We start from the raw sequence: 89145 nt of genomic DNA, 5'->3' as shown, positions 1-89145 counted from the left end.
CCGATGAAGGCATCAAGCTCGTCGGTGGCATCGCACAGTTGCCCACCAACACACCGACCGAAGAGCAGTTCCGATTGGCCGTGGAGATGGCACGGCGAGGTGGGAAGGGGTTCAAGGTGGTGCACAAACGCTGGGTGGTGGAACGGACCTTTGCCTGGCTCTTGAACTTCAGACGGCTGAAGGTGGACTACGAGGAGTGTATGCCGATCTCCGAGGGCTTTATTGATGCGGCTGGGAGCTGTATTTTGCTGAATAGGTTGTGCGCTTGACGCCGGGCGATGCACACGCCACACCCCAGAAATTGGGCTTCAAACAGCCTCTCAGATGCGCCCCTCCACCACATGCTCGTCGAAGAACGCCATCACGCGGTTCCAGGCGTCCACACTCGCTACCGCATCAAAGTTGGGACCCTGGTTAGCAAAGGAATGTTTCGCGCCCTCATACATTTTAATGTCGTTGGGGACGCCCGCCGCCGTCAGTTCGTCCCGCAGCGCCTCGCCCTGCTTGCGGGTCACGTCCTGGCCGGGGTAGCTGCCCACCACCGGACAACTGCGCCGCACGGCCTCTAGCGGGCGCGGGTTGAAGCCGTAATACGGCGCGATGGCCTTGACGCGGTCATCGGTGCAGGCCATCGCCACCGCCAGGCTGCCCCCCAGGCAAAAGCCCACCGCCCCCAGCCGCGAGGCGTCCACACCCGGCAGCTCACCCAGCACGGTCAGCGCCTGCCGGGTGTCCTGCACCCCCTGGTGTTCCAGTGAATTGAGGAAGATGCCCGACAGCATGCGGGTCATGCACACCACCCGGTTGTGCCCGGCGAACAGGTCCACCGCCAGCGCCACGTAACCCGCCGCCGCGAAACGGTCCGCGATGCCCCGGATGTCGTCGTTCAGGCCGAAGGCTTCATGGATGACCAGCACGCCCGGCGCATTTCCGTTCGTGACGGCGGGGCGCGCGAGGTAGGCGGGCAGGTTGCGGCCATCCGACTGGACCTGAACGGTCTGGGCACTCTCTGAAGAGGTCATGGTGCAAAGGTAGCGCCATCCTCCGCCCGCCCGTTCAGCTGAAGGTAAATCGCAAGAGATAGTCCGCCAGCGGTTCCATCCCCACCGCTGCCCGCCGTCCATCCACGTCACCTGCTTCCAGCTCGAACGGCTGACCGTCCAGCTTGATTTGCGTGCCGTAGCGCTGCGCTCTGCCCCCACGGATGCAGATGCGGTCATGCAGGTAGGCGGCGTGGCGGGGATCGGCTTCCTCTGGCGGAAGTGTCAGCAGCAGGGCCAGCACCTCCCTTTGAAAGGCCAGATCGGGAGAGTGCTGGGCCAGCAGCCAGGCGGCAGTCGCGCCGTCCTCGCCCACCAGCAGGCAGGAGGGCCAGCCGTGCGCGGCGAGACTGTCCCGCAGCAGCGCGGTGCTGCCCGTGTCAAAGGCCAGCCACGCGGCGGCGTCCAGCGGCCCCGTCCGTAGCTGCCGGTCTGCTGCCATTCGTTGCAACAGCCGCCCCCTCAGCTCCAGGTTCACCCGCCGCTCAGTTGCCCGTCCACCGCCGCCAGCGCGAAGGCGTATTCCTCCGCCGCCTCGTTCAGGGCGTCGTAGCGCCCGCTGCTGCCGCCGTGGCCCGCGCCCATATTGGTCTTGAGGACCAGCGTGCCGCTGCCAGGCTGTTCCAGCGTCCGCAGCCGGGCCACGTATTTGGCCGGTTCCCAGTACGCCACGCGCGGATCGTTGAGACCGGTGGAGACGAACAGGTGCGGGTAGACGCCCGCCTTCAGGTTGTCGTAGGGGCTGTAGGCGCGCATGCTGGCGTAGGCTTCCGGCTCATTCGGGTTGCCCCACTCGTCGTACTCGCCGGTGGTCAGCGGGATGCTGGCGTCCAGCATGGTGCTCAGCACGTCCACGAACGGCACACCCACGAAGGCCGCCTTCCACAGCTCCGGGCGCAGATTCACCGCCGCGCCCATCAGCAGGCCGCCCGCGCTGCGGCCCATCGCCAGCAGATCGGCGGCCACGCCCGCCTGCCGCAGGTGTTCGCCTGCCGCTACGAAATCGGTGAAGGTGTTCATCTTGTGGCCCCGCCGCCCCGCGTCGTACCACTTGCGCCCGCGCTCCGAACCGCCCCGGATATGCGCGGTGGCCCAGACCCAGCCCCGGTCCAGCAGCGGCAGCCGGGTCATGGCAAAGGCCGGGTCAACGGGATAGCCGTAGCTGCCGTAGCCATACAGCAGCGTCGGGGCGGGCAGGGTGGTGTCGCGGCGGCGCACCAGGCTGACGGGCACGCGTTCGCCGTCCGGGGCGGTGGCCCAGACCATCTCCGAGACGTAGTGGTCAGCGTCGTAATTCGGGACGGGCGTGGCCCTGACCAGCGCCGTGTCCAGCGTGTTGAGGTCCAGGTCCAGATGTTCGGTGGGCCGGGTCAGGCTGCTGTACAGGATGCGCGCCGTGGACGTGTCGTAGACGTGGTTGCCGCCGATACCCACGGTGTAGCTGTCTTCCGGGAACTCCACCCGGCGGGCTGCGCCGTAGCCGTCCGCCGTGCGCGGCAACACCCACAGCCGCGTGAAACCGCCCTCGCGCCCGGAGAGCAGCAGGTGCCCCTTGAACAGGTGCATCCCGGTCAGGTAGCGCTCGGCGGTGTAGGGCAGGACCTCAGCGGCATTCTGGAGGTCCATGTTCCCCTGTTTGGGCAGCCTCACCAGCTTGAATTCCTCCGCGCGCCCGGCGTTGGTCAGGGCCAGCCAGTAGTCGCCGCCGTCGGCCAGCATGGCCTCGGTGCCCCGCTGGCGCGGCAGAAGCATCTGCGGACGGGCCTGCGGGTCACGGGCGTCCAGCGCCAGCCATTCCTGCGCCATGTTGGCGTGGCTGGCGAGCAGCAGCGTCTCCCCGTTCTCCGACAGGGACGCGCCCACACGGAAGGTGGGGTCATCCTCCTGAAGCAGCAATTCGTCGGCGCTCTGCGGTTGGCCCAGCGTATGCCGCCAGACTTTATGGGGGCGCTGGGTGTCGTCCTCGGTGGCGTACAGCAGGGCCGAGCTGTCGGCGTGCCAGGCCAGCGTCCAGCCGCTGAGTCCCGTCAGCGCGGCCCCGGCCAGTTCGCCGGTCCGGGTGTCCAGCACGCGCAGCTCCCAGACCTCCTGCCCGGTCCTGTCCAGCAGGTAGGCCCAGTACCGCCCGTCCGGGCTGGGGCGGGTCAGGTGGACCCACACGTTGTCCAGCCCCTCGCGCTCCCTCAGCGCGTTCAGGTCCAGCAGGGTCTGTTCTTCTGAAGACTCTGCGTCGCCTCCGGCCAGCGGGCGGCGCAGGAAGACCGGGTGCGCCTGGCCCTCCCGCGTGCGGGTGAAGTACAGCCAGTCACCGTCCTGCACGGGTGGCTGCTCGTCGTCCTCCTGCACATGCGACAGGAGTTCCTTGTAGATGATGGCCTGCACATCCCGCAGCGGCGACATCACCGCGTCCAGATGGGCGTTCTCGGCCTTCAGGTACGCCAGCACCCCCGCGTCGGCCTTGCCGCGCGTCTTGAGCCAGTGGTAGTCGTCGGGCCGGGTCTCGCCGTGCATGGTGTGGGTGACGGAGTCGCGCTCTGCGGTGGGGGGCCGAGTCTCTGAAGGATCAGGCATAGGCAAAGGGTAACAGTGGGCGGGGCGGGTGGAGGGTAGCCTGCGCCCATGTTCCGCCGCGATCCCGTAAAACTGGCCCTGGTACGCGTCTCGGAAGTGTTGAACGCAGATACCCGCCCGCTGTTGAGCCTGACCCGCGCGGTGTTCCGGCGCGGCGGCGTGCTGGCGGTCTCGCGCGGGGAAAATGAGGTGACGCTGTCGCTGGGCGGCGTGGAGACGGGCGGCGTTTTTGAACTGGCCAGCGTGAGCAAGCCCTTTACCTCCGCGCTGGCCGGGGCGCTGGTGGAGGCGGGGCGGCTGGACTGGAACGCGCCGCTGTCCCGCCTGGGCGGCCCGCTGCGCCGCCTGCCCGCCCACCTGACGCCGCTTGCTCTGGCCACCCACACGGCGGGCCTGCCGATGCACCCGGCGCGGGCGGCGGTCACGGTCTTCACGCGCTTTCACGACCCCTACGGCGGCATGGGCGCGGCAGAGGTGATCGCCAGTGCGCGGCGCTGGTCCAGTCTGGGTGGGGCACACGTCTCCCGCACTCCACGCTTCGCGTACTCCAACCTGGGCGCGGGCCTGCTGGCCCTGGCCCTGGCCCACGCGGCGGGCGAGGAGGCCAGCGCGGCGGGCTACGGGCGGGCGCTGGGCGACTGGGTGACCGGGCCGCTGGGCCTGGGCGTCGGCCTAAGTCCGGCGGGCACGGTGGTGCGGCCCTCGGGCTGGCTGGGCGGCGGGGGCGTGACGGGCTTCGGGCCACTGGCCGGGGCGGGGGGGCTGTTCGGCACGGCGGCGGACCTGCTGAGTTTTGGCGAATCCAGGCTGGACAGGCCGTCCCCAGCGCCCCTCAGACCGCAGGGCCTGCCGCGTCACCTGAGCGGCGTGGCCCTCGGCTGGATGGTCTCTGGATCAGAGGGCGAGGTGCGCTGGCACGACGGACTGGCGCGCGGCACCCGCAGCGGGTTGGGCTTCAATCTTCAGTCCGGCGCGGTGGTGGCGCTGCTGGCACGCGGCACCGACTCACCGCTGGGCATGCGCGGGGCCATGCCAGCGCTGCTGCTGTCGCTGCTGGGGGCGGGTGGGGCTGGAGGATGAACTGGGCTGGCCACTGGGCTTGCCTCTGGGCTGGCCCTTCTTCCCTGCCCCGGAAACGACATCCCCGGAGGCCAGCGGATCAACGTCGTCATACCAGGGGCACAACTGTCCATATCCGCTCAGGTCAGCCCACCAAGCGCTTGTGCCCGGCCATATTGCAAGCCCATGGGGCACATGCTAGAGTCCTTTTCGCCCGTGGCCAGGCCGCAGGCAACACCAGAGGGCGTGGGGCCATAGCTCAGCTGGGAGAGCGCGTCGTTCGCAATGACGAGGTCAGCAGTTCGATCCTGCTTGGCTCCACCACAGAAAGTCCGTCTATGACGGGCTTTTTCTTTTGGGCAACAGGCATTCTGGGTCAGAGCACTTGCCAAAAGAGTTCTCTACCTTTGACCGAACAAAGTGAGTGAATTTGGCTAAGTATTTGGGACTGGCACAGCTCCGAGAGAGAGGATGGAAGCATCGGGAGTCCCTTTTTCTGGTGCTGTCATTCGGACAAATGCTCTCACCGCAAGCCGCATGACCTCGCGTGGCCCAGTGGGTGGCGCGTCACTCAGGTGATCCGGTGACCTGGCCATTCCCCGCGCCAGCACTGGCCTCGCCGTGGCCTATCCTGGCTCTGGCCCGGCAAACACGCTCCGGAACTGCTGCGCCACCCGCTCGAAACCCTCAGCCGCTTCGCCGGTCACGATCACGCCGTACATCAGCGCATCTACCCCCACACGTTTCAGAAGGCGCAGGTCGCCTGCCGTCAGGCGTTTCTGGGTTGGCATGATCAAAGGCGCGCTGGTGGCGGCCCGCAGCCTGCCCAGCAGCAGCAGATCGGCGGCGGTCATCGGCTCCCCGTACTGGGTGTGGGGCACCACCGAGGCCTCCAGCATGGCCCCCTGGGGCAGCGCGGCGGCCCAGTCCAGCGGCGTCCGGTCATCAAAGGCCAGCAGGACCTCGACGTCTGCTTCAAAAATCGACGCGGGCAGGGCGTGGGCATAGCCGCTGACGAAGTCGATCCCCAGTTCGACCGCCAGATCCAGCGCCTGCTCGACGTGCGAGACGTTTGACCCCAGCACCGCACCAATCGGCAGACCCGGTGCCAGATCGCGCAACCGGGGAATCACCTCCCGCTGCACGTGCAAAGACGGGGCCACCTTGCCACTGGCCCGGTGGGTCAGACCAAAGTGGACTTTCAGCGCATGCGCCCCGCCCCGGAGCGCCGCCTGCGCGTAGGCCAGGTCATGGTGGGGCAGGCTGGCGATCAGGGCCAGTTCACCTCGCTGGCGGGCCACCCCGATGGTCTGCGACAACAGCCGCCCCGAACGTTCAGCACTCCTTTCCATCTCCAACCCCTCCTGGTTTGAGTGACACGATGTTGACATTTCCCGCTCCATTTTTGATAATACGCATAATCAACAGCCAAATGGAGGTTCCTATGAATCGTTCCGTCTTCGCCATCGGTCTCTGCGTCCTGCTCGCCGTGCCTGTCGCCAGCGCCCAGAAAGTCAACCTGCGCTTTTCCACCTGGGCCGGGGGCGAGGGGCTGACCCTGCTCCAGCAACTGGCCCAGGAATACAACGCCCAGACGCCGAATGTGGGGGTCACGGTGGAAGTCACGCCGTTCGCGGACTACGCCAGCAAGGTGGCCGTGCAACTGGCCTCCGGCTCCGGCCCGGACGTGGGCTGGCTGGCCGAGCAGAGCGTGCCGAGTTTCCTGAAAAGCGGTTCCCTCAAGGACCTGAGCGCCCTGACAGGTGATCCAGCCTTTAATCTGGCCGATTTCCCGGTCAGTGCGCTGTCACTGTGGAAGCAGGGCAAGGGCGTGTATGGCGTGCCGTTCTCGAACTCCCCGCAGGTACTGTTTTACAACAAGGACCTGTTCAAGCAGGCCGGGGTCAGCACGCCGCTCCAGCAGTACGCCAAGGGCGGGTGGGACTATGCGGCCTTCCGCAGCTCGGCCAAGACCGTCAAGGACAGGACTGGCGCTTTCGGCGCGCGAATCATGCGGGTGGACACCAAGGCCTGGAACAGCGGCACCCTGGGCGTGCTGTGGTCCAACGGCGGCAACGTCTACGACAGCAATTTGAAGTGTGCGATTAACAGCCCGGCCAGCGTGCGCGCCTTTCAGTTAATGTACGACATGACCTTCGGGGACGGCTCGGTGCCGCGTCCCGGTGACCAGACCACCTTCCAGGGCGGGCGGCTGGGCATGTACATCGACAACGTGAGTTTCAGCGCTCAGCTCAAAGACGCCGCCTTCAAGTGGGGCGTCGCGCCGCTGCCCAAGGGAACAACCGGGCGCGTCACGCAGCTCGGGCAGGCGGGCTATGTGGTCTTTGCCAGGTCCTCGCGTCCGAATGAGGCGCAGGCTTTCCTGAAGTTCCTGGCCTCCCCTGCCGTGATGGCGCGCACCGCCAAGTTCTTTCCGCCGCCCCGCAAGAGCGTGCTGACCAGCAAGACGTATCTGGGCAGCAACCCCGCCATCCCCGCCGCCGAACTCAAGACCGCGCTGGTCAACCAACTGGGCAGCGCCCGCGTGTTCAAGACCAGCGACAACTTCCTGCGCGCCAACGACCTGTTCGCCAGCGGCATCGAGCGTCTGTATCAGCCGGGGGCGAACATCGGTAACGTGCTGAACGATATCTGTAAAGGTGTAGACGGGTTGTGACGGTTGGCGCGCGCCCGGCGCGGCGCGGTCTAACCCGGTCCGGGCGCGAGGGCCGGCTGGGCTGGCTGATGGTCTTGCCCTACGTGCTGGGGATGCTGCTGCTGGTGACGGGGCCGCTGATCGCGGTGCTGGGCATCTCCCTGACCCAGTGGTCTTTGCTGGACAGCCCGCGCTGGGTGGGGGCCAGGAACTACCTGCGGCTGGCGAATGATCCGGCCTTTGTGCGCAGCGCCGGGGTTACCGCCGTATTCACGCTGGGGATCCTGGCCGTCAACATCAGCGCGGCGCTGGCCCTGGCCTCGCTGATGAACACCCGGCTGCGCGGCATCGGGATCTTCCGCACGCTGGTCTTTTCCCCGGTGGTGATGCCGGTGGTGGCCTGGGCGCTGGTGTGGAAGTTTCTGCTGCAACCGCAGGGACCGGTCAACGCGGGCCTGCAAAACCTGGGAATGGCCGACAGCAACGTGCTGTTTAACCCATCCACGGCGCTGTGGACGGTGATCGTCATCGAGGTCATCAAGGCGGTGGGCCTCAACGCCGTGATCTTTCTCAGCGCCTTGCAGGGCGTGCCGCCCGAACTGCACGAGGCCGCCCGGCTGGACGGGGCGACGCCGTGGCAGGCGTTCAGACGCATCACCCTGCCGCTGATCTCGCCGACGTTCTTTCTGGTCTTTATCATCACGCTGATCGGGGCATTGAAAGTGTTCACGCCGATCTTCGTGCTGACCGGCGGCGGCCCGGCGGACTCCACCACCACGCTGATCCTGTACATGTTCAAGCAGGGTTTCCAGTTCTTCGAGTTCGGCTACGCCAGTGCGGTGGCCGCCGTGCTGTTCGTGCTGGTGCTGGCCCTCACTCTGGCACAGTGGTCCCTGCGAAAGCGCCTGGTGTTCTATGAGGACTGAGGTGCTAGCCGTCAAACCCGTTCGGAGTGCAAGGGGAGGCTGGCACTGGGCGCTGTATCTCCTCTTGGTGCTGGTCAGCCTGCCCTTCTTCCTGCCACTGCTGTGGCTGTTCGTGTCGGCCTTCAAGTCGTCCGGGGCCATCTTCGGCAGTCCCTTCCAGTTTGGGGCCGGAGGATTAAGGTGGACCAACTTCGAGCAGGTGTTCCGCGACTACCCTTTCGCCCGGCAGTACCTCAACAGCGTCTATATCGCCGCGCTGTCGGTGCCGATCACGGTGGGGCTGGCGGCGGTGGCGGGCTACGCCTTCGCGCGCATCCGCTTTCCGGGACGCAACGCGGTCTTCCTGCTCAGCCTGCTCGCCATGATGGTGCCCAGCGAGCTGACCGCCGTGCCGCAGTTCGTGCTGTTCAGCCGCCTGGGCCTGGTCAACACGCACGTTCCGGTGATCCTGCTCCAGATCTTCAGCGCCACTGGGGCCTTCACGGTCTTTTTAATGCGCCAGCACTTCATCACGCTGCCGCGCGAGCTGGAAGACGCCGGACGGGTCGACGGTCTGAACTCGCCCGGCGTGTTCTGGTACATCATGCTGCCGCTGTCCCGGCCCGCGCTGGCCACGGCGGCCATCTTCGCCGTGCTGAACTCGTGGAACGACTATTTTAACCCGCTGATCTACCTGAGCCGGGAAACGCTGCTGACCCTGCCGCTGGCGCTGGGCCGCTTCACCGATCCGCTGGGCGGCGTGTACTGGAACCTCACCCTGGCGGCCAGCGTGCTGGTGGCGCTGCCGGTGCTGCTGGCCTTTTTGCTGGCGCAGCGGCAATTCATCGAGAGCCTGGCGGCCAGCGGAACCAAAGGATGACCCCGAGGAAAACATGAACGAGCAGCACACGGACATTCTGATCATCGGCGGCGGTACGGGCGGGGTGGCCGCCGCCCTGAGCGCCCTGCGGCTGGGCCGCAAAGTCATCCTGACCGAGGAAACCGACTGGATCGGTGGCCAGCTCACCTCGCAGGCCGTGCCGCCCGACGAGGGGCTGTGGATCGAGACGGTGGGCTGCACCGCCAGCTACCGCGCTTTCCGGGAGGGCGTCAGGAGCTACTACCGCCAGCACTACCCGTTGCGCCCGGAATCCCTGGCCGAAAGGGAACTCAATCCCGGCGCAGGCACGGTCAGCCGCCTGTGCCACGAGCCGCGCGTGGCCCTGGCCGTGCTGGAGGCGATGCTGGCCCCCTACCGCGCCGACCGGCAACTGGAGATCTTGCTGTGCACCCGCCCGGTGGCCGTGCAGATGGACGGGGACCGGATCGAGGCCGTGACCGTCGAACATCTGCCCGGCGGCGGGCGCACGGTGCTGAGCGCCCCCTACGTGCTGGACGCCACCGAGACCGGCGAACTGCTGGATCTCGGTGAGGTCGAGAGCGTAATCGGCGCGGAGGGCCAGGCCCAGACCGGGGAGCTGCACGCACTGGCCGAGGCCGATCCCCTGAACCAGCAGGCCATCAGTTGGTGCTTTGCGATGGACCATTTGGAAGGCGAGGACCACACCATCGACAAACCGGCGGGCTATGACTTCTGGCGCGGCTACCAGGCCGACTTCTGGCCGGGGCCGCACCTGAGCTGGACGCTGTGCCATCCGATCACCCACAAAGCGGTGTACCGGGACCTGTTCGGCAACCCGGACGAGACGCCGCACAGCGGCGACCTGTGGCACTTCCGGCGCATCCTCGCGCAACGCCACTATCCGCCGGGCCGTTACCGCAGCGACGTGACGCTGGTGAACTGGCCACAGATCGACTACTGGCTGGGACCGCTGCTGGGCGTGGGCCAGGAGGAAAAGCAAAAGCATCTGCACGGCGCGCGCGATCTGAGCCTGAGCCTGATGTACTGGATGCAGACCGAGGCCCCCCGCCACGACGGCTCCGGCCAGGGCTACCCGGGGCTGCGGCTACGGGGCGACGTGACCGGCACCCAGGACGGGCTGGCCAAAGCCATCTACGTGCGCGAGTCGCGGCGCATCCAGGCCGAGTTCACGGTCACCGAACAGATGGTGGGCGTGGAGGCGCGCGGCCCACTCCAGGGAGCCGAAACCTTTACCGACAGCGTGGGCATCGGGCAGTACCGCATCGACCTGCACCCCTCCACGCGCGGGCGCAACTATGTGGATATCGCTTCGTGGCCGTTCCAGATTCCGCTGGGGGCGCTGCTGCCGGTGCGGGTCGAGAACCTGCTGCCTGCGGGCAAGAACCTGGGGGTCACGCACATCACCAACGGGTGTTACCGCCTGCATCCGGTGGAGTGGAACATCGGCGAGGCGGCGGGGGCGCTGGCCGCCCAGGCGCTCAACCTGAACAGCAGCCCGCGCGCCATCCGCAACACGCCCGCGCTGCTGGCCGACTTCCAGGCGCTGCTGGCCGGACCACTGGGCTTCGAGCTGGCGTGGCCCGAGCAGCAGCGCCTGACGCCGTCGCCCAATTTCTGATATGCCTGGTGTCCGACATGCCCAGTCCCGTGCCTGACCCCGCGCTCTCCCGCCGCAAACGCCCCACCCAGCGCGAGGTGGCCGGGCTGGCTGGCGTCTCGCAGGCCGCCGTCTCGCAGGTGCTGAACGGCGGCCAGAGCGGAGTCCGTATTCCCGACGCCACCCGGCAGCGGGTGCTGGACGCCATGCAACATCTGGGCTACGTGCCCAATGTCGCCGCCCAGCGGCTGGCCGGGGGCCGCAACCGGATTCTGGGCGTGTTCACCTACGAATCGGTGTTTCCGTCCAGCCGCCGTGACTTCTTCAATCCTTTTCTGGAGGGAATCGAGCAGGAGGCAGCAGTCCTCGACTGCGATCTGCTGCTGCATACCCGGCCCGCCCCAGGGCACTTGAATACAGGACGCTCGAACACCGGGTATTCGAACACAGGGCACACCAAACCGCTGTCCCCCCAGGGACACAGCCGCCTGCGCCTGGCCGACGGCACGATCATGCTGGGGCTGCCCGATCAGGAGCAGCGGGCAGACCTAACCCGGCTAATCAGTGAGGGCCATCCCACCGTGTTTATCGGACGGCGCGAGTTGCCTGGCGTCTTGCTCCCGTATGTCACGGCTCGGTACGCTGCTGCCACGGCGCACGCCCTGAGAGCGCTGGTTCAGCGCGGCCATCGCCGCACCCTCTACGTCGGCGCGGCCCAGCGGCATGAGTCGGCACTCGACCGCGAACGCGGCTACCTGGAAGCCGTGGCGGACCTGGGGATCTCGGGACAGGTGCTGCGCCTGGACGACGGAACGCCGCACATGGAGATCATGCTGGATCAGCAGATCACCGGAATCCTGTTTGAAAACGAGCGTCTGGCAGACATGTGGCTCTCGGCAGCGGCACACCTCGGCCTCCAGTGTCCACAGGATTTCGGCTTCGCCCTGCTGGGTGACCCGCTTTACGGCGCGGAGTTGCCAGAGGGCTGGGCGCACTCCCGCATTCCCCGTCAGGAGATGGGCCGCCAGGCTGTGCGGCTGCTGGAGACTGTCCTCCAGGGGGACTCGGAGCTATCGTCCGTGGATCTGCCCTGCGGGTGGGTCACGGGCAGCAGCCTGGGGCGTGGTCCGGGCTAAAGCACGTGTTCGGGAGCAGGCGTTCAACCACAAGACTTCGGACAGCTCCATTGTCCGCCTCGCGACTTGACAGGCTCCAGGGAATTATGCGGATTGCGGTCAGAGTCCTGACCTTTATCCGCCGGGAAGGAGAGGCAAAGAAGACGCGTGGCGTGCTATGGAGGAGCATTCGGAGCATTCCCGAATGTTACGGAATTTAACGCAAGCCGTATCGCTCAGTGCGCCTGGTGTGGAGACCAGCACGCCCACCCCGAAGACGGACAGCACGCGCCGGACCAGTCATATGGATTGCGGTCATTCAGTTATCTTTTGGGACAGCACCAAAAGCCAACACCATTCTGGAATCCGTACTTTTCCTTCTCCCGTTGGTCGGGTTTCGTAGTTATTGCATAACTGTTCAACCGGAATCCGTATCAGCCTCCGGTCAGGGTTTTTCCAGCAGCACGTAGCTGAGGGTCACGTCTTCCAGCACCTCGGCCTCGTGAACCTCCCCTGCCGGGATCAGGGTCACGTCGCCGCCGCGCAGGGTGTAACTCTGGCCGCCGCTGACGGCCCGCAGCACACCGCTGTGAATGAACGAGATCTCGTCCTGCTCATGGCTACCCGGTGGCAGAACCGTTCCTGCGGGAAAGCTGAACTGACCGATGCGGGCGGGCAGGGCCGCAAACTCTCCGACGTTGGCGCTCTCGCTCAGGGTGAGCCGTTCCATGCGTCCTCCTTGTTGCTGCCCCTTCACTATGGCGCTTTGGCGGTATGGCAACCAGCACTCAGGCAGGCAGGGTCAGACTCTCCAGATCGCGCGGGTAATCGGTCAGCAGCTCCATACCCGTGTCGGTGATGAGGATGGTATCGGAGTGCCGGAAACCGCCCAGGCCCGGCACGTACAGCCCCGGCTCGACGCTCAGCACCAGGCCCGGTTCGAGGGGGCGCAGGTCGCCAATGTCCAGGAATGGACTTTCATGGATGCGCTGGCCCAGGCTGTGGCCGACGTGGTGCCGCCAGTGGTCCCAGAGCTGTTCGCGCCCGTAGTACGTCCGCACCGCCTCGTCCACCTGGGCGCAGGTACGCCCGGGCCGCAACGCCCCAAAAGCAATGTCTTGCAGGTTGAGCATGTGCTGAAAAAAGCGTTGCTGCTCCCCACTGGCCTCGCCGACGAACATGGTGCGCTCCAGTTCGCTGATGTAACCCCAGACGGCGGCCCCGGCCCCGGTGACCAGGGTATCGCCGTACTGAAAGGTGGCCCCGGTGGTCATGGCGTGCGGCAGGGCGCTGTGAACGCCGATCTGTCCCCGGTACAGCGCCACCGCGCCGCTCATCCAGCGGTTCTGGCCCCGGTAGGTGTCGCCCAGCGCGGCGATCATGGCGGCGGTGGCCTCTCTGGTCGCGCGGGCCTCCACTTCAGTTTCGTTCTCGCCGACGCGGGTGTAGTCCTGGAGCAGGTGATGGGCATGCGCGCCCCAGCGGGCACTTTCGCGGATCAACTCCACCTCGGCAGGCGATTTGAGCGCCATCTGATGGTCCAGGGCGCGCGAGACCCGCCGAACTGTTGCCCCTGGCAGCGCCTCGCCCAGCGCCGGGCCGTCGTAGCCCATTACCGGCGGATAGCCGTCATGGTCCACGCCGATGGAGGCTTTCTCCAGCCCGAGTTCGGTCAGCAAATCCGCCAGTTGCCGCAGCGGATGACGCCCGCCGGGAAACTCCGGGTAATCGGCCACGCGCTCGGCCTCGCCCACCTGCTGGGCGTGTTCGCGTTCCAGGCGGGGAACGAACAGGATGCGTTCGCCCTCCCGCGTGATGATCAGGGCAACGGGCCGCTCGGTGGGAAAGAACGCGAAGCCGCTGTAGTAGAAGATGAACTGATCGTCGAACAGCACCAGGGCGTCCTGCGGGGCGTCCAGATGATCGAAGACGGACTTTGCCCGTCCAGCGCGCTCTTCACGGCTGATTGGCTGGACCGTCACGCGCCCACCCTCGACACCTGACGGGTCAGAAATTCGCGCACGGTCTGAAGGTAGAGGGGCTGCTCCTCCAGTTGCGGCGAATGCCCGCTGTGCTCGAAGACCACCAGTTCACCCTTCGGCAGATGCGCGGCCAGTTCCTCGCTGGCCTCCAGCGGCGTGATCCAGTCGTGGCGGCCCACTGTGACCAGCACTGGCACCCCGATTTCTTTCAGGCGGTCTACCACGTCGTAATTCGGCTGGTTGCGCGAGAAGGCCCAGTTGTGCGTCTGGTAGCGAAAGGGGATTCTCGACAGGCGCTCGGCCTCGGCGGCGAGATCACGCTCCACGGTGTAGAGCGGCTGAATCTGGGCGAAGCTGGCGCGGAAATCGTCGTCGTCGCGCATCTGGCCGGAAAACATACGGTCCAGCGAATCCTCGTCCATCGGGAATTCGCTGTCCAGCGCCCGCTTCTTGCTGGTGTCCTGAAAGCGGTTGCTGGCCGCCGTGTCGCGCAGGATCACGGCCTGGAGGTGCTGCGGATGGGCCAGCGCGTATTCCAGCGCCAGAAAGCCGCCGTAACTGCCGCCCAGCACCACGATTCTGCCCAGGCCCAGCGTCCCACGCAGCGCCTCCAGATCGGCCACGAACTGCGCGTGGGAGTATGGTTCGCCGCCCTGCGACTGGCCGTTGCCGCGCTGATCATAGGAAATCAGGCGGTACTCGTCGGTCAGGGGCTGAAAAGCGGCCCAGTCCCCGGCGCGGCTGCTCATGCCGGGGCCACCGTGCAGGGTGACGATGGTGGCCTTCGTATTTGCGCTGGCCCCGGAATCGTCATAGACGAGGTTGACGCCGTTGATCTCAATACTCTGGCTCACCGGTACCACGCCTCTTTCAGCACCCGCATCACGTTGCCGCCCACCGCCTTGGCGATGTCGGCGTCGCTGTAATCGTGTTTCACCAGCCAGCGCACGATGTTTGGGAATGCCTCGGCGGGATTCTCGATGCCGTCCACGTACTCGACTTCCTCGTATTGCAGGTGGCCGCGAGAAGCGCCGATGGACAGCGCCTCGGACAGTGCGTGGTGCAGGCCCACGTGGTCGCCGAACAGCGCGTCCGGCCCGAAGGCCACATGGTCGATGCCGACCAGATTCACGCAGTACTCAAAATGCTCCATGAACGATTCGAGGCTATGGCGCGGGTGCTGCTCGGTCAGGGTGGTGTGCGGCGCGGCCTCGATGCCGATCACGCCGCCCTTGTCGGCGCAGGCTTTGATCACATCGTCGGGCTTGAGGCGGTTGGAGTTCCACAGCGCCCTTGCCCCGGCGTGCGTGATGAAAATGGGCTTGTCGCTGACCTCGATGGTGTCCAGCGCGGTCTGATCGCCGCTGTGGCTGACGTCGATGGCGATGCCGAGCCGATTCATGCGCCGCACCGCCTGCCGCCCGAACACGGTCAGGCCGCCGTCGCGCGGCTCCTTGAGGCCCGCCCCCAGCGCGTTGCCCTCGCTGTAGGCGATGCCCATGCAGCGCACGCCCAGCCCGTACAGGATGTCCAGCCGGTCCAGCTCGTTCTCGATCATGGCCGCGCCTTCCAGCGAGACGATAAAGGCGATCTGGCCGTTCTTCTTGGCGTTCACAATGTCCCCGGTGGTCTTGCAATGCACCACCATCTCCTGATGGGCGATGTCGGACAGGCGCATCCCCAGATCAAAGATCGTGTCGTCCCACTTCCAGCCGCCGCGCGAGGTGATCATGGCCGTGCCGTTCATCAGGTTATCGAACACGGCGTCCAGCCCCGACACGCTGAGGCCCTCGTAGCCGGTGAAATCGCGGCCCCAGCGGCGAAACTCCAGAAACCGCGAGAGGTCCTGCGGGGCCACGAAGCAGTGGTCGTGCAGCGAGATCATCAGTTCTTCCTGGAACAGCCGCCGCACCCGCGCTTCCTGCTCCGGCGTGACCTCGGGTGAGCGGCTGGGCACGCGGTTCAGCTCCGGCGTGAGCGGCCAGTCCGGGTAATCCTTGCCCGCCTCCAGGTAGGAAAAGGATTTGTAGCCGCTGTAGTTCTTCTGTTGCATGGGAGCTGGGGTGGTCTGGGCATCCTTGAGATCGGTCATGCAGACTCCTTGGGGCTGGGCGAGGGAAGATGAGGTTCTATGGTGACTTGCACGGTTCAACCCCTCTGGCGCTGCGCGCCACCTCCCCTTAGAAGGGAGGCAAGGTGCTTTCTCGGCTCCCTTTAAGGGGAGCTGGCTGCGAAGCAGACTGAGGGGTTAAACCGTGGAGACCACCCCGAAACACCGCGAAATAAATCCTGGCCTACTTCTCCACCGTGTCGAGCTTCTCGGACCCTGTCGGACTGGGCACCCAGCCCCTGACGCCCGCGCCGCTGGCGACGAGCAGGCGCGAATGCACGATGGGAATCCGCACGGCAGCATTGAACATGATCTCGTCCACCTTCTGGTACAAGGGCAGGCGCTGGGCGGGGTTGGACAGCTTGCGCGCACTTTCCAGCGCAGTGTTGGCTTCTGGACTGTTCCAGTTGATGTCGGTGGTGGAGCCGGGCGCGATCAGGTAGGTGTAGGCGCTGTCGGGATCGGTGACGTACACGAAACCCAGCATGAACGCCTGGAACTTGCCGTCCTGGCGGTCAGAGAGGTACTTGGCCCAGTCCTCGGTCTTCAGGTTGACCTTGATGCCGATGGCACTCAGATCGGCGGCCATCGCCTCGGCAATGGGTTTGGGCGTGGGGTAGTACGGACGGCTGACCGGCATGTACCACAGGTCCAGCGAGAAGCCGTTGGGATAGCCCGCGTCGGCCAGCATCTTCTTGGCTGCCGTGGGGTCAAACTTGTAGTCGGTCACGCTCTTGGCATAGTTCTTGGCCAGGGGCGGCGGCAGCAGGTGGCCGTCGGTGATGCCCAGACCGTTCCAGAAGGTGTCCACGATGGCCTTCTTGTTCAGGGCGCTGGCAATCGCGGTGCGAACCCGTACATCCGCGAGCGGCTTGTAGTCGGTGTTCAGGCCCAGGTAGCCCAGATTCAGGGCCGGGCGCAGCACCGCGTTCAGCTTGGCATTGCTCTGGATGGCCTTGAGCTGATCAGGGAGCAGTTCGGCGGCAATGTCCACCCCGCCGGTCAGCAACTCGTTGAGGCGGCTGCTGGGGTCCTTGACAAAACGGAAGAGCAGTGCCTCGGACTTCGGGAACCCGGCGCGGAAGTAATTGGGATTGCGGACGAGATCGACATTCACGCCGCTGGTCCACTTCTTCAACATAAAGGGGCCAGTGCCCACGGCCACGCCCGCAGGTGTGCCGTACTGCCCCGGATTCTTCTTGATGGCGGTGGGGCTGGCGATCCCGAACAGCCCGGAATCTGCGAGGATCGATCCCAGGGCCGGATACGGCTTGTCCAGAATGATGTCGATGGCGTACTGGTTGCGGACCTTGATGTCCTTGACGAGCGAACCGTCCTCGCCCTTATACCCGCCCAGATTGTTCTTCCAGCCCAGGAACGGCTTTTTTGCGCCAGCTTCAAAGCTGGGGTCCCACCAGCGCATGAAGTTGAAGCGCACGGCCTCGGCGTTCAGCGGCGTGCCGTCATGGAATTTGACGTTCTGGCGCAGGTAAAAGGTCCAGGTCAGGCTGTCGCTGCTGACCGTCCAGCGCAGGGCCAGGTCCGGTTGCAGGTCCACCGTGCCGGGCTTGAAGCTGATCAGGCTGTTGTAGATCTGGGTGGTCACGTAGGCGGTATTCCCATCGGCGGTGACGCTGGGATCGAGGCTGATGGGTTCGCCGCTCAGCCCGAACACGATGGTTTTCGCGGACGCGCCGCCCGCCATCAGCAGTCCTGCCAACAGCCACTTGCTCATGCTTTTGCTATTCATGTTCTTCTCCTTGTGGGGCCGCTGGCCCCCGCGTGAATTCGTCCAGAAAGGTGACCATCGAACGCTCGAAGTCCAGGATGCCCGCCACCGTGCAGTACTCGTTGCTGGAGTGCTGCCGTGAGCCGTGGCCCAGCCCGCCCGTGACATACGGCAGGTCCAGCAACCGCTCGAACACGTAGTAAGGGGCGCTGCCGGGGTTGATCGGCCACAGCTCCAGTTCGCCGTGCAACCCCTGATAGGTGCGGATCATGGCCTGGACAGCGGATTCGTCCAGGCTGAGCTTGGACCAGGGATACTTGTTGTAGACCTTGATCTGTATGTCCGAAAAACCTCCCTTATCCAGGTGGGCGCGCAGCCCGGCCAGCACCGTGTCGGGGTCCATGTCCGGCACCATCCGCACGTCCACCTTGGCCGTCGCCTGGTGCGGCAGCACGGTCTTGGTTTCCGGCCCGGTGTAGCCCGCGAACAGGCCGTCGATGTTGAGCTGCGGCTGCGAGAACAGGCGGTGCCAGGCGCGGCGGTCTTCGGGGTCCTTGAGCTGCCGCACGGCGTAGGCATCGCGGAACACCCCGGCGTCGAAGCGGCCCGCGTCGATCTGTTCGTCGAGCAGGGCCGCCTCGCGCCCGGACAGGGGGCGCACATCGTCGAAGAAGCCGTCCACCAGAATGTTCTCGTCGTCGTCCACGAAGCTGGCCAGTGCGCGCGTCAGCCGCCACACCGGACTCTTGACCCAGGCGTTGTAGCTGCCGTGAATGCCGCGCTGGGTGGGGCCGCCCCAGTCGCCGCCGGTGCAGATCAGCTCGACGTACAGCATGCCCTTGGTGCCCAGCACCAGACTGGGCATCCCGGCCTCGTCCTGCTCGAAGAAGGGAAACAGCACGGCGTCGGCGCGCTTGAGCTTTTCGGCGTACTGCTCGGCAAAGGCGGGAAACGAGCGGCTGCCCATCTCCTCCTCGCCCTCGATGGCGAACAGCAGGTTGACGGGTAATTTTCCCTCGATACGCCTGATGGACCGCATGGCGGTGAAGAAGGCGGCCAGTGGGCCTTTGGTGTTGACCGCGCCCCGGCAGATGACGCTGGGTCCCAGCCCCGGCAAATCGTGAATCTCGGCCCCGAACGGCTCGGCCATCCAGCCGTCCTCGTCGGTGGGCATCACGTCGTACATGCCGTAGATCAGCAGGGTTTTGGGTGCGCCTTGCCACAACTCGCCGTAGACGATGGGATGGCCCGGCGTCGCCACCACCTCGGCCTCGCCGCCCAGTCCGGCGATCAGGGCGGCCACCGCCTGCGCGGTCTCGGCGATGCCCTCCCCGGTGTAACTGATGCTGGGCCGCCGCAGAAACTGGCGGATGTCCTCTAGGTCTTGATCGAAATGCTGCTTCAGGTCGGCGTGAATGGCGTTGACGTTCATCTTCCTCCTTGTCATGAGGCTCAGTCGTGGAACCCACTGAAGCTCAGCGCCCCTGGGGATCGCTGGCGTCGCGCAGGCCGTCGCCCAGCAGGTTGAAGGCGACGACGGTGATCAGAATCAGTGCGCCGGGATAGACCGCCAGCCACGGGGACGAGTACATGTAGTTCTGCGCGCCGGTCAGCATGTTTCCCCAACTGGCGTCCGGCGGCTGGATGCCCACGCCCAGAAAGGACAGCGCCGATTCAGTCAGGATCGCGAACGAGATCCCGATGGTGGCGTTGACGATCATGGTGGGGTACACCTGCGGCAGCACGTGCCGCCACAGCACCCGCAACTCGGACGCGCCCAGCGCGCGGGCGGCCTCCACGCTCAGTTCCTCGCGCTCGCGCAGCACCTCGCCGCGCACCAGCCGCGCCAGGCCCATCCAGGAAGTCAGCCCGATGACCAGCACCAGTTGGGTCAGGCCCGCCCCGAAAAAGGTCAGCGCCAGCAGGCTGATGAAGAAACCCGGAATCGCCAGCATGCCGTCGGTGAAGCGCATGAGAACGGAATCCGCCCAGCCCCGGAAGAAGCCGGAGAGGCCGCCGATCAGCACGCCGAAGACCAATGAGACGGCCACCGCGAAAAAGCCCACTGCCAGCGACACGCGCCCGCCCAGCATCAGGCGGATCAGCACGTCGCGGCCATTTTCATCGGCTCCCAGCGGATGCCCCCAGCTCGGCCCGGCGAACTGCTGCGCAAAGTCGATGGTTTCCGGCGACGCGCGGTAGACCAGCGGTCCCAGCAGCGCGAAGGCGACGATCAGCAGCAGCACGGCCAGCGACCACACGGCAGACGGGTTGCGCCGCAGTCTCCGGGCGCTGCGGCGCGCGGGGGAGAGGGCCACGGGTTGCGGCACGGTCTGCTGCACCTACGCCTCCGCCCGCACGCGCGGGTCGAGCCAGGGGTACATCAGGTCGATCAGCAGGTTAAAGGTCACCACCGCCAGCGCCACGAACAGCGTGATGCCCATGATCAGCGGATAATCGCGGCCCAGCGCGGCCTCCACGCTCAGGCGGCCCATGCCCGGCCAGCCGAAGATGGTCTCGGTGATGGCCGCGCCCCCGATCAGGCGCGGCAGTTGCAGGCCCACCGCCGTCAGGATCGGGATGGCGGCGTTGCGGAGGATGTGGCGGGAGCGCAGCGCCCACTGTCCCACCCCCTTGGCACGGGCGGTTCGCACATAGTCCTGGGTGCTAACGGTGCGGGTGCTGGAGCGGGTGTAGCGCAGGATCTCGGCGATGCTGGCCGCCGACAGCACCACGGCGGGCAGGATCAGGTGGCGCAGCAGGTCTGGAAAGCTACCCTCCTGTCCGGCGGTATTCATGCCGCCTGCCGGCAAAATGCGCCAGGTCACGGCGAACAGGATGATCAGCAGCAACCCGAACCAGAACACGGGTACAGCAATGAAGACCAGGCTGACGGTACTGGTGATCCGGTCAAAGACGCTGCCGGGACGCATGCCGCTCGCCAGCCCCAGCGGCAGCGCCACCGCCAGCGTGAGCAGCAGCGAGGTTCCCGCCAGAATAAGGGTGTTGGGCAGCCGGGTCATGATGATCTGCACGGTGGGCGCGCCGTACAGAAAGCTGTTGCCCAGATTGCCGCGCGCCGTCTGGCCCGCCCACTTGGTGAATTGAACGGGCAGCGGCTCGTTCAATCCCAGCCGCTGCTCGATGGCCTGGCGCTCGACGCTGGACAGCTTGGGGTCTGCCAGCAGCGACGGACCGCCGGGAGCCAGGCGCACCACGAAGAAAGTGATGATGCCCACCATGACCAGCACGATCAGGGCGTGGAACACCCGCCTGAGCAGGTATGAAAGCGTCATCTCCCCTCCCCTTTCCAAGAAGTTCCGTCGCAGCCAGCAGCCAGCTTCAGTGCCCCCTTTACTTCAACTGAAAGTCCTCGCTGTGGCGCAGCGCGTCGCGGATGCCCAGGTCAGGCACGCCGCTCAGGTTCTTGCGGATGGCCTGGAGTTCTTTGGGGTAGTACAGCACCAGCACGGGTGGATTGGTCATCTCCAGCCGCTGGAACTCGTTGTAGATCTTCTGGCGCTGCGCCACGTCCGCCGTCTCGCGCCCACGCTTGAGCAGGTCGTCGGCCCTGGGGCTGGAGAAAAAGGCATTGTTGTTGTCCTGCCCGGTGGCGTAGTACGAGTACTGGTCCGGGTCAGGCGGCGTGGTCCACCAGATCAGGTTGGCGTCGTATTTGCCGGGAATCAGGTAGTCGCGCACCAGCGTGGCAAATTCCAGCGGCTGGAGCGTGACGTCCATGCCGACCTTTTTCAGGTCCTGCTGCACGGCCAGCGCCGCCTGCTCGCGGCTGGGGTTGCCCCGGTCCACGATCAGGGTGAACTTGAACGGCTCGCCCCTGGCGTTCACCAGTTGGCCTTTGGCATCCGGCTTCCAGCCCGCCTCGGCCAGCAACTGCTTGGCGCGGGCCGGGTCGTACTGGACCGGTTTGATGGTCTTGTCGTAGTACTTTTTCAGTGCGGTGGGCAGCGTGCCGGTGGGGTAATCGGCATAGCCCTTGAGCACGCCGTCGATGATCGCCTTGCGGTTGACCGCGTACTGCATGGACTCGCGCACCTTGGCCGGAGCGAACAGCGGGTTTTTCTGGTTAAAGAACACCAGGAAGTGCTGCACCGCGTTGGCCTGCTTGAGGGTGATGTTGGGGTCGTTTTGCAAACTGGCGATGCTGTTCGGCTCAACATTCACCCAGTCCAGTTCACCGGACCGAAGCTGCGCCACCTGCGTGTTGATGTCGGGGACCACCTTGAAGACCATGCCGGCCAGCTTGGGCTTGGTGCCGTAGTAGTCCTTGTTGGCCTCCAGCGTGATGCTGGCCCCCGGCACGACCCGCGTCACCTTGAACGGCCCGGTGCCGATGGGCGTCGAACGGTTAAAGGCGGTGGCGTCGTTCAGCGGTTTGCCGTCCAGCAGGTGTTTGGGCAGGATGCCCGCGTTGTGGCCCAGCAGCGTCAGGAACGGCGCGAAGGGCCGCGACAGCGTGAACCGGACGGTGGTGGGATTGACCGCCACCACGTCCTTGATCGACGAGAAATCGGACACCAGCCGGGAGCCGGACTTGGGATCGGTTGCCGCCTTGAAGGTGAACACCACGTCGGCAGCGGTAAACGGTTTGCCATCGTGCCACTTCACATCGTTTCGTAGCGTAAAGGTGTAGACCAGGCCGCCGCCCGTGATCGTCCACGATTTGGCCAGGTCCGGTTCGGGCAGCAGGTCCTCGTTGGGCCGCACCAGACCGGGAAAGATGACCTTGTTGATCAGCACCGATCCCAGGTCCGGCGCGATCACCGGATTCATGATCGGATCGTTGATCAGCGGCAGCTTCAGGGTGCCGCTCTGCGCCTGCGCGCTGCTGAGAGTCAGGGCGAAGCTGAGGGTCAAAAGGCCAACGCTGAACAGACGCCTGGGCATGGGGTTCTCCTTGTCGGACCGGGAAGGGGCGAGGAGGAACGTGCTTGCTGCTGGAGCTGTTGGACGGGTCTTCTAGTGTGGCACGGGGACATCTAAAGCCCGCTCCACAGCGGTATGTGCCTCGCGCAGGGCGGCCATCACCCGGTTCTGGCCGCGCATCAGGTGGGTGCGGTAAAAGCCAATGCGCCCCTGCGGAGCGTGCGGCAACTCCTCGGCCACCGCCAGATCAGGGAGCGGCGGAATCGACTCAGCGGGATCGTGGAAGAACGCGGCCTCGCGCGTGAAGTTCACCCGCACGAGTTGGCGGGCCAGGCGCATCTGGGCGTCGTTGACGGCCCGCGCTTCGGGCGAGGTCAGCGGCTGACCGTCGAGGCTGGCGGCCAGCTTGCCGAGCTGCCCGACGGCGGAGCGCAGGCGGGCAATCTCGGCGCGCAGCGGCCCAAAGCTGAAGTGATCCCCTGCCGCCGCCTGATAACGCTCCACAGTGGCGCTGAAATCGTCCAGCGTCAGCGTGAAGTCGAAGGGAATGGCTGTGCTGTTGGCGGTCCGCACGGCGGCCAGCAGATAGATGCCGATGTCTTTGAGCAGAATGTCGCGGTCCGCGATCTCCAGCAGGTCATCCTCGGTGTGCCAGGCGATGTTGCCCCCGCAGCCGCCCACCGCGTAATAGTCCTTCTCGGCACGCAGGTCGTCGGGCATGGTGGACAGCAGCATGAAATAGCCGCTGAGGCCGATGTTGTTAAACGAGTAGTCCCCGGCCTGGTGGGGCCGCTCGGCGCGCAGTTCCTTGCCGGTCACGTCGCGGATCAGCTCGGCGGCGAAGCGCTCGGTTTCGGGCATCAGGCTCACGTCCTGGTACTCGGTGGCCCAGCGGCAGCCGGGCGAATCGCAGTTGATCTGCGCGATACAGTGCTCGTCCAGTTCCAGCCCAAACGCATCCGAGTACCAGGTGCTGCCCGCGTAGCGCCCGGTGGAATGGCCCGGCCACCACGCGATCTTCACGCTGCGCCGCAACCCATCCCGGTGCGCCCACAGCACCCGCGCGATTTCCAGCAGCGTGGCGTCGCCCACCGCGTTGTCGCCGATGCCGTAATCCCAGGAGTCGTAGTGGCCATGGAGCAGCACGAACTTTTCCGGCTCCTCTGTGCCGGGAATGGTCACGACGGGAACCGGGGACTCGAACCAGCCCTCGTTCAGATCGGTCTTGAGGGTCGCCTCGCCGCCGGAGCGCGCCCACTCGATCAGGCGCTGGCCGTCCTCGGCGTTCACGTTGACCACCGCCACACCCGGCTTGCGCGGCAGGTCGTACAGGTCCGGGCTGCCCCAGATGGTGGTACACACGCCCCAGTGGGCGCGTTTGCCGGGGTTGATGGCGATGATTCCCAGCGCGCCGCACCGTTCCAGATCGCTGACCTTGCCGGGCATCCCAAAGCCCTCGCTGACCACGATCTTGCCGCGCACGTCGGTCTCGTCCGCCGGGGCCTGGCGCGAGAACAGCTCGTCGGCGTCCAGTGCGTAGCCACTGGGTTGATAGACCAGCGGCGCGCTGATCCCTTCAGGGAAGACGGCACTCATCGCCATCGCCTTGGCGAACAGGGTCACGCCCCCGATTGCCACGCTGGCCGCGCGCGGAATGCTCAGGAACAGCTCGGGGCGGTGCATGTCCACCGGGACGCCGTGCCGTTTCAGGCGCTCGGCGATCAGCGAGGCCGCCTGCGCCACGTCTGCGGGGTCTTCACGCTTGAGGGTGGTGAACCGTTCGATCAGTTCCCACGGAGTGTCGAGGTTCGCGGCGTCCAGGATGGCCTGCTCTGCGGAGCTGATCATGGTTCCCCCCAAGTCCTTCATTGCGAGTGGTTCACTGTATGAATCAGTGATTCACAAAATGATCCGGTTGAGCCGTTAGTCTGTGCGAAGAGCATGAAGAAGTCAAGCGACGCCATCCAGACAACCGAGCCGGAATACGGCATCACCGCCCTCGAATCCGCCCTCCAAGTGCTTGAAACCATCGGCGAGCATCCTGGCCTGAAAGCCCGACAACTGGCCGAACGCACGGGCCTAACCAAGAGCAAGGTCTTCCGGATCATCAGGACCCTCGAGGGCCTCGGCTACGTGGACCTGGACGGGGATCACGGCAGCGTGCTGGGCCGCAGCGCCTACCTGCTGGGCAAACGCGCCGAGCAGCAGTGGTCGCTGTCGCGGGCCGCCACGCCCATCCTGGACGAACTGGCGGCACTGACCCTGGAAAACGTCCATCTGGTCGTCCGCGAGGGCCTTCATTCGCTGGTGGTGGACGTGCGGATCTCGCCCCAGCCCATCCGCATGTATGCCCAGGTGGGGCGCATCGGGCCGCTGCACGCGGGCGGCACCCCGAAGGTCTTGCTGGCCTATGCGCCCGACGCGGTGGTGGATGAGGTACTGCACTCCAGCCTGGATCAATTTACCGGCACCACCGTCAGCGACGCCCACGAGTTGCAGCAGATTCTGCGGCGGATTCGCGCCGACGGCTATCACCTGGCGCTCTCGGACCTGGAAAACGACACCTTCTCAATTGCCGCGCCGGTCTTCGATCACCGCGCCCAGGTGGTGGCCGCCCTGAGCATCGCTGGCCCGGTTATGCGGCTGGATCAGGCCAAGCGCCATGAGTTCATTCACCTGGTCGTCGAGCACGCCAATGAACTGTCGCGCGCCCTGGGCCACCGCGCCGAGCCGTCTGCCGCGCTCTGAGACGGATGGCGTTCCATTCCAGGAAGGGCAGGAAAGGGAAAGGGCCGTCTGGTCTGCCAGACCACGCCACGCGTCTTCTGTGCTTCTCCTTCCAGCCGGGTCAACGTCGGGACTTTACCCGCAATCCGTATCAGTTTTCCCGGCCCAGCGTCATCAGGTGGTCGGCCAGGCTGCCCCGGTACAGAAAAGCCTCCGGGTCATCCTCGCCGCGCTGCGTTGCTCCCACCATCAACCGGTTCAGTTCCTCCACCACGTCCACCAGATACGGGTGCAGATCGAACAGCAGGTCGCGGTTCGGACCCGCCTCCAGCGCGCGCAGCACCCGGACCACCCGGCGGCGGGCGGCGCGCAGTTCTTCCAGCAGCGACGCCCGCTGCTCTGCGCCGGTCTGCAAATCCACCACTTGCCGCGCCACCGTCAGCACCCGCACGGCTTGCGGCCCAAGCTGACCCGGCAGATACAGCATGTGGGCCACCAGCCGCAGGTCTTCGAGCGTGACCGGGTGGGCGGGAACGGCCATGAACTCCGGCAGCCAGACTTCCAGCGCGCGGTCCAGCGAGGTCTCCGGCGTCCAGTCCGGCGCGGCCCCGGCGTAGTCCGCCAGACTGAACAGCCCCGGCGTGTTCGGCTCCAGCGGGTTGTTCGGGTTGCTCAGGATGCCCGCCACCCCAGCGCGCAGGTCCAGCGGACGGCCCGCGTAAGGTCCCAGGTGCAGGCGGTGCAGGCTGTAATCGCTGGCGTGCAGGTTGTCCCAGAGCAGGACCGGGCGGCAGACTGCCCGGTTGACCTCCAGAATGCTCTGCACGCTGATTTCGGGCGATACCACCTGCGGTCCGGTCCACAGGATGTCCACGCTGGGGCGCAGGCCCTCGCCCAGAGCGCGTAGATAGGGCGAGCTGGCCACCCCTGGCCGCGCCCGCTCCGCACAGTATTCGGTGGGACAGAACAGCATCAATCCGGCCTGCCCATCCGGCCACAGCGCATCCAGAACGTGGTGGGTGGCGGCCACCTGCTCGCGGGCCTGTGCGGCGCGGTCCGGGGCATACGGAATGTCGTCGAACAGCAGCGAGAAATGCTCGATCCCCAGGCGCTGCACGCTGACAAACTTCTGTGCCAGCGCGCGGCGGTCCGCCCCGTTGGCCCAGTCGAGGTCCAGGCCAGGGGCCAGCGCGTACACGAGGCGGACGCCGTGCTGGCGGGCATCTTCAACCAAAGCCCGCAGAGATTCGGCCTCCGCTGCCGGGTAGGCTTCGCGCCACTCCTGCCGGTGCCAGCGGTCATCCTTGGGGGCGTAGAGGTAGGTGTTCAGGCCCCAGGCGGCCATCCGCTCAAACAGGCGGCCACGCTGGGCCGCGGTCCAGGGACGGCCATAGAAGCCCTCGATGACCCCCAGAACTGGCATGGTACTCATACAGACTCCTCCTGACCCGGCTGGCCCGGGGAGAGGCGGCTGGCCGCGCCCCTACTTTTTACGTATAGACTTTTCACGTATAGACCGGATTGACCGTCTCGGCCACCCCGGTCACCTGCACGGCGTCGCCCACCCGGAGCTGTCCGGCGCGCTCCTCAAACGGGGCGTCCTGCACCAGATGCTGCCCGAAGACGGCGGCTTGCCCATGCCGCCGGACCCGCGCCAGCGTCCGCAACGGCTCGGACCCGCGCGTGCCGTCGGGCAGCACGTTCAGGATGGCGCACCGCGCGCAGCTTTCCACGACTTCGTAGTCCACTGCGCCAATGCGGACGCGCCGCCAGAAGTCCTCGGCATACGCCGCGCCGCCGCTGACCACCAGATTCGGACGGAACTCGGCGTGGCCCACCGGGCGCGTCAGATGCCGGTTGAACCCGGCCAGCGACGCCTCGCTGATCAGGTGGAAGGGATTGCCGTCCACAAAGCTCAGGAGGGAGTTGAACGGCTTGAAGCTGGGTTGCCAGCGCTGGGCGTCGTCGGGCAGGTAGACCAGATCAAGGTCGCCGCCCAGGTAAGCGCTGATCCAGCCCGTCGCCTGTGCCGAAACGCTTACGCCGCTCAGTGGATCGCCCCACATGTCCACTGCGCGCCGGCTGCCCTGCGGCTGCCACGGCACGGACAGGGCAGGCATGTCAGGGGCGGTGACGCGCAGTCCGCCGTCTTCCAGCGCCACCTCGATCAGCCGCATGCTGGAAAACTCGCGCTGGGTCACGGGTTTCCCCGCCGCAGTGATGACCATCCAGCGGCGGTCATGCGTCAGGCCACGCGGCCCGATCCCGGAATGCTGGAGGGAGACGCCGCCCGCCGATTTGATGGGGTAGATGTACAGGGCGCTGAGGCTCAGCGCGTTGGACGTCAGGTCAGGGGTGGGCATAGGCTCCTTGGTCGTTTTGAGAGAGAAGTTCAGGTCAGGAACAGCGCCTCGTCCGGGCAGGTCTCTTCCAGCCGCCGGAACACGGTTTCGCCCACGGTCACGCCCGCCCCCTCCAGCGCCAGCAGCAGCGCCCCAAAGACGGGTTCGTGGTGGCTGGCCTGCCAGCGGACCTGCGAATGCTCCGCGCGCACCCGCGCCAGCAGGGCGTCGCGCAGGATGGACGACGTGTGGCGCATCACCCCGCCGGATGTGGTCAGCAGATAGTCGCCGTCCAGACCGACTTTGCGGGCGGCGGCCAGCGCGTAGTCGCCCAGCGACGCGCCGTGTTTTTGCACGATGCGGAGGCTGGCAGGGTCCCCTGCGTCGGCCTGATCGAGGAGAACCCGCGCGAGGCGGCCCAGATGCCGGGGCGAGCGGCGGCTCCGACGGGTGAAGGAATGCAGCAGCGCCGTCACATCCGGGCAGCCGAAAAAGGCCAGCACCGGCGCGGTCAGGGCCGTGGGCGGGTCGATGCCCAGTTCGGCGCGGTACACGGCGCGCAGGGCGTGTTCGGCCAGTTGTGTGGCCCCTTCCGGCTCCTGCCAGTAGCTGGTGTGCCAGACCGCGCCGCCGGACGAACGCGCCGCGATGCCCGCGCTGGTGCCGCAGACCACCGTGACGCCGGTCCCCGCCAGGGAACCCGCCCGGAGCGCCCCCACCGCGTCATTGACCACCTCTGCGCGCGTGGCCCAGTTCCAGCGCTTCAATGTGGCTGCCAGCACAGTGAAGTCCTCGGGCCAGTCGGCCCCGGCGGCGCTGAGGGTCAGGGCACCGAATGGCGCGCCCTCCAGCCCCGCGCTTTGCCTGGCCCGCGTGACGGCTGTTTCCAGGGCGGCCAGCGCGCGGGCCGGTTGCACGTAGATGTTGCTGCGCCCCGCGCGCCCCCAGCCCAGGACCTGCCCCGCCATATCGGCGATAAGGGCGATGGTCTTGGTGTTTCCCGCGTCGATGCCCAGCACCAGCCCGCTCACGTCCAGGCCGCCCCGTCCGCAATGACGGTCAGCGCCGTGCGTCTCAGAAAGGAGGCGGGGACGGCGGGCGTTTGCGGCCCCTCCAGGGCGGCGCGCAGGATGGCCCGCTTGTGCGCCCCACTGACCAGCAGCAGGCAGGCGCGCGCAGCCAGGATGACGTCCATGCCCGCCGTGATCGCCCCCGTCGGCACGGCCAGTTCTCCCCAGTACGCCGCATTGCTCGCCAGACTCGCGGGCGTCAGCTCCAGCGTGCGCGTGGGCGCGTCCGGCTGACTTGGTGGTTCGTTGAAGCCCAGGTGTCCGTTCGGCCCCAGCCCCAGAATCGCCAGATCGAGGCCGCCGAGCCGGGCAATCTCAGCTTCAAACTGCGCCGGGTCTTCCAGCCGGACCGCGCGCGTGATGCCCAGCGGTTCCACGAACGACCGCTCCATCCAGCCCCACAGGCTGCGCGGATCGCTCCCGGACACGCCCAGGTATTCGTCGAGCTGCACAGCGGTCACACGGCTGAAATCCACCGCACCCACCGCCACCCGCCGCGCCAGCTCCGCGTAGGCGGGCATGGGCGTGTTGCCCGTCGCCACCAGGATGCTCAGGTCGGGTTTTGCCCTGACCCGCGTGGCGATGTAGTCAGCCGCCGCCGCCGCGAGCCGTTCGGCGTCCGGTTGAATGTCCAGCGTGACCTCGCTCACCACAGCCGCTCCGGCAGATGACCACGGTGGGCGCGGGCCAGCTCGTCATACAGCGTCTGCGCCAGCGGCAGCGTCCGCACCAGCGGGTTGCTGGTCAGCGCCTGGATGGCCTGCCTGCGCGTGCCGTCCCAGGCGGCGTCGGCGGCCAGTTGCTGGTATTCGCCCAGCGCCGAGAGCAACCCGCGCACGGGCGACGGCACCCGGTAGCCCGCGATGGGCCGCACCCCCTGACGGTCCACCAGGCACGGCACCTCCACCACCTGCGAGTCCGCGAAATCGGCAATCGCGCCGCCGTTCACCACGTTCGTCGGCCAGATCTCCCCTTTGTCGTTGAACACGGCGTCCATCACGTTCACCGCCACCTCCAGCTCAAAGATGCCGCCGCGCGACAGCTCCGGCTCCAGCGTCGGATTTCTGGCCTCCAGTTGCTCGCGGTAGTGCTGCCAGTAGCTCGGCACGTCGGCCAGAATGTCCTGCGCGCGGGTGGTGGGCCTGGCGCTCAGCTCGGCCAGCATCTCGCGCTCGAAATAGTAGTACTTCATGTACGAGGCGGGCAGGCTGTTCATCGTCACTGCCAGGTCCACCCAGCGCCGCGCCCAGTCGTCCGGTATGCCCTCGGCCAGCTTCTGCGCCAGCACCGGGAGCATCGGCTGGCCACCGTACTCGGCCTCCACGCTCCAGCAGGCGTGGTTGAGGCCCAGCATCACGGCCCGCACCTTGCCGGGGTCCAGCCCGGCCAGCTCCGCGAGTTCGCCGGGAAACACAATCGGCCCCTCGCACAGCGACACCACCCGAATGGGCGAGTGGTCCGCCACCGCCTGCGCCACGATGTTCACGGGATTGGTGTAGTTAAACAGGATGGCGTCGGGACAGACCGCCTGCATGTCGTCCACCAGCCCGCGCGCCACATGCACCGCCCGCAGCGCCATGAAAAAACCGCCCGCGCCCTGCGTCTCCTGCCCGATGACGCCGTGGCTCAGGGGAATGTGCTCGTCTGTGTACCGCGCCTCGAAGCCGCCGGGGCGGTAGCTGGACAGCACGCCGTCGCAGCCGTCCAGCGCAGCCTTTCTGTCAGTGGTGGCGGTGATTTTAATATCCGCGCCCTGCGCCTGCGCCATCTTGCGCGACAGGCGGCAGACCAGATCGAGCCGCTCCTCATCCAGGTCCTGTAAAACGATTTCCGAACCGGCGAAGTTGGCGGCCTGGCGAATGAACGAGGCGACGGTGCCGGGCGCGCGGGTGCTGCCGCCGCCGATGTAGGCGAGTTTGACCTGGGCCATGTGAACGTCCTTGGGGAAGTGTTTTGAAGAAGTGTCTTGGGGAAGTGTGGGGCCTTTACAGAGGGCGGCGAAAGAGTGCGGCGCTAAGAAAATCCACCGTGAACGCGGGTTCATCGGCACTCTGAAGTGGGCGCAACGGGCGGCTGTCCAGCGGTTCCAGATCAGCAAAAATTTCCCGCAGATCGTCCGCGCTGTAACCCAGGCCCCCTTCGAGTTTGCCCTGCCTGAACAGCGTCAGGTCATCCACCTCGCTGCCCATCTTTCCCGCCGCGAAGGTGCAGATGCCGAACAGGCCGCCAGGTTTCAGGCAGGCCAGCAGCGCATTCAGATATGACAGTCTGCGGTGCGGCGGGAGATGGTGAAAGCAGCCGGAATCGTAGACCGCATCGAAGGAGCTGCCGGGCATGCTTTCACGCAGGAAATCGCCTTCCAGAAACGTTGCCTCGGCTTCGACAATCCGTTGCCTGGCCTGACGCACGGCAAATGCAGAAAGATCCACTCCCGTCGCGCGGTAGCCCTGTCCCGCCAGCCAGCGGGTGTTGCGCCCCAGCCCGCAGCCAATGTCCAGCGCGGTAAGACCTTCGCCGCCGGACAGCAGACCCGCCGCGCGCCAGTCCAGCAGATTGACATCGGGCAGGTTGGAATTGAGTGGATGATCCGTGCGGGTAAAGATCTGTTGCCAGGGATCGACGGCCCCGCGCCTGGTCAGGTCCGAGCCACCCTCGAACCGACCGTCCAGCACGTCCAGAAGCTGTTCCACCGTGGCGACACGCATCAGGTCAGTTTCTCTTTCGGGAACCTGGACTCGTTGCGGCTCAAACCCCCACCAGCCCCTGTTTCCGCGCCCGGATCGCCGGATCGTGCAGGATGCAGCGCGCGGTATGCCCACCGCCCACGTCGTACATCTTCGGCAGGCCGTCCTTGCATTCGGGCATGGCGTGGGGGCAGCGCGGCTCGAAGGGGCAGCCGGGCGGCAGGGTTTTCAGGTCTGGCACCTCGCCCCTGGCCTCGATTTCCTCCGGCACCAGTCCCGCGTCGGGCTTTGGAGCGGCGCTTTTTAAGAGCTGGGTATACGGGTGCTGCGGGCGATCGATGACCTCCACGGCGGGGCCGATTTCCACCAGCGTTCCGGCGTACAGCACGGCGACCCGGTCCGACATATAGCGCGCCCCGGCCAGATCGTGCGTGATGAACAGCATGCTCAGCCCCTCCTGATCCTTGAGGTCCAGCATCAGGTTCATCACGTCCAGGCGGATGCTCACGTCCAGCGCCGAGGTCGGCTCGTCGGCCAGGATCAGCTCGGGGCTGGCGGCCAGGGCGCGGGCGATGCCGACGCGCTGGCGCTGGCCGCCCGACAGCTCGAAGGGGCGTTTGGCGATATAGGTAGCGGCGGGCGACAGGCCCACCCGCTCCAGCAGCGAACCCACCTGCGCGTCGGTGTTGCCGCGCGCCAGCCCGTGAATCTTTAGCGGCCTGGACAGCGTGTAGCGCACCGGATGCAATGGGTTGAGGCTGGCATACGGGTCCTGAAAGATCATCTGAACGTGCTTGCGGAACTTCCGCAGGGCCGCGCCGCCCAATCTGTTCGGCACCGGCTGCCCGCCCAGGCGAATCTCCCCCGCCGTAGGCGTGTACAGGTGCGCGATCAGGCGGGCGATCGTGCTCTTGCCGCTGCCCGACTCGCCCACCAGCCCCAGCACCTCGCCGCGCGCGATGGCAAAGGACACGTCGTTGACGGCCACCACCCCGCCGGCCTTGCCGCGCGTGCCGAACACCTTGCGGAGGTTCACGATTTCCAGCGTGTTGGGCGCAGAGGACGGCGGGGATTGGACCTCAGTTGAGCTTGGCGTTACGGGCTGGCTCACGGCTCACCTCCCCTGCGCTGATCTGGCCTGCGCTGATCTGGCCTGCGCTGATCTGGCCTGCATTGCTCTGGCCTGCGTTGATCTGACTCTCCCGGATGGCATTTCCCTTGAGGGCGGGCGAGACGGTGGGATCGTACAGGAAGCACGCCGCCGTCTGGTGTTCGGCCACCGGGAAGGTCTGGAGGGGCTTGACGTCGCACACGCCGGGCATCCGCTTAGTGCAGCGCTCAAAAAAGGGGCAACCGACGATCTCGGCGCTCAACGGCGGCGGCTTGCCGGGAATGCCGCTGCGGCGCGTCCTGGGGCCGGTCATCGGCGGAAACGAGTTCATCAGTTGCTGGGTATAGGGGTGCGCCGGGTGGGCGTAGAGCTGATGTGCGGGGGCCTGCTCCACCACTTCCCCGGCGTACATGATCGCCACGCGGTCACTCATCTCTACCAGCAGCGACAGGTCGTGCGTGATGAAGATGATGCTGATGCCCAGGCGGCGGCGCACGTCGTTGATCTCCTGCAAGATCTGTCGCTGCACCACCACGTCCAGCGCCGTCGTCGGCTCATCCATCACGATCAGCTTGGGTTCCAGCGCCAGCGCGATGGCGATTACCACCCGCTGTTTCATGCCGCCCGAGAGCTGGTGCGGGTAGGCGTCCAGGTAAGAGGTCTGGATGCCCACCAGATCGAACAGCTCGCGGGCGCGGGCGTCCAGTTTGGCCTTGTCGGTCACGCCGTGGGCCTGCATGGCGTCGTAGACCTGCTCGCGGATTTTCAGGACCGGATTCAGCACGCTCATGGACGCCTGGAACACGATGCTGAATTCCTTCCAGCGCACCTGCCGCAGTTCTTCCGGCGACAGGGCCAGCAGATCATGTTCGGCCAGCCGCACTGAGCCGCCCAGCACCGCGCCGGGGGGATCGAGCAACCGGGTGGCGGCAAAGGCCAGCGTGCTCTTGCCGCAGCCGGACTCCCCGGCCAGTCCCAGCAGCTCGCCCGGCTGAACTTCTAAAGTCACGTCGCGCACGGCCCGCACAGTTCCGGTGGGCGTCACGTAGCCGACGTTCAGATCGTTGATGGCGAGCAGGGCGTCACCGGCCACGGGCGCGGGACCAGCAGCAGACACAGTGCGGCGCGGCATTTTCAGCCGTCCTCCGCCCAGCTTGGGATTGCTGATCTCGTCCACCGCGAAATTCAGCAGCGCGAACGATGTGCCCAGCAGCGCGATGCTCAGGCCCGGCAGGGCCACCCACCACCACGCGCCTTGAAGGAGTGCACCCTTGGCCTGCGCCCAGTACAGCATGGTTCCCCAGGTCACCAGCGACACGTCGCCCACGCCGATGAACGACAGGCCCGCCTCGGAAAGAACGGCGTACAGGGCCGCGCCGAAGAAATTGGCGGCGATCAATCCCGCCATGTTGGGCAACATTTCCACGAAGATGATGCGGATCGGTCCCTCGCCCGCCACCGTCGCCGCCGCGATAAAGTCGCGCTCGCGCAGCGCCAGCGCCTGCGAGCGCAGCACCCGCGCCCCAAAGGCCCAGCCGGTCAGGCCGATGACCAGAATCACCGGCCAGACCCCGCCGCCGCGGATAAAGGCGGCGGCCACGATGATCAGCGGCAGCCCCGGCAAGACTAAAAAGACGTTGATCAGCGTGTTGATCGCCTCGTCCACCCGCCCGCCGAAGTAGGCGGCGGCCAGCCCGAAGGTCACGCTCAGGAAGGTGGCGATGAGTCCCGCTGCGGAGCCTACCAGCAGCGTCAGCCGCGCGCCGTACACGAACTGCGAGAAGATGTCCTGACCCAGGGCCGTGGTCCCCAACGGATGCTGCGCCGAGAAGCCCATAAAGGCGTCAAACTGGAGTGAGTTGGGATTGTACGGCGTCAGCACCGGAGCCAGCAGCGCCAGCAGCACGAACAGCAACAGCAGCCCCGCCCCCGCCACACTGCGCGGGTTGCGGAAAAAGCGGCCCAGAGATGTATTCTTCCAGGCGCGGCGCGGCACGGTGGCCGCCGGAATCACCGCCGTCATGCCCGGCCCTCCCGGATGCGCGGATCGAGAATGACGTTGATCAGGTCCACCAGCAAGTTGGCCAGCAGCACCGCCAGCGCGATAAAGAAAAACAGCGCCTGCATCAGCGGGTAATCCAGATTGGTCACCGACTGGTACAGGTAATAGCCCAGGCCCGGATACGAGAAGACGATCTCGGTGAGGATCGAACCGCCCACCACGAAGCCCAGCGACATCCCGAAGGCCGTGAAGCTGGGCAGCAGGGCATTCCTGAGTACGTAGCGGTTGACGATGCGCCCCTCACTCAGGCCCTTGGCGCGGGCAAACGCCAGGTAATCCTCGCTGGCGACGCTGATCACGTTGTTGCGCATGGTGATCAGCCAGCCGCCCACCGACGTGACCAGAATGGTCAGCACCGGCAACACCGCGTGCCGTGCCAGCGAACTCCACCACCCCGCGCTGTAGGCGTCGCCCGGAAACGGGTCCAGCGCGCCGCTCAGCGGAAACCATTTGAGCTGAAAGGCGAGGACGTAGAGCAGCAGCAGCCCAAACCAGAAGTACGGCATCGAACTCAGGAACAGCGCTGCCGGCACCACCGCGTCGGCCCCGGCCCGCCCGCGCCGCCAGCCGCTGTACAGGCCCAGTCCACTGCCCAGCACGAACGAGATGATGGTGGTAATCCCCACCAGCCCCAGCGTGTATGGCAGCGCCCGCAGCACCACGTCGATCACCGGCGTGGGAAACAGACTGATCGAGCGCCCGAAATCGCCGCGCAGCAGGTTGCCCAGGTAGGTAAAATACTGCGAGATCGGACTGCCCAGGTCATTCAGACCGTAGGCGATCTTCAGCGCGTCCACCGCAGACGGGTCCAGGCGGCCCTGATACTTGGCGAGCATCACGCTCACGGGGTCGCCCGGCACCAGGCGCGGCAGGATGAAGTTGAGGGTGGCGGCCACCCACAGCGTAAACACAAAGATGCCCAGCTTTCTGAGCAGATAGGACATGGGGACCTCCTCTGGTCGGGGGCGACTGAGCAGTCACGCGCCCCCTCACCCGGTCCTCCCCCGCAGGGGAAAGGGAGAACAGCTCACGTCTGACCGTCTGTATAGAGAGGGGGGAGAGCGGAACCGGACTTCCCCCGCTCTCCCCCCCTGCCCACGCCTTACTTGGGCTTGACGTTCAGGTACATCAGCCGCGCGCCGTTGGTATCGTCGGGCGAGGCGTCGTTGTAGGGATTCTGTGCGCTGGGGAAGCCGGTAAATTTACTGGTGTTGAACAGGCCGAAATTCACGCGGTCGGTCAGGGGCACCCACGGCGTGTCCTTCATGACGGTGTTGACGATGGTCGACATGGCCTTTTGCTGGGTGGCCGCGTCACTGGTGGTCCGAAAGGTCTTGAGGGCCGCCGTGATGGCCGGATTGGTGTAGCGCGACAGGTTGCTGGGGGCCGTCTTGCCCACCGGGGCGGCAAAGTCCGGGTTGAAGGCGGCGTTGAAGGTGTAAAACGGCGTCGAGCCGTTGCCCCAGCCCCAACTGATGCCCATGTCGTAGCTACCGGTCTGGAGGCCGCCGGAATAGCTGCCCCACGCCTGCTGATCAATGCTGGTGTTGATGCCCACCTTCTTGAGGTTGTTGCCGATCACCTGCGCCATGGTAATAAAGTCGGTCCAGCCTGCGCCCACCAGAATCTTGAAGCTGGGCAGCGCCTTGCCGTCCTTGCCCAGGCGGTTGCCACTGCCGTCTTTCTTGTACCCGGCGGCGGTCAGCGCCTTGTCGGCTGCCGTTACGTCGAAGGTGGACGCGGCGGCCTTGGACAGCCACTCTTTTTGCTGGCCGGGGAAGACGGCGGCGGGGCTGGCGGCAGGCACCGCGCCCGCATAGGCTTTCTGGGCCACTTCCTTGGTGTCGATGGCGCTGGCGACGGCCTTGCGGAAGTTCGCGTCATTGAAAGGTGCCTTGACGGTGTTGAAATACAGGAAATTGATGTTGTTGGTGGGCCACCAGTAGCTGGCATTCGGACTCTTGGCCGCGTAGGTCTTGGGATCGGAAATGCCCACGTAACCGAAATCGGCCTCGCCGCTCAGCAGCTTGAGCTGGGCCGCGTCGTTGGTGCTGGTGGCAATCCACACCAGCGCGTCCACGGCGGGTTTGCCTTCCATCCAGTAGTTGGGATTTTTCAGCACCCGCAGCGCCTGCTGGCTGTAACTGTCGGCCACGAACGGACCCGTCCCCACCGGCTTGGTGTTGGTAAAGGTGCTGGGGTCCTTGACGTCCTTCCACAGGTGCTGGGGCACGATGGGCGCGTTGGCGATGTACAGGAAGATCGGGGTGTTGGGGGTGGCGAAATTGAAGACCAGCGTGCTGGCATTGGTGGCCTTGACGCTGCTCAGGCCACTTTTCCAGATGCCGGTGGTGTCCAGCGCCGGATTGGACTTGAGGTAATTGAAGCTGAAGGCGGCGTCATTGGCGGTGAACGCCTGGCCGTCGGTCCACTTGACACCCCCCCGGGTGCTGACGGTCAGGGTCTTGTTGTCCTTGCTCCAGGTGTACTTGGTCCCCAGTACGGGCGTGACCTTGCCGTTGATGGCATTGACGAAGAACAGACTTTCATAAATGGCCGAGTTGGTGGGCAACAGGTGCTGGTCACCGGGAATGAACGGATTGTAATTTTCTGCGCCCCACTGCGTCGAGCGCACAATGGTGAAGGTGGACTTGGGATTCTGGGCGTGGGCGGCGCTGCCCAGCGCGGCGGTCAGGATCAGCGGAAGCGAAACGAGCGTCTTGACGGTGCTGTTCATGGGTGTTCCTCCGGCGAAGATGAGAGAGGGTGTGCGGGGCGGGCGGCTTGGAAAGGTGGGTGGGGTTCACGGCGGTCCGGTAGACTCCCGCCGCACCAGCTCGGGCGGAAAGGTCAAGGGTTGGGCGCTGTGGCCCGCGATCAGGCGCAGGGAGAGTTCTGCCGCCGCCACACCCATCGCGTGGGCCGGCTGCCGGACGCTGGTCAGGCGCGGGTACAGCAGCGCGGCCAGTGGGGCGTCGTCGAAGCCGATCACCGCCACGTCCCCTGGAACCCGCAGACCCCGCACATGCAGGGCGCGCAGCACCCCCGCAGCCATCAGGTCGCCCGCCACAAAAATGGCGTCCAGCGGCGCGGCGTCTTCCAGCAGCGTCTGGGCAGCCCGCATTCCCGACAGCTCGGAGTAATCCCCCTCGGTGCGGCGGTGGCTCAGGTTCGCCCGGCGCAACTCGGCGGCGAAACCGCGCTCGCGCTCGCCGCTCTCGCGGCCCCGCGCACCGACGTAGGCCAGATGTCGCCTTCCCACGCGCAGCAGCTCCTGGGCCGCCAGCCGCCCGCCCTCCTCGTTGTCCAGCTCGACCCGGCAGGGCAGCCCAGCGTACTCGGGGGAAATGTGAACCCAGTTCATGCCGCGCGGCGCAGGCGGAGAGGTGTCCAGACGCGAATTGACGACGATGCCGCCGTCCACCGTGTGCCGGAGCAGGTGCTGCGCCGCCGTGACTTCGCTGGCCGCGTCGTCATGACTGGACGCCAGCAGGATGCTCATGCCCTGGCGGCCCAGCACGTCCTCAATGCCGCCAATCATCTCGCCGTAGAGCGGAAAGGACACGTTGGGTACGATCAGCCCCAGCAGTTCGCTGCGGCCCCGCACCAGATTGCGGCCCAGCGAACTCGGCTCGTACCCCAGGGTGGTGGCCCGCTCCAGCACCCGCGCGCGCGTCTGCGGGCTGACCGAGGCCGCGTCGTTGAAGACCCGTGACACCGTGGCAATCGACACGCCCGACAGGCGCGCCACCTCGCGGATGCCTGAGCCGCGCGGGGAAGCGAGAACTGGGCTGGACGTGGGTTCTGGCATGGCCTCCTCTGCGTGACTGTGCCCGCTCTGCGTGACGTTGGCTCCGGGTGACGTTGGCTCTGGGTGACGTTGGCTCTGGGTGACTGCGCCAGCTCTGGGTGACTGCACCGGGTGATTCCTCTGGCTCCCCGGTAGTCGTCGGTGCAACGCCCCAGGACAGACCGGCAACGTCCCATGGAACGCCAAAAGACTTGAATGACCCCCGGACGGCGACGAGGACTGAAAACGTTACATTGTGGACACGTTCAAGGTATTCGGGCCGGTGCTGAATGTCAAGTAAACATGAACAAATGGGCGTCCTGAAAAGGGGACGGCCTTCACCACAGCACAGCGGGTGATGCGGGTGATTCTCTCTCCAGCAGCGCCGAGCATCGAGGGCGGCGTCAGGGTCCCGACTGTTCCGTCGACGGACCTGAGCGCGCGCCAGTGCGTTAATTTGACACCTGGAGGGCGGTCCCTGCTCCGGCTTGCCTTGCTTCCCAGGGCCGCTCCCGTGAGGAATGAGCCTGGACGCACCCGCCCGCCACAGACGCCTCCGGGAACGCTGCGTGGCCCGGGCGGCGGCTTCAGGAGCGCGTGCAATTGGCTGATCTGGGCGACGACGGGGCGAGGCTGGGTTGGAGGCCGGGGCTGGAGGCCGGGGTCAGAACGCCCCGGTCACGCCCCCCCGCCCTACACTCCGGGGCATGACAACCTCAGTGGAACAGAGGGCAGCGCTGGTCACGGGCGGCACCGGCGGCATCGGCCTCGCCATCGCCCGCCGGTTGCAAGGCGACGGGCTGCGGGTGGCCGTCCTCGATCTGGACCGGCCAGTGGGACGCGAGATCGCCACTGAGCACGATTTGACCTTTATCGGGGCGGACCTCGCAAAGCGCGAGGACTGCCGACGCGCCGTCGACGAGACGGTGGCTGTGCTGGGCGGACTGGACGTGCTGGTCAACAACGCGGGCTTTCAGCACATCGCCCCGCTGGCCGACTTTCCTGAAGACACCTGGGACACCATGCTGCGCGTGATGCTGACCGCGCCGTTCCTGCTCTCCAAGTACGCCTGGCCGCACCTGACTCGCAGTGGACAGGGCCGCATCATCAACATCTCCAGCATTCACGGCCACGTCGCCAGCCCCTTCAAGAGCGGGTATGTCAGTGCCAAGCACGGGCTGATCGGCCTGACGCGCGCCTCGGCGCTGGAGGCGGGCGAGCAGGGCCTGACCGTCAACGCCATCTGCCCCGGCTACGTGCGAACGCCACTGGTCACGGGTCAGATGGCAGACCAGGCCCGCACACGCGGCCTCAGCATTGAGGAGGTGGAGCAGAAAGTGATGTTGGAGGGCGCGGCCATCAAGCGGCTGCTGGACCCTGGCGACATCGCCGCTCTCACGAGCTATGTCGCCAGCCCCGCCGCCTGGGGCATGACCGGCGCGGTGCTGGACCTCGATCTGGGCTGGACCGCGCGGTAGGGGTGACCGGGAGTATTTGACAATCACTCCCGTTTGGGGCTGGAGCAGGTCAGTTTTTAGAGCATTTGTCCGGGGTACGGCATCAGAAAAGAGGACCACCGAAAGCTTCCACTCTCCCCAATGCTCGGCTGCCCGGCACAATTTACCCACCGTCCCAGGCAGAACAGACGCCCATATGGACGCTTGCCCGCCCGTTCGGTCAAAGGCCAACAGCTCTCTTAACAAATGCTCTGAACCTTCGGCAAGAGCGTTTTGCTCCTGCTGGAGATCAGCACTGCCGTTTTTCTGATGCTGTGATGCCAGGAGCTATGTCTGGGAAGTACGTGGCCTTGAATACAGGCGGTGAGCGAGAGCCGGGAGCAAGACGTGGCGTGTTCAGGTGATGAAGTGAGCCTTTCAACCCGGTTGGGAGGAGAAACGAAAAAGACGCACTGTGTGGTCTGGGAGAACCTGCGGCACCTGCCCGAATGTTCTGGGATGTAACGCACGGCGTATGACGGGAGAAATTGATACGCACTGCACCCGTGCCAGAAGAGCTTTGCGCGATCCGGCCCTCAACGGGGTTACATTGTCTTCCGCCGAACCTGCTACCGTCACCGTGGCCCGCTTCCGGGTGGGCCGCTTCCTTCGGGGCAGGGCGAAATTCCCTACCGGCGGTGATGGCCCCAGGCCTCAGTCCGCGAAGCCCGCGCAAACTGCACCACGCGCAGGCCCGATCCCGCGAAATTCGGGAGCCGACGGTCACAGTCCGGATGAGAGAAGGAGGAACGTCACCCCGCCCACCCCGGTGGGTGACGACAACCCATGTATACAGTGAATGTGCCGCCTGAGAGGGTGGCAGCGGCCCTGTCCACAGACGAGCGCTGGATGACGCGCGCACTGGACCTGGCCGCCAGAGGACTTGGCCGAACAACTCCCAACCCACCTGTGGGCTGCGTCATCGTTCAGGGCGACGAGGTGGTGGGAAGGGGCTTTCATCCCAGGGCCGGTGAACCGCACGCGGAAGTCTTCGCGCTGCGCGGCGCTGGAGCGCAGGCACGCGGCGCAGCCGCCTACGTTACCCTGGAACCCTGCCACCACCACGGGCGCACCCCGCCCTGCACGGACGCCCTGATCGCGTCGGGGGTTCGCCGGGTGGTGGTGGCGGCCCTCGATCCGAATCCCGCAGTGGCCGGACGCGGCGTGCGGGCGCTCCGCGACGCAGGGATCGACGTGACCGTGGACGTGTTGGAAGCCCTGGCGACGCGTCAGCAGGCGGGCTTCCGCAGCCTGATCGTCCGGGGCCGCCCGTGGGTGGTGGCCAAGTACGCCATGACGCTGGACGGCAAGGTGGCCGCGCCGGGCGAGGGCAACGGCGCAGTCAGCGGCGCGGCGGCGCGGGCGCGGGCCATGACCTGGCGCGACACGCTGGACGCCGTGGCTGTCGGCAGCGGCACCCTGCACAGCGATGACCCGGCCCTGACCACACGGGGCCTCTCCGGGGGCCGCGACGCACGCGCCGTCGTGTTTGATCGCCGCGCCCGGTCCAGTCTCCAGGCCCGCGCGTGGCGTCCGGGCAGCGTTCTCGTGACGGCTCCAGACGCCGCAACATCTGCCTTTGAGGCGGCAGGAGTCAACGTCGTGCAGGCCGCGACGCTCCTGGATGCCCTGGCCCAACTGGGCCGCCTGGACCTCTCCAGCCTGCTGCTGGAAGGTGGCCCTGGCCTGCTCAGTGCCTTTCTGGACGCCGGGCTGGTGGACGAGGTGAAGGTCTTCATCGCCCCAAAACTGCTGGGGCGTGGCCTGTCGCCACTCACGTCGCCCGTCTGCCGCATGAATGAAGCCCAGGAGTTGCGCGACATGACCGTGGAAACGCTCGGCCCAGATGTGTTGGTGACGGGCCTGCTGAGCGACATTCCCTGCCTTTGACGCATTTTCTCCTCTCTTCCGGAGAGCGAGGTGGTGGGCAGGTTTGCCCCGCCATCACAACCGAGGTCAACTATGTTTACTGGAATCATTGAGCAGCTTGGGCGCGTGGCCCGCACCGTGGACACCAGCGGCAACCTGACGGTCACCATCGAACCGAACAGCATGTGGGCGGACGTGGCCCTGGGCGAGAGCATTGCCGTGAACGGCACCTGTTTGACCGTCACGGCCTGGGATGGCGCGGGCTTCACGGTGGATCTCAGCCGCGAAACCCTGGCCAAGACTGCTCCCCACTGGCAGGAGGGCCACAAGGTCAATCTGGAGCGGGCCATGACCGCGCAGGCCCGCTTCGGCGGCCATGTGGTCAGCGGCCACGTTGACGGCGTGGGCGAGATTCTGGGCGTCGAGGCCCAGCCCGGCGCGTACACCATGACGGTGCACGCCCCCGTAGCGCTGGCCCGTTACCTGGTCCCCAAGGGCAGCGTCACGGTGGACGGCGTGAGCCTGACCGTGGTGGACGTGGGCGGCCCGGCCGGCAGCCGCGCCGATCTGCGCACCGACGAGTTCACGCTGTGGCTGGTGCCGCACACCCTGGACGTGACCACCCTGCACACCTGGACCGCCGGAACGCAGGTCAATCTGGAAGCCGATCAGATGGCCAAGTACGCCGAGCGCCTGCTGCTGATGCGGGACTGGACCCCCTCAACTCCTGACCCGGCAGCAAGCGGTGGAAAAGAGGTGGGCGCGTGATCGCGGCTCCCACCGCGCTGTCCCCGGTCTCCGAACTCCTGTTGGACCTGCGGGCGGGCCGCCCGGTCATCCTGGTGGACGACGAGAACCGCGAGAACGAGGGCGACCTGCTGATGCCCGCCGCGACGGCGACGCCGGAGTGGGTCAATTTTATGGCGCGCGAGGGCCGGGGCCTGATCTGCGTGACCCTGACGCCCGAGCGGGCGCAGCGCCTGGACCTGACGCCGATGGTGGTGGCTGGCCGCAGCACGGACCCCAACGGCACAGCCTTCACGGTCAGCGTGGACCACACCGGCAACACCACCGGTATCAGCGCCTTTGACCGCGCGGCCACCATCGCGGCGCTACTGGACGACGCGGCGCAGCCCGCCGATTTCCGCCGTCCCGGACACATCTTTCCGCTGGTGGCCCGGTCCGGCGGAGTGCTGCGCCGCGCGGGCCACACCGAGGCTGCGTGTGATCTGGCGCGGCTGGCGGGCTTCGCGCCCGTGGGCGTGATCTGCGAGATCATGGGCGACGACGGCGAGATGAGCCGCCTGCCGGACCTGCTGACCTTTGGCCAGAAGCACGGCCTCAAGGTGGGCAGCATCGAGGCGCTGATCGCCTACCGCATGGAGCATGATCCGTTCATGGTGCGGGTGGCCGAGGCCGAGCTGCCCACCGAGTACGGCCCCTTCCGCATCGTGGGCTTCCAGGATTCCATCAACGGCGCGGAGCACGTGGCGCTGGTGATGGGCGAGGTCACGCCGGAGCCGCTGCTGGTGCGCGTGCACAGCGAATGTTTAACCGGGGACGGCTTTCACTCGCTGCGCTGCGACTGCGGCCCCCAGCGTGACGCCGCCATGCGGGCCATCGCCGCCGAGGGCCGGGGCGTGCTGGTGTACCTGCGGCAGGAGGGACGCGGCATCGGCCTGCTGAACAAGATCCGCGCCTACCACCTGCAAGACGGCGGCGCGGACACCGTCGAGGCCAACGAACAGCTCGGCTTTCCCGCCGACGCCCGCGACTTCGGCATCGGCGCGCAGATGCTGCACCTGCTGGGCGCGCGGCAACTGCGCGTGCTGACCAACAATCCCCGCAAGCTGAGCGCCCTGGGCGGCTTTGGCCTGGACGTCGTGGAACGGGTAGCGCTGCACGCCGGCCACAACGAACACAACGCCGGCTACCTGAAGACCAAGGCGGACAAAATGGGTCACATCGGCACGGACGGCAGCCAGCAGTGAGCGCCGTGGAGGGGTCCAGGTTCCGTTGCTGGACCTCCCGCCCCACCCCTGCCCCAAGGAGAATCCATGAACCGAATTGAAGCCCACCTGCTCGCCACCGACCTGAAGTTTGCCGTGATCAGCACCCGCTGGAACCACCTGATCGTGGACCGCCTGGTAGAGGGCGCGGAACTCGCGTTCGTCCAGCATGGCGGAAAAACAGAGCATCTGGACCACTACCTCGTCCCCGGCGCTTACGAGGTGCCGCTGATCGCCCGCAGGCTGGCGGAGTCCGGTCAGTACGACGCCGTGATCTGCCTGGGGGCCGTCATCAAGGGCGACACCGATCATTACGATTTTGTCGCGGGCGGCGCGGCCACCGGCATCCTGAACACCTCGCTCCAGACGGGCGTGCCGGTGGCGTTCGGCGTCCTGACCACCGACACCGTCGAGCAGGCCCTCAACCGCGCCGGGATCAAGGCTGGGAATAAGGGAGGCGAGGCGGTGATGGCCATGATCGAAACGGTCAATCTCCTGAAGCAGATGCCCGCAGGACCGGCCTGACCACCGGGCCTGGGCCTGGCAGCGTCCAGACACGATTTGGAAATTTTTGTGCTTTATCGGCCCGACATTTGGGAGCATTGGTCCGAATGGAAGCATCCGGAAAGAAGACTCCCGATGCTTCCATTCTCTCCTTCAGAGCTGTACCAGTCCCAGATGCTCAGCGAAATTCACTTACGGTCCTGGGCAGCACGGGCAGTCTTCATGGACAGACGCCCATCAGGACGCTTGTCCGCCCGTTCGGTCAACAGCGCACAACTCTTTTGACCAATGCCCTGTACGGCTTCCGTCTGTTCCGTCTGGCCTTCGCAAACGATTGAATCGGAGGCCGCAGGAGGTGACCACCCGAGGTGGGCCTGTGGCCAGCAGTCCGTCTGCCGGACGACCAAACGCTCAATCTCTGCCCTGTCCCGGGTTGCTTTGATGGACCCGTCCTCACGCCCCACTGGGACGGTCCCCTGGAGCGTCAATGGCGGTGATTGTGCGTGACGTCTGGCCCCTGCTGCCATGGTCAATCGATGAGCTGTGTCTGGGCCACCACGTCTGCTGCCAGACCGTAGAGCGGATGGTAAGTCGCCGTCCAGAGCAGCGGCCACCCGCTGGGCTGCGCGTCACCGCGCTGGACGGCCCGCATGGCCTCACTGGGAGTGAGCCACGCCGCGTAACGCAGATCCTTGCTGGAAAGCCAGTTCGAGCGGCCCAGCCGAACGATGGCCTGGCGGGCCGGATCGTTGTACGGAATCAGCGCTGGCACCGAATGCTCCGCTCTGGGCAACAATTCCGAGGCCAGTGAGGCGTAGTTGAGTTCAGCGCGGCAGCCCTGGAGGTACGCCCTGCGCTGCCCAGTCTGGGCGGCCTGGTTGGCCGCGTAATACGCCTGGTGGATTTCCGGAGCGCTCAGGGCCGCTGCGCCCTGCTCCAGCAGCGCAACGGTCTGCTGGACCGGCGCGGCCCAGACCAGGGGGACAGCCACATCCACCAGTGACAGCACGTGGAAATCGCCCGAGCACAGTGCCGCGGCCTCGACCAGATAGGGCAGCGGCGCAACCAGATGCCAGACCTGATCAAAATGACCGATCTGCGCGGAGGGCAGCGTGGTGGCCACCACGCAGATCGGTACCGCCGCCTGATCCGCCAGGGCGTCCGCCCGGTCATCCAGGTGGGCCGGACACAGGCTGGTCGACAGCAGCGCGGCGTGGTCCACCAGACCCGCGAAGCGTGCGGCGCTGCCCCGCGACGGCAGCATCACCAGGGTGCGCCCGGGGGTCTGCCGGACCATCTGGGCCAGCCCTCCCAGCGTGAGGCGCTCCTTCCACAGGTGCAGGCGAAAAGTCGCTGAGGTGGGGCCAGCGGCGACTCCAGGGACAGCTACCGGGTCTACCGGGCGGCCACCCGTGCCGGGGGCCAGAGCAACAGGCCAGGGCTTGAAGGCGGCGGGCCAGGTTCTCTCCACGCCAGGCAGACCGATGACGGTCCAGCCAAACACCCGCACCGCGTCTCCCAGCAATCCGCCCAGAGTCTCCAGGACGGCCTCCGGGAGACTCTGCAAGCCGTCGATCAGCAGGGGCCTGGACAGCAGCCGGACCAGACGCGGCAGATTCCGGCTGTACGCCGCACTCAGTGTGGCGACCAGTTCCTCGGTGGACTCCACGTCAATCTGCCCGCCTGCCTCACCTGGCGTGAATCCCTGCGCCATGAGAAAACGCCTGATTCCCCAGCGGCTCCCCCAACTGGCACTGGTCCAGGTGCTGGGCGGCATGCCTGCGCCACCGGCCTGCGGCGTGGCGTCGTCCTTTAGGCAACCCAGGCCCTGTGTCCAGCGTTCCAGCTCGTTGCGGGCGGGCAGCACCCACAGGCCCGCCGAGCGTCGCCCGGACGCGGGCTGCGGCTCGGCGCGGGGATCGTCCAGCAGCAGATACCCGGCCAGGACCCGCACGAACATCTCGCGCTCGCCACTGCTCCAGTTCGGCAGGATCGGCGGCGTGCCCTGGCCGGCGCGGGCGGCCTGCAACAGGGCTGACGGCAGGGGCGCTGCAAGGACAGCCCGGGCATCGGCGCTGTCGAGCAACCCGCCCGTGCGCGCCAACAGGGCGCGGCCCAGGTCAATTTCGCCCATCTGATGGGCCAGCCGGGCGACCGTCAGGGCGTCAGGACCGTCTGCCCCCGCCGGACTGAAGGCGGTGGCCAGCGCGGCAAAGTGTTCGGCCCGCTCAAAAAAAGGAGTAAGACTGGGAATCAGCGCCATGTCATTCTCAGGGTCATTCTCGGGCATGGCAAGGAATCTACACCTTTATTCCAGGGCCTGATCACGAGTGGACATCCAGTGACCGCTCCGTTTTCAGCGGCATTGAGTAAGCATATTCTCCTGGAACCGTCGCCTCACGTGAGCGGTTGAGCACGAAGCCCAGCAACTGCACGCCCAGTCGGCTCGTCTCGTCGAGTATCCGTTGCATCTGAATATACGACGTCTGGGGATCGGCCACGATCATCAGGCCGTCCAGGTGGGAGGCCAGCACCAGCGTGTCGGCGACCTTCAGCACCGGCGCCGAATCGACCAGGACAATGCCGTAATCACGGCTGCGTCGCCGGATTTCAGCGCCGAGTGCGGCGGCGTCCAGACGCTGGGTTTCAAACGTCAGAAGGTCAACATTCTCGGCCACCTCAGGATAGAGGTGAGAAGGTTCATGCCCCTCGTCTGGCCGCAGCACCGCTTTCCTGGAAGACGCGCTGTGGGTCGGCAGCCACAGTTGTTCCTGACGCCGCCTGAACACGTCGGCGTCCACGATCAGAACCTTCGTTCCGTGGGTGGCCAGGCTGTACGCCAGCCCCGCCGTCACGGTGCTCTTTCCCTCACCGACCCGGGCGCTGGACACCATCACGGCGGGCGTCTGGGTGCCTGATCGGTCCGGGGCGGCCAGACTGGACATCAGGCCCACCCGGACAAATTCCATCTGTTCCCGGAACAGACCATGCCGGGTGGCCTGCCCGATGCGAACCGGATCGCTTCGCCGTCCAGTCAGGGGGGGCAGCGTTCCGAAGACAGGCGGGCCAAAGCTCCGCAGGTCGTCCAGACCCCGGATCTTTTTCTGCAACTGATCCAGAACGAACGCGATCAGGAGGCCGAAAAAGACGCTGGCCGCCGCCACCAGCAGGGCGTCACGCACCGGACGGGGCTGTGCCGACTGGACTGGCAGGCTGGCAGCGGCAAGTCTGGAGAGCGTGCCGCTCACGGTCTGTTCCAGCACCTCCACCTGTTGCAACCGCTCGACAACATCAAGCCGCAGTTGTTCCAGGGTCCTGACCCCAATGGGATCGCCGCCCCGGGCAATGCGTGCGTTCAGGTCGGCGCGCTGGTTGGTCAGGTTGGTCCGGGCGCGGGCAATGCCCGTCAGGGCGCGCTGCCGGTCCCATTCGAGGAGCGCGTTCTGAAAGCTGTTGGCCGCGCCCTGGGCCAGCTCGGGCGTCGGTGCCAGGGCGCTGATCTCGTAGACCCCCACGAAATCCTGATTGATCTCGGCCCCCAGTTGCACGCTGCGTGGATCGCCGAGTTGAAACTCACGGCGAAGTTCTCCGGCAAAACTGCGCCGCTCAGGCGAGTCGGGCCGCGCGGTCTCGAGCCTTTTGAGCGCGGCGCGGACGACCTCTGGACTGCGGAGCGCACGCTGAACCACGGCTGGCGGCAGGGGCGGGGCCGTCACCAGGGTGCTGTTGATCACTGAATTGCCGCTGCCGACCGGAAGGGCCGAGAGGCTGGCCGTGGCCAGGTACATCGCCGGACGGGAACTTGCATACACGAACGTCAGCGCCGCCAGACAGAGGGCCGCTGCCACAATGGGCAACGCAGCGCGCCGAATAACACGCAGAATGGACGGGACATCAAGGTCTTGCGGACGTTCGGCAGTCATCGGGGATCCTTTGAGGCGGCGCTTCTCGAATCTCATGCGGGCCTGCGTGAAGAGAATAGACCGGAATGCACCAGACACGGCCCGGAGGAAGCCTGGAGACAGCGTCGGCGGTGCCGACATGGTACGTGATCGGCAGACGGGCGGTGGGCCTTTAAATCAGACAGGACGGTTCCGCCCCTCAGGCCAGCGCACCGGCCAGACACCACAGACCAGACATCGGCCAGACCTGGGCGCGGGAAGTGCAGACAGAACCGGCGGCTTCGCGTGGGAGCACGGAGTCCAGGAACACGGAGGCTGGGAACATACGGGCACCGACGGGACTCGACTGATCCCGCCAGCGCCTCCAGACAAGAGGCTTTCAATTCACCTCGTACCACTGGGTCGCCAGGGGTGCCAGGGTTCCGCTGACCTGGCCGCCCTGCGCGCGCAGCGTGGTGGGGCGGCCAGCCAGCAGCCGCGACAGGCCAGCCGATCCGGCAGGAAGAGCGAACTGGACCTTGGCTGACGCTTTACCGTTCGGGTTGAGCACCTGGAGGTAACGGTGACCCTGGTAGTCCCAGTAGGTCGCGATGGCCTGGCGGTTCCCGGACACCGTGACGCTTCGGCGCTGGCCGTTGACCAGAACTGGAGTCAGCAACTTGACCTCACGGTTCAGGCGTTTGAGTTCGCCGTTCAGGGCAGCGTATTTGGCCAGATCGTTGGTGGAATCCAGGTAGGTGTAATAAAGAATGCCCTTGACCCCGGCGGCCAGGGCCTGGTTGGTCATGTTGTTCAGTTCAGGCGCAGTCGGGTAGCGGCCATTCTCCCAGCGGAAACTCTGGAGGTTGGCGATGGGCAGCGTGCCCTTCTGCGCCGCCTCGGCCACCAGCTTCTGCATCACCGGGTAAACCACACTGATCGCGTCCCCGCCGTCAATCGGGTAGCTCTGGTTGCCCACCGCGTCGGCCCGCCCGAAGTAATCGGTGTGGCTGTTGGCAAAGCTGATCGCCATGCTGGTATAGGTCAGGTGATCGGCGTCCAGCGCCTTGGTCGCCCGATGGCGTTTTTCCAGTTCCAGGGGGGTCACCAAGTTGTTACAATCATCGGCGATCATCCAGCCCAGTGTGGCGGGATGGCCTTTCAAGCTGGCAATGGACTTGGCGCTAAAATCCTCGATCAGCACTTTCATGCCCCGGTTCTGGGCGGCGTCCAGCACCTTGGTAAAGCCAGCGATGTCTCCTTCAGAATCGAACATCGTCATATTGACCGTGTTGAAACCCAGGTTGGCGATGGCATTCAGGTCGCGGAGCCGCTTGGCCGCATTGCCAGCCCAGGACACGTGATACATCCCCATCGGGAACGTCGCCTGTCCATTCACGAGCAGGCTGCCGTCGGATCTCACAGTGGCCCGGGTGGACGCTACGCTCTGGGTCACTGGTAAGGCAAGTGCCTCCAGCCTCCTGACAGCCTCGGGCGCGGCTTCAACCTCGCCGGGCATGGGATCGTCTGCGGGTGAGGGCGCGGGCCAGGTCGCCTGGACTGACGGCGTTGTGGGGGCACCGGACACAGGTGGCAACGGACTCTGAGAACAGGCGGCCAGCAACAGGGGCGTTGCACAGGCCAGCGCATACCAATGGGTCATGGGGGTCTTCCTTCGGAGGTCCGGCTGACTTTCGGCGGGCGTCTGACGTGACGTTCGCAAAAAGTCCCGTGACTTTGCGTCTTCTCCTCGCGGAGGGTTTGCCTTTGATCGAGAAGTACGGGGGAGGACAGGCTGGCCTTGATCTGGAAAAACAGCAAGCGCTTGTAATCACTTACCGTGACCACAGTTTAAAAATTACGCATCACAGAAATCCGACACGGCCACAGTGGAAAGCCGGATTTCCCTCAATTTTCTGGCGAGGAGCTGTTGCTACACATGCCTTGAGGACGAGCAGCGCAGCTCGGGACCGACCCGCCACAGCATGCAGGTCCAGGCGGATCCGCACTCTGGAGCATACCAGCGCCGCCTGCTGAACGCGTGGCTCTGCAAACGCTGGGGCTGGACCGTCCGGGTAGGTAGGAGTATGGATCTCTACCGACGTTTTCCGGCCCACACCGCCAGGGCGAGTCCGGCCACCAGAAGCGCGACGCCACACTTCCCCCAGTCATTTCCTTTGTGCTGCTGCCTCTTGCTCCAGGCGGAGGCATAGAAATCGTCCCACAGTGCCCACAGGTGGGCCTGCTCAAAATGTTGATGGACCCAGTTCTGTGCCTGATTGCCCAAGCGCTGAACCTGCTCCGGGTCTGCAAGCAGGGTGATCAGCGCACCGGCCAGGGCAGAGACGTCTCCAGTGGGCACCTGCACGCTGGTCTGTCCCGGCACGCCCGCATCGCGCACGCCAGGGGCGTCGGTCAGCACGCTGGGGACACCTGCCGCCGCCGCCTCCAGAACCACCATCCCCAGACCCTCGTGGCGGCTGGGCAAGGTAAACACGGTCATCAGCGGGTACAGACGGCTCATGTCGGCCTCGAAATCCACCTGCACCACGCCCTGGGCCTCGTGGTAGGCACGGGCGGCCCGGTCCGAGAGTGGATTGGCCGGGTCTGGCGTTCCCACCAGCAGCAGGCGCGCGTGGGGATGCGCCTGGCGGACCTGCGCCCAGGCGAGCAGCAACTCCTCGGTCCCCTTCTGCGGGGCCAGACGGCCCACGAAGCCGACGACCGGCGTTCCTGCGGGCAGGGCCAGGTCAGCGCGGGCCTGGGCCACGGCAGCGGCGTCAGGCTGGGCGTAACACTGCACATTCAGACCTGCGGGACTGCCCGCACCCAGCACCCGGATCTTGTGGGCGGCAACCAGACCCAGCGCCACAGCCTCCTCGCGGTTGGACTCGCTGACGCAGAGCACCTCGTGCGCGCAGGCGCAGGTCAGACGCTCCACCGCACGCAGCAACGGGCGCAGCCGGGCCAGCGCGCCGGTGGCCGCCGTTTCACTGCGCAGGCCGTGGATGAAATACACCCGCAGCGGCACGCCACTCAGTACGCTGGCCACGCCCCCCAGAAGCCCGGCCTTGGGCGTCGAGAAATTCACGATGTCGGGCCGCACCCGGCGCAGGATTTGCAACATACCCGCCAGAGATCCCAGATCGCGGCGGGGAACGATCTCACGGGCCATTGACAATGGATGGTAGGTTGCGCCGCCAATCTGTTGCGCGCGGGTCACCAGATCGGCGGGTTCAGGCGGCGTGACCAGATGAACGTCATGGCCCTGCCTGCGGAGGTGCGCCAGTTGAGGGGCGAAAAAGGCCAGGGCGGCAATAGGTGTGGTGGTGGTGTAGAGAATTTTCATGGGTGTCCTTGCGCGTGAAAAAGTCAATGGCCTGATGCCGTCCGGTTGCGCATACGCACGCTGTCCAAGAACCCAGCACGCTGTCCATCCAGCGCCGCATCGGCGTAGGTCCGGGCCAGCGCCAGGTTGCGCTCACTCTGGGCCGTGAGCCGCGCGGGATCGGTGGCCAGTGCGCCCCAGACGCGCGCCAGGGCCTCCGCGTTGCCGGGCGGGGCCAGCGCTTCGGGAGGCAGCAGTTCGGGGATGCCGCCGACCCGCGACCCCACGGCAGGCAGGCCCTGGGCCATCGCCTCGAGCAGCGCGCGCGGCAGGCCCTCGGTGCGCGATGGGATCAGCAGGAGGTCCGCTTCCGCCAGATCGCGGCGAACCTCGGCGGGAGTGCTGCGCTGGCCAGCGAACGTGCAGGCATCCCAGACGCCCAGTTCCCGGGCCAGCGCTTCCAGCCCCGGGCGCAGCGGGCCGTCTCCAACCACCGTTAACCGCACACCATGACCGTCCGCGCGCAACCGGGCCAGGGCGCGGATGGCCAGGTCCACACCCTTGTGCCGCTGTTCCAGCGAACCCACCAGCACCGCCCGCCGCGCCAGTTCCCGGTACACGCGCGGCGCGGCGGCAAAGGCGACCGGCGGCAGGTGGGCATCGGAGACGCCGAAGCTGGCGGTCCCCGGTGACGGCGGATAGCGGCGCTGAAGCGCTTCTCGCGTGACGTACTGCACGGCCACGGCCTGACGGCAATGCAGGCGGGTCAGGCCGGTGAGCAACGCGCGGAACAGCGGACGCAGCGGGTGGCGGGTGCCGTCCGGACCGTACCCCAGGAAAGGATCATTGATCACCTCGGCGGCAAAGGGCTGAGCGCGCAGCCAGCGCAGCGCCGCCGCCAGATGCCCCAGAACCCCCGAGAGCCGCACGATCACGGCCTCCCCGGCTTCCAGGCCCCGCCACAGCGTGGCGCTGACACCCGCGAAACGGCGCAGCAATCCCAGCGGCCCGTGGTAGTACGGCACGGCAAGGAACCGGACTCTGGGGCCATCTACCCGCCGGAACCCGGACGGCACCTGCTCGACCGGCTGTGAGCGGCCCACCACCTGCACCTCCTCGAACGTGTCCAGGTAGCGTTGCCAGTGGGCAAACGTGGCGTGACCGTTGTCGTAGGTGGCCCCGTCGCGGGTATGGATAAAGCGCTGTTCCAAAACAATGCTGACCCTCAAGACGTGGCCTCCTGCGTGTGAAGTGAAGTGGATGACTCGCGGGGCAGCAGGGCGACCGCCAGCGCCAGCGCCAGCAAGGGCAGGAACGACCCCAGGGCGGGCACCGGATAAAAGGTCTCGGTGGTCAGGGCGGTGAGCCAGAGTCCGGCCAGCAGGTTCAGGGCGATGCCTGCCGCCCGGGTGCCCAGGGCGCGCAGCCTCATGATCAACACCACGAAGAAAATCAACAGGACGCTCAGACCGGCCAGACCAGTTTCATAGACGACCTGCAAGATCAGCGTGTGCGCATTGGCTCCGTTGTTGGCCACACCCGAACCGAAGCCGCTGCCGATCAGCATCCGTGCAGGATCGGCCAGCAGCGCGTCCAGATAGACCCGCCAGATATCGGCGCGGCCCGCCAGATTGCTGGCGTCGCCCGCATCCAGCAGCGTAGACTGCCGCGCGATCAGGCCGCCCAGGTCACCCTGGAGGCTGGGCAGGACAACCAGCCCGGCCAGCACCAGCAGGGCCAGGCTCAGGCTCGCGCGCAGCGGCATCCGCACGCTCTCCAGCACCACGAACAGCAGGCAGCCGACCAGGCCCGCCCGCGCGCCCGACAGGAAGCAGGCCAGCAGCGCGGCCACCAGCACCCACATCTGACTGCGTCCTGGCCGCAGGATGCCCAGCAGGGCGGCCTGTAACAGCACCATCGCCGCCACATGGGCGTGGTTGTAGCCAATAGCTCCCAGTCCCTTCTCATTGTGCAGGTAGTACGACTCCCAGGGGCCGGAGATGCCCAGGCCATGCGGCAACACCTGGCCCAGCAGGGTGGGCAGCGCAGGTGAGAAATAGGTCCAGGCCACGGTGACCACCGTGATCACGAATGAGATCAGCACCGCAGTATGCCAGCGGGCCAGCAGCGCCCGGCTGAGCGGCAGGCGCGAGACCACCCAGAACAGCCCCAGGATCTGTATCAGCTTGAACAACTGGAAAAGCCCGAAGGGAACGGCGACCCCCAGATGCCCGTCCCGCATCCAGAACAGCAGGGCAAACGCCAGTACGCAGCCCGCGCCCAGGCCGAGCAGGCCACGCCAGACCCCCACCTGTGCCCGGCCCACCGGACGCTGATACAGCGCGGCAGCCCCCAGCGCCGCCCACAGCAACAGGTCCGGCACGGTCTGCCACAGCGCCCACGATGGTCCCACCGCCAGCACTGGCAGACCGAACCACTGGAACAGCAGGAAAGCTCCGGCCAGCCAGATCACCGCGCCCTGAAGCAGATGGGCCGTGCGGGTGGGAGGCGCGGCTGCACGGCTGGTCTGGGGGGTGACTGTGGGCGTGGCCCAGGAGTACTGCCGGGACGGCGAACGGTGCAGGCTCAAGGCCGTCCTCCCACAGCCTGACGGTAATCGTCCATCAGTTCAGCGGCCCGCTCGGAGATGTCAAACGCCGAGGCGTCGGGCACCGGACGGCCCAGACCCAGCGCCCGCGACACCGCGTCTGCCCAGAGAACGGGCGCAGCGTCCAGGGGGAGCGAGAGGTAGGCCGCTCCCTTCAATCGGGTTTCGCCAGAAACAGCGTCAGATACCACACAGGGTAGGCCGGCCACCTGGGCTTCAACCAGCGCCAAGCTCAGTCCCTCGAACAATGACGGGAAGACAAAGACGTCCATCGCCTGCAACAGCCGGACCACATCCGGGCGAGAGCCGAGCAGGTGCACGCTGCCTGTCAGGCCCAGGGCCTGAACGCGCGCCTCGATGGCCTGCCGCTCTGGCCCGTCACCGACCAGTACCAACTGGGCCGGGCCACACCGCTCCAGATAGGCGGCGAAGATCTCCAGCAGGAACAGGTGGTTTTTTTGCGCCCGGAACTGCCCCACATGCCCGATCACCGGCACGCCCGCCTGTAACCCGAGACTGGCGCGCAGATGTTGCGCGTCAACGGGTGTCCGCACGCCGTCCAGATCTATGCCCAGGGTGACCAGCCGAGCGCCCGCCCTGGCCCAGTCCGGGCCGTACAGGGCCGCCGCCGCCTCCGAGCTGACCGCCAGCCGGTGGGTCACGCCCGCCGAGAGGGCCATCCTCATCAGGGTCAGGTAGGCGTAGCGGCCATTGGTGGCCTGACTGTCACCCTCACGAGTATCTGAATGACTGGTGCTGATCCGCACCGGAACCCCAGCCAGACGTGCCAGCCACAGGGCCAGTCCACCAAAGTGATGGATATGGCTGTGGACCACGTCGTAGGGGCCGCCACGGCGCAGCGTCCGCAGCCAGAAGAGCGCAAAGGCCAGCGGGTTGCTGGTAGGCGGGCCAACGAACACCTGGGCACCCAGTTCCCGCGCCCGCGCCGCGTAATCGCCGGGGCGGGGATCGGGCGAGGCAACCAGCAGGTCCATGGCCACCTCGCCGCGCGGCACCCGTGATAGCAGGTTGATCAGCCAGGTCTCGATCCCGCCGCGGTCCAGGGTGCCGGTCAGGTGGAGCACCCGCAGGGGTCGTGGTGGCTGTGGAGCGGACACCCGCGCGTGCGGGGAAGCTTGGGAATGGCTCATGAATCTCCTGAAAGGGACGGGGATGCGGGGGGCAGGTCACGCAGGGCCTGAATCACGATGCCCCAGCTTCCCGCGAGTTGCACGCCAGCGGCGATCAATGCGGCCCACGCCGCGCCAATCAGGCCGTGGGCCGGAATCAGTTGCCAGCACGCCAGCGCCAGCACCAGCGTGACGGCGGCGAACAGCGGCAACTGCTGCCCGAAGCGCCGCGCCGCCGTCACGGCAAATCCGGCGCAGGAGGCCACGTAGCCCAGCGCGCCGCTCAGGTTCAGCCAGACGAATACCGCGTTCTGTCCGGCGTAGGCCTCGCCGTACAGCAACCGCAGCAGCGGCTCCCCGGCCAGCAGGGCCAGCAAAACCAGTCCCAGACCCACGGCGGCGGCGGCGGCAGTCAGCCGCCCAGTCAGCCGCAGGAACGTCGCCCGGTCTCCAGCGGCAAACGCCTGCGAGAGTCGGGTGGTCAGGGCCGTTCCCAGCGCCACGATCAGCACGCTGCCCGCCACCGTCACGTAGGCCAGTGCCAGGTACACGCCCAGCGGGGCCGCGCCAAGCGCCTTTTCGACAAACAGCCGGGGCAGGGCGCTGCCCAGCGAAACCAGTCCCGCCACCACACCCAGCGGCAGGGCCAACCGGGGCAGGGCGGCAGGAAAGCGTGTCCACCAGTTTCCCCCGGGTTCTGGGGGAGCCAGCCGCCGGGCGCGCGGCAGGTCATAGGCCAGCAGGGTCAACAGACCCGCCAGCGCCACGCCGAAGGTCGCCCACGCCAAGCTGCGGTTCAGCACAAACAGCCCGGCCATCAGCCCCAGCCCCAGCAACCCGCGCCACAGCACCGAGCGCGACACCAGGTCCAGCCGTTCATTGCGCTGCATCAGGCCGTATGTCACGTCACTGACGCCCTCGAAAGCCTTGGCCAGCCCCAGCCACCAGATCGCCCAGCCCGCCTGGGGATACAGGGCGACGAGCAGGACGGTCGCCAGCAGTGCCAAAAGCATACTGAGAACCCGCAGCGAGAAATACTGGCCGAATGGAGTCTGATTCTGGGCGTCAGTGGCCTGCACGCTCCGCAATTGCAGGCCCAGCAGCAAGAAGACCGGGGCCGTGAGCGCCAGCCCCAGTCCGTAGGTCCCCACGTCCACCTTGGTCCCCAGACGGGCCAGCACGGCCACCATGACAAACTGCGCCGCCGAGAAGACCACCTGCCCCCCAAAGGTCCACAAGACGCCCGCGCGCAGGCCCAGGCGGGGAGAGGCCGGAGGACCGGCAGATGGGGTAGAGGGAACAGGCAAACAGGTCTCCGAGAGCGGGATGCGGCAGGCCGCGCTCCAGAGGAGCGTTGACCAGGCGATGAGAAGTGGGCGATGAGAAGTGGAAGCGGGGGAGGGAAGGAAGTCATCAAACCTTCAGGCCGAAAGGCAGAATACAGCGGAGCCAGAGTGCCGTTCCTTGATGCTCCGGGGTGGTCTCTCCCCCCATCAGGTGGCCCCGGTGGACCCTGGTGAATTCGGGTGAAATAATACTGGCAGATGAAGAAAGCGCGCCGGTGGACGGGAATGGTCAGGCTGATGGCCGCCGCCGCCCTGGTGACCTGCGCCGGTCTGGGGCTGTGGGCCTATACCGTTCACCGCAGTACCCAGGCGCTGGGTGTCGAGGTCTATTACGAACTGGAAGGCGACGGCCTGCCCGTACCGCAGGGCGTCCTGGACGATCCGGTGTTCAGCGACCTGCCCGTACCAACCGACCGACCGCGCTCGCTGGGCCGTTACCGCCCCCCCGCCGTTGCCCCGCCCTCCACCGCCCAGCCACCCGTTGCCCCGACGCCCCCGGCCCCCCGGTCCCAGGGTTCCGGCGCGGAGAGTCAGGAGGCGCTCAGCCCTGCCGCTGTGCAGCCTCCCGTCGCCGCTCCCCCGCCCGTACCCGGCCTGTCGCCGCGCGCGCTGCCGCAACAGCCTGCGGCAAGCGCGCCGGTCCCCACCGCTGCGCCTGCCCTGGCCCCCACCGATTTCACCAGTCGACTGAGGACCAGCGCCCGGATCCACCTGCTGCTGATCGCCAATGATCAAGAAACCCTCGGCAGCGGGCGCGCGGACGTGCTGCTGGTGCTGACGCTCGATCCTCGGGCGCGCCTGCTGACCCTGCTGAGCATTCCGCGCGACACCCGGATCACGCTTCCGGGCAGGGGCCAGGTAAAGATCAACGCCGCCTACGCGGTGGGCGGAGCCACAGCGCAGACCCAGGCCGTCGAACGTTTTCTGGGTATTCCGATGGACAAATACGTCGAGATCAGCCTGGGCGGTTTCCGGGAGGCCATCGACCTGGTGGGCGGCGTCGACGTGAATCCAAAATTCGGTTTTCAACTCGACGGCTCGGTGTTCAGGCCGGGCAAAGTCCACATCGGCGGCGAGCAGGCCCTGGCCTACGCCCGCATGCGCAAGAGCGATCCGCTGGGAGACCTGGGCCGCAACACGCGCCAGCAGGAGGTCGTGCGGCAGTTGATGGCTGCGCTGGGCCAGCGCAGCACCGCAGACCTCCAGTCCCTCCTGAGCCAGCTCGCCGCCCACCTGAGAACCAATTTCTCACCTTCCGAGGTGGTCCGGCTGCGCGCCGTCCATGCGTACCTGCTGGAGAGGCAGCGGACAGCACATGTCCAGGGCGTCAATCGCAAGATCAATGGCATCTGGTTTTACCTGGTCTCCGACGCGGAACGGCGGCGACTGCATCTGCTCTTGCAGTAGGGCGGCGGTCCTGGCTCTGATCTCATGACGCCCCACTAGGGTGCGGCCATGCGTTCACCCCGTCGCCGCCCGTTTTCACTCCTGCTGACCGGCTCCGCGCTGCTCTGCACCAGCCTGCTGTTCAGTTGCGGTTTCGGCGGTGTGCCAGCGGCGACGCTCGCCCCGGACCGGACCCTCATCTCCAGCAAGGCCACCCAGATCGCCCACCGCCAGGACGGCACCGTGACCGTCAATGGCCAGCCGTTCTTCCCGCTGGGCTTTTACCACGTGTCCTGGGCCGATGGTGGAACGCCGGCCCAGCGGCTGAGTGACCTGAAAAAATTCAGCGCGGCAGGCTTTAACCTGATGGCGACCGAACCCATCGACGACCGCGACGTCAAAAATTACACCCGTTTTCTCAAGGAGGCGCAGCAACAGGGCGTGTATGTGGTCAGCTACGGCCTCTCACCAAAAATGGTGGCGGCCACAAAAGGCTATCCGGCGGTCCTGGGCTTTAAGGTCGCCGATGACAGCAATGTCAGTGTCAGTCCCGCAGAGATCAGCAAGCGGACCCAGGCCATCAAACGGGTCACGCCGGACAAGCTCACCTATATCAGCCTGTCGGTAGGATACAACCGTCCAGAAACCTCCTATTTCGGGGTTTCGGATATGGTTGGCAACCAGAGTTATCCCATCGGCAATGACGACATCAATGTGACGTACCCGGTCATGCGCTCGGTGGTCGACAGCGCCCTGGCCCGGAACACGGTGCCGCTGGCCAACCTCCAGACTTTTTCGTGGGGTCAGGGCCAGCCAGCGCCCAGTCCTGACGAGCTGCGGAACATGACCTACCAGGCGCTGATGGCGGGGGTCAAGGGCATCGTGTACTACGCTTACCGCTCCAAAGAGGCGGACCTTAACCATCAACCGGCGCTGTGGCAGGCGGCGCAGGATCTGGCCCATGAGATCGCGCTGCTCTCCCCCGCCCTGCTGAACAGTCAGCGCAGCGAGGTGTCCGACGGGCGCGCTGGCCGTCCCATCGTGGTTCAGCTCCAGGGCTGCGGTGGCCGGTATCTGCTGGCCGCGAACAACAGCCGCACAGCCTGGCAGTCCATGGACCTCCGGCTCACACTGCGCCCCACGAAGTTTCACAGCGTCAGTGGACGGCCAGGTGCCCTGCAGGCCAGTGCCGCGCGCATCACCGGCAAACTGGCTCCCCTCGAAGTGGCCGTCTATCAGATGGGGGACAGCCAGATGGGGGACGGTCAGATGGGAGACGGTGCTCGCTGCAAGCGGGAAAGTTGATGCAGGCGATCTGCAATTGGCCGGGCCAGCCCGGTCCACCTGTACTCGGCTGAACTGTGTACAGGGTGTTTACCTCGCTTTCAGACCCACTTTGAGGAGAAACCTCGCGTCTGAAGACAGCCTAACGCGTTGAAATTCCACCGAAAAGGAGTGTGCCCCTGGCGCAAAATCCCACCCGTCCCCCCACAAAGTGTTAAGGTGGACGCTCATCATATACTGCCAACCGATGAAAGTTCTGGTCACCGGCGGCGCGGGATTTATAGGTAGCACGACGTGCTCAGCCCTGGAAGACGGGGGCCACACTCCCGTGATCCTCGATTCGCTGGTCAGCGGTCCAGCAGCATTTACCAGCGGGCGCATCTTTTACCAGGGCGATATGGCCGACGCCGCCCTGCTGCGGCGCATCTTCGACGAGCATCCGGACATCGAGGCCACCCTGCATTTTGCCGCGCGGATCGTGGTATCCGAATCCGTGGCCCGGCCTGGCCTGTATTACCGCGAGAATGTGGTGGGCAGTCTGGCGCTGTTCGAGACCCTGCTTGCCCTGGGACAGCGACGGGTGATTTTCAGTTCCAGTGCCAGCATCTATGAAAGTCCCGCCGATCTCCGGGTCAACGAGCGCAGCCCGCTCAGGCCGCTCAGCCCCTACGCCCGCAGCAAACGCATGACCGAGGAAATGCTCGAAGACCTCTGCACCGCGTCACAGGCCACCCAGACGCCGATGCGCGCGATTGCCCTGCGTTACTTCAACCCGGTCGGGGCCGATCCTGCCCTGCGCAGCGGCCCGTATGTCCCGGATCCCACCCACATCCTGGGCCGACTGATGGCGGTGGCCCAGGGCCGGGCAGAGCACTTCGAGATCACGGGCACCGATTACGCGACGCGGGACGGCACAGGTCTGCGCGACTACATTCATGTCTGGGACCTGGCGCTGGCCCATGTCGCGGCCCTGGAAGGTTTCGACAGCGCGTTTGCGCGGTCAGCCAGCGACGGGAACCCGGAGGTCTCTTTCCTGCCGATCAACGTGGGGACCGGAAATGGCGTCACGGTGCGTGAACTGGTCACTGCGTTTCAGCAGGTTTCACCCACGCCGATCACCGTCAGAGACGGGGCACGCCGGGCCGGCGACAGCGCGGGGGCCTGTGCTGATACCGGGCGGGCGCAGAGTTACCTGGGGTGGGCGGCCCAGCTCAGCGCGGCCCAGGCCATGGAGGCCGCCTTCGCCTGGGAAGCGGTACGGGACCAGAAACTGTCTGACGCCGATTCTTCCGGGCGCACCCGGTGAGCCTCGGTCCGTTTGATAACAGAGTGCAGGGCAGCGGCGTGACGGCAGTGCCCGCACTGGTGCCTGGCCAGAGAGATCGAATAAGAGGTCGACTGCTCTTCCCGTCTGCTCCCTTCGAGCGGCCTGCCGGTTGGCGTGCGGTTCAGGCGTCCGGTCCGGCTGCTCCGCGCCCCCGCAATCTCTGCATGGGGTGCCGGCCACCCTCGATGTGGCCGTGAGCAGCAGAATCCTGACCAGAGACACGCCACCGATCTGGTCCAGAGAACAGGTCAAAACACTGGCCGCTCTGCTGGACCTCTGCGGCCTCATCGTTGTGGCGCTGTGCTTCTGGTGGTGGACCCTGGCGATGGCCCTGCCTGCCGACGAGCGTTCCGTCGTGCTCAAGGTCTGGCTCCTGATCGGCGTGCTGAGCAGCCTCCTGAGCCGGCTGGGTGCCCGGCACACCATCGTCCAGCGTCCTAATCTTGCTCTGTATACGCCCGGCTGGGCTTTTCTGATTTCACTTGCGGTCAGTGGCATCCTGGGGCTGTACACCTGGCTGCCGGTCCTGCTGGTGGTTCATGCTATCTGGCTGCTGTGCATCATCGGGTTGACCTGGATGGTCCACCGCCTGTTGCCGCCCCTTCGCCTGGGCACTTTTGCAGCTTCTGCTGGCACTTCAGATGAACTGACCCGGCGCTTCAATTTGCAGACGTCCGTTGAGTTCGTCTCGATTGGCTTCCCGTACAGCGAGGCCTTTACAGAGATCGACGGACTGCTGGTCGATTCCGCCGGGACATTGCACAGCGAACAGCAGCGGTTTGTCGAGCACGCCCAGGTGACAAAAGTGCCCCTCTGGTCATGGGCACAATTCGAGGAGGAGGTGTCTGGTCAGGTTCCTCTTAATCTGGTGCAGCCGGACTGGTTGAATCAGGCCAGCTTTGACTCGCGCTACTCCGTAGCCAAGCGGATCTTTGATGTTGTTTTTACCGTGCTGGCTCTTCCGCTGCTCCTGCCGCTCATGGCCGTTGTGGCACTCATCGTCTTTTTCAATAGTGGCGCGCCCATTCTTTTCTGGCAGGAGAGGGTGGGCAGGAACAACGAGACCTTTAAAATCGTCAAATTCCGCACGATGACCCGTGATTCCGAGCGCTCGGGTCCTGCATTTGCCCAGCATGGTGACTTGAGAGTCACGCCTGTCGGCGCGCTTCTTCGCAAGTTCCGCCTCGATGAGTTACCGCAATTCTGGAATGTCATGATCGGTCAGATGAGCATCATCGGTCCCCGCCCGGAACAGCAGGCCTTTGCCGCAGATTTTGAGGAAAGCATTCCACTGTACGCCACACGCCACTGGGTTCGGCCTGGCATCACCGGGTGGGCACAGGTGAATCAGGGCTACGCTGCGGATGTGGGACAGACCATGGAAAAGCTCCGGTATGATTTTTATTATGTCAAACACTTCTCCACACCACTCGATCTCCTCATCGTGGTCAAGACGTTGTGGACGATTTTGACTGGTTTCGGGGCACGCTAAATAAAACCCCTGCTGTGACGACGCCCCTGGAGTACGGCGGAGAGGTGACATAGTTCCTCTCCGCTCCTGAGATATCGATTGTTTTTAGAAACTGTTGAGTTGACAGGGTGGCTGAGCCTGAAGGTCTCGATCTTTCCTGGGCGTAAGAGGGTGCGGAGGTCTTGCGCTGAAGGGGGTGCGGGTGGTGCAGGTCTGCTGAAGGCAGAACTAACTGGTGGACTCCTACTCTCCTGGCGCAGCGTGCCAGCCCACCGGCTCTCAGGTCTTTACCAGATCATTCAGATTACCGGACCAGGACCCCCGGCACAGCAATTTCAAGCAACGTTGCCGTCAGTCTGCCGGACGAGAAAGCCCGCCCAGCCCTCATCGTCAGGGCCGGGGACGGACGAGCGCCGCCGCTAGCCCACCCGTCCGCGCGGATCGAGCGCCTCACGCAGCCCGTCGCCGATCAGGTTAAAGGCCAGGACCGCCAGAAAGATGGCGAGGCCGGGAAACAGGGCCATCCAGGGCGCGTCGGTCAGGTAGCCGCGCGCGGCGTTGAGCATGGACCCCCAGCTCGGCGCGGGCGGTTGGATGCCCAGCCCCAGAAAGGACAGGCTGGCCTCGGCCAGGATCGCGTTGGCAATGGCCAGCGAGGTCTGCACGATCAACGCCCCGCTGATGTTGGGCAGCAGGTGGCGGACAATCAGGCGTCCGTCCCCGGCTCCCAGCGCCTGCGCGGCCTGCACGTAATCGCGCTCGCGTTGCGACAGTACCTCGCCGCGCGTGATGCGGGCAAAGGCGGGCGCAGTCACGATGGCGATGGCGATCATGGTGTTCTGCAAACTGGGGCCGAGGATGGCTGCCAGCGCAATCGCCAGCACCAGAAAGGGCAAGGCCAGCAGGGCGTCCACCACCCGCATCAGCAGGTCGTCCAGCCAGCCGCCGACGTAGCCAGCCACAAGGCCGATGCCGCCGCCAAAGACCAGTGCCAGCGACACCGAGATCAGGCCAGCGCTCAGCGACACCCGCGCCCCGTAGACCACCCGTGAGAAGATGTCGCGCCCCAGTTCGTCGGCCCCGAAGGGATGCGCGGCGCTGGGCACGGCCCGCAAGTCGGAGAAAAAGATCTGCGCCGGGTCAAAGGGAGCCACCTGCGGAGCCAGCAGCGCCGCGCCCGCAAAAATCGCCAGGACGACGATGCCGATCACGGCCAGTTTGTTGCCCAGAAAACGCCGAACCGGGGCGGGCAGGCGGCGCTTGGCCGGAGGTGGGGTCTTGGAAAGCGTTGTGGTCATGGTCTCCCCCTCATCAGGAGCATCTCATCAGTGATACCGGATGCGCGGATCTACTGCCGCGTAGCCCAGATCCACCAAAAAACTGACCAGAAAGACCGCCACCGCCGAGACCAGCACCACGCCCTGAATCACGGGCAGGTCGCGGGTAAACACGGCGTCCACCAGCAGCCGCCCGAAGCCGGGAATGCTGAAAATCTGCTCGGTGATCACCGCCCCGCCCAGCAGCCCGCCCAGTTGCAGGCCAAAGGCGGTCAGGAAGGGGATCAGCGCGTTCTTGAGGGCGTGTTTGGCGGTGACCTGGCCCACCGAAAGGCCCTTGGCGTGGGCCGTCCGCACGTAGTCCTGCGTGAGTGTTTCACTCAGGCTGGAGCGCAGGTAGCGCGTCAGCACCGCCGCCGAGCCGATGCCCAGGGTGATCGCGGGCAGCAGCAGCAGCAGCAGGTTGCGCCCAGGATTCTCCAGCAGGCTGGTGTAGCCGCTCGCCGGAATCCAGGCCAGCCGGATGCTGAACAGGTAGATCAGCAGAATGCCCAGAAAGAAATTGGGCAGGCTGATGCCCGACAGCGCCAGCAGCGTCAGCGCCCGGTCTACCCAGGTGTTGCGCTTCACCGCGCTGATGATCCCAGCAGGCAGTGAGATCAGCAGCGAAATGAGCATGGCGAACAGCGCGAGTTCCAGCGTGACCGGCAGTTTCTGGGCGATCAACCGGCCCACGCTGCTGTTGTCGGTCAGGCTGGTGCCGAAGTCCAGCCGCACAGCGCCAGTCAGCCAGCTCAGATACTGCTGCGGCAAGGGGCGGTCCAGGCCCAGCGAGCGGCGCACCTCGGCCAGGGCCTGCGGCGTGGCCTCCTGACCCAGGATCAGCCGGGCCGGATCGCCGGGCAGCAGCTTGACCATGGCAAACACGATAATGGTGACGATCAGCAACGTGGGAATGGCCGACAGCAGACGGCGGAGCGCAAAAACAGCCACTTGACCTCCTTATCCTGGGAGTGCGAGAAGGGCGGGAACGTTTGTTGCCCGCCCTCTTGAAGTCAACTCCCTATTTCAAGTCCACGTCCTTGAAGCGCAAAATCCCGTCTGGAATGGGCTTGAGGCCAGTCATCCCCTTGACGCTCGCCACCAGGTTGCGCTGGTAGTAGACCCAGGTATAGGGCGTATCGCTGAGGATGGTCCCCAGCGCGACGTTGTAGGTGGCGACGCGCGCTGCCATGGCGTTCTGGGCGCGGGCCTTGGACAGCAGGCTGTCCACCGTCTTGTTGCTGTACCCGGCCTGGTTGTTGCTGCCGCCAGTCACGAAGAAGTCATAGATGTTGCCGTCGGGATCGGGCCGCCCGCTCCAGCCCAGCATCAGGGCGTCGAAGTCGTGCTTGTCGGCGCGGTCCAGCAGCGTGCCGAACTCCACCTGCTCGATCTTGGCGGTGATGCCCGCCTGGGCGAACATGGCCTGGTACACCTGCGCCAGTTGCGTGGTCACGCTGCCAGGGGTGGTCAGCAGCGTAAAGGACAGCGGCTTGCCACCCAGCTTCTTCTTGGCAGCGGCGATGTCAGGCTTCTGGACCGTGATCGCCGAGGACGCGGCAGGGGTGCCGGGTGGGAACGGGCCAGCGGCGGGCGTGACCGTGCCGTAGAAGATGCTCTTGGCAATCGCCTCGCGGTCGATGGTGGCGGCCACCGCCTGCCGCAGGTTCTTGTTGTTGAACGGCGCGCGGGTCACGTTGAACCACACGCCCTGAAAGCCGATGCCAGGGTAATTCAGCACGCTGAACTTGGCGTTCTCCGTCAGCTTGCTGATGTCCTTGGGATCAATCGGCGTGATGGCCTGCACCGCGCCCGACAGCAGATTGGCGTACCGCACGTCGCCGTCCGGGAAGGGCCGGTACACCAGCTTGTCGATCTTGGGCGCGCCGCCCCAGTACGTCTTGTTGGCATTCAGGGTGATGTTGTCCTGGCGCACCCGGCTGACGAAGGTAAAGGGGCCGCTGCCCACCGGGTTGTTCTGGAAATCGGCCCCAGCCTTCTTGGCCGCCGTGGGTGAGACGATCATGCCCGCGCGGTCTGTGAGGACCGCCAGCAGCGGTCCGTACGGCTGCGACAGCGTGAGCTGGACCGTCTGTGCGTCGATGACCTTGACCTCCTTAACGCTCGCCAACTCGTTCTTGCGGGCGCTGCCCTCCAGCGTGCGGTTGCGGTCCAGGCCGTACTTGACGGCGGCAGCGTCCAGCGGGGTGCCGTCGCTGAACTTCACGCCGGTCTTGAGCTTGAAGGTGTAGACCAGCCCGCCGTTCGTGACCTTCCACGACGTCGCCAGCGCCGGAATCACCTTGAGATTGGCGTCCAGATCGACCATTTTGTCAAAGATCTGGTTCATCACCTGCCGGTCCACCAGGGCGGTGGACAGCGCCGGGTCCAGACGAGGCGGATCAGCGTCCAGGCCGACGGTCAGGGTCTGCGCCGAGGCCGGACTGGTCAGGGCCGCGCAGGTCAGAGAGAGGCCAAGGAGCGTCAGGGAACGGGTCAGAGACAGTTTACGCATGGGTGTTCCTCCAGGGGTTGTGTGGATATGGGCGAAATGTAGTATTTGAAATCGACAAGGAACAGGATTTGTCCAGCTTCAGCCCTGATCTAAAGGCCGAATCAGCAATTCGTTCACGTTGACCCGTTCCGGCTGGGTCACGGCGTAGACCACGGCGGCGGCAATGTCCTCGGACTCCAGCATTTCCATGTCCTTGATGCGGCCCTCGTACATGTCCTTGGTCTGGGTGTGGGTGATGTGATCGGTCAATTCGGTGGCGACGACGCCGGGTTCGATGACGGTCACACGAATCCTGTCTGCCCGCGCCTCTTGCCGCAGGCCCTCGCTGAAGCCGCCCACCGCCCATTTGCTGGCGCTGTACCCGGCGCTTAGCGGACTGGCCCCACGCCCCGACACCGAGGAGATGTTGACGATATGCCCGCTCTTCTGCGGTTTCATGGTTTCCAGCGCGGCCTGCGACAGGTGCATCAGCGCCGTGACGTTCAGGTCCATCATGCGCTGCAAGTCGCTGGGGTCGCCGCCCGCCACCGGGCCGAGCAGCATCACGCCCGCATTGTTCACCACGATGTCCAGACGGCCCAGGGCGTCCACCGCCTGTTTCACCACTTCTGAAGCCTGTCCGGCCTGCGCCAGATCGGAGACGATCACGGCCACCTTGCCGCCCACGCCCTCAATCTTGCCCGCCAGTTCGTCCAGGCGGTCCTTGCGCCGGGCCACCAGCGCCACCGCCGCGCCGTGTTCGGCCAGCGCCAGCGCCGTCGCCTCGCCGATGCCGCTGCTTGCCCCGGTGATGAGAGCCACCTTGCCTGCGAGTTTTCCGTTTTGCTGGGTCATGTTGTCTGCTCCTTTTGCCTGTCCAGGCCGTAGAGTTCGCCGTATTTGCCGCTGAGGTACTCCAGGTAGGGTTGCGGGTCAAGGCCGCGCCCGGTCACGCGTTCCAGCAGTTCGTGGGGCGTGTAGGTGCGGCCATGTTGATAGATGTGGTCGGTCAGCCACTCGCGCAGGGGCGTGTACTCGCCGCGCAGGAGGCCGTTTTCCAGCTCCGGCAGCCCCTCCAGCGCCGCCGCATAGAACTGCGAGGCCATCACGTTGCCAATGGTGTAGGTGGGAAACGAGCCGAACATGCCCGCCGACCAGTGGATGTCCTGCAACACGCCGCGCGCGTCGTCCGGCACGTCCAGGCCCAGATCAGATTTGATGCGGGCGTTCCAGGCTGCGGGCAGGTCCCTCACCGCCAGCTCGCCGCCGATCAACGCCCGTTCCAGCTCCACGCGCAGCATGATGTGGAGGTCATAGGTCAGTTCATCGGCCTCCACCCGGATCAGGCTGGGGCGCACCGTGTTGACGGCGCGGTGGAAGGCGGCGGTGTCCACATCCGCGAGCTGTTCGGGGAACGCGGATTGAAGCTGCGGATAGTGCAGGTCCCAGAACGCCCTGGAGCGCCCGATGCGGTTTTCCCACAGCCGCGACTGGCTCTCGTGGGTGCCGTAGCTGGCCCCGGCCACCGCGTAGAGGCCCAACAGATCGCTGGTTAGTACGGTGCGGCTCAGTTCGGAACGGACGCCCTGCTCGTACAGCGCGTGGCCCGTCTCGTGCAGCGTGCCGAACAGCGCGCCGGAGAGAAAGTTCTCCTGAATACGGGTGGTGATCCGCACGTCCTGGCGGGTGAAGCTGATCTCGAAGGGGTGGGCCGATTCGTCCAGCCGTCCGCGCCCGGTGTCGTACCCGAAGCCCTTTGCCAGCGCCAGCGAGAGACGTTTCTGTTCTGCTGCCGGATAGGAGCGGTTCAGGAAATCGCTACGGGGTTGCTGTTGCTGCTGAATGGCCTGCAAGAGCGGGACATGATGAACACGCAGTTGCTCGAACAGCGGCAACAGGGTTTCCACCGTCAGGCCCGGCTCGTACATATTCAGCAGCGCGTCATACGGGTGGCCCTCGTAACCCAGCGCCTCGGCCAACTGCTGATTGAGTTCCACCATGCGCGTCAGGGCCGGGGCGAACATCTGGAAATCGTTCGCGCCTTTGGCCCGTGCCCACAACTCCTGTGCTTCGGATTTGAGCAGGGCGAGTTCGCGGGTCAGTTCGGCAGGAATGCGTTTCAGGGCCGCGATGGCGTCCAGGGCCTGCTGCGCGGCGCGGTTGTCCAGATCGTCGCCGCTGACCGCCTGTGCCGACACCCCATAAGCCGGGTCCAGCAACTTTTCCTGGGCCAGGGCGCTGATCGTCGCTATCTGCTGGGCGCGTGCCCCGCTGCCACCAGCGGGCATCTGGGTGCGGGCGTCCCAGTTCAGGACGTTCAGAACGCACAGTAAGTCGTTGATTTCCGCCGAGCGGCGCTGAAATTCATTCATGTGTGTTTCTCTCCTAGTCTCCACCAGAACTGCGCCCAGGCCCTCTGGCCCTCGTACAGCCTCGGGATGCGGAAGAATTCGTTGGGGGCGTGAATGTCCTCGTCACCCACCGCGAAGCTGAAGAACACGGTGTCCAGGCCCAGCACGCTCTGAAAGGTCTCCAGCACCGGAATGCTGCCGCCCATGCCCACATCCAGCGGGGCAACGCCGTACAGCTCGGCCAGCACTTCGCGCGCCACCGCCGCACCGGGATGGTCAGCGGGCAGGCGGTAGGCGCGTGCGCCGTGGTCGCTGGGATGAATTTCAAGCGTGACGCCGGGCGGCAGCTTGTCCTCTAGATGCCCCCTGAGCAGCTCCGCGATGCGCTCCGGCTCCTGCCCAGGGACCAGACGGCAGGTGATCTTGGCGTGGGCCTCGCCGGGTAAGACAGTTTTGCTGCCCTCGCCGGTGTAGCCGCCCCACAGGCCGTTCACTTCCAGCGTGGGCCGGTGCCACTGGCGTTCCAGGGTGGAATACCCGGCCTCGCCGTACACGGCGGGCGCTCCGGTCTGGGTCAGGTAGGCGTCGTCATTAAAAGGAAGGCTGGCGATATCCCCGCGTTGCTGGGACGTGAGTTCGGAAACGCCGTCGTAGAAGCCCGGCACAGTTACGCGGCCCGCCTCGTCGTGGAGTCCGGCGATCAGAGAGGCCAGCGCGTGCAGGGGATTGTGGACGCTACCGCCGTGCCGCCCGGAGTGCAGATCCTTGGCCGGGCCGCGCACGGTCAGTTCAAGTGCGGCCAGCCCCCGCGCACTCACGGTCAGCGAGGGCGTCTCGGCGCTCCACATGCCACCGTCCGCGCTGAGGACAAAATCGGCCTTCAATCGCTGCGCGTTCTGCGCGACAAGTTCGTTCAGGTGGGCGCTGCCGACTTCCTCCTCGCCCTCGAACAGGAATTTGAGGTTCAGGGGAAGCTGGCCCAGCGCGGACAGGTAGGCGTCCACCACCTGCACGGTCAGCAGCAGCGGCCCCTTGTCGTCACTGACGCCGCGCCCGTAGATGCGTTCGCCGTTGACCGTGGGCGTGAAGGGCGGCGTGTGCCATTTCTCCAGCGGATCGGGCGGCTGAACGTCGTAATGGCCGTAGACGAGCAGGGTGGGGGCGTTCTCACCCGAGTCTAAATATTCGGCGTAGACGGCGACGTGTCCGGCAGTGGGCCACAGTTCCACGGTGGTGAGGCCCGCGCGTTTCAGGCGGTCCGAGAGCCACCCCGCCGCCCGCTCCATATCCGGTTTGTGGGCAGGTTGGGCGCTGACGCTGGGGATGCTGGCGAATTCGATCAACTCGGAGAGCGAATCCTCAGCGCGTTCATCCAGGCGCGCCAGCACATCGGCAAGGCCGCTCATCTGCCGCCGTCCACGCTCAAGACCTGCCCCGTGATCCAGCCCGCCCCCTCGGAGGCGAAGAACAGCACGGCGTTGGCGATGTCCTCGGGTGTTCCCAGCCGTTTCAGGGCGATGCCCTCCACCAGTTTGCGCTGCCCCTCCTCGCCGTAGCTTTGCCACTGGCGCTCGGTGGTGGGGTTGCTGCGGACGAAGCCGGGAGCCACATTGTTCACGGTGATGCCCCACGCGCCCAGTTCGTGCGCCAGTTGGCGGGTCAGGCCGATCTGGGCGGCCTTGGCGCTGGCGTACGCCTGAATGCCAGTCAGGCTGATCCCCAGCCCCGCGCCGCTGGAGATGTTGACGATTCGCCCGTGACGGCGCTCTTTCATATGCGGGGCCGCCGCCTGCGCGAAGAAAAAAGCCCCGTCCACGTTGACGGCAAAGATTGAGTGCCAGTCGGCGGGACTGATCTCCTCTACCGGGCGGCCCACCTGCCCGCGCACGCCGCCCGCGTTGTTGACCAGCACATCTATACGGCCCGTTTCCCCCACAGCTTCAGCCACGAACGCTGACACCGCCGCGCTATCGCCCACGTCCACCGCGCGGGTCTGAACCGTCAGGCCGTCGTGATGGGCCAGCCGGGCCGTCTCGCCCAGACCCTCGGTGTTCACGTCGCAGGCCCAGACCGCCGCGCCCTCCCAGGCGAAGGCGTGGGCAATCGCCCGCCCGAAGCCGTGGGCCGCACCGGTGACGATGACGGTCTGGCCCGCGAACCTCTCCCCTGCCCTCACGCTTGCTCCTGAAGCATCAGGGCGCGCAGTTCGGTGAGATTCTCACGGCCCAGTTCGCGGGTGCCGTCCTCGATCTGGTGGATCAACTCCACCAGTTTCGCGGTCAGGGGCGTGGGAACCCCGTGCTGTTCCCCGAAATGCACCACCCAGCCCAGTTGCGCGTCCACCTCGGTGCGGCGTTTGCGAACCGCCAGATCGCGCCAGATGCCGCTGTGGGTCTTGGCGCTGCGGCGGTTGAAGGCCACCATCCCGTCCAGACTCTGCTGCGCCGCCGCGTCGCCCGCAGACGGCAAAAAGGCCGCCGGGTCAAAGCCGTTGAAGGCTTCGGGGGTAACGCCGTGCGCCAGCGCCACACGCATCACCTCGCGGCCCAGTTCGGTATACAGGGCGCGGTCTCCGGGCTGTGCCAGGGCGTCGGCAATGCTGTCGTTTGTGACGGCAGTGGCAAACAGCAGCGCCCCGTAAGCCAGCTTGCTCCACAGGTAGCCGAATACATTTGGGCTGAGAATGGCATCGGGTTCAAAGTGGCTGAGCATGGCGTGGAGTTGCCTGGCGCGTTCCGTGATTTCACCATTTTGCTCGCCAATGACCACCACGCCGCGCCCGCCGTAATGCACCACGCCGGGTTCCAGATAATCCGCGCCGAAGTTGACGAAGCTGCCCAGCACCTGCTGCGGCGAAATGTGGTCATTGATGATCAGCGGGTTGAGGCCGTTCTGGATGGACACCACCACGCCGCCGGGTTTGAGATGGGGGGCGAGGGTCTTCGCCGCCTCTGCCGTGTGCTGAGCCTTGGTACACAACAAAATGGTGTCCCACTGGCCTTCCAGCGTGTCCGGGGTGACGGCGGGGGCAGCCACCTTGAACTCTCCAAACGGCCCGGTGATGCTCAGGCCGCGCTCGACGATGGCCTGGACATGATCGGCGGCCACGTCCACAAAGGTTACGTCGGAGCCGTCCCGCAGCAGATACGCGCCGATGGTGCCGCCGATGGCCCCGGCTCCCCAGACCAGAATGCGCTCCGAGTCCTCCTCGCTCACCCGGCCCACCCGCCTTCCAGCAGGGCGCGGGTTTCAGCCACCGCCACGTCCCAGATGGCGTGCATATCCTCGTCGGGGCGCTGGAATCTGCCGCCGAAATTGCCCTCGGCCAGATATGCGCGCAAGGCTTTCGGGTCCAGCAGACGCATGTAATTCAGGTCAATGCCAGTTTTCTCCTCGTCCGGCATCTCCACCCCATCCAGCCGCGTCCAGGGAAAATTCTCCATCCAGGAGGCGTGGCTGGCATTGCTGTCGGTGGCCTGAACTTTGGCCCAGACCTGCGGCGCGTTCCACCAGTTGTGAAACTTGACCTGGGTGCCGGGGTGATCGGCCATCCACTCGGCGGCGAAGCCCTGCGCCGGGGTGTTGCCGCCGTGGCCGTTGATGATCAGGATTCGCCGGAAGCCCTGTTCGTGCAGGTCGTCCAGAATGTCGCGCACCACGGCCAGATACGTCTGCACCCGGATGTTGATGCTGCCCGGATAGGCCCGGAAATACGGCGTGATGCCGTAGGGCAGAACAGGAAACACCGGCACACCGGAGTCGCCCACCGCGTCCTGCGCCAGCTTGGAGGGCAGGATGTTGTCCACGCACAGGCTCAGGTGGGCGTGCTGCTCGGTGCTGCCCAGCGGGAGGATGCAGCGGTCATCGGTTTTCAGATATTCCTCTACCTGCATCCAGTTCATCTGTTCAATGGCGGTCATAACGGCTCCTTTGTGGGCTTGTGACGCGGAACCCTTTGCGCTTCCACGGCGGGCAGCACCAGTCCCTCCACGTCGCGCGGGTCAACGATGTGGCGGTATTCCAGGGTAGGTTTGTTGGGCATCAGGGTGCGGACGGTTTCGGAGCCGGTGGCGTAGATCGCCACGTCGCACGAATCCAGCACGCTCTGCAAGTCGGGGGCATGAAGATGGGTGGCCTGGATGGCGGACACATGTGGCGCGAAGCGTTTGACGCCGCCCAGAAAGGTGGGCAGGAACTCCTCGAAGGTCGCCACGATGGCCAGCCGGATCATGGGATCGAGGGCCGCCAGCGCCGCGCGGGTGCGTTGCGAGGGAATAAAGCCCACTGGAATGATTTCCCAGCCGGGCAGCAGGGCGCGGGTCTCGGCCAGGCGGTGGGCCAGCGCCAGCACCACGTCGGCGTTCTGCGTCCCCTCCAGCGAGCGCCCGGAGCGCAAATCGTCCAGCGTGACCGCCTGAACGCGGTCCCCGGCGGGCAGCGCCGCCTGCACATCCGCCGCATAACTGCGGGTGGCATCTGCAAACAGGCCCACCAGCAGCACGCTGACGCCAGTCTGGGGCGGACGTGCGCCGCGCGCGATCAGGGCGTTCATGGCCTCGCCGATTTGCCGCAGGCCATAGCCCTCGCCCTCGGCCTGCGCGAGCGTTTCCGAGAGCAGCCGGGTCAGCCGCGCCGGATCGGGGCCGGGCGGCGGCTGCGGCGCGTCGGCCACGAAGGTTCCGCGCCCGCGCGAGGTCACGATCAGGCCCAGGCCCAGCAGCTCCTTGTACACGCCGGCCACCGTCATGTGCGCCACGCCCAGCTCCTGCGACAGCTCGCGCACGCTGGGCAGCCGCGCGCCGCGTGGAATATCGCCGCAGGCGATGCCGTATTCCAGTTGCCCGCGCAGTTGCGCCCCCACCGGCACCGCCAGCGTGCGGTCAATCCCCAGCGGCCAGGTGAAGGTCTCGGCAACTGCGGGCAAGGTGTCCAGCACGGGAGCTTTCATGTCGCCACCCTAAGGGGCGCGGGCGTGAGGGGAGCGGCGGAATCGTACAGGTGACAGGCCACCTCCGGGCCGTCCTTCAACTGAAGCAGCGCGGGCCGCTCCACGGCACAGCGGTCAAAAGCGTGCGGGCAGCGCGTGCGGAAGGCGCAGCCGCTCGGCACGTTCAGCGGACTGGGCAGCTCGCCCGTGATGGCTGGGGCCGCCGTGCGCTGACTGGGATCGAGGGTGGGAGCGGCGGCCAGGAGTGCCTGCGTGTACGGATGACGCGGAGTTGTGAAGATCGCCGCCGTGTCCGACACCTCCACCACCCGGCCCAGGTACATCACCGCCACCCGGTGCGAGATGTGGCGCACCAGCCGCAGGTCGTGGGCCACGAACAGCACGGTCAGGTCCAGGCGTTCCTGCAATTCCAGCAGCAGATTGACCACCTGCGCCTGCACCGACACGTCCAGCGCGGACACCAGCTCATCGGCAATCAGGCATTCCGGCTCCAGCGCCAGCGCCCGCGCGATGCCGATGCGCTGGCGCTGGCCGCCGGAGAACTCGTGCGGGAGGCGTCCGGCGGCCTCGGGCGGCAGGCCCACCAGCTTCAGCAGCTCGCGCACACGGGCGGGCTGCTCTCCCGCAGGGCGCATCTTATGCACACTCAGCGCCTCGCGCAGCACGGCCTCCACGGTCATGCGCGGGTTCAGGCTGGAATACGGATCCTGAAAGATCATCTGGACCCGGCGGTTGTACTGCCGCAGGTCCGCGCCGCGCAGCGCCAGCACGTCCAGATCGCCGTAACGGACGCTGCCCCGGTCCGCGTCGTACAGCCGCACCAGCGTCCGCGCCAGCGTGGATTTGCCGCAGCCGCTCTCACCCACGATGCCCAAAGTTTCGCCGCGCCGCACCGTCAGTTCCACGTCGGTCAGGGCCTGCACAGCGCGTTGTGGCTGCCCCCGCCAGCGCGAAAGCAGACTCTGCGCCACTGGAAACGTCTTGGTCAGGTTATGAATCTCCATCAGGGGTGGAGAAGATTTGGAAAGTGGAACGGTCACGCGCCCACCTCCGCAAGTGTGGGTTTCAGGGCGGGCAGCTCGTCGTGATGAATGCAGGCGCTGAAGCGCCCCGGGGCGACTTCCAGCAGCGGCGGCTCACCCGCCCGGCACTCGTCAGTCACGTACTCGCAGCGCGGCGCGAAGGGGCAGCCGGGCGGCAGGAAACGCAAATCGGGCGGTCCGCCGGGAATCGGCTGCAACGGGCGGCGGTGTTCCCCGGCTCCCGGCAGACTCCGCAGCAGGCCCAGCGTGTAGGCGTGTTTGGGCGCGTGGAACAGGCTATTCACGCCCGCCGTTTCCACCAGTCGCCCGCCGTACATCACGGCCACCCGGTCACACGTCTGCGCCACCACACCCAGATCGTGCGTGACCAGAATGACGCCCATGTGCAGCTCCTCGCGCAGCCGCAGCAGCAGCCTCAGAATCTGATCCTGAATGGTCACGTCCAGCGCCGTCGTCGGCTCATCGGCCAGCAACAACTGCGGCTCGGAGGCCAGCGCAATGGCGATCATGGCCCGCTGGCGCATCCCGCCGGAGAACTGGTGCGGGTAATCGGCGAGGCGTGCTTTGGGGCTGGGAATGCCGGTCAGGTCCAGCAGTTCGGCGGCCCGCTCCTGCGCCGCACGGCCCCGCAGCCCCTTGTGTTCGCGCAGGTTTTCCCCGATCTGCTCGCCCACCGTCAGCACCGGATTCAGGGCCGACATCGGTTCCTGAAAGATCATGCTGATCTGCCCGCCACGCACGTCGCGCAGTTTGGCCTCGGACGCAGCCAGCAGATTCTGGCCGCCGTACTCCACCGTCCCCGTCATCCCAATCGGCGGGCGGTGCAGGCGGATCAGCGAGCGCAGGGTGACGCTCTTGCCGCTGCCGGACTCGCCCACCAGACCCAGTACCTCGCCGGGCATCAGGTCAAAGTTGACGCCCCGCACGGCATGCAGGACGCCGGCGGGCGTGGGAATACGGACGTTCAAGTCACGCACCTTGAGCAGTGGCGCAGTCATGCGCGGGGCCTCAGGGCGTCGGCCAAACCGTCGCCGATCAGGCTGAAGGTCACGCCCGCCAGCGTCAGGGCCAGGCCGGGAAAGGTGCTGATCCACCACGCGGTGGCCATGAAGTTCTTGCCGTCAGCCACCATCACGCCCCATTCGGGCGTCGGCGGCTGCGCGCCCAGGCCCAGGTAACCCAGCGACGCGCCCAGCAGAATGCCCAGGCTCATGTCGGTCATTAAATACACGATGGCGGGCGTGACCGCGTTGGGCAGCAGGTGGCGCAGCAGGATGCGGCTGGGGCTGTAGCCCAGCACCCGCCCGGCCTGCGCGTACTCGGCTTTTTTCTGGCTCATCACCTCGCCGCGCGTCAGCCGCCAGTAGCTGACCCAGCCCACCGCGCTGACCGCGATGTACATGTTCGTCAGGCCCGGCCCCAGCACCGCCACGATGGCGATCACCAGCACCAGGAAGGGAAAGACCACCACCAGATCGGCGACGCGGCCCACCACGGCGTCGCTCCAGCGGCCCAGGTAGCCCGTCAGCGCACCTAGCAGCGTGCCGAAGATAAAGGGAAAGAGGGTGGTGAAAATGGCAATTTGCATATCGGTGCGGGTGCCGTAGATCACGCGGCTCAGCACATCGCGCCCGAAGTTGTCGGTGCCGAAGGGGTGCTTGGCGCTCGGCCCTTTGAGCAGCGCCTCGTAATCGAAATCGGTGGGGCTGAAGGGGGCCAGCACGCGTGGAAACAGGGCGGCGAAGATCAGAAGGAGCAGCAGCGCCAGCCCGATCAGCAGCGTGGGCTTGGGCAGTCGGCGGCGTGGGCGAGCGGGCACCTCCAGCACGGGCGAGTGCATGGTGGTCATGTCAGCTCCGCGCGGGGGTCAAGGCGGGCGTGGATCAGATCGGTGATCAGGAACACCAGTGACACGATAATCGCAAAGGTCAGCGTCAGGCCCTGGATCACCGGGTAATCGCGCCCGAAGATGGCGTCCACCATCAGCCGTCCGACACCAGGAATGGCGAAGACGGTTTCGGTAATGACTGCGCCGCCGATCAATGCGCCGATGTTCAGGCCCAGCAGCGTGACCGTAGCGATTAAGGCGTTGCGCAGCACATGACGGGTCATGATCACGCGGCTCCTCAACCCCTTGGCCCGCGCAAAGTCCACATATTCGGCGGTCAGCACCTCAATAATGCTGTTTCGCAGCGTGCGGACGAGGATGGCCGCCAGATTCAGCCCCAGCGTCAGCGCGGGCAAAAAAAGGTGGTACAGGTGACCCGTGAAGTTCTCGCCGTAGCCGCCGATGGGAAACCAGCCCAGCCGCGCGCCCAGCAGGCTCAGCAGTTGCAGGGCCACGTAGAACACCGGCAGCGACAGACCCACCTGAAACACCGCGCGGATCAGTGCGTCCACCCAGGTGTTGCGGCGCACGGCGGCCAGCACGGCCAGCGGCACCGCCATCAGCACGCCCAGCACGGCGGCGTAGGCGGTCAGGAAGAGGGTGGTGGGCAGCCGCTCGCCGATCAGACGGATCACCGGAATCTTGAGGCTGATGCTGTCGCCCAGATTTCCCTGAAGCAAATTGCGGACGAACACCCCGAATTGCACGGGCAGGGAGCGGTCCAAGCCCAGCTCGCGGTTGGTGCGCTCCACGATCTCCGCCGTGGCCCGGTCGCCCAGGATGGCGCTGGCCGGATCACCCGGCAGCAGGCGCACCAGCAAAAAGACCACCAGCATCACGGCCAGAAAGGTGGGAATGATCTGGAGCAAGCGCCGGATCACGTAACTCGCGTGCATCGGTCCTCCCGGTGGGAAAAGCAAGGGAATTAAAGGTGAATGGGACGCTCCCACGAGAACCCCTCGGTCCGCTACGCGGCCAGCTCCCCCAAGAAGAGAGCCAGGGACAAGGAGAAACTGGGACGCCGCCCCAGCTGGCGTCAGGGGCGGCGTGGAGCGTCCATCACGTCAGCTCAGAAACCCGACCTACTTCTCGAGGGAGGCCCCGGCGAAGATGTTGTTGCCCAGCGGAATCTGGAAAAAGCCCTTGACCTTGTTGGACAGCGCCACCGGATACGGCGTCTCGTACAGGTAGACAATCGGCGCGGCCTTCAGGTAGATGCTCTGAATCTGCTGGTACTGGGACGCACGTCTGGCCGCGTTCAGCTCCTGCTGGCTCTGGGCGAACAGCTTGTCGATCTCGGCGCTCTTGAACCCCGTGTGGACTGACTCGATGTTGTCGAAGACGGCGTAGTAGGTGGTGATCTGGCTGGGATCATTGATGTCGTTGGTCCAGGCCGCCGTGCGCATCTGGAAGTCGTTGGCGCGGTAGCGGGCGGTCTTGGTCGCGGCGTCGAGCTGCTCGATCTTGAGCCTCACGCCCACCGCGCTCCACATCTGCTGGAGGGCGGTCAGCAGGGCAAGATCGTCGGCGCTGCCGCTGGTCGCCAGCACGGTCAGGTCAAAGCCGTTCTTGTATTTGCTGGCGGCCATCAATGACCTGGCCTTGGCCAGATCGTAGGGAAAGCCGGTCTGCTTGGCGTCGAACAGCGGCGTGGTGGACGACATATAGGACTTCATCAGCTTGCCGGTGCCGTAGGTGACCACCTGGATCAGCGCGTCTTTGTTGGCGGCGTAATTCAGCGCCTGACGCACGTTGGGGTCACTCAGCGGATTCTCGGTGCCATCGTTGAGCTTGGGGCGGTTGTTCATCAGGATGCTGTTGACCTTGGTGGACGGAAACAGCACCATGTTGATCCTGGGGTCGGCCTTCAGCTCGGCCACGCGGCTCAGCGGGATAAATTCCGCGCCCTGCAACTCCCCGGCCTGCAATTTCAGGATGCGGGTGTTGTCGTCGGGAATGATCTCGAAGCGCACGCTGTCCAGGTAGGGCAGCGCCTTGCCGTCGTCGCCCTTTTTCCAGTAGTACGGGTTGCGCTTGAGGACCATGTACGAGCCGCGCTTCCACTCGCTGAGCACGAACGGGCCGGAACCGATGGGCCTCTCGGCAAAGGCCTTGGCCTTCTCGGCGTCGTTCTTGCCGGGGGCGGCGGTAAACAGCTTCTGCGGCATGATCGCAGCGTTGAAGGTTGCCAGCGCGGCGGGCAGCGTGGGATCGGGCTGTTTGAGGTTCAGCGTGACCTTGCTGCCGCTGACGGCGATGGAATTGATGCTGGCGAGCGAGCTGTTCCACGCCCCGGCCTCCGGGTTGCGGGCGCGGTCTAAAGACCATTTCACGTCGGCTGCCGTGAGGGCGCTGCCGTCGGCGAATCTCAGCCCGGAGCGCAGGGTCAGGGTCAGGGTCTTGCCGCCGTTGGACGCCGCATAGCTGCTTGCCAGTCCGGGCTGCACGCCCTTGCCGTCGTTGGTGGGCTGGAGCAGCGTGTCGTACAGGTTGGTCAGAATCCAGATGTCCAGGTTGGCGTCGTTCAGCACCGGGTCGAGGAACAGCGAATCGGCGTAGCGCCCGTAGACCATCTGGCCTCCACGGGTGGCGGCGAACGCCTGGCCCACGCTCAGGGCGGCGACGAGGGCAATAGAAATGTGGGACAGTCTCTTCACGTTCATAGGAAGACCTCCGAAAATGGGCAAAAACACCCGTTGATGTGTTCTAGGAGGCTATAACACTTTGGGGGTAAAATGGAAGGGGGTGGCACGTGTTCTGCTGGGGCAGTGGGCAGCGAGGCCGGGCCAGACCGATTGTGGCAGTCTCTCAGCATGCATCCAGGTCAGGACTGTCTTTCGCCTGCGGCCTCTCCACCGCTGCCGCAGCGCCGCCCTGCGCTCCGGTATGGGGACCGAGGGGGCCGTCGGAAACGCCAGCGCATTATCCGAGGGTCCCTGGATCTCGTAGACCGGAGAGAACGCCTGGGCACTGGCCGTGAGGGGAAGCATGGGACAGCCCAGGCGGTCCACCAGAGCAGTGCCGCCCCCAGGCAGCGTCACTGGCCGAGGCAGACCATGTGCCGGAAGGCCACCTGCCAAGTCTTGGGAATGGGGCGGGAGGCCTGGAGGCTGCCCTGCGCCTGATGGCTGCCGGAACCCCAGACCCCACCCGCGGCTGGCCCGGTCTCAGATGCCTGAAAGGATTGCGGTTAAAGTCCAGAACAGACTGGAAAGCGCCAGATGTTCTTCCAGACCACGCAACCTGTATCAGACCACGCAACCTTTATGAAGCGCGGTTTGACAAGAACCCCGACGACCCGAAGTTCAACGGCTCGTCGACCTGTCAGCCCCCCTTGCCAATCCCCCCTGCTGATTGGGCGAAACTCTGACCCCTTTCATGAGGTTAAGCCTATATAGCAATCTCCCGCCCCGCCGCTCTACACTAAACGAGAATGCAGAGCGCGCCTCCCCGTCCCGTGAATGCCGATCAAATTGACCTGCGGCAAGTTTTTGGCACCCTCAGACGGTACGCGCCGCTGCTGATCCTGGGTCCAGCGGTGGTGGCGGGCACGGCGTATCTGCTGTCCAGTCGGCAGGCCCCCGTCTACGAATCCAGCGCCAGCATCATCGCGGTGGACAGCAACGCCCAGAACTCGCTGATCAACAACACGCTGGTCACGGCCCCGCCGCTGCCGCAGGGGGCGGTGGAGCAGGTGCTGCACAGCCGCAAGCTGGTGGCCACCATCATCGGACGGCTGGAAAAGAGCAAACTGCCTCCCGAGATCGTCGGCGAGATGCGTACGGACCTGAGCCGGGAACTCTCGGCCAATGTCTTTAACCGCCTGAAGGTGCGCGCCCGCCTGGACACCCAGCAGCGCGGCGTGTACGAGATCCGCGCGCAGGGCGAAAGCCCCCAGGCCGCCCAGCAACTGGCCGAGGACGGCGTGGCCGCGCTGCTGGACTGGGACAACGCCCGCGCCAAGCAGAGCGTGACGCGGTCGCGCCAGAGCCTGCAAGGGCAGCTCCAGAACCTGACGGCCCGCATCGAGTCCATCCAGGACCCGCTGGAACGTCAGAGTCTGGTGTCGGCGCGCGGGCAGGTACAGCAAAACCTGTCGCAGATGGCGGTGCTGGAAACCGCGGCCACCGGCACCCTGATTCCGGTAGCCGACGCCGTGGCCCCCACCCGGGCGGTCTCGCCGCGCCCCACGCGCAATGCCGCACTGGCCGGGCTGCTCTCGCTGTTTCTGGTTACAGGTCTGGTCCTGCTGACTGACAGCCTGCGCCGCCGGGTCAACGGCACCGAGGACCTGCTGCCGCTGGGCCTGCCAGTGCTGGCACAGTTGCCGCTGGTGCGCCGCCGTAACCTGAGCGCCGGTTTCCTGCCCGCCAGCCACAGTGGCCCGCTGTACGAGAGCATCGGCTTTTTACGCATTAACGTGCAGTCCATGCTGGGAGAGCGGACCCACCGCCGCCTGGTGATTTCCAGCTCGTACCCCGGCGAGGGCAAGAGTTCGATGACGGCGGCCCTGGCCGAGAGCCTGGGGGCCGCCGGTCAGAAGGTGCTGGTCATCGACGCGGACCTGCGCCGCCCTACCCAGCTCAAGGTCTGGGCACCGGACCGCCTCGGCACCCACCCGCTGATCGGCAGCGACGAGAGCCTGCCGCCCGCCAAAACCGTGACCGAGATGTTCCTGCGCCCCGACGCGGCGCATGCCACCCGGGTCGCGACCAACGTGGACCTGCTGCCCGCCGGAACGCCGCACCGGGGCGACGGCGCGGGCAGCATTCTGAACCAGTCCGCCTTCCGAACCTACCTGGACCGCTGGGCGCAGGGCTACGACTACGTGCTGATCGACACGCCCCCGATGCTGGGCCTGCCCGACACGCTGGCCGTGGCCCCCTACACCGATGGCGTGATTCTGGTGGTAGAGGGCGGCAAGACCCGCCTGAACGACGTGGAGCGCAGCCTGCAAAATGCCCGGGTGGCCAATGTCACCGTGCTGGGCATCGTGCTGAACAAGATCGCCCGCACCAGCGACTCGTATTACGCCTACGCCTACGGCACGGCGGATCAGAAAGCCGACGCGGCCCCTGTGCTGCCGACAGGCCGGGGCTGAGCGGCCACGCGGCGCAGACCAGCCGGGAACTTGAGGGGAAGAGGTGATCTCTTCCTCTTTCGCACTTTTCTCCCTCTCGTTACTTCCCTATGACGGCGACTGATCCCACAGCTTCCACGCCCCTCGCTCCCGCCCCGCTGTGGATTCGCGTGTGGCTGGCGCTGCTGGCCCCGCTGTACTTCCTTGCGCCGCTGGCGGTCTTCGCGCTGCCGAACCTGCGGCGCTTGCCCAGGGCGGCGTGGTGGGTGCTGGGCTTTTACGCCCTGAGCCAGCAGTTTCCGGCGCTGCTGACCGGTGACCCGCTGATCAACTCCGGGCTGGCGCTGGGGCGCACGCTGCTAATGTTCAGTTTCATCGCGCTGGGCGCGTCTCTGAACAGCACGCGGCAACTGGCCCCACTGGGCGTGGGGCTGGCGGTGGTGTATGCCACGGCGCTGGGCCTGACCGTCGCCGACGGCCTCAACCCGCTGAGCCAGCGCCTGGGCCACCCCTACATGACGCCCATCACGCTGGGGCTGGCCGGGGCGGCGGGCATCTGGCTGGCGCTGTTCGCCGGTGGAAAACTGTGGTGGCGCGTGCCGCTGGGGGCGGCAGCGCTGGGTATTTTGCTGCTGTCGGGCAGCCGGGGACCGCTGGCCGCCGCGCTGCTGGGCACCGCGCTGGGCTTCGCGGTGCGCCAGCGCCGCCGGGCGGCGCTGGCCATTCTGACCGGGGCCGCGCTGCTGGCCGGCGGCTTTTACACCGGTCAACGGCTGGACCTGCCCGCCATCAATCGCCTGAGCAACGCTACTACCTCCGGGCGCGATCTGATCTGGAACAATGCCCTGTCGGCCATTCGCAGCGCGCCATTGGGTGGGGTGGGCAGTTACCGCCTGGGCGCGCGGCTGGCCCCCCCTGGCCAGGGCTGCACGCTGTGGCCCGCCCCTGACGGCACCCTGGCCCCCTGCCCAGCCTGGATCAGCCGGCTGGGCCAGCCGTGGCTGATCGCCCACAACGTCACGCTGCACGGGCTGGCCGAGACCGGGCCGCTGGGGCTGCTGGGGCTGTTCACCGTGCTGGGCGTGGCGGTGGCAGCGGCGTGGCGGCAGCGTGACCCGCTGGGCATCGCCATCCTCTCGGGGCTGCTGATCGCCACCGCCAACGACAACACGTTGATCGTTCCTGGCCCCTTCGTGGGCGAGCTGTTCTGGGTCACCGTAGGCGCGGTGCTGGCGCGGATGCCGCAGCGCTCCCCCGCCGTGGGCTGGGCCGGGGGTGCGGCGGCGACGGGCCTGCTGGCCGCCCTCTCGTTTCCGCTGCTGGTGGGCACGCTGCGGCCCGCGCCCGCCATTTCCGCCTCGCTGGACACGTTGATCGCCCCGCGCAACGTCCAGAACACGAAGAATTACCAAGTGTTCGTGCGCCTGAACCTGCCCCCTGGCCGGTACCGGGTGACCTTGCGGGCCTGCCAGCAGAGTTGTGCAACCGTCGTCACGGTGCCGGCGTTGGCCCTCGAGGGTCAAGCCGCGCCCCTGCTGAAGCTCGGCGGCACCCTGTATTCGGTTCCGCAGCAACGTCTGGAAGTGCTGGTGTATCCAGAGCAGGCTTCATTCCGTCCTGAACCTCTGGCCCAGACCTCCTGGACGGTCCGGTGGAACCCGTGAAGGCGCTGGGCCGCGTGCTGGCGCTGGGGCTGCTGCCGCTGGGCCTGAGCCTGGGGCTGGGGGCGCTGGCCAGTCACCCCACGCCGCCTGCGCCGCTCCAGGTGGGCTTGCCTCCGGGCCGAGCCTGCACCCAGCCGCCGGTCTTCGTGCCGGGATACCAGCGTGGCGAGAACTACGTGATCTCCCAGGGTCAGGGGTTCAAGTTCCGCAGTGAGGCGTGGCTGCAAGCGGACCTGTGTTCTGCGGGCACGCTAACCATCACCGCCGATGGCGCACTGGCCGGAGACGGATGGCCGCAGTTGACCGTGGCCCTGGACAGCACGGTTCTCGCCGCGCCGGGCTTCAGTGGGCCGCGAACCAGCACGCTGCGGGTCCCAGCGGCGGGCCGCCTGTACCTGGCGTATTTGAACGACTATTACCTGGCCGACGTGCGCGTGGCGAATCTGCGGAACATCACGCTGAGCGCGCTGACCTGTCAGGGCTTCAAACGGGTGGATATGCCCAAAGCGGGTGGAGGTGTCTGGACCCCACAGGCCAGCGCCGCCACCCTGATCGGGGCAGTCCCGATGACGCTGACCCCCTGCGCGGCGGGCACCCTGAGCCTCGCAGTCCGGGGACGCGAGGCTCAGGGTGCGTTCCCGGTCCTGGTGTTCCAGCAAGGCGGAAGGATCCTGGAGACCCTGAGCAGCACTCTGGACAAGCAGGACCTTCGGCTCGACCTGAGCGCCACACCCCTGACCATCACGCTGACCAATCCCTACCGCGAGACGCTGGCCGACCGCAACCTGAACGTGAGGCGGCTGGTCTTCCGCCCAGACCCTGTCCGCCAACCCTGACCACGCGGCGTTCCGCCCCCTTCTGCTTCTTCACGTCTGCGCCGTCAAACGGGCAACCTGCGTTCGTGGTCAGACGCCTGCCGCAGCCCGTAGCTCTGCGGATGGCCGCACCGCTGAACCGCCCGACACCCCACGGTCAGCGCCCCACGGTCAGCGCAAGGTTCGGCTGTGGAGCTGCCTGTCCAGCTTGACTCCTCTCGTGCGGAGCTTTGACAGGAATGGGCGTCCCTCCGCGACGAGGGCCAGCAGGAAAAAGACGTTCCTCCAGGCGTGAAGTCTGCAACCCGGAGCAGTCGCGCTCTGGGCGCGTGACAGACGGTAGTCTGGGCGGGAAACCGCCTTCCAGCTTGCCGCACTTCCGCCCCCTGAGCCTGACTTTGCCGTGGCGCGGTAGAAGTGGGACAAGCGCCGTGTCCTGCACGCCCCATCACGGAACCTCAACCCACCAGAGTCAAGGATCACCGACCCGCAAGAACCGTTCCGGGATTTCCCAGACCACCACCTGCGGCGGGTTGTCTTTGCGGTCCGGGCTGTTCAGGTACTCGCGCATCGGCACGATTGGCCCCTTGCCCTGCTGGGCCGCGTTCAGCACTTCGGTGCCGAGGGCCGCCGCCAATGCGTCATCAAAGTGCCAGACGTTGGCCTTACCATCCGTGCTGTAGCTGGTGCCCACCAGCGTGACCGCGATGCGCTCGTCACCCAGCAGGCCGCCTCCGCCCCCGTCGGTGCGGGTGTAGACGGTTTCACGCACGCGGTCCGGCGCGGGACCCGTGCCACGGGGCACCGGAACGTAGCGCAGCAGATCGCCGGAGCGAGACACCTCGGCCTTTTGCTGTGTGGCGTACTCGGCGCGAGGCAGGTTTAGACCCAGCCTCTTCACCACCCCAGCCACAGCTTGGACCGTTACTTGCGCGCCCAGCGGCGTCCAGTGGGTGTCCGTGCGGAAGAACAGATTGCCCCTGGTCTTGTCCGCCTTCAGCGCGGCGTCCAGATCGGGGGTGAGAATGCCCGCCGCTTCCAACTGCCCCCGGAAGTCGGCGTACAGCCTGGCGTGGCTGCCCGGCACCCGCGCCCGGCCCAGCTCCTCCGGGTAGACGCGTACCTTGGCTGGAATCAACGCCACCACCAGTTTCGCCCCGTCCTGCGTCAGTTCATCCCGGACCTGCTTGACGTAGGCCACCTTCCTCTGAAGTTCGGCGGTGTCGGTCTTTGCCGTCTGAAATTCCTCATCGGTGAATAACCAGCCGTCTGCCCCCACCAACGCGCCATCGCGTGCCTCACTGAATAGGCGGTAATTCAAGCCGCCCCACAGGTCTACGCTGGGGGTACGCCACGGCACCTGGCCATCGAGATTCTTCTCCCAGGCCAGCATCCATTCACCATTGATGACGGTCTTGTCGGGCTGGCCTTCACGGAACCCAGGGCTGGTCAGGGTGGCCACTGCGCCGGCAGCCACCACGCTCAGCAGGAAAGCGGCGGGCAGCCAATGTAAGATGCGCGGCGCAGCCAGGTTGTTAGCGTTCGGTTTCACGGTGTCCTGGGCAAATTCAGTCATATCCATTCACCTCAAAACTGGAAGTAAAGGAAAGGGGTGTAACTCTGGGCCGACAGCTTCATGACTGCCAGCACGAACAGCGGCAGCAGCGCCACCGTGGCCCCCACCGCCAGGGTGGGCCGCAGGAGCTTGCTGCCCACGTCCCCCACACGCTGGCCCCACAGCGGGGCCACGTACACCAGCACGGCGGCCAGCAGCATGGTGACCAGCACGCTGCCCCTGACCTGCCACGCCAGGGTGTCACTCAGGGCGAAGCCGTTTACGCCCAGCATGCCGCCATACATCCGCAGGGCGTCCGGCACGTTGTCGGCGCGGAACATCACCCAGCCCAGAATGACCAGCAGCATGGTGCCGGGAATGGTCAGCCAGGCCGGAGACGGTGTCCAGAGACTGGCCTCCTTCATGCGGCGCTCGGCGGCCAGGATGCTGCCGTGCCACACGCCCCACAGCACAAAGGTCCAGTTGGCCCCGTGCCACAGCCCGCCCAGCACCATGGTCAGCCACAGGTTTAGGTAGGTTCTGGCCCGCCCCCCCCGGTTGCCGCCCAGACTGATGTACAGGTATTCGCGCAGCCACGAACTCAGGCTCATGTGCCACCTGCGCCAGAACTCGGTGATGCTGCGGGAGACGTACGGGTGGTTGAAGTTCTCGGGGAACTTGAAACCCATCATGGCCGCCAGCCCGATGGCCATGTCCGAGTAGCCGCTGAAGTCAAAGTACAGTTGCAGGGTATACGCCAGCGCCCCCAGCCAGGCGTCGGCCATCGTGGGATCGGGCTGGTTGAAGGCGGCGGTGACCAGCGGCGCGAGGGTGTCCGCGATCAGCACCTTCTTGGCAAAGCCGGTCATGAAGCGGGTGGCCCCGGAGCTGAATTTCTCCAGGGTATGAGTCCGGCTCAGAAATTGATCGGCCAGCAGGTTGTACTTCAGGACTGGCCCGGCGATCAGGTGTGGGAACAGCGCGATAAAGGCCGCAAAGTCCAGCAGGTTGTGGGTGGGTGGCTCTTCTCTGCGGTAGATGTCTACCAGGTAGGAGATGGCGTGGAAGATGAAAAAGCTCAGGCCGATCGGCAGCAGGACCGGGGTGAAGGTAAAGGGCTGGAAGCCGAGGGTCTGGGTGATGGCGTTAAAGCTCTCGATGCCGAAGTTGGCGTACTTGAAATACCCCAGCGCCGCGAGGTTGAGTGCGGTGGCCGCCACCAGAGTCCAGCGCCGCCCCCTGCCGTCCGGCTGCCGCCCCAGCACCAGGCCGAACCCGTAGGACACCAGCGTGATGGCGATCAGCAGCCACAGAAAGTCCAAGCGCCACCACGAGTACAGCGCGTAGCTGCCCAGCAGGATCCAGCCCGAGCGCCAGCGGAAGGGCAGCAGGGAGTAGGTGATTAAGAAGAGCGGCAGGAACAGGAACAAGAAGACGTTGCTGCTAAAGACCACGCCCTAGACCTGCCTTACTTGGTCCTGGTGGTGCTGGGGGTCAGGGTCAGTCCCGTGTCGGTCAGCACCAGTGCGTAGGCGTTGCCGCGTTCGAGCCTGATGCCCCTAAGGGTCCCCAGGGCTTTGGAGCCGTCAAAGGCGCTGAGGTCCACGGTGACGCCGTTGACCGCGCGGCTGCCGCTCTCGCCGGACCTGACGCCCGAGACCACGGCGGTCTTGCCGTCGGCGGTCTTGAGGTCCACGCGGCTGGCTTTGCTGAGGTTGTAGATGGTCAGCAGGGCCTTGGCGCGGTTCTCGGCGGCCTGATCGGTGAGCAAGACGAGTTTGCCGCCGCTGGTCACCACGCTGTAGAAGTTGCCCGCCTCCACCTTGAGCCTGCCGCTGACGGTGCCCGCTTTGACGGCAAAGTCACCCTGCGCAATCACCACATAGGGACTGGCCGCACCCTTCTCGGCGGCCACCGCTTTGCCGCCCAGGGTGGCCGCCGGAACGTCGAGCACCCGCACAAAGGCGCTGTTGGGGGGCGGGGCAGGATCGTACAGCCCCTCCTGGGCCGTCGCGCCAGAGCTGAGCAGCAGGGCCAGCACGAGTAAGTGTTTCATCAATGCAACATACTGGCTAAGCACATCCAGGGGCTGTCTAGTAAAGCACATCCGGAGTTTGTGCCACAGTGGCTTGCAGGGCAACGGCCCCACCAGGAGGAACGAACCCGCGCATGCGTCCAGTCACATTGATTCCCACCGCCCTGCTGCTCGCCGGACTGGCCCAGGCTCAGGCTGCCCCGCCAGCGCTCTGCGACGCCGTGACCCAGAAGTCACCCTTCCTGATGTCGGACGGTCAGGGCCGCCTGTACAGCCAGCTCACCCTGGGAACCAGCTTCAGCGCCGCCGCACTCGTTCCGGGTCTGCGTGAGCTTCAGCGCCGTTTGCAGGACCTCGGCACCGAGCTGATCGCCGTTCCCATCCCCTGGTCGGCCATGATCTATTTCCCGGATCGTCTGATCGGCGCGCCCGGCACCTTCGGCTATTCGCCGTCTGCGGCCCGCCTGGGCTACAGCCAGGTGATCGGGAGTTTCAAGCAGGCCGGCATCAACACGGTGGACCTGCTAACGCCCTTCATGGCCCACCGGGATCAGGACCTGTATTTCAGGACCGATCACCACTGGAAACTGCCGGCAGTGGAGCTGGCGGCGCGTGGCGTGGCCGACGCCCTTCCGCAACAGGTGAAACAGGCGCTGAGAGGTTCAGCACTGGGTAATTCAGCACTGGGTGGTTCAGCACTGGGTGGTTCAGGCGCGCAGCGAAGCGTCGCCCCAGTGTTTCAGGGTGACTTTGAATTCCTGGGTGGTTTTGCAGGCAGCGTCCAGAGGCTGTGTGAGGTGACGTTCCCCCCCGAAAAAACCTTTGCCACCGTCGATCTGCCCGGGGCAGCCCAGGACCTGCTCGGCGATGACGTTCCGCCCGCCGTACTGTTCGGCAGCAGTTTTTCGCGGAGTGTCACGCTCAACGAGGGCGTCAATCCCTACGCGCTGGGCTACGGCTTCGAGCAGTGGCTGAGCAGCCTGCTGCACACCAGCATTCAGAACGAGAGCTTCAGCAGCGGCGCGCAGACCTCCATGCTGGAATTCTTTGGTGACCGGGCTAACCTGCCGGGGCGTCGTCTGGCGGTCTGGGAATTTCCCATCTACGACTTTGGCAGCGACAGGGAGCAGCAAAACCTCACCTTTCTGGCCCAGATGATCGCCAAGCTCTCGCGGCTGAAATATCCAGACGAACCGCCAGTCGCCACGGCGCAGCCCGGCGTGATGGGCACTGGCGCGGCTGGCACTGGTGCGGCTGGCACTGGCGCGGCTGGCAACGAGGCCGTCTTCGCCTTCGGCCCGCTGCCCAGCGCGCAGACCGGCGTGTATCTGCGGCTGAAGCTGGAGCAGCAGACCAGTCTCAGTCCAGTGTTGAGGGTCCAGGGAACGGTGGGAGTGGCCACGCTTGACCTGCGCCGCGAGGGCAACAAGCTGATTCGGGCCAGCGAGTTTCTGGTGCGGGTGCCTGCCGGTATCGGCACCCCACATCAGATCACCGTGACCTTTCCGGTCTCAAAAGATGCCCCCGTGGTGCTGAAGAACAGTTCTTTACAGCTTTACCCGCTGAAATAATCCAGAAATAAGCCAACCCGATTACTCAGCAGTTGCACCTTGCAGAGTGGAGTGAATAGCCGTGCTGGTACAGGAATTCAGCGTTTTTCGAGAACAGGTGCAGCAGTCGGTTGAGATGCAGGTGAGGTAGCACCGTGACCAGCGCCAGGAACGCACATTCCTCCAGAGTCAGCCCGTCCTGCCGATGGAGGATTCAGGGCGTCCAGGCCAGGAAGACCAGCAGGATCCAGCGGTCCAGCCCTACAGCAGTTCGCAGTGCGAACTGCGCCAAGCCGAACTGATGCTTGCCTTCCTTGAAAAAGGATTCCTCATTCCACCGCGCCTTGCCCTCAGCGATCACCTCGTCTCCCTCCATCAACTCGGAGGACACCGCATGAAATGTTCGGTCTCCACGGTCAAAGCGGCCCAATGTTAGCGTCTCAT

The 89145-nt window shown here is 66.0% G+C and carries 72 protein-coding genes, 1 tRNA gene, 1 pseudogene and 2 riboswitches; of the genes and pseudogenes, 22 read left to right on the top strand and 52 right to left on the bottom strand.

Going from position 1 to position 89145, the window contains the following annotated elements:
• A partial coding sequence (locus Q322_RS24960) for a transposase (RefSeq protein WP_156952927.1) occupies nucleotides 1-269 on the top strand: 269 nt, incomplete at its 5' end.
• Between the two features lie 51 nt (nucleotides 270-320).
• Here Q322_RS24960 and Q322_RS0107010 read toward each other — a convergent pair.
• From Q322_RS0107010 to Q322_RS0107000, 3 genes are read right to left on the bottom strand one after another with little or no spacing between them, the layout of a single operon-like run.
• The gene (locus tag Q322_RS0107010; protein ID WP_029477125.1) at nucleotides 321-1022 is read right to left on the bottom strand and encodes a dienelactone hydrolase family protein; all 702 of its coding nucleotides are present in this window, start codon (nucleotides 1020-1022) and stop codon (nucleotides 321-323) included.
• Nucleotides 1023-1056: 34 nt separating this feature from the next.
• The gene (locus Q322_RS0107005) at nucleotides 1057-1482 is read right to left on the bottom strand and encodes a DUF6624 domain-containing protein (protein ID WP_342667658.1); all 426 of its coding nucleotides are present in this window, start codon (nucleotides 1480-1482) and stop codon (nucleotides 1057-1059) included.
• A gap of 32 nt (nucleotides 1483-1514) precedes the next feature.
• On the bottom strand, nucleotides 1515-3611 hold the full coding sequence (locus Q322_RS0107000) for a S9 family peptidase (RefSeq protein ID WP_029477122.1): 2097 nt from the start codon (nucleotides 3609-3611) through the stop codon (nucleotides 1515-1517).
• Between the two features lie 48 nt (nucleotides 3612-3659).
• On the opposite strand from Q322_RS0107000, the gene Q322_RS0106995 reads away from it, so the two are divergent.
• Nucleotides 3660-4691, top strand: a complete 1032-nt coding sequence (locus Q322_RS0106995; protein ID WP_029477121.1) for a serine hydrolase domain-containing protein — start codon at nucleotides 3660-3662, stop codon at nucleotides 4689-4691.
• Between the two features lie 227 nt (nucleotides 4692-4918).
• Nucleotides 4919-4994, top strand: a tRNA-Ala gene (locus Q322_RS0106990).
• Between the two features lie 302 nt (nucleotides 4995-5296).
• Here the strand turns inward: Q322_RS0106990 and Q322_RS0106985 are convergent.
• Nucleotides 5297-6022, bottom strand: a complete 726-nt coding sequence (locus Q322_RS0106985; protein ID WP_029477119.1) for a hypothetical protein — start codon at nucleotides 6020-6022, stop codon at nucleotides 5297-5299.
• A gap of 92 nt (nucleotides 6023-6114) precedes the next feature.
• On the opposite strand from Q322_RS0106985, the gene Q322_RS0106980 reads away from it, so the two are divergent.
• From Q322_RS0106980 to Q322_RS0106960, 5 genes are read left to right on the top strand one after another with little or no spacing between them, the layout of a single operon-like run.
• Complete coding sequence (locus tag Q322_RS0106980; RefSeq protein ID WP_029477118.1) at nucleotides 6115-7347, top strand: ABC transporter substrate-binding protein; 1233 nt, start codon at nucleotides 6115-6117, stop codon at nucleotides 7345-7347.
• Nucleotides 7344-8252, top strand: a complete 909-nt coding sequence (locus Q322_RS0106975) for a carbohydrate ABC transporter permease (RefSeq protein ID WP_029477117.1) — start codon at nucleotides 7344-7346, stop codon at nucleotides 8250-8252. Before Q322_RS0106980 ends, Q322_RS0106975 begins: the two co-directional genes overlap by 4 nt.
• A 1-nt stretch (nucleotide 8253) precedes the next feature.
• Nucleotides 8254-9111, top strand: a complete 858-nt coding sequence (locus tag Q322_RS0106970; RefSeq protein WP_245593174.1) for a carbohydrate ABC transporter permease — start codon at nucleotides 8254-8256, stop codon at nucleotides 9109-9111.
• 13 nt (nucleotides 9112-9124) lie between these two features.
• Nucleotides 9125-10732, top strand: a complete 1608-nt coding sequence (locus tag Q322_RS0106965; RefSeq protein WP_029477114.1) for an FAD-dependent oxidoreductase — start codon at nucleotides 9125-9127, stop codon at nucleotides 10730-10732.
• 17 nt (nucleotides 10733-10749) lie between these two features.
• Nucleotides 10750-11847, top strand: a complete 1098-nt coding sequence (locus tag Q322_RS0106960; protein ID WP_084147855.1) for a LacI family DNA-binding transcriptional regulator — start codon at nucleotides 10750-10752, stop codon at nucleotides 11845-11847.
• Nucleotides 11848-12271: 424 nt separating this feature from the next.
• Here Q322_RS0106960 and Q322_RS0106955 read toward each other — a convergent pair whose 3' ends face one another.
• From Q322_RS0106955 to Q322_RS0106910, 10 genes are all read right to left on the bottom strand, one after another.
• A complete protein-coding gene (locus tag Q322_RS0106955) occupies nucleotides 12272-12556 on the bottom strand; it encodes a cupin domain-containing protein (RefSeq protein WP_029477112.1) in 285 nt (94 codons plus the stop codon).
• A 58-nt stretch (nucleotides 12557-12614) separates the two neighbouring features.
• Entirely contained in the window at nucleotides 12615-13808 is a 1194-nt protein-coding gene (locus Q322_RS0106950; RefSeq protein WP_029477111.1) for a M24 family metallopeptidase, read from the bottom strand.
• A complete protein-coding gene (locus Q322_RS0106945) occupies nucleotides 13805-14662 on the bottom strand; it encodes an alpha/beta fold hydrolase (RefSeq protein WP_029477109.1) in 858 nt (285 codons plus the stop codon). Before Q322_RS0106945 ends, Q322_RS0106950 begins: the two co-directional genes overlap by 4 nt.
• On the bottom strand, nucleotides 14659-15900 hold the full coding sequence (locus Q322_RS0106940; protein ID WP_084147852.1) for a dipeptidase: 1242 nt from the start codon (nucleotides 15898-15900) through the stop codon (nucleotides 14659-14661). The genes Q322_RS0106945 and Q322_RS0106940 overlap by 4 nt, the downstream gene beginning before the upstream one ends.
• 202 nt (nucleotides 15901-16102) lie before the next feature.
• Nucleotides 16103-17668 carry an ABC transporter substrate-binding protein gene (locus Q322_RS0106935; RefSeq protein ID WP_342667657.1) on the bottom strand — a complete coding sequence of 522 codons (1566 nt, stop codon included), beginning with the start codon at nucleotides 17666-17668 and terminating at the stop codon, nucleotides 16103-16105.
• On the bottom strand, nucleotides 17661-19079 hold the full coding sequence (locus tag Q322_RS0106930; protein WP_029477106.1) for a M20/M25/M40 family metallo-hydrolase: 1419 nt from the start codon (nucleotides 19077-19079) through the stop codon (nucleotides 17661-17663). The genes Q322_RS0106935 and Q322_RS0106930 overlap by 8 nt, the downstream gene beginning before the upstream one ends.
• Nucleotides 19080-19122: 43 nt before the next feature.
• The gene (locus tag Q322_RS0106925) at nucleotides 19123-19989 is read right to left on the bottom strand and encodes an ABC transporter permease (protein WP_051668315.1); all 867 of its coding nucleotides are present in this window, start codon (nucleotides 19987-19989) and stop codon (nucleotides 19123-19125) included.
• Nucleotides 19990-20943, bottom strand: a complete 954-nt coding sequence (locus Q322_RS0106920; protein ID WP_029477103.1) for an ABC transporter permease — start codon at nucleotides 20941-20943, stop codon at nucleotides 19990-19992. It abuts the gene before it with no gap.
• A 58-nt stretch (nucleotides 20944-21001) separates the two neighbouring features.
• Nucleotides 21002-22555, bottom strand: a complete 1554-nt coding sequence (locus tag Q322_RS0106915) for an ABC transporter substrate-binding protein (protein WP_029477102.1) — start codon at nucleotides 22553-22555, stop codon at nucleotides 21002-21004.
• A 72-nt stretch (nucleotides 22556-22627) separates the two neighbouring features.
• Nucleotides 22628-24382 (bottom strand): M28 family peptidase, encoded by a 1755-nt coding sequence (locus tag Q322_RS0106910; protein WP_029477101.1) that lies wholly within the window; start codon nucleotides 24380-24382, stop codon nucleotides 22628-22630.
• Nucleotides 24383-24475: 93 nt separating this feature from the next.
• Between Q322_RS0106910 and Q322_RS0106905 the strand changes: the two genes are divergently transcribed.
• A complete protein-coding gene (locus Q322_RS0106905; RefSeq protein ID WP_034417869.1) occupies nucleotides 24476-25282 on the top strand; it encodes an IclR family transcriptional regulator in 807 nt (268 codons plus the stop codon).
• Nucleotides 25283-25412: 130 nt separating this feature from the next.
• On the opposite strand, the gene Q322_RS21655 is transcribed toward Q322_RS0106905, so the two are convergent.
• From Q322_RS21655 to Q322_RS0106850, 11 genes are all read right to left on the bottom strand, one after another.
• Entirely contained in the window at nucleotides 25413-26693 is a 1281-nt protein-coding gene (locus tag Q322_RS21655) for a beta-N-acetylglucosaminidase domain-containing protein (RefSeq protein ID WP_051668314.1), read from the bottom strand.
• Between the two features lie 73 nt (nucleotides 26694-26766).
• Nucleotides 26767-27624 carry an MOSC domain-containing protein gene (locus Q322_RS0106895; RefSeq protein ID WP_034417865.1) on the bottom strand — a complete coding sequence of 286 codons (858 nt, stop codon included), beginning with the start codon at nucleotides 27622-27624 and terminating at the stop codon, nucleotides 26767-26769.
• 29 nt (nucleotides 27625-27653) lie between these two features.
• Nucleotides 27654-28634 (bottom strand): N-acetylglucosamine kinase, encoded by a 981-nt coding sequence (locus Q322_RS0106890; protein WP_245593173.1) that lies wholly within the window; start codon nucleotides 28632-28634, stop codon nucleotides 27654-27656.
• Nucleotides 28631-29323: a glucosamine-6-phosphate deaminase gene (locus Q322_RS0106885; RefSeq protein ID WP_034417894.1), complete on the bottom strand. Its 693-nt coding sequence runs from the start codon at nucleotides 29321-29323 to the stop codon at nucleotides 28631-28633. Before Q322_RS0106885 ends, Q322_RS0106890 begins: the two co-directional genes overlap by 4 nt.
• A complete protein-coding gene (locus Q322_RS0106880; protein ID WP_029477092.1) occupies nucleotides 29320-30603 on the bottom strand; it encodes a family 4 glycosyl hydrolase in 1284 nt (427 codons plus the stop codon). Before Q322_RS0106880 ends, Q322_RS0106885 begins: the two co-directional genes overlap by 4 nt.
• Before the next feature lie 55 nt (nucleotides 30604-30658).
• On the bottom strand, nucleotides 30659-31378 hold the full coding sequence (locus Q322_RS0106875; RefSeq protein WP_029477091.1) for a class I SAM-dependent methyltransferase: 720 nt from the start codon (nucleotides 31376-31378) through the stop codon (nucleotides 30659-30661).
• Nucleotides 31379-31418: 40 nt separating this feature from the next.
• The gene (locus tag Q322_RS0106870; protein WP_051668312.1) at nucleotides 31419-32393 is read right to left on the bottom strand and encodes an ABC transporter ATP-binding protein; all 975 of its coding nucleotides are present in this window, start codon (nucleotides 32391-32393) and stop codon (nucleotides 31419-31421) included.
• A gap of 43 nt (nucleotides 32394-32436) precedes the next feature.
• Entirely contained in the window at nucleotides 32437-34491 is a 2055-nt protein-coding gene (locus Q322_RS0106865; RefSeq protein WP_084147850.1) for a dipeptide/oligopeptide/nickel ABC transporter permease/ATP-binding protein, read from the bottom strand.
• Entirely contained in the window at nucleotides 34488-35474 is a 987-nt protein-coding gene (locus Q322_RS0106860) for an ABC transporter permease (RefSeq protein WP_029477087.1), read from the bottom strand. Before Q322_RS0106860 ends, Q322_RS0106865 begins: the two co-directional genes overlap by 4 nt.
• 158 nt (nucleotides 35475-35632) lie before the next feature.
• On the bottom strand, nucleotides 35633-37267 hold the full coding sequence (locus tag Q322_RS0106855; protein ID WP_029477085.1) for an ABC transporter substrate-binding protein: 1635 nt from the start codon (nucleotides 37265-37267) through the stop codon (nucleotides 35633-35635).
• A 66-nt stretch (nucleotides 37268-37333) separates the two neighbouring features.
• A complete protein-coding gene (locus tag Q322_RS0106850) occupies nucleotides 37334-38341 on the bottom strand; it encodes a LacI family DNA-binding transcriptional regulator (RefSeq protein WP_051668311.1) in 1008 nt (335 codons plus the stop codon).
• Between the two features lie 686 nt (nucleotides 38342-39027).
• On the opposite strand from Q322_RS0106850, the gene Q322_RS0106845 reads away from it, so the two are divergent.
• From Q322_RS0106845 to ribH, 5 genes are all read left to right on the top strand, one after another.
• Complete coding sequence (locus tag Q322_RS0106845) at nucleotides 39028-39798, top strand: 3-hydroxybutyrate dehydrogenase (protein ID WP_029477082.1); 771 nt, start codon at nucleotides 39028-39030, stop codon at nucleotides 39796-39798.
• 619 nt (nucleotides 39799-40417) lie between these two features.
• Nucleotides 40418-40566: riboswitch (FMN riboswitch) on the top strand.
• Nucleotides 40567-40602: 36 nt separating this feature from the next.
• Nucleotides 40603-41706 (top strand): bifunctional diaminohydroxyphosphoribosylaminopyrimidine deaminase/5-amino-6-(5-phosphoribosylamino)uracil reductase RibD, encoded by a 1104-nt coding sequence (ribD, locus tag Q322_RS0106840; RefSeq protein WP_084147849.1) that lies wholly within the window; start codon nucleotides 40603-40605, stop codon nucleotides 41704-41706.
• A gap of 72 nt (nucleotides 41707-41778) precedes the next feature.
• On the top strand, nucleotides 41779-42453 hold the full coding sequence (locus Q322_RS0106835) for a riboflavin synthase (protein WP_029477079.1): 675 nt from the start codon (nucleotides 41779-41781) through the stop codon (nucleotides 42451-42453).
• Nucleotides 42450-43676, top strand: a complete 1227-nt coding sequence (locus Q322_RS0106830; protein ID WP_281173629.1) for a bifunctional 3,4-dihydroxy-2-butanone-4-phosphate synthase/GTP cyclohydrolase II — start codon at nucleotides 42450-42452, stop codon at nucleotides 43674-43676. Before Q322_RS0106835 ends, Q322_RS0106830 begins: the two co-directional genes overlap by 4 nt.
• Before the next feature lie 66 nt (nucleotides 43677-43742).
• Nucleotides 43743-44219 (top strand): 6,7-dimethyl-8-ribityllumazine synthase, encoded by a 477-nt coding sequence (ribH, locus tag Q322_RS0106825; protein WP_029477077.1) that lies wholly within the window; start codon nucleotides 43743-43745, stop codon nucleotides 44217-44219.
• 508 nt (nucleotides 44220-44727) lie between these two features.
• Here the strand turns inward: ribH and Q322_RS0106820 are convergent.
• The 8 genes from Q322_RS0106820 to Q322_RS0106785 all read right to left on the bottom strand — a co-directional run bounded on the left by Q322_RS0106820 (nucleotide 44728) and on the right by Q322_RS0106785 (nucleotide 56452).
• Nucleotides 44728-46488 (bottom strand): hypothetical protein, encoded by a 1761-nt coding sequence (locus tag Q322_RS0106820; RefSeq protein WP_029477075.1) that lies wholly within the window; start codon nucleotides 46486-46488, stop codon nucleotides 44728-44730.
• Nucleotides 46489-46522: 34 nt separating this feature from the next.
• Nucleotides 46523-48121 carry a P-loop NTPase gene (locus Q322_RS0106815; protein WP_029477074.1) on the bottom strand — a complete coding sequence of 533 codons (1599 nt, stop codon included), beginning with the start codon at nucleotides 48119-48121 and terminating at the stop codon, nucleotides 46523-46525.
• A 358-nt stretch (nucleotides 48122-48479) separates the two neighbouring features.
• Nucleotides 48480-49535: a hypothetical protein gene (locus Q322_RS0106810; protein ID WP_156952925.1), complete on the bottom strand. Its 1056-nt coding sequence runs from the start codon at nucleotides 49533-49535 to the stop codon at nucleotides 48480-48482.
• A gap of 218 nt (nucleotides 49536-49753) precedes the next feature.
• Nucleotides 49754-49855: riboswitch (cyclic di-GMP riboswitch) on the bottom strand.
• A gap of 319 nt (nucleotides 49856-50174) precedes the next feature.
• The gene (locus Q322_RS0106805; RefSeq protein ID WP_029477071.1) at nucleotides 50175-51428 is read right to left on the bottom strand and encodes a glycosyltransferase family 4 protein; all 1254 of its coding nucleotides are present in this window, start codon (nucleotides 51426-51428) and stop codon (nucleotides 50175-50177) included.
• A 23-nt stretch (nucleotides 51429-51451) separates the two neighbouring features.
• A complete protein-coding gene (locus Q322_RS0106800) occupies nucleotides 51452-52636 on the bottom strand; it encodes a glycosyltransferase (protein ID WP_029477069.1) in 1185 nt (394 codons plus the stop codon).
• Complete coding sequence (locus tag Q322_RS0106795; RefSeq protein ID WP_029477067.1) at nucleotides 52633-53997, bottom strand: O-antigen ligase family protein; 1365 nt, start codon at nucleotides 53995-53997, stop codon at nucleotides 52633-52635. The genes Q322_RS0106800 and Q322_RS0106795 overlap by 4 nt, the downstream gene beginning before the upstream one ends.
• Nucleotides 53994-55166: a glycosyltransferase gene (locus Q322_RS0106790; protein ID WP_084147847.1), complete on the bottom strand. Its 1173-nt coding sequence runs from the start codon at nucleotides 55164-55166 to the stop codon at nucleotides 53994-53996. Before Q322_RS0106790 ends, Q322_RS0106795 begins: the two co-directional genes overlap by 4 nt.
• Nucleotides 55163-56452 (bottom strand): lipopolysaccharide biosynthesis protein, encoded by a 1290-nt coding sequence (locus tag Q322_RS0106785; RefSeq protein WP_156952924.1) that lies wholly within the window; start codon nucleotides 56450-56452, stop codon nucleotides 55163-55165. The genes Q322_RS0106790 and Q322_RS0106785 overlap by 4 nt, the downstream gene beginning before the upstream one ends.
• A gap of 237 nt (nucleotides 56453-56689) precedes the next feature.
• On the opposite strand from Q322_RS0106785, the gene Q322_RS21650 reads away from it, so the two are divergent.
• The 4 genes from Q322_RS21650 (at nucleotide 56690) to Q322_RS24475 (ending at nucleotide 61980) form a co-directional block, all read left to right on the top strand.
• On the top strand, nucleotides 56690-57898 hold the full coding sequence (locus Q322_RS21650) for an LCP family protein (RefSeq protein WP_245593172.1): 1209 nt from the start codon (nucleotides 56690-56692) through the stop codon (nucleotides 57896-57898).
• A 48-nt stretch (nucleotides 57899-57946) separates the two neighbouring features.
• Nucleotides 57947-59182, top strand: a complete 1236-nt coding sequence (locus Q322_RS0106775) for a hypothetical protein (protein WP_029477062.1) — start codon at nucleotides 57947-57949, stop codon at nucleotides 59180-59182.
• Between the two features lie 226 nt (nucleotides 59183-59408).
• The gene (gene galE / locus Q322_RS0106770; protein WP_029477061.1) at nucleotides 59409-60467 is read left to right on the top strand and encodes a UDP-glucose 4-epimerase GalE; all 1059 of its coding nucleotides are present in this window, start codon (nucleotides 59409-59411) and stop codon (nucleotides 60465-60467) included.
• 190 nt (nucleotides 60468-60657) lie between these two features.
• A complete protein-coding gene (locus Q322_RS24475) occupies nucleotides 60658-61980 on the top strand; it encodes a sugar transferase (protein ID WP_245593171.1) in 1323 nt (440 codons plus the stop codon).
• Between the two features lie 398 nt (nucleotides 61981-62378).
• On the opposite strand, the gene Q322_RS0106760 is transcribed toward Q322_RS24475, so the two are convergent.
• From Q322_RS0106760 to Q322_RS0106690, 15 genes are all read right to left on the bottom strand, one after another.
• Nucleotides 62379-63257 (bottom strand): ABC transporter permease, encoded by an 879-nt coding sequence (locus tag Q322_RS0106760; protein ID WP_029477058.1) that lies wholly within the window; start codon nucleotides 63255-63257, stop codon nucleotides 62379-62381.
• Between the two features lie 27 nt (nucleotides 63258-63284).
• Nucleotides 63285-64229 carry an ABC transporter permease gene (locus Q322_RS0106755; RefSeq protein ID WP_029477056.1) on the bottom strand — a complete coding sequence of 315 codons (945 nt, stop codon included), beginning with the start codon at nucleotides 64227-64229 and terminating at the stop codon, nucleotides 63285-63287.
• Nucleotides 64230-64299: 70 nt separating this feature from the next.
• On the bottom strand, nucleotides 64300-65793 hold the full coding sequence (locus Q322_RS0106750; RefSeq protein WP_029477054.1) for an ABC transporter substrate-binding protein: 1494 nt from the start codon (nucleotides 65791-65793) through the stop codon (nucleotides 64300-64302).
• Between the two features lie 78 nt (nucleotides 65794-65871).
• Nucleotides 65872-66627 (bottom strand): SDR family NAD(P)-dependent oxidoreductase, encoded by a 756-nt coding sequence (locus Q322_RS0106745; RefSeq protein ID WP_029477053.1) that lies wholly within the window; start codon nucleotides 66625-66627, stop codon nucleotides 65872-65874.
• Complete coding sequence (locus Q322_RS0106740; protein ID WP_029477052.1) at nucleotides 66624-68144, bottom strand: carboxypeptidase M32; 1521 nt, start codon at nucleotides 68142-68144, stop codon at nucleotides 66624-66626. Before Q322_RS0106740 ends, Q322_RS0106745 begins: the two co-directional genes overlap by 4 nt.
• Nucleotides 68141-69529, bottom strand: a complete 1389-nt coding sequence (locus Q322_RS0106735) for a dipeptidase (protein ID WP_029477051.1) — start codon at nucleotides 69527-69529, stop codon at nucleotides 68141-68143. Before Q322_RS0106735 ends, Q322_RS0106740 begins: the two co-directional genes overlap by 4 nt.
• Nucleotides 69526-70299, bottom strand: coding sequence for an SDR family NAD(P)-dependent oxidoreductase (locus tag Q322_RS0106730; protein ID WP_029477050.1), 774 nt, complete (start codon nucleotides 70297-70299; stop codon nucleotides 69526-69528). Before Q322_RS0106730 ends, Q322_RS0106735 begins: the two co-directional genes overlap by 4 nt.
• Nucleotides 70296-71339 carry a ketopantoate reductase family protein gene (locus Q322_RS0106725; protein ID WP_051668319.1) on the bottom strand — a complete coding sequence of 348 codons (1044 nt, stop codon included), beginning with the start codon at nucleotides 71337-71339 and terminating at the stop codon, nucleotides 70296-70298. The genes Q322_RS0106730 and Q322_RS0106725 overlap by 4 nt, the downstream gene beginning before the upstream one ends.
• Nucleotides 71336-72043 (bottom strand): creatininase family protein, encoded by a 708-nt coding sequence (locus tag Q322_RS0106720; protein ID WP_245593170.1) that lies wholly within the window; start codon nucleotides 72041-72043, stop codon nucleotides 71336-71338. The genes Q322_RS0106725 and Q322_RS0106720 overlap by 4 nt, the downstream gene beginning before the upstream one ends.
• Nucleotides 72040-73071, bottom strand: a complete 1032-nt coding sequence (locus tag Q322_RS0106715; RefSeq protein WP_169739075.1) for a GntR family transcriptional regulator — start codon at nucleotides 73069-73071, stop codon at nucleotides 72040-72042. Before Q322_RS0106715 ends, Q322_RS0106720 begins: the two co-directional genes overlap by 4 nt.
• Nucleotides 73068-74075, bottom strand: coding sequence for an oligopeptide/dipeptide ABC transporter ATP-binding protein (locus tag Q322_RS0106710; RefSeq protein WP_029477044.1), 1008 nt, complete (start codon nucleotides 74073-74075; stop codon nucleotides 73068-73070). The genes Q322_RS0106715 and Q322_RS0106710 overlap by 4 nt, the downstream gene beginning before the upstream one ends.
• Nucleotides 74076-74107: 32 nt before the next feature.
• Complete coding sequence (locus tag Q322_RS0106705) at nucleotides 74108-75112, bottom strand: ABC transporter ATP-binding protein (protein WP_029477042.1); 1005 nt, start codon at nucleotides 75110-75112, stop codon at nucleotides 74108-74110.
• Nucleotides 75109-75963, bottom strand: coding sequence for an ABC transporter permease (locus Q322_RS0106700; protein ID WP_029477041.1), 855 nt, complete (start codon nucleotides 75961-75963; stop codon nucleotides 75109-75111). Before Q322_RS0106700 ends, Q322_RS0106705 begins: the two co-directional genes overlap by 4 nt.
• On the bottom strand, nucleotides 75960-76898 hold the full coding sequence (locus Q322_RS0106695; RefSeq protein WP_029477040.1) for an ABC transporter permease: 939 nt from the start codon (nucleotides 76896-76898) through the stop codon (nucleotides 75960-75962). Before Q322_RS0106695 ends, Q322_RS0106700 begins: the two co-directional genes overlap by 4 nt.
• Nucleotides 76899-77084: 186 nt before the next feature.
• Complete coding sequence (locus Q322_RS0106690; protein WP_029477038.1) at nucleotides 77085-78665, bottom strand: ABC transporter substrate-binding protein; 1581 nt, start codon at nucleotides 78663-78665, stop codon at nucleotides 77085-77087.
• A 770-nt stretch (nucleotides 78666-79435) separates the two neighbouring features.
• On the opposite strand from Q322_RS0106690, the gene Q322_RS0106685 reads away from it, so the two are divergent.
• The 3 genes from Q322_RS0106685 (at nucleotide 79436) to Q322_RS0106675 (ending at nucleotide 83582) form a co-directional block, all read left to right on the top strand.
• Nucleotides 79436-81103 (top strand): P-loop NTPase, encoded by a 1668-nt coding sequence (locus tag Q322_RS0106685; protein ID WP_051668306.1) that lies wholly within the window; start codon nucleotides 79436-79438, stop codon nucleotides 81101-81103.
• A gap of 89 nt (nucleotides 81104-81192) precedes the next feature.
• Nucleotides 81193-82746, top strand: a complete 1554-nt coding sequence (locus Q322_RS0106680; RefSeq protein WP_156952923.1) for an O-antigen ligase family protein — start codon at nucleotides 81193-81195, stop codon at nucleotides 82744-82746.
• Nucleotides 82734-83582, top strand: a complete 849-nt coding sequence (locus tag Q322_RS0106675; RefSeq protein WP_029477034.1) for a hypothetical protein — start codon at nucleotides 82734-82736, stop codon at nucleotides 83580-83582. Before Q322_RS0106680 ends, Q322_RS0106675 begins: the two co-directional genes overlap by 13 nt.
• A gap of 451 nt (nucleotides 83583-84033) precedes the next feature.
• Here Q322_RS0106675 and Q322_RS0106670 read toward each other — a convergent pair whose 3' ends face one another.
• The 3 genes from Q322_RS0106670 to Q322_RS0106660 are packed head-to-tail and all read right to left on the bottom strand — an operon-like array spanning nucleotide 84034 to nucleotide 87172.
• Nucleotides 84034-85137: an alginate O-acetyltransferase AlgX-related protein gene (locus Q322_RS0106670; protein ID WP_029477033.1), complete on the bottom strand. Its 1104-nt coding sequence runs from the start codon at nucleotides 85135-85137 to the stop codon at nucleotides 84034-84036.
• Between the two features lie 11 nt (nucleotides 85138-85148).
• On the bottom strand, nucleotides 85149-86570 hold the full coding sequence (locus Q322_RS0106665; RefSeq protein WP_029477031.1) for an MBOAT family O-acyltransferase: 1422 nt from the start codon (nucleotides 86568-86570) through the stop codon (nucleotides 85149-85151).
• A gap of 14 nt (nucleotides 86571-86584) precedes the next feature.
• Complete coding sequence (locus tag Q322_RS0106660) at nucleotides 86585-87172, bottom strand: alginate O-acetyltransferase AlgF (protein WP_084147846.1); 588 nt, start codon at nucleotides 87170-87172, stop codon at nucleotides 86585-86587.
• A 113-nt stretch (nucleotides 87173-87285) separates the two neighbouring features.
• Here Q322_RS0106660 and Q322_RS0106655 point away from each other — a divergent pair, with 113 nt between their 5' ends.
• Nucleotides 87286-88722, top strand: coding sequence for an alginate O-acetyltransferase AlgX-related protein (locus tag Q322_RS0106655; protein WP_084147845.1), 1437 nt, complete (start codon nucleotides 87286-87288; stop codon nucleotides 88720-88722).
• Between the two features lie 25 nt (nucleotides 88723-88747).
• Here the strand turns inward: Q322_RS0106655 and Q322_RS24470 are convergent.
• Nucleotides 88748-89145, bottom strand: a pseudogene (locus Q322_RS24470) (IS701 family transposase); the annotation flags it as partial.

The organism is Deinococcus frigens DSM 12807 (assembly GCF_000701425.1).
Taxonomy (GTDB): Bacteria; Deinococcota; Deinococci; order Deinococcales; family Deinococcaceae; genus Deinococcus; species Deinococcus frigens.
Note: the sequence above shows the minus strand (reverse complement) of the source record. Positions and strands in the feature narration are given on the sequence as shown.

Excerpts from the sequence above, each read along its gene's own strand:
- Q322_RS0107010 (WP_029477125.1), bottom strand. The coding sequence starts at position 1,022 with ATGACCTCTTCAGAGAGTGCCCAGACCGTTCAGGTCCAGTCGGATGGC.
- Q322_RS0107005 (WP_342667658.1), bottom strand. The coding sequence starts at position 1,482 with ATGGCAGCAGACCGGCAGCTACGGACGGGGCCGCTGGACGCCGCCGCG.
- Q322_RS0107000 (WP_029477122.1), bottom strand. The coding sequence starts at position 3,611 with ATGCCTGATCCTTCAGAGACTCGGCCCCCCACCGCAGAGCGCGACTCC.
- Q322_RS0106995 (WP_029477121.1), top strand. The coding sequence starts at position 3,660 with ATGTTCCGCCGCGATCCCGTAAAACTGGCCCTGGTACGCGTCTCGGAA.
- Q322_RS0106985 (WP_029477119.1), bottom strand. The coding sequence starts at position 6,022 with ATGGAAAGGAGTGCTGAACGTTCGGGGCGGCTGTTGTCGCAGACCATC.
- Q322_RS0106980 (WP_029477118.1), top strand. The coding sequence starts at position 6,115 with ATGAATCGTTCCGTCTTCGCCATCGGTCTCTGCGTCCTGCTCGCCGTG.
- Q322_RS0106965 (WP_029477114.1), top strand. The coding sequence starts at position 9,125 with ATGAACGAGCAGCACACGGACATTCTGATCATCGGCGGCGGTACGGGC.
- Q322_RS0106960 (WP_084147855.1), top strand. The coding sequence starts at position 10,750 with ATGCCCAGTCCCGTGCCTGACCCCGCGCTCTCCCGCCGCAAACGCCCC.
- Q322_RS0106955 (WP_029477112.1), bottom strand. The coding sequence starts at position 12,556 with ATGGAACGGCTCACCCTGAGCGAGAGCGCCAACGTCGGAGAGTTTGCG.
- Q322_RS0106940 (WP_084147852.1), bottom strand. The coding sequence starts at position 15,900 with ATGACCGATCTCAAGGATGCCCAGACCACCCCAGCTCCCATGCAACAG.
- Q322_RS0106935 (WP_342667657.1), bottom strand. The coding sequence starts at position 17,668 with ATGAATAGCAAAAGCATGAGCAAGTGGCTGTTGGCAGGACTGCTGATG.
- Q322_RS0106930 (WP_029477106.1), bottom strand. The coding sequence starts at position 19,079 with ATGAACGTCAACGCCATTCACGCCGACCTGAAGCAGCATTTCGATCAA.
- Q322_RS0106920 (WP_029477103.1), bottom strand. The coding sequence starts at position 20,943 with ATGACGCTTTCATACCTGCTCAGGCGGGTGTTCCACGCCCTGATCGTG.
- Q322_RS0106915 (WP_029477102.1), bottom strand. The coding sequence starts at position 22,555 with ATGCCCAGGCGTCTGTTCAGCGTTGGCCTTTTGACCCTCAGCTTCGCC.
- Q322_RS0106910 (WP_029477101.1), bottom strand. The coding sequence starts at position 24,382 with ATGATCAGCTCCGCAGAGCAGGCCATCCTGGACGCCGCGAACCTCGAC.
- Q322_RS0106905 (WP_034417869.1), top strand. The coding sequence starts at position 24,476 with ATGAAGAAGTCAAGCGACGCCATCCAGACAACCGAGCCGGAATACGGC.
- Q322_RS21655 (WP_051668314.1), bottom strand. The coding sequence starts at position 26,693 with ATGAGTACCATGCCAGTTCTGGGGGTCATCGAGGGCTTCTATGGCCGT.
- Q322_RS0106895 (WP_034417865.1), bottom strand. The coding sequence starts at position 27,624 with ATGCCCACCCCTGACCTGACGTCCAACGCGCTGAGCCTCAGCGCCCTG.
- Q322_RS0106880 (WP_029477092.1), bottom strand. The coding sequence starts at position 30,603 with ATGGCCCAGGTCAAACTCGCCTACATCGGCGGCGGCAGCACCCGCGCG.
- Q322_RS0106875 (WP_029477091.1), bottom strand. The coding sequence starts at position 31,378 with ATGCGTGTCGCCACGGTGGAACAGCTTCTGGACGTGCTGGACGGTCGG.
- Q322_RS0106865 (WP_084147850.1), bottom strand. The coding sequence starts at position 34,491 with ATGACGGCGGTGATTCCGGCGGCCACCGTGCCGCGCCGCGCCTGGAAG.
- Q322_RS0106860 (WP_029477087.1), bottom strand. The coding sequence starts at position 35,474 with ATGTCCTATCTGCTCAGAAAGCTGGGCATCTTTGTGTTTACGCTGTGG.
- Q322_RS0106855 (WP_029477085.1), bottom strand. The coding sequence starts at position 37,267 with ATGAACAGCACCGTCAAGACGCTCGTTTCGCTTCCGCTGATCCTGACC.
- Q322_RS0106850 (WP_051668311.1), bottom strand. The coding sequence starts at position 38,341 with ATGCCAGAACCCACGTCCAGCCCAGTTCTCGCTTCCCCGCGCGGCTCA.
- Q322_RS0106845 (WP_029477082.1), top strand. The coding sequence starts at position 39,028 with ATGACAACCTCAGTGGAACAGAGGGCAGCGCTGGTCACGGGCGGCACC.
- ribD (WP_084147849.1), top strand. The coding sequence starts at position 40,603 with ATGTATACAGTGAATGTGCCGCCTGAGAGGGTGGCAGCGGCCCTGTCC.
- Q322_RS0106835 (WP_029477079.1), top strand. The coding sequence starts at position 41,779 with ATGTTTACTGGAATCATTGAGCAGCTTGGGCGCGTGGCCCGCACCGTG.
- ribH (WP_029477077.1), top strand. The coding sequence starts at position 43,743 with ATGAACCGAATTGAAGCCCACCTGCTCGCCACCGACCTGAAGTTTGCC.
- Q322_RS0106820 (WP_029477075.1), bottom strand. The coding sequence starts at position 46,488 with ATGCCCGAGAATGACCCTGAGAATGACATGGCGCTGATTCCCAGTCTT.
- Q322_RS0106815 (WP_029477074.1), bottom strand. The coding sequence starts at position 48,121 with ATGACTGCCGAACGTCCGCAAGACCTTGATGTCCCGTCCATTCTGCGT.
- Q322_RS0106805 (WP_029477071.1), bottom strand. The coding sequence starts at position 51,428 with ATGAAAATTCTCTACACCACCACCACACCTATTGCCGCCCTGGCCTTT.
- Q322_RS0106790 (WP_084147847.1), bottom strand. The coding sequence starts at position 55,166 with ATGAGCCATTCCCAAGCTTCCCCGCACGCGCGGGTGTCCGCTCCACAG.
- Q322_RS21650 (WP_245593172.1), top strand. The coding sequence starts at position 56,690 with ATGAAGAAAGCGCGCCGGTGGACGGGAATGGTCAGGCTGATGGCCGCC.
- Q322_RS0106775 (WP_029477062.1), top strand. The coding sequence starts at position 57,947 with ATGCGTTCACCCCGTCGCCGCCCGTTTTCACTCCTGCTGACCGGCTCC.
- galE (WP_029477061.1), top strand. The coding sequence starts at position 59,409 with ATGAAAGTTCTGGTCACCGGCGGCGCGGGATTTATAGGTAGCACGACG.
- Q322_RS0106760 (WP_029477058.1), bottom strand. The coding sequence starts at position 63,257 with ATGACCACAACGCTTTCCAAGACCCCACCTCCGGCCAAGCGCCGCCTG.
- Q322_RS0106750 (WP_029477054.1), bottom strand. The coding sequence starts at position 65,793 with ATGCGTAAACTGTCTCTGACCCGTTCCCTGACGCTCCTTGGCCTCTCT.
- Q322_RS0106745 (WP_029477053.1), bottom strand. The coding sequence starts at position 66,627 with ATGACCCAGCAAAACGGAAAACTCGCAGGCAAGGTGGCTCTCATCACC.
- Q322_RS0106740 (WP_029477052.1), bottom strand. The coding sequence starts at position 68,144 with ATGAATGAATTTCAGCGCCGCTCGGCGGAAATCAACGACTTACTGTGC.
- Q322_RS0106735 (WP_029477051.1), bottom strand. The coding sequence starts at position 69,529 with ATGAGCGGCCTTGCCGATGTGCTGGCGCGCCTGGATGAACGCGCTGAG.
- Q322_RS0106720 (WP_245593170.1), bottom strand. The coding sequence starts at position 72,043 with ATGACCGCCATTGAACAGATGAACTGGATGCAGGTAGAGGAATATCTG.
- Q322_RS0106715 (WP_169739075.1), bottom strand. The coding sequence starts at position 73,071 with ATGAAAGCTCCCGTGCTGGACACCTTGCCCGCAGTTGCCGAGACCTTC.
- Q322_RS0106710 (WP_029477044.1), bottom strand. The coding sequence starts at position 74,075 with ATGGAGATTCATAACCTGACCAAGACGTTTCCAGTGGCGCAGAGTCTG.
- Q322_RS0106705 (WP_029477042.1), bottom strand. The coding sequence starts at position 75,112 with ATGACTGCGCCACTGCTCAAGGTGCGTGACTTGAACGTCCGTATTCCC.
- Q322_RS0106700 (WP_029477041.1), bottom strand. The coding sequence starts at position 75,963 with ATGACCACCATGCACTCGCCCGTGCTGGAGGTGCCCGCTCGCCCACGC.
- Q322_RS0106695 (WP_029477040.1), bottom strand. The coding sequence starts at position 76,898 with ATGCACGCGAGTTACGTGATCCGGCGCTTGCTCCAGATCATTCCCACC.
- Q322_RS0106690 (WP_029477038.1), bottom strand. The coding sequence starts at position 78,665 with ATGAACGTGAAGAGACTGTCCCACATTTCTATTGCCCTCGTCGCCGCC.
- Q322_RS0106685 (WP_051668306.1), top strand. The coding sequence starts at position 79,436 with ATGCAGAGCGCGCCTCCCCGTCCCGTGAATGCCGATCAAATTGACCTG.
- Q322_RS0106680 (WP_156952923.1), top strand. The coding sequence starts at position 81,193 with ATGACGGCGACTGATCCCACAGCTTCCACGCCCCTCGCTCCCGCCCCG.
- Q322_RS0106670 (WP_029477033.1), bottom strand. The coding sequence starts at position 85,137 with ATGACTGAATTTGCCCAGGACACCGTGAAACCGAACGCTAACAACCTG.
- Q322_RS0106660 (WP_084147846.1), bottom strand. The coding sequence starts at position 87,172 with ATGAAACACTTACTCGTGCTGGCCCTGCTGCTCAGCTCTGGCGCGACG.
- Q322_RS0106655 (WP_084147845.1), top strand. The coding sequence starts at position 87,286 with ATGCGTCCAGTCACATTGATTCCCACCGCCCTGCTGCTCGCCGGACTG.